Source organism: Lacinutrix algicola, assembly GCF_001418085.1.
GTDB lineage: Bacteria > Bacteroidota > Bacteroidia > Flavobacteriales > Flavobacteriaceae > Lacinutrix > Lacinutrix algicola.
On record NZ_LIQH01000031.1, the window covers coordinates 1 to 93506 of the forward strand.

Annotated in this window: 74 protein-coding genes and 2 tRNA genes; 34 read left to right on the top strand and 42 right to left on the bottom strand. The window is 31.5% G+C overall.

Going from position 1 to position 93506, the window contains the following annotated elements; genetic code table 11:
* Positions 1-690 (top strand): T9SS type B sorting domain-containing protein (locus ASC41_RS06200; protein WP_152971427.1); only part of this gene is annotated, 690 nt, incomplete at its 5' end.
* 396 nt (positions 691-1086) lie between these two features.
* Here the strand turns inward: ASC41_RS06200 and ASC41_RS06205 are convergent.
* Together ASC41_RS06205 and ASC41_RS06210 are read right to left on the bottom strand one after the other, a co-directional pair.
* Entirely contained in the window at positions 1087-2025 is a 939-nt protein-coding gene (locus tag ASC41_RS06205; protein ID WP_055435771.1) for a calcium/sodium antiporter, read from the bottom strand.
* Positions 2026-2048: 23 nt separating this feature from the next.
* Positions 2049-4034 (bottom strand): endonuclease, encoded by a 1986-nt coding sequence (locus tag ASC41_RS06210; RefSeq protein WP_055435772.1) that lies wholly within the window; start codon positions 4032-4034, stop codon positions 2049-2051.
* Positions 4035-4590: 556 nt separating this feature from the next.
* On the opposite strand from ASC41_RS06210, the gene ASC41_RS06215 reads away from it, so the two are divergent.
* The 8 genes from ASC41_RS06215 to ASC41_RS06245 all read left to right on the top strand — a co-directional run bounded on the left by ASC41_RS06215 (position 4591) and on the right by ASC41_RS06245 (position 9196).
* The gene (locus ASC41_RS06215; protein WP_055435773.1) at positions 4591-4740 is read left to right on the top strand and encodes a hypothetical protein; all 150 of its coding nucleotides are present in this window, start codon (positions 4591-4593) and stop codon (positions 4738-4740) included.
* A 96-nt stretch (positions 4741-4836) separates the two neighbouring features.
* A tRNA-Arg gene (locus ASC41_RS06220) sits at positions 4837-4910 on the top strand.
* Between the two features lie 231 nt (positions 4911-5141).
* On the top strand, positions 5142-6398 hold the full coding sequence (locus ASC41_RS06225; protein WP_055435774.1) for a site-specific integrase: 1257 nt from the start codon (positions 5142-5144) through the stop codon (positions 6396-6398).
* A gap of 98 nt (positions 6399-6496) precedes the next feature.
* Positions 6497-7351 (top strand): RteC domain-containing protein, encoded by an 855-nt coding sequence (locus ASC41_RS06230; RefSeq protein WP_055435838.1) that lies wholly within the window; start codon positions 6497-6499, stop codon positions 7349-7351.
* An 11-nt stretch (positions 7352-7362) separates the two neighbouring features.
* Complete coding sequence (locus ASC41_RS17240; protein WP_262494957.1) at positions 7363-7491, top strand: hypothetical protein; 129 nt, start codon at positions 7363-7365, stop codon at positions 7489-7491.
* A gap of 45 nt (positions 7492-7536) precedes the next feature.
* A complete protein-coding gene (locus tag ASC41_RS06235; protein ID WP_055435775.1) occupies positions 7537-7809 on the top strand; it encodes a helix-turn-helix domain-containing protein in 273 nt (90 codons plus the stop codon).
* A gap of 290 nt (positions 7810-8099) precedes the next feature.
* Entirely contained in the window at positions 8100-8474 is a 375-nt protein-coding gene (locus ASC41_RS17115) for a hypothetical protein (protein WP_241489636.1), read from the top strand.
* A gap of 38 nt (positions 8475-8512) precedes the next feature.
* Positions 8513-9196, top strand: a complete 684-nt coding sequence (locus ASC41_RS06245) for a P-loop NTPase family protein (protein WP_055435777.1) — start codon at positions 8513-8515, stop codon at positions 9194-9196.
* Positions 9197-9449: 253 nt separating this feature from the next.
* Here the strand turns inward: ASC41_RS06245 and ASC41_RS06250 are convergent, their stop codons facing one another.
* A complete protein-coding gene (locus ASC41_RS06250) occupies positions 9450-9776 on the bottom strand; it encodes a low molecular weight phosphatase family protein (RefSeq protein WP_055435778.1) in 327 nt (108 codons plus the stop codon).
* 109 nt (positions 9777-9885) lie between these two features.
* On the opposite strand from ASC41_RS06250, the gene ASC41_RS06255 reads away from it, so the two are divergent.
* The 9 genes from ASC41_RS06255 (at position 9886) to ASC41_RS06295 (ending at position 41052) form a co-directional block, all read left to right on the top strand.
* Entirely contained in the window at positions 9886-13200 is a 3315-nt protein-coding gene (locus ASC41_RS06255) for an AAA domain-containing protein (RefSeq protein ID WP_055435779.1), read from the top strand.
* The gene (locus ASC41_RS06260; protein ID WP_055435780.1) at positions 13200-14024 is read left to right on the top strand and encodes a hypothetical protein; all 825 of its coding nucleotides are present in this window, start codon (positions 13200-13202) and stop codon (positions 14022-14024) included. The genes ASC41_RS06255 and ASC41_RS06260 overlap by 1 nt, the downstream gene beginning before the upstream one ends.
* A 173-nt stretch (positions 14025-14197) precedes the next feature.
* Positions 14198-17047 carry a helicase-related protein gene (locus tag ASC41_RS06265; protein WP_055435781.1) on the top strand — a complete coding sequence of 950 codons (2850 nt, stop codon included), beginning with the start codon at positions 14198-14200 and terminating at the stop codon, positions 17045-17047.
* 2 nt (positions 17048-17049) lie between these two features.
* Complete coding sequence (locus tag ASC41_RS06270) at positions 17050-21879, top strand: Eco57I restriction-modification methylase domain-containing protein (RefSeq protein WP_055435782.1); 4830 nt, start codon at positions 17050-17052, stop codon at positions 21877-21879.
* Between the two features lie 2 nt (positions 21880-21881).
* The gene (locus ASC41_RS06275; protein WP_055435783.1) at positions 21882-22244 is read left to right on the top strand and encodes a hypothetical protein; all 363 of its coding nucleotides are present in this window, start codon (positions 21882-21884) and stop codon (positions 22242-22244) included.
* 284 nt (positions 22245-22528) lie between these two features.
* Positions 22529-27016 (top strand): sacsin N-terminal ATP-binding-like domain-containing protein, encoded by a 4488-nt coding sequence (locus ASC41_RS06280; protein ID WP_055435784.1) that lies wholly within the window; start codon positions 22529-22531, stop codon positions 27014-27016.
* Between the two features lie 12 nt (positions 27017-27028).
* Positions 27029-33013 carry a DEAD/DEAH box helicase gene (locus ASC41_RS06285; RefSeq protein ID WP_055435785.1) on the top strand — a complete coding sequence of 1995 codons (5985 nt, stop codon included), beginning with the start codon at positions 27029-27031 and terminating at the stop codon, positions 33011-33013.
* Between the two features lie 22 nt (positions 33014-33035).
* Positions 33036-37169, top strand: coding sequence for a DEAD/DEAH box helicase (locus ASC41_RS06290; protein ID WP_055435786.1), 4134 nt, complete (start codon positions 33036-33038; stop codon positions 37167-37169).
* The gene (locus ASC41_RS06295; protein WP_055435787.1) at positions 37162-41052 is read left to right on the top strand and encodes a UvrD-helicase domain-containing protein; all 3891 of its coding nucleotides are present in this window, start codon (positions 37162-37164) and stop codon (positions 41050-41052) included. The genes ASC41_RS06290 and ASC41_RS06295 overlap by 8 nt, the downstream gene beginning before the upstream one ends.
* A gap of 868 nt (positions 41053-41920) precedes the next feature.
* Here the strand turns inward: ASC41_RS06295 and ASC41_RS06300 are convergent.
* The 4 genes from ASC41_RS06300 to ASC41_RS06320 form a co-directional block, all read right to left on the bottom strand.
* Positions 41921-42247, bottom strand: a complete 327-nt coding sequence (locus ASC41_RS06300; RefSeq protein ID WP_055435788.1) for a YegP family protein — start codon at positions 42245-42247, stop codon at positions 41921-41923.
* A 508-nt stretch (positions 42248-42755) separates the two neighbouring features.
* Positions 42756-43013 (bottom strand): hypothetical protein, encoded by a 258-nt coding sequence (locus tag ASC41_RS06310; RefSeq protein ID WP_055435790.1) that lies wholly within the window; start codon positions 43011-43013, stop codon positions 42756-42758.
* Between the two features lie 4 nt (positions 43014-43017).
* Positions 43018-43413: a DUF5675 family protein gene (locus ASC41_RS06315; protein WP_055435791.1), complete on the bottom strand. Its 396-nt coding sequence runs from the start codon at positions 43411-43413 to the stop codon at positions 43018-43020.
* Positions 43414-44169, bottom strand: a complete 756-nt coding sequence (locus ASC41_RS06320; protein ID WP_055435792.1) for a hypothetical protein — start codon at positions 44167-44169, stop codon at positions 43414-43416. It abuts the gene before it with no gap.
* A gap of 158 nt (positions 44170-44327) precedes the next feature.
* On the opposite strand from ASC41_RS06320, the gene ASC41_RS06325 reads away from it, so the two are divergent.
* A complete protein-coding gene (locus tag ASC41_RS06325; protein WP_055435793.1) occupies positions 44328-44531 on the top strand; it encodes a hypothetical protein in 204 nt (67 codons plus the stop codon).
* Positions 44532-44871: 340 nt separating this feature from the next.
* Here ASC41_RS06325 and ASC41_RS06330 read toward each other — a convergent pair whose 3' ends face one another.
* The 4 genes from ASC41_RS06330 to ASC41_RS06345 all read right to left on the bottom strand — a co-directional run bounded on the left by ASC41_RS06330 (position 44872) and on the right by ASC41_RS06345 (position 50861).
* Positions 44872-45060, bottom strand: a complete 189-nt coding sequence (locus tag ASC41_RS06330; protein ID WP_055435794.1) for a YgaP family membrane protein — start codon at positions 45058-45060, stop codon at positions 44872-44874.
* Between the two features lie 104 nt (positions 45061-45164).
* The gene (locus tag ASC41_RS06335) at positions 45165-48359 is read right to left on the bottom strand and encodes an efflux RND transporter permease subunit (protein WP_055435795.1); all 3195 of its coding nucleotides are present in this window, start codon (positions 48357-48359) and stop codon (positions 45165-45167) included.
* A 109-nt stretch (positions 48360-48468) separates the two neighbouring features.
* Positions 48469-49545 carry an efflux RND transporter periplasmic adaptor subunit gene (locus ASC41_RS06340; RefSeq protein WP_055435796.1) on the bottom strand — a complete coding sequence of 359 codons (1077 nt, stop codon included), beginning with the start codon at positions 49543-49545 and terminating at the stop codon, positions 48469-48471.
* Positions 49546-49553: 8 nt separating this feature from the next.
* Positions 49554-50861 (bottom strand): TolC family protein, encoded by a 1308-nt coding sequence (locus ASC41_RS06345; RefSeq protein WP_055435797.1) that lies wholly within the window; start codon positions 50859-50861, stop codon positions 49554-49556.
* A 277-nt stretch (positions 50862-51138) separates the two neighbouring features.
* On the opposite strand from ASC41_RS06345, the gene ASC41_RS06350 reads away from it, so the two are divergent.
* The gene (locus tag ASC41_RS06350; RefSeq protein WP_055435798.1) at positions 51139-52137 is read left to right on the top strand and encodes a metal-dependent hydrolase; all 999 of its coding nucleotides are present in this window, start codon (positions 51139-51141) and stop codon (positions 52135-52137) included.
* 80 nt (positions 52138-52217) lie between these two features.
* On the opposite strand, the gene ASC41_RS16975 is transcribed toward ASC41_RS06350, so the two are convergent.
* The 14 genes from ASC41_RS16975 to ASC41_RS06415 form a co-directional block, all read right to left on the bottom strand.
* Positions 52218-52355 (bottom strand): hypothetical protein, encoded by a 138-nt coding sequence (locus ASC41_RS16975; RefSeq protein WP_162851987.1) that lies wholly within the window; start codon positions 52353-52355, stop codon positions 52218-52220.
* Between the two features lie 26 nt (positions 52356-52381).
* Positions 52382-53839, bottom strand: coding sequence for an NAD(P)/FAD-dependent oxidoreductase (locus tag ASC41_RS06355; RefSeq protein ID WP_055435799.1), 1458 nt, complete (start codon positions 53837-53839; stop codon positions 52382-52384).
* A 153-nt stretch (positions 53840-53992) separates the two neighbouring features.
* On the bottom strand, positions 53993-55114 hold the full coding sequence (locus tag ASC41_RS06360) for an ABC transporter permease (protein ID WP_055435800.1): 1122 nt from the start codon (positions 55112-55114) through the stop codon (positions 53993-53995).
* Positions 55114-56220 carry an ABC transporter permease gene (locus ASC41_RS06365; RefSeq protein WP_055435801.1) on the bottom strand — a complete coding sequence of 369 codons (1107 nt, stop codon included), beginning with the start codon at positions 56218-56220 and terminating at the stop codon, positions 55114-55116. The genes ASC41_RS06360 and ASC41_RS06365 overlap by 1 nt, the downstream gene beginning before the upstream one ends.
* Entirely contained in the window at positions 56217-56945 is a 729-nt protein-coding gene (locus ASC41_RS06370; RefSeq protein WP_055435802.1) for an ABC transporter ATP-binding protein, read from the bottom strand. The genes ASC41_RS06365 and ASC41_RS06370 overlap by 4 nt, the downstream gene beginning before the upstream one ends.
* Positions 56946-56979: 34 nt before the next feature.
* Positions 56980-57882, bottom strand: a complete 903-nt coding sequence (locus tag ASC41_RS06375) for an ABC transporter ATP-binding protein (RefSeq protein ID WP_055435803.1) — start codon at positions 57880-57882, stop codon at positions 56980-56982.
* A complete protein-coding gene (locus ASC41_RS06380) occupies positions 57879-58775 on the bottom strand; it encodes an HlyD family secretion protein (RefSeq protein ID WP_055435839.1) in 897 nt (298 codons plus the stop codon). The genes ASC41_RS06375 and ASC41_RS06380 overlap by 4 nt, the downstream gene beginning before the upstream one ends.
* 10 nt (positions 58776-58785) lie before the next feature.
* A complete protein-coding gene (locus ASC41_RS06385; protein ID WP_055435804.1) occupies positions 58786-60036 on the bottom strand; it encodes a TolC family protein in 1251 nt (416 codons plus the stop codon).
* 1 nt (position 60037) lies between these two features.
* Complete coding sequence (locus ASC41_RS06390) at positions 60038-60652, bottom strand: TetR/AcrR family transcriptional regulator (protein WP_055435805.1); 615 nt, start codon at positions 60650-60652, stop codon at positions 60038-60040.
* 91 nt (positions 60653-60743) lie between these two features.
* Positions 60744-61040 (bottom strand): hypothetical protein, encoded by a 297-nt coding sequence (locus tag ASC41_RS06395; protein WP_055435806.1) that lies wholly within the window; start codon positions 61038-61040, stop codon positions 60744-60746.
* Positions 61041-61055: 15 nt separating this feature from the next.
* Positions 61056-62129, bottom strand: coding sequence for a cytochrome d ubiquinol oxidase subunit II (gene cydB / locus ASC41_RS06400; protein ID WP_055435807.1), 1074 nt, complete (start codon positions 62127-62129; stop codon positions 61056-61058).
* 2 nt (positions 62130-62131) lie between these two features.
* On the bottom strand, positions 62132-63463 hold the full coding sequence (locus tag ASC41_RS06405; protein WP_055435808.1) for a cytochrome ubiquinol oxidase subunit I: 1332 nt from the start codon (positions 63461-63463) through the stop codon (positions 62132-62134).
* Positions 63464-63576: 113 nt separating this feature from the next.
* Positions 63577-64923, bottom strand: coding sequence for an MBL fold metallo-hydrolase (locus ASC41_RS06410; RefSeq protein WP_055435809.1), 1347 nt, complete (start codon positions 64921-64923; stop codon positions 63577-63579).
* Between the two features lie 70 nt (positions 64924-64993).
* Positions 64994-65716: a peroxiredoxin gene (locus tag ASC41_RS06415; RefSeq protein ID WP_055435810.1), complete on the bottom strand. Its 723-nt coding sequence runs from the start codon at positions 65714-65716 to the stop codon at positions 64994-64996.
* Between the two features lie 193 nt (positions 65717-65909).
* Here ASC41_RS06415 and ASC41_RS06420 point away from each other — a divergent pair, with 193 nt between their 5' ends.
* The 3 genes from ASC41_RS06420 (at position 65910) to ASC41_RS06430 (ending at position 69062) form a co-directional block, all read left to right on the top strand.
* Entirely contained in the window at positions 65910-66281 is a 372-nt protein-coding gene (locus ASC41_RS06420; protein WP_152971428.1) for a hypothetical protein, read from the top strand.
* Between the two features lie 65 nt (positions 66282-66346).
* Complete coding sequence (locus ASC41_RS06425; RefSeq protein ID WP_055435812.1) at positions 66347-68443, top strand: TonB-dependent receptor domain-containing protein; 2097 nt, start codon at positions 66347-66349, stop codon at positions 68441-68443.
* A gap of 55 nt (positions 68444-68498) precedes the next feature.
* Entirely contained in the window at positions 68499-69062 is a 564-nt protein-coding gene (locus ASC41_RS06430) for a fused DSP-PTPase phosphatase/NAD kinase-like protein (protein ID WP_055435813.1), read from the top strand.
* A gap of 234 nt (positions 69063-69296) precedes the next feature.
* On the opposite strand, the gene ASC41_RS06435 is transcribed toward ASC41_RS06430, so the two are convergent.
* Genes ASC41_RS06435 through ASC41_RS06445 form a run of 3 tightly spaced genes read right to left on the bottom strand, consistent with a single transcriptional unit; the run spans position 69297 to position 70980 of the window.
* The gene (locus tag ASC41_RS06435; RefSeq protein WP_055435814.1) at positions 69297-70286 is read right to left on the bottom strand and encodes a c-type heme family protein; all 990 of its coding nucleotides are present in this window, start codon (positions 70284-70286) and stop codon (positions 69297-69299) included.
* A gap of 6 nt (positions 70287-70292) precedes the next feature.
* The gene (locus tag ASC41_RS06440) at positions 70293-70562 is read right to left on the bottom strand and encodes a heavy-metal-associated domain-containing protein (protein ID WP_055435815.1); all 270 of its coding nucleotides are present in this window, start codon (positions 70560-70562) and stop codon (positions 70293-70295) included.
* Between the two features lie 58 nt (positions 70563-70620).
* Entirely contained in the window at positions 70621-70980 is a 360-nt protein-coding gene (locus ASC41_RS06445; protein ID WP_083477155.1) for a rhodanese-like domain-containing protein, read from the bottom strand.
* A 398-nt stretch (positions 70981-71378) separates the two neighbouring features.
* Here ASC41_RS06445 and ASC41_RS16910 point away from each other — a divergent pair, with 398 nt between their 5' ends.
* The 3 genes from ASC41_RS16910 to pncA all read left to right on the top strand — a co-directional run bounded on the left by ASC41_RS16910 (position 71379) and on the right by pncA (position 73724).
* A complete protein-coding gene (locus tag ASC41_RS16910; RefSeq protein WP_160318795.1) occupies positions 71379-71516 on the top strand; it encodes a hypothetical protein in 138 nt (45 codons plus the stop codon).
* Positions 71517-71661: 145 nt separating this feature from the next.
* Positions 71662-73059, top strand: coding sequence for a nicotinate phosphoribosyltransferase (locus tag ASC41_RS06450; protein ID WP_055435816.1), 1398 nt, complete (start codon positions 71662-71664; stop codon positions 73057-73059).
* A 59-nt stretch (positions 73060-73118) separates the two neighbouring features.
* Complete coding sequence (gene pncA / locus ASC41_RS06455; protein WP_055435817.1) at positions 73119-73724, top strand: bifunctional nicotinamidase/pyrazinamidase; 606 nt, start codon at positions 73119-73121, stop codon at positions 73722-73724.
* A gap of 92 nt (positions 73725-73816) precedes the next feature.
* Here pncA and trxA read toward each other — a convergent pair whose 3' ends face one another.
* From trxA to ASC41_RS06490, 7 genes are all read right to left on the bottom strand, one after another.
* Positions 73817-74113, bottom strand: a complete 297-nt coding sequence (gene trxA / locus ASC41_RS06460; protein ID WP_055435818.1) for a thioredoxin — start codon at positions 74111-74113, stop codon at positions 73817-73819.
* A 136-nt stretch (positions 74114-74249) separates the two neighbouring features.
* Entirely contained in the window at positions 74250-74525 is a 276-nt protein-coding gene (locus ASC41_RS06465) for an ATP-dependent Clp protease adaptor ClpS (protein WP_055435819.1), read from the bottom strand.
* 23 nt (positions 74526-74548) lie between these two features.
* A complete protein-coding gene (prmA, locus tag ASC41_RS06470; protein WP_055435820.1) occupies positions 74549-75385 on the bottom strand; it encodes a 50S ribosomal protein L11 methyltransferase in 837 nt (278 codons plus the stop codon).
* A 130-nt stretch (positions 75386-75515) separates the two neighbouring features.
* Positions 75516-76265 (bottom strand): triose-phosphate isomerase, encoded by a 750-nt coding sequence (gene tpiA, locus ASC41_RS06475; protein ID WP_055435841.1) that lies wholly within the window; start codon positions 76263-76265, stop codon positions 75516-75518.
* 14 nt (positions 76266-76279) lie between these two features.
* Complete coding sequence (locus ASC41_RS06480) at positions 76280-77356, bottom strand: ABC transporter permease (protein ID WP_055435821.1); 1077 nt, start codon at positions 77354-77356, stop codon at positions 76280-76282.
* 1 nt (position 77357) lies between these two features.
* Positions 77358-78665, bottom strand: a complete 1308-nt coding sequence (locus ASC41_RS06485) for a BT_3928 family protein (RefSeq protein WP_055435822.1) — start codon at positions 78663-78665, stop codon at positions 77358-77360.
* Positions 78666-78750: 85 nt separating this feature from the next.
* A complete protein-coding gene (locus tag ASC41_RS06490; RefSeq protein WP_055435823.1) occupies positions 78751-79290 on the bottom strand; it encodes a DUF1599 domain-containing protein in 540 nt (179 codons plus the stop codon).
* Positions 79291-79404: 114 nt separating this feature from the next.
* Here ASC41_RS06490 and folP point away from each other — a divergent pair, with 114 nt between their 5' ends.
* The 4 genes from folP to ASC41_RS06510 all read left to right on the top strand — a co-directional run bounded on the left by folP (position 79405) and on the right by ASC41_RS06510 (position 82528).
* Complete coding sequence (gene folP / locus ASC41_RS06495; protein ID WP_055435824.1) at positions 79405-80226, top strand: dihydropteroate synthase; 822 nt, start codon at positions 79405-79407, stop codon at positions 80224-80226.
* A complete protein-coding gene (locus ASC41_RS06500) occupies positions 80227-80853 on the top strand; it encodes a hypothetical protein (RefSeq protein WP_055435825.1) in 627 nt (208 codons plus the stop codon).
* Positions 80854-80933: 80 nt separating this feature from the next.
* A complete protein-coding gene (locus ASC41_RS06505) occupies positions 80934-81725 on the top strand; it encodes a diadenylate cyclase (RefSeq protein ID WP_055435826.1) in 792 nt (263 codons plus the stop codon).
* A gap of 29 nt (positions 81726-81754) precedes the next feature.
* A complete protein-coding gene (locus ASC41_RS06510; protein WP_055435827.1) occupies positions 81755-82528 on the top strand; it encodes a DUF3667 domain-containing protein in 774 nt (257 codons plus the stop codon).
* A 3-nt stretch (positions 82529-82531) separates the two neighbouring features.
* Here ASC41_RS06510 and ASC41_RS06515 read toward each other — a convergent pair whose 3' ends face one another.
* Positions 82532-84298, bottom strand: coding sequence for an ABC transporter ATP-binding protein (locus ASC41_RS06515; protein WP_055435828.1), 1767 nt, complete (start codon positions 84296-84298; stop codon positions 82532-82534).
* The gene (truA, locus tag ASC41_RS06520) at positions 84291-85043 is read right to left on the bottom strand and encodes a tRNA pseudouridine(38-40) synthase TruA (RefSeq protein ID WP_055435829.1); all 753 of its coding nucleotides are present in this window, start codon (positions 85041-85043) and stop codon (positions 84291-84293) included. The genes ASC41_RS06515 and truA overlap by 8 nt, the downstream gene beginning before the upstream one ends.
* Positions 85044-85183: 140 nt before the next feature.
* On the opposite strand from truA, the gene ASC41_RS06525 reads away from it, so the two are divergent.
* Complete coding sequence (locus tag ASC41_RS06525; RefSeq protein WP_055435830.1) at positions 85184-85681, top strand: metallophosphoesterase family protein; 498 nt, start codon at positions 85184-85186, stop codon at positions 85679-85681.
* 62 nt (positions 85682-85743) lie between these two features.
* Here the strand turns inward: ASC41_RS06525 and ASC41_RS06530 are convergent, their stop codons facing one another.
* Positions 85744-86154, bottom strand: a complete 411-nt coding sequence (locus ASC41_RS06530) for a DUF4293 domain-containing protein (RefSeq protein ID WP_055435831.1) — start codon at positions 86152-86154, stop codon at positions 85744-85746.
* 203 nt (positions 86155-86357) lie between these two features.
* On the opposite strand from ASC41_RS06530, the gene rho reads away from it, so the two are divergent.
* Positions 86358-88070 carry a transcription termination factor Rho gene (gene rho, locus ASC41_RS06535; protein WP_055435832.1) on the top strand — a complete coding sequence of 571 codons (1713 nt, stop codon included), beginning with the start codon at positions 86358-86360 and terminating at the stop codon, positions 88068-88070.
* Positions 88071-88275: 205 nt separating this feature from the next.
* Here rho and ASC41_RS06540 read toward each other — a convergent pair whose 3' ends face one another.
* The 4 genes from ASC41_RS06540 to proS form a co-directional block, all read right to left on the bottom strand.
* Positions 88276-88650, bottom strand: a complete 375-nt coding sequence (locus ASC41_RS06540; RefSeq protein WP_055435833.1) for a hypothetical protein — start codon at positions 88648-88650, stop codon at positions 88276-88278.
* A 175-nt stretch (positions 88651-88825) separates the two neighbouring features.
* Positions 88826-89077: a 30S ribosomal protein S20 gene (gene rpsT, locus ASC41_RS06545; protein WP_055435834.1), complete on the bottom strand. Its 252-nt coding sequence runs from the start codon at positions 89075-89077 to the stop codon at positions 88826-88828.
* 29 nt (positions 89078-89106) lie between these two features.
* A tRNA-Glu gene (locus ASC41_RS06550) sits at positions 89107-89178 on the bottom strand.
* 192 nt (positions 89179-89370) lie between these two features.
* Positions 89371-90849, bottom strand: a complete 1479-nt coding sequence (proS, locus tag ASC41_RS06555; RefSeq protein ID WP_055435835.1) for a proline--tRNA ligase — start codon at positions 90847-90849, stop codon at positions 89371-89373.
* 100 nt (positions 90850-90949) lie between these two features.
* Here proS and ASC41_RS06560 point away from each other — a divergent pair, with 100 nt between their 5' ends.
* Both ASC41_RS06560 and ASC41_RS06565 read left to right on the top strand, forming a co-directional pair.
* Complete coding sequence (locus tag ASC41_RS06560; protein WP_055435836.1) at positions 90950-91903, top strand: hypothetical protein; 954 nt, start codon at positions 90950-90952, stop codon at positions 91901-91903.
* 32 nt (positions 91904-91935) lie between these two features.
* Positions 91936-93453, top strand: a complete 1518-nt coding sequence (locus tag ASC41_RS06565) for an OmpP1/FadL family transporter (RefSeq protein ID WP_055435837.1) — start codon at positions 91936-91938, stop codon at positions 93451-93453.
* Positions 93454-93506 lie beyond the last annotated feature (53 nt).

Below are 93506 nucleotides of genomic sequence, written 5' to 3' on the forward strand. Positions count from 1 at the left end.
GCATTATATACTTTTGAATGGAACTTAAACGGAACCGTTTTACCAGGAGAAACAGCAGAGTTTATAGAGCCAGCTGAAGGTGGTACTTATGGCGTTGTAGCAACAGATATTGGAACAGGATGCTCAAGTATTGAAGTGAATACTTTAGTAACAGTTAGCGAGCCACCAGTAGTAACATCGGAAATAACAACATTAGCTTTTGCCGATCAGCATGATGTAGTAATCACTGCCACAGGAACAACAGCTACTTCAATAGCAGTATACGAGTTTAGTATTGATGGCGGAAGCTGGGAACTAGGAACGTTAAATGCAGCAGGAGAGTATACATATACTTTTACAAATATTGAAGCAGGAGAACATATTGTAACGGTAAGAGATACGGTAGGTTGTGGAGAAACAACACATCCAGTAATGATTATGGACTACCCATTATACTTTACACCAAATGGAGATGGTTACCACGACACATGGAATGTTTACAATATTGGAACACAGCCAGACGCAGTAATTTACATCTTCGATCGTTACGGTAAACTGTTAAAACAATTAAGTCCAACAGGAGCTGGATGGGATGGTACTTACAACGGTAACCCAATGCCAACAAGTGACTATTGGTTTACTTTAGAATACAGAGAGCCAAGTACGGACGAAAAGAAATCGATACGTAAGCACTTTACTCTGAAAAGATAAAAAGAATACTAGTTATTAAATAGAAAAAGCCTGAACGAAAGTTCAGGCTTTTTTTTATTTAGAATATAAGAGGAGACTTAATTACTAAAAGTTAGGGGATGTAATAGAATAGCACCTATTAAAATTAATAGGTGCTATTCTATTTAGAAATAGGTGACTGATTAAGTTGTTCAGTTTGTATAAGATATTGGAGTAGGAGTATGCTATTTGAGTAAGCATGCGTTAAGGATAGAAACGGCATCCTTTTTTATTATAAGCACGGAATAAGAAAATAAAGAGTGTTCTATTTTATAAATGAATGCTAATAAAGTGGTATGTATAAAAAAGATATAGTGTAGAGCCTGACCAAGACAATGCTTTTTTTAAGCATGTCTTGGTAACGCCATTATAATAAGATTATTTAAAAGAAAAATATAAGAATAAGCAATAACCTAAAACAAGTAGTAAGCCTTTGTATCTGCTTATTTGCATGAATTTAGGTATTAGTATTAATACAATAAGAATAGCAGAGAACCCAATCATCCAGAAGATGTCGTTGTCTAATATTTTTGCATCTGTTATTGGGATGTCTTTAATTATAGAGGTTAGGCCTAGTACCGAACCAATATTAAAGATATTTGACCCAATTAAGTTTCCTAATGATAATGCTTTTTCTTGTTTTGCCGCTGCAATTATTGATGCTGCTAGTTCTGGTACACTTGTTCCAATAGCAATTACGGTTACAGCAATAACAGCATCGCTAACTCCAAGTGATGTTGCTAAGCTTTTTGCTCCATCGACTAACCATACAGATCCAAAATAGAGAGCTGTTGCTCCAATAAGTAGCCAAATTAGAATTTTATAGTTAGATACTGTTGCAAGTACATCGCTAACATCTTCGGATTCTGCATCGGATTTAGAGTTTCTTATTAAGACAACTATAAATACTACTAAGCAGATAAACAGTATAATTCCTTCTATACGTGTTAACATACTATCATTTGCTAGAAAGTAATAAAGAAGAAATGAAAAGAATAGCATTACAGGCCAATTAAGCTTATAAAAAGATTTATCTACAGCTATTGGTCCTAATAGTGCGGTGATACCTAAAACGAGTCCTATATTAGCAATATTTGAGCCTACGACGTTGTTAATTGCAATTGCAGGTGCATTATTTAATGCAGCTTGTAAACTCACTAATAATTCTGGTGCTGAAGTTGCAAAAGAGACAACCGTCATACCAATAACCATTTTTGAAATATTTAGTTTAAAAGATAAAGCGATTGATGCTTTTACTAAAAAATCTCCTCCTACTACTAAAAGTATAAGTCCTAATATAACCCAAAGTATACTCATGAAATATTTTTTTTGTGAAGTTACTATTTAACTATAAACTTTTTTGTTTCTGTTCTGTCTTGAGAAGTAATTTTTGCAAAATAGACTCCACTTGACAATTCTAAATTAAAAGGAGTATTATTTTTAAGTGTTTTAGAATCTAATTTTCTACCTTCTGAAGAATAAATTACAACTTTATACTCGTTGTTTTTTCCTGAAATAAAGAGTTGATTATTTACTGGATTTGGATATAGTTTTATAGTTTCGATTTCAAAATCTGTAACGCTTAAACTGTTAGTCCACGTATCTCCAACGTTATCTCCCCAAATGTATTCTACTAGATCTGGTTGGTCTATAAAAGGATTTCTGTTTATTTGCCATTGGTAAACAACGTTGTTTCTGTTCATTTCAAAATCATCTGGAGGATCGTTTCTGTGCCAGTCTAATAAAGTTGCTAGATCTCCCATTTGTCCTGTAGTAGTTGGGAATCCGTTTTCAATGCTTAAACCATTGTATCTTATTTGCATGTACAAAACACTTCTTGCTACATCTCCTTTAAAACTTCCTGCTGTTCCTGTTGGGCCATTGTATTCTCCGTAATGCTTATTGTTTCTTGAGCTATTTTCAGGTCCGTCTGCAGCTCTTAATGCATGAGCATCACTGTTACCATGTCTTAATGAGTCGGCTTTTGTTGTCCAGAAAATATCTTTTCCATCTCTTTCATCATCTAAATCAATACTATTGTATCCAGCTAAAGATCTTGGGAATGTGTGTTCTCTGTTCCAGGTTCCTATATTATTAGAGGTTGTTTGATAGTCTAATTTAGCACGACCTTCCTCTGTATATACTAACCAAACTTGATTGCTATTTGCTGGATTTTGGTCTGCTTCTTGTAAAATATCGATGATATCTGAATAGGTTTGTGCTCTAACAATTGTTGGATCTGCAATAATATCTTGTAAGGCCTGCTCTAGTGCTGCTCCAGATAAATTGTTTATACTATCGTAATAATCTGCAGGTTGAGTTCCTGTTACTATTCCAAAAGTGGGTGATAGTGGTGTGCCAAATGGTGCTACAACAAAATCGTTATCTATTACTCTGCGTTCTAAATTATTATTTAGCGGTAAATAACTAGTAGGTAAAGCAGATAATACTAATTTAAAGATTTCGTCGCCTTCATCGCTAGTATCATCAATAATGGTAATAGATGTTGTTACTGTATTTTGTCCTGTAGGAATTGTAACTTGAGTACTACCTGTAAAATCTGAAGTGTCAAATCCTCCATTATTTAATGAGAAATCTAAAACTAAATCTGAATCTACATTTTGTTCTGTTGTAAAAGTAATATCAAATGAATCTCCTTCATTAAAATGAACATCGTTAACAGTAGTTAAAACGCCATTTAAAACAATTCCTGAGCCATCATTTAATGCTCTTGGTGTTGGAGTTGTAGATGTATAGGTTATGCTATTGGCATTGCCAAGACCATCATCAAAGCGTTGAATTGAGTTCGAGTTATTACCTGACCCTTCATTATATTGTGTAGTTAAACCTAATAAAGCCATTAAGCCAGTATCGTCTGAATCACTAGTGTCATATGCTAGAGCATCAACTAAGTTTGTTTGTGTAGCTAAAGTTCCTTCAGGAAAATCTGTATAGTCACCTAAATATAAAGCAACTGCATCTGCTCCGTTTTGAATAGAATTAGGAGATATTATTAACTGTGGAAAAGGTGTTAGGTTGTTGCTACCTATTAATAATAGGCCATTAATATCTGTAGTATATCCGTCTAAATCTAATGTTAAATAACTAGAGTCATTACCTGAATTTGAACCATTAAAAAAGACTAATACGTAACCATCTAAATTAAAATTTGGAGTTTCAGTTTTCAATTCTACAAACTCATGGTTGTCAATGTTGTTTCCATCAAAAGTTGTATCACAATCTAATTCGTTTATTACAACTGTCTGCGAAAAACATACTGAAATAAATAAAAAAGAGACTAAAACTAATGTTGATTTAATTTTCATACTATTATTTTTTTTTGCAAATATACGACTATAAGCTAATCAAAATTTGATAGTATAATTAATGATTAAGAATAAATAATAACGGAAACGTACTTTTTAATCATTTTTTTAATGAAAAGCCTCTTGCTTTTCTTCTTTTGCATAAAAAAGGCTCTACAGTTGTTTTAAATTGAAATGTTAATTGGGTTTTTGTGTTTTAAATTGAAGTTTGTGTTAAGGGAATATGTTTTAAAATGAAATGTTTTTAATCTGTTTAGTTATACAAGTAACGCGAATAGCATTAATTTAGATAGTATTGTTTGGTAGATAGTATTGAAAAAATATATATTCAACAAACAATCATGAAAATGACTGTTTTTATTAACCCTTAAACCAAACTATTATGCTAACACTTGCTGAAATTATTATTGATATTATATTATCAATATTCCTGTAACCATAAAATGTAAAACTTAGTCTAGAATAAGTTTTACTATTTTACAAAGTATTTGGCAGGCATTAATTAATAGTATAATTTTGAGGTCTCATAATAATAGTAGATTATTTTTATTGTATAATGAAGAAACAAGTATTTAAAATACTAGCCAAAATTAATAAGGCTATTTTACCAAGTTATACCAAAAAGAGATTAGATTTATCTAAAGCCACTAAACTGCAGATGGCTATTTTTGGTTGGAAACTATACATCACTAAAAATGCATTATGATAACTGGTTTGAGTGATTTTTTAAAATAAAATTATAATTTTCTCTTTTTCCTTTGTCTGTTCTATAAAAAGACATATATTTGCACCCACAAAAAAAGGCCTCGTGGCGCAACTGAATAGCGCACTTGATTACGGCTCAAGAGGTTACTGGTTTGAATCCAGTCGAGGTCACTAAAAAGAATATAAATTCTTACTAAAACCACTCAATCACTATGATTTGAGTGGTTTTCTGGTTTTTAAGCAATCATTTAATTTGATACTATTTCAACTTAAATGTCTGCTAATAGGTTAACACCTGTTCAAAGTGTCTGCTAAGCAGACACTTTGAAAAAGTAGTTTTGAAAAGAGTACAGTTGATTTGACTTTCGTTCTAACGATGTTTAATATCTAAAGACGACAACTATGCGCACAAAACACACGTTTTCAACATTCTTCTGGTTACAAACCACAAGAGCAATTAACAATGAAGCACTACTCTACATTAGAATTACTGTAGATGGAAAAAGAGTAAACCTTAGTTTAAAAAAGCGAGTTCCGGTTTCTTTATGGGATGCTAAAAAGAAAAAAGCCAAAGGAGGTTCTGCACAATCAAAACAAATTAATCTTTATATTGAGGAAGTTAGCACAAAACTCTTCCAAATCTATCAAGACTTAAAATTTAAAGAAGAGCTTATTACTGCTAAACTGATTAAGTCTCTTTATACTGGAGATAATCAAGAAAGCAAATCCTTAAAAAACATTTTTAGTTACCACAGTCAGAAGATTGCAAATACACTGGCATCTGGCTCCATAAGAAACTTTGGCATTACAGAAAATTATGTATTTAAGTTCCTGGAGAAGAAAAAAAGCACCACAGACATTTACCTCAATCAACTCAATTTTGAATTCCTAAGTCATTTCGAATTATTCCTTTGTGATATATGGCCAGTAGGCCATCCCAAAGCACTAAGTAATAATACTAGAATGAAACACATACAACGCTTACGAAAAGTCGTAACACTAGCCTATCACTTAGAATGGATTGACCGTGATCCTTTTGTAAGATGGAAAATGACTTACGACAAAACAAACAGAGAATTTCTTTCTGAAATCGAATTAAAAAATCTTGAAGACAAGGTTTTTATTTCAAAACGTTTAGATCGCGTGCGCGACCTATTTGTTTTTAGTTGTTATACAGGTATCAGTTATGTTGACATTATGAATCTTAAGCCTAATAATTTAGTAATTAGTATTGATGGAGGTAATTGGATAATGACTAAAAGACAAAAAACAGACACGATAGTTAAGGTTCCATTATTAGGGCAAGCATTAGATATTGTAAATAAATACAAAGACCATCCAAGTACTGCTATAAATGGTTCTTTATTACCCGTATTGACAAACGAAAAATTAAACGTATTCTTAAAAGAAGTCGCCAACTTCGTTGGCATCCAGAAAAACTTAACTTTTCATATGGCCCGTCATACGTTTGCCACGACTATTACTTTATCAAATGGAGTGCCAATTGAAACGGTTTCCAAACTGTTAGGTCATACTAAAATTTCAACTACACAGATATATGCCAGAGTGTTAGAGAGTAAAATAAGCACAGATATGAATGCGCTAAAAGACGTTTTACTAAACAAGGACAGAAAATTGAAAAACATAAAAACCTCATAAACAGATAGTTATTGGTTTTTCGATATTAATTCACTCATTTGTGTTTTGAAATAAAAAAGGTGTTGTATAGTTTGATGGGTAAATTCAAAAACCAACCTATGCAGCACATTGGCCAAATCATTCAGAAGTATAAAAAGCAAGTAGAACAAATTGAGCAGTCTAATCTAAGAAATCTAACCGTTTTAAATGACGGTCTAAATCTTTCGATTGACACATTAAATCAGTTGAGAAAAGAACTTAGAGCCAAGGAGCGCTTTATCAAACAAGGAGACGAAATTCATTTCTTCAAGACGGATAAACCTTTTATTAATGGTCGAATAAAATTCTTTTCAAAAGTGAGGCGATTTATTTTTGAAAAACCAAATGCTAGTATCGTGAAGCAAATTGATTACGCCATTGGTATGATAGATAAACTTGAGAAGCATAAAATGCGGAATTTAGAATTCTTTCAATACGCAAGACATTGCAATACTTCTTTAGATCATATTTATTTTGTTCGCGGAAACGATAAACTAGACTTTCCTGTAGACACTTCTCATTATTTTACAGATCCTGAGTTTTCAACCAGTCACGATAATCTAGCAGCTCAAGTAATTAGTTATGATTTATTATCCAATTATTACCAGCTCGAGCTTAAATCGCTGAGAAAGCAAAATGAAAATATAATTGTCGAAGAAATAAGTCCGGCAATTCTCAACGGACTATCCTGGACCGCTTCAAAAACAGATTTAGTAGAATTAATTTACGCATTACATAGTTCTGGAGCCATAAGAAATGGTCAAGCAGAAATCAGTAAAATGGCTGAAGTTTGCGCTACGTTGTTTAATATCAAACTCAACAATTTCTATAAAACCTATGCCGAAATCAAGAATCGAGAAAAGGACACCACAAAATTTTTAGACCAATTAAAAATGAGTCTTGAAAAACGAATAGACCTTGATAATGCTAAATAAATGCAATAACTATGAGCATAAAACAACAGCCTTTAAATGTTAAAATACTTCGGTACTACCCAACACATACCGAAGAAAACCATATAATTAGTATCAGCTTTGTAGAACGAAAGTCAAATCATATTAATAGCTACCATTAATAACGAAAGTTTGATTTGGTAGCTTTAACTAAAACACATTCTACAATGGCAACAGAAATTATTACTACAGATGATCTTTACGAATTCAAAGTGCAATTATTCGGAGAACTAAAAAAACTACTTACTGAAAACCCAAAAGCAACACCAAAGAAATATCTTAAATCTGCAGAGGTTATGGAAATGCTTCAAGTGAGTCCTGGAACATTACAAAATTTAAGAATTAATGGTACACTTCCCTACACAAAAATTGGAGGCATCATACTCTACGAGTATGAAGAAATATTAAAAGTACTCAAAGATAATCGTGTGGCTTCATAAGACATGTTTTGGCAGAAGTTAATTACATCAAGCACCTCAACGCAGTATTTAGTCTGTTCTCAAAAGACGGTAGACTCAATCCAACACATATTAGTTTATACCTCGCATTTTTTCAGGTATGGAATTATAATCGTTTTAGGAATAGTTTTCACGTTAACCGTGACGATATAATGAAGTTGTCTAAAATAGGTTCTAAGTCTACATACCATAGATGTACCAAAGAATTACATAATTATAAATACCTCATTTATGAACCATCACACAACCCATTCAAAGGATCAATTATTAAGATGCTCAAATTCGAGACAACCTCTGGACAAGCTCTGGACTTAGGTGTCCCAAATCAAGGACAAGCACTGGTACCTTCTAATAAACATATACAAACAATAGAAAACAGTTATAAACTACCTCAGCCTAAAAATGAAAATGAAGTTTTAGATTTTTTTAAAAAAGAAAAATGGCCAGAAATAGAAGCTCAAAAATTCTATAATCATTATTGCGCTATAGGTTGGAAAATTGGTGGAAAGATTAAAATTGAAAATTGGCAAGCTTCCGCCAAAAATTGGATCCTCAAATGTGAAGAATTAAAAACAGAAAAGGAAGTGTCCCAAAATCATGACAACCTACATACAGTAAGAAATAAAAATTATAACCAACCACTTTAGTTCTCGCGAAGGCGGGAATCTCATAAATGCATTCCAAGATGATAAAAACAACTAGCACATACAATCCTAAGCAACCACACATTCTTATTGAAGGCGCTACTCAATTCGAATTAGGCACTTTTGATGGTAAATCCATTGCTTATGATTTCCCTAAAATATTGAGGTATCTAGATGCAAAAGGGAAAATACTTTTCGGTAAGAATTTTAAAATCTACGAAGAGGATCACCAGTTATTACTTAAACTAGCAAGTTATTTTATCCAAGACCACGAATACTGCAAGAAACTAGATATCGACACGAGTAAGGGTATTTTATTATCTGGTCCTGTGGGCTGCGGAAAAACAACTTTAATGAGATTATTACCTTATTTAGTCCCACATAAGAAATCGTACAACTTTATACCGTGCCGGAATATCGTTTTTGGATTCAATGGTGTAGGGTTTAAATTAATTGAAGATTATAGCGATAACAAAGCATACTGCTTTGACGATTTAGGTGTAGAGCATATAGGCAGGCATTATGGAAAGGACTGTAACGTAATGGGAGAAATACTAATATCAAGATATGAGGTGTTTAAGCAAAAAGACATCTTAACTCATATTACCACTAATCTCAATGCAGAAGAACTTCAAGAAAAATATGGAGAGCGTATAAGGTCACGGATGCGTGCAATGTTCAATTTAATAAGTTTTCCATCAAATAGCTATGATAAACGCAGTTGAATATTCAATAAAGCTACTTTGAAAAATAAAAATGTACGAGCAGATGTTAAGCTTGATCAGTTTTTCTGCAAATTGTAAAAACAAACGCAGTTGAAGATTTATTCTAACAGTTTAAATAATAGAAATGGTGAGAAAATAATTTACGTGTGGCAAAAGAATAATGTTCATTTTTCTCTACTGTTCAGTGACACTGAACACCACTATTTATTGAACACAGAACCATTATGTATTCAAATCATAACCAATATTAATTCTAAAAAACAACCTTCTCCTCAAGTAGCGTAATCAATTCACCATCATAGTATTTATAAATATCAGGGATATCCAATACTATAATATTTGAGTAATACCTAGAGCCTGTATGCTTCTGTATTTGTTCAAGATGTCTTTTTTCCATGACATAAACTACGGCAGCCCATTCTAATAAATCTTCAGTTAGTTCAGTGGTTCCTTCTTTTCTACAAATTTTAATATTAGTACCAGCACTCAAAAATTCGTGTGCATTATATTTTGAAGCAAAATAATCTTCAGCAGTCTTTGACCGCTGCTTATTGGCTGAACATATAAAAAGGACTTTCATATACTAACTTATTTAAGATTTTTTTTAAAGTAAATCAAATTGTAGGAAATTTAAAAATAAGATTTTTAACTTTAACAGATTATATCAATTTAAATACATTTATAGAATATTGAATACAATTGGCGAATTCCTAATCATACAAAATCTAAAACATTTTAATAATGAAATCAATCTTTGGCTGGCAGAAAGTAGTGACGGTTCAAGCTTTGAAATACTAACAATAAAAAGTGAAACACACAAAAAGCAGCAAGTAGAAAGGATTTTAAAAAATGAAATACAATTCCTTTCTAAAAAAGATATTCCTGGTATTCAAAAAATAGTTCAAGTAGACTTCGATGAGACTCAAGATCATCATTTTGTAGTGTATGAAGGTGGCTCTAATTTTGAATACTCAGATGAATTAAGTATAGAGAATCTAATTCAAGTATTAAAAGGACTTGATCATTTAAAAAAAGGCAATCGATTTGGTTATTATATAGCTCCAGATGCACTATCACATAATTTGGATGAAGCAAGACTGCGCTTTGTCGGGCTGTATGATGTTTTTAAATTGTATAATCTACTTGATAATCAATATCTGGCACCTGAAGTAATAGATGGGAATAAGCCTAACTTTCAATCAGACATATATTCAATCTTCAATCTTTTTAAGTCAATTGTTGAAGACTGTAATAATGAAACTATAGAATCTATTTTCACCAAAGCGCTATCTAAGCAAAGAATAGAAAGGTATAGAAATTACGGAGAAGTGATTCTTTTATTAGAGCAAACTCTAAAACCGATTAGAAACAATACTGCTATCAAAATAATTGTAAAAGATGAGTATAGGGAATCTTTTAAACCAGTTTTGGAAGAAATGAATAGAAGTTGTTTTCTTAAGTTAAATGAACAGCTAACTAAAGAAAAACGACAAATCACAGGCCAGTTTGCGACCGGAAATTATGGTGGTCGATTTTTCGTTAATGGTGAAGGATACATTTTTGTTTTGGCAAATAAAATCAGTACACCTCATCACACGATCTCAGAAAATGGTTTTTTAAGTCCTTACGGCTTTAGTTTTGAGCCCTTACAATACATGAATTGCTTTGATTTTTTCAAAATTAATTGGCAAGAAACAAATCAATTAGCAAGACTCAATAAAGCAAAATCTAGTAATCTTAAGAAATGGCAAACACTTCCAAAAATGGAACGTGAATTTATAGAAGAAAAAGCCTTTAAAGCAAAATACACGAAATGTAATGTTAGCAAAACTAATAACACAAATCTGGTATTCACTCTAACAAAAGGGTTTAAAAACTGGGAACAAATTAAAGTGCTTAAGCGTAACGAAGTCAAACTTATTATCGACGATAATGAAATAGGAAAAATTCATGATTACAATCAAGGTACCGATACACTTATTATTAAAGATGCGTACCTAACAATCGAAGAAATTCCAAAGACAGGTGAACTCATAGAAGATGTCAAGATAGAAACCAGTCAGTATAAAAAACAAGTAGAAGCTTGCGAGAAATTCGTGAATAGGGATGTTGTAAATCCTGACCTATGCACCATTTTGGCTACGCCAGAAAATGTTCCAGAATTCAACCACATACCTTTAGAATATCAAGATTTTGAGAACGAAGTGTTTAATCCGTATTTAAAAACAGATGACACACAAAGAGAAGCTGTTCTAGAAGCATTACATCGCAAACCTATTTACCTTATCCAAGGACCTCCAGGCACTGGAAAAACAACAGTAATTGTAGAGCTGATACAACAAATAATTAAAAGAAACTCCAATGCAAAAATTTTAGTAACCTCACAATCTAATCTTGCTGTAGATAATGTTTTAGAACGTCTTTTACCTACTGATATTCTTTTTATGAGACTAGCAGCTAGTGAAGACCGTATTTCTGAAAGTATTAAAGAGCATTCATTTTATACAAAACTGAGCAATTGGGTTACTAACACTCAAAAGCTAAGCGAGCAGTATCTCGATTCTCAAATAACGACTTCTAAAGTGGACAAGGCACTTTTAAAGTTTTATAAGTCGTACTTAAATGTAAAAGCAGACAAAAAGAGAGATTTTAACGACTTTCAAAACCTATTAAAAATTCAAAATCGCTATGTTAAAGGCTTTTTTGAAAACGCCAAAAACTTTAAGGAGGTTGACAAAATATTTGATGCACAAATACAGACCAAAACTTCGAAGCTTCAATCGATAAAACAAGAGTGGTTTGCTTTTCTAAATAATGCACAAACACCTGCAGATAAAAACAAGAAGCAATCCATGATAAATAACGGATCTGAGGAAATCGATTTACAAACGGCACTACTTAAATCTACAAATGTTATTGGTGCTACTTGCATACATATTGCTAGTGGTCAATACAATGATATCGATTTTAATTTCGATTATGTAATAATGGACGAAAGCAGCAAAGCAACTCCTGCAGAAAATCTTGTGCCTATTAATATGGGACAGAATATAGTATTAATTGGTGACCATAAACAATTGCCTCCTGTCATTACAAGAGAAAATGCCGTAAAGAAAAAAATTAAAATTGAGCTGGAAGACGATGGTTTAGACATGGAAAAAGAATATGGTGAAAGCTTGTTCGAAAAACTAATTTTAGAATTTGAACAAAACCCTAATCTTCAAAACAATATAAAAATGTTAGACATACAATACCGTATGCCTAGACAATTAGGAAACCTCATCTCTAAAAATTTCTATAAAGAGAAACTTAAAAATCCTGATATCACTATTCTACCTGACTATGATCAAGACAAAAATCACGGCTTAAAACTAAGTAAACCGAATACTAAATTTATAGATGTGGTTACTAAAAAGGAAATTGAAGCGCCTACTTCTGTGATAATGATAAGTACATCTAACGCAGAAAGCCCTTATGATAATGATAATAAGTTTAAACGCTCAAATAACTGCAATAAAGACGCTATCAAACAAATCTTAGCAGAAATCAACAAACAATATCCTAATAATATAAATGAGGAAGAACCTAAAACAATTGGTGTTATTGCAGGTTATAGAGGTCAAGTAGAACTACTAGAAAAAAGTATAGATGTTAAGAAATATAAAAACTTCAATACTATTAATCCTAATGGAAGAAAAGAATCATTAATAGATATAAATACAGTCGATAAGTTCCAAGGAGCAGAAAGAGATATTATAATATACGACATTGTTAAAAGTAGTAAAGGAAAATCTAACATTGGGTTTTTAGACGATTATCGTAGAATAAACGTCGCATTCTCTCGTGCTAAAAAGTTACTCATTATTGTAGGAGACAGCGAATATATTTTAAAGAGAGCAACACTAAACCCTAAAAGTAAGTTCGAAGAATTTAAACTAAAAACGATCGTTGCAGACTTGCAACAGCAAGGTGTAATTGTTAACCAATTAAAAGAGCTTTTATAATGAGTAAGACAGTTGAGTTCAATCCAAAATACAAAAACATATTCAATCAGTTTAAAGACAATCATATTGAATATGAATTAACTAATATTTTTGAAATACTACTCCCTTTCTGGGAATGTACTAAAAACATCGTAGCAGAAACCGAAACAGATATTGATCGTTTTAGTCAAATCATACTGCAAACCATAGATGCTAATATAACCTCACATAAAGAAATATGTGCTTTTCTAGGTATTAAAGAAGAATCCTTTGTAACGGTGCAATTTCATTTTCTAATTAAAAATGAAATGATAGTCGAAAGTATTATAGATAATGAAACACACTATAAAATAACTTACGACGGTAAAGCATTTCTGCAAAAAAAGAAAAAACTAAAATCTTTAGAAACCATACCATTCCGGTTCAAGTATAACGATATGTTACAATCTTTTTTCAATCCAGATATAGCAATCGATCAAGAAAGAGATAAGAAAAAAAACTTAAAAAAAGCAACAGAATACAAATTACTAGAAACACGTCGTCTTGATTATAAAATTATAGAGATAAAACACAACAACAAACCTTATAAAATCAATACTTTAGAATTAGCGACTTTCTTTAATCAGCAGTATCCTAACCTATCTTTTTTCGACGAAGAAACAAATAAAATAGAAGCACACAGACGTTCTATCTCATTTCTGGCAATAGAATATACAGATGTTATGGGTGTAAAACGCTATGATATTAGAAGACATAAAAAAACTGTACACAAATTTGATAAAAATGATTTGGAAGAAAACTTGTCTAAATATGTAACAGGTTATTTTGCTAAGTTTCCTTTATAATTAGGAAATAGTATAGCATAAATAGTAAATCACATATTTACTTTTTATGCTACTTTTTTTTTATATCTTTAAATCTCCCTAATTACAATTGAAATGGCTCATAAAGAACCAAATTTAATTGTAATATTTTTTTTAACAAAAGCACTAGTTTTAATAAAAGATATTAATCGTTAATGAATGTAAAATCCATAGCTGTAGGTCAACGAATCACAACAAGAGGAGAAGATTTTTTAATAACAAACATAATAAATAACTCTGATGGCAGCCAGTTACTAGATGTTGAAGGAATAAGTGAACTCGTTAAAGGAATGCGTTTCGCTTTTGATACCAAAATCGATAGTGAAATAAAAGCAGTAGATCCTAACGACACTAAATTTATTGCGGATACAGAAAGCGGTTACAGAAAATCCAAATTATATATTGAAACACATATCAGGAATTCCACAATTTATTCTGATAAAATAACCATTGCAACAAAAGCAGCATTTAATGTTGCAGAATATCAATTAACACCAACATTAACAGCTTTACAATTACCAAGACCTCGTTTATTAATTGCTGATGGAGTAGGTTTAGGAAAAACAATTGAAGTCGGAATTTTCATCACAGAAATGATGAAAAGAGGCAAAGGTAAACGAATCATGGTGTTGGCTTTAAAGTCTATTTTAGGGCAATTTCAACAAGAACTATGGAACCGTTTTGCTATTCCACTGGTTAGATTAGATAGTGAAGGAATTGCTAAAATTAAAACGCAACTTCCTGCAAACAAAAATCCATTTGATTATTACGACAAAACAATAGTTTCGATAGATACTCTAAAGAACAATGCTAAATTCAGGCATTATATAGAAAAATCACAATGGGATATCATCGTTATTGATGAATGCCATACTGTAGCTAATAGTCAGAGTCAGCGAGGTGATTTAGCACAATTTTTAGCAAAACAATGTGAGTCTTTAATTCTAACATCTGCAACACCTCATAATGGTAAAAAAGAAAGTTTTGCTAATCTAATTAACATGATTGAACCGACTGCCATTCCTAAAAGTGGTAATTATACTAATGAAGATGTAAAACCGTATTACGTAAGGCGTTTTAAAAATGACATAAAAGAAGATACGGTTAGAGCAAACTTTCAAGATCGTGAAATCATTCGATTAGAAACAGATTTATCTTCAGAAGAATTGGCTTTTTTAAGATATCAGCAAAATTTAAAAATACAAGGATTAGGAGCCTTAAGAAGAGGGAAGTCAAAAGATGACTTATTATTTTCTATAATGATATTTAAATCTTTCATGTCTTCTCCTTTTGCAGCTTTAACGTCTATAAATAATAGAATTAATAAAGTAGAGGAGTTAGGTCTTAAATCAAAAAAATTCGAAGATAGCCTTGAAGTTTTAGAAGAATTAAAAACCTATTTAGAAGATATTCTTAAAGCTAAAGAAGATAGTAAATATAAAAAGTTCAAAAAAACCTTATTAGATTTAGGTTGGTCTGGTAAAAAGAAAGACGACCGATACGTGGTTTTTGCAGAACGAATTGCAACACTAGATTATTTAAAAGAAAATTTAATCAGAGATTTTGGACTAAAAGATGAGGCAATTCAATCGTTTAGTGGTTCAGATACAGATGTTGAGCAACAGCACATTATAGAAAACTTTGGTAAAGAAGATAGTACTGTTCGTATTTTGTTATGTTCAGATGCTGGTTCACAAGGTGTGAATTTACATTACTACTGTAATAGAATGTTTAATTACGACATTCCTTGGTCATTGATTACGTTAGAACAACGAAACGGACGTATAGATCGTTATGGTCAGAAAAAAACACCTTTCATCTATTACTTAGTTGGTAAAACGGAAGATGAAGCCATCAGAACAGATTTACACATCATAAATAATCTAACCAAAAAAGAAGAAGAAAAACACAAAACTTTGGGTGACATTGGTTCTATTATGCAATTGTACAATGCTAAAGAAGAAGAATCTAAAGTAATCAAGGCAATTGAAGATCAAAATAAAGACTTCCTAGAAGAATTAGAAAATTTCGATTATGGCGCTGCTTTTATAAGTGAGGACGACACTACCAATGCTACAATAACTGACAATCCTTACGAAAAACAGTTAACTATATTTAATAGCGATTTCACGTATTACAAAGCACTTTTCAATCAGTTAAATGGTGATGGCTTAATGAACGCTAAAGACTTTTCTTTTTACGAGGAAGATGAATTTTTAGAATTGAACAATACAAAAGAACTCGATAAAATTTTATACGATTTACCTTCAGAATCCAAACCAAAAGTAAACGAGTTTTTTAAGCTTACCACTAATAAAGATTTAGTTCAGCAATCCATTGAAAATGCTCGTAAGAAAACAGACGAATGGGCAGAGTTTCAGATCTTGTTTGATTTGCATCCAGCCATTAAATATTTCATGACCAAGTTAGAAGCTAGTGTTCCAAAAAATGAAGCATTAGCAGCTAAATTAAGTACAAAATTACCTGAAAATAGTGCTTGGTATATTCTACAAGGTCAAGTATCTAATAATTTGGGGCAGCCTGTTATTTCAGACTTTTTTGTGGTAGGTGTTTCAGAAGCTAAAGTAACAAAATGTATTCCCATACTAGAGTTTTTAGAAGCCTATAAGCTACAAGAAGAATTATTTAATGAGCACATAACGAAAGAAGAGTTAAATGCCTTACATGATAGTTTACCTGTTGCAATAGAATTTGCACAACAGAAACACATGAAAAGTTTACAAGGGAAACTCTCTTCTAGCATGTTTGAAGAAATGGTAAAGCATGAAGAAAAGATAATGAAATGGCAAGCAGCTTCTTTAGAACAATTGGAAGTTAAATTTGAAAACACAGCCGACACAAATTTCATGAAGAATAAAAAGGAAAAAGAATTAGTTGAAATAAATTCAATTACATCAAACTCAAGTCAATATTTAAATAATGTAATGAGATTGGCAGACCAGGAAGCATATATTAAAGTAATGGCAGTATTTTTTAACGCATAGGCATGATTAAATTTATAGACAACATAGGCGATTTTTTTGCTACCAATTATTTCGATGAAGATTTCGTTAAAAAAGTGCATGCCAAATCTGGTTATAGTGCGGAAGATCAAAAAGAGCTTCAAAAAAGAATCAGTCCTTTAAAAGATAAATATTTTAAGTACAAGCAATCTATTATAGAAGGTCGTTTACGTACCAAAGATAAAATATACGAAACGCATCAATTTCACACAAAGTTGTTAAATGCTTTAGGTTTTGATGGAAATCATCATGAATATAACGAGCCGTTTCATTTTAGTGAAACAGAAGTATTACCTGTACGTCATAAACTCTATCGTGGAGATAAATTGCACATGATGGTGATGGAAATGCAGACTTTAATTAAAGATGGGGAAGATGAGCCTGGTGGTTTATTTGATCAGCGTTATAATATAGAGGATGAAGAGATTACAACTAAAGAGCAAAAATACCACAGATCATCATGGAGTAGAATCTTCAAGGTAAAAGAAGAATTTAAGATTTCACCAGTTATTATCAACAAAGCCATTTCGCAACTATGTTTGTTAGATCAAAAAGAGCGTCCACAGTATATTTTATTATTAGCAGGAAATGTGGTCTTTTTAATAGATGTAGAAAAATGGTTTAGAGGTTCGTATCTATATTTCGATTTAGAAGAGTTCTTTTCTGAAGCTACAATAACACGTTCCTACTATTCACTATTCTATTTATTATTATCTAAAGAGATGTTGTCTCCAGATAGTGATATGGTGTTAATGGACCAGTTAGAAGAAGACAGCCATAAAAGCGCTTATGAAGTTACCAAAGATTTAAAAGAAGGTATTATTCACGCAGTAGAAGCATTGGCTAACGAAGCTATTTATTATAGGAAGAAAGTGCTTTCGGAAGAGTTTGATGAAACCGATGATGATTTTGAAGCCCAAGTTAAAGACGATTGTTTGAGTATTGTGTATCGATTGTTATTTGTGTTTTATGCAGAATCTAGAGCAGATTTAGACATTCTTCCAATTTCCGATAGTGTATATCAAAAAGGATATTCGTTAGAAATGTTGCGAGATCTAGAACAAGCACAATTAATTACAGACCATAGTTTAAATGGCTATTTCTTTCACGAATCTTTACATCAATTATTTCAATTGATGAGTGCTGGATATCGTGAAAACGAAAACGGAAGCAACAAAAGTTTTAGAATCCGCCATATCGATTCGCCTTTGTTTGATGATGAAAAACTTAACCAATTAAAAGGCGTTAAGTTTAGAAACTATGTTTGGCAAGATGTAATTTGTCAATTATCGCTTTCGCGAAAGCAAAAAGGAAAAGCAAGAGGTCGTATATCTTATGCCAATTTGGGTATTAACCAATTGGGATCTGTTTATGAAAGTTTACTGGCCTTTAGAGGTTTTTATGCCGAACAAGATTATATAGAAGTCCATCCAAAAAACAAACCGAAAGAAGATACCTTATTAGTGCCACGTAAACGACGTAACGATTTTGATGATGCTGAGGTTTTAAAAGAAAAGGACAATAAAGAAGTCATTATACCAAAAGGACAATTTGTATACCGTTTAAGTGGTAGAGACCGTCAAAAATCGGCATCGTATTATACTCCAGAAGTATTAACGCAATGTACCGTAAAATATACGCTAAAATCTATTTTAGAAAAAGTAGAAAGTGGAGAAATGAAAGCACTAGAGTTGTTAGAACTCAAATTGCTAGAACCTGCAATGGGTGCAGCAGCGTTTCATAACGAGCTCATTAACCAATTGGCAGAGGCCTATTTAAGCCACCGCCAAAAAGAACTCAAGCAAAAAATATCTCCAGAAAAATTTAGAGAAGAATTACAAAAAGTAAAAGCCTACATCGCTACCAATAACACCTATGGAGTCGATTTAAATCCAACAGCTATTGAGTTGGGTAAACTCTCATTATGGCTAAACGTGATCCATAAAGATATGGAAACACCGTTTTTTGGCTACCGTTTAGGGGTTGGTAATGCAGTAGTTGGTGCTTGGTTAAAAGTTTATAAAAAGAAATCTATTATTGTAGAATTCCCAAAAACAGGAACCACAGCACAACGTAATAAACCTATTAAAAAAGAATGGTGGGACAAAGCACCAAAACACCTGCATTTTAAACCTAATGATGCTTTACAACGTAAGGACGATGAAATCTATCATTTCTTACTGCCAGATAAAAACATGGTACCTTCTGCTGGTATAAAATTATTGAAAAATGAGTTTGATACCGAAGCAACACATATAAGAAATTGGAAAAGCGATTTTTGTGCACCTATAAATGGCGATGAGTATAACCGTTTACAAAAACTCTCTAAAGCCATAGACTTATTATTAGAAGAACACTATAAGTTTCAAGCAAGTATAAATGCGCAAACAAAAATGAAAGGAGGCTTTTTTGGTGCTTATGAAGATGAAGAACAAGGCCAATTTGGTTTACGTAGCTACGACGAAAAAGAACAATTAGCAGCACAACGTAACAATACAAACGCACCATATTACAAACTAAAATTAATAATGGACTATTGGTGTGCCTTATGGTTTTGGGACATGCGTGATGCTGCAGAACTACCAACACGCCAACAATGGTATGATGACATAGAAAAAATAATAAACATAGATTTAAGTTTATTAGAAGAAGCTGAGGTAGAGATTGAAGAAGAACTCGCACCAAAGCAAACATTAAAACAAGCAAGTTTGTTTGAAGAACCTGCAAACCAATACACTCTAAAAAGTTACCGTAAAGATAAAACAGCAACCCTGAAAAAATTAGGAGAAGCTTTACAAAGTAACCCAGACTCCTTATTTAAAAACGAGCGTAGTAAAATTGTAAACCAAATAGCTGATGAATACAAGTTTTTTCATAATCAATTAGAGTTTATAGAAGTGTTTAAAGAGCGTGGAGGTTTTGATGTGATAGCAGGGAATCCTCCTTGGTTAAAAATAGCATTTGATGAAAAGGGGTTAATGAGTGAGGTTTATCCTGAAATAGAGATAAGAAAAATTTCAGCATCAAAATCAAAAGAGATTCAGATCCAGTTTTTACTTTTGCAGAGACAAAAAGAAGCATTTACTGAAGAACAAATTTTAATAGAGTCGTCTACGACTTTTATGAATAGTTCTCAGAATTACCCGAAATTATTGGGACAACAAACTAATTTATATAAATGTGTCTTAGAAAACAGTTTTTCATTACTTTCGGAATTAGGAAAACTAGGAATATTGCACCCAGAAAGTGTTTACGATGATAGTAAAGGTCAGAGTTTAAGAGAAGAGATTTATAGTCGATTAAATTACCACTTTCAATTCCAAAATCAATATATGTTATTTTCTGGTGTTGGACATAGATTTAAGTTTAGCATAAATATTTATGGAAGAAATAAACCAAATCCTGAATTTTACAGTATCAATAATCTCTTTCATCCAAGAACAATAGATGGAAGTTTTATTCACAATGGCATAGGTGTTTGTGGAGGTATTAAGGTTAAAAACTCTGAGGGTAAATTTGTGTGGAATGATACTCCCCATTTAAATAGAATATTAAAATATTCTAATGATGAACTTCTTGTTCTTTCAGAAGTATTTGAGAGTAACAAAAACTTTCAATCAACAAAGTTAACTTCTATACATAGTCGAGAGCTTTTAAGTGTTATCAAAAAATTTAATAATGTACCAACAGTAATTGGGGATTATGCAGTTGAGATTTCTACAGGGTTAGATGAGAACCAGTCTCAGCAAAAAAATATATTGCAACGAGAAACCAGATTCCCTAATCTTTCAGAACATGAGCTTGTCTACAGTGGGCCAATATTTTTTACAGGAAATCCAATATATAAAACACCTAGGGAGGTCTGTAAAGAAAAATCCAATTACGATGTAGTTGATTTAACTTTAATTAACGCCGAATATTTACCAAGAACTAATTATATACCGAGTGTCAATTTTATTAAATATTATAATTCAGAAGGAAGAATTGAATGGTTAGATTCGTATAAAGTTTTAACAAGTGGAAGAATAAATCAAATGGGAGAAAGAACTTTGCAATCTGCAATATCTATGCCTCATACTACTCACATTGATTCTATTACTTCCTTTAATTTTGAAACTGAAGAATTAAACCTTCTTTTATCAGGTGTGTTTTCATCATTACCATATGATTTTTTTATTAAAACGACTGGAAACCCAAGAATTCACAAGGCTACAGCAGTTACTTTTCCATTTGAGATCCCATATGAATTCAAAGAGCAATTGCTCCTTAGGACACTACTACTAAATGTCGTAAATACATATTATTCAAATCTTTGGGAAAGTAACTGGAATAGTAGCTTTAAACTAATTGAATGGAGTGTAAACGATGTTCGCTTAAAACCATTTGGTTCTTTAACTCAAAAATGGATGTGGGATATACCTTTTCGGAATCTCTTCGAGCGCAGACAAGCCTTGGTTGAAATTGACGTTATTACGTCTATGGCTTTAAATTTAACTCTAGAAGAGTTAATATTTATGTACAATGTACAGTTCCCAGTATTACAACAAAACGAAGACGATACTTGGTATGATACTACTGGTAATATTGTGTTTACCTGCTCTAAAGGTTTAACAGGCGTTGGTGTAGATAGACCTGTTTGGAATACTATTAAAGACCTAAAAGCAGGAGATTCCTACGAGCATACCATAGAAAAAAGTGAGTTATACAAAGGTAAAGTAATTACTTACCACGCACCTTTTGATAAATGTGATCGTGTAGAAGATTATAAAGTGGCTTGGGCGTATTTTGAGGAGGTATTTAATAAAAAACAATAGAGATGGAAGATAAAATATTTGAGGTTACATACGATGCAGAGTATCAAAAAGCAGAACACTTAAAAAACTTGGTAAAGTTGTTTTCTGAGTTTGAAACTCAATTTCGCTATACAAATAAGATAAAAGTTTCAATAAGAGAGTCAATTGTTTCTAACCCTAATTCCATTCCGGAAGATAGTGTGGAAATACTTGAAGAAGGATTAGAAATACGATGTGTTTTTCATGGTATTATAAATCGAGACGAAAAATTCCAACTTAGTGAACCACCAAACCTTTATCCACATATAAAAAGAAAGTTAGAAAAACTTTTAGAAGAAGATTTAGAAAAGTTTCAGGCTTTAAATAACAATGAAGAGGAAGAATAACTAAAAGGATTATTCATTATAAGATTATACTATTAAAAAGTAATGATAACAGCTGAAAACATTAAAACATAGCAGCATTGGATAATAATTTTGCTTATTTAAAAGATAAAGGATTTTTATAGAGTTGGTACTAAAGGAGGTAATTGGGTAATACATTTTATAATACCTAGAGTGGGTGAATTAAATGTTACTAAAGTTAATGTTTTAAGTGCTTATAGATATAATAAGTGGGTAAATAAGGTGGGTGAATAATAAACTATCATTTTTAAGACAAAAAGTAATTAATGGAGATCTTCGTAAAAAAACAAATAGAGAAAAAAATAGGCTACTTAAAAGACTTCGATTATTTGCTAAAAGAATATAACGAAGAAAACGAAATCACTAAAGGTTATAATGGTCGCCAAATTTTAGAGTTGCTTCAAAATTGTGATGACGAAGGCAGTACAGAAGTTTTAATTAAATTAGATAAAGAAACAAATACCATAACAGTTAGTAATAACGGTACTCCATTTTCAGAAAAAGGCTATAAATCGTTGTTTATGCCTTTTAGGTCTTCTAAAATTTCAAAAAAAGATTTCATAGGTAATAAAGGATTGGGTTTTCGCTCTATTATTAATTGGAGCACTCAAATAGAGATTCAAAGTAATAACTTATCATTAATTTATAATCAAGAAAGCAGAAAAGATTTTTTCTATACACACTTTAATGAGGATAAGCGTAATGCTATATTAAGAGAAGAAGGTTTAATTGAAACTGCTATTCCAGTTCCTTTTTTAGGCATCCCTAAAGTAGAATCTATAGAAACCGGCAACTATGTAACGAGTATTGTTATTACCTATTTGCCATCATTTTTAAATAGCATTATAAAGCAAGTAAAAAGCATTACTCCAGAAACCTTATTTTTCTTAAAAAGTTTACAGCTCATTAATTTTGAAGGATTTGATGAGTGTGTAAAGTCCATAGAAACCCATAAAGAGCCTATTAATAGCAATAGTGATGATTTTGCACCTACAGAGAAAATAACCTACAATGGAAACACTTGGCACATTTTTAAAGAAGAAGAGTCTCTAGGCGAAGTCTTGAAAAGTGATAAGATAGAAGAAGAATTCTATCAAATTAAAATAGCTATAGAAGAAAACATGGCTAAACCAACAGGTAAATTATATTCCTTTTTTCCAACTAATATCTATCTAGGGCAACCTTATATTTTACATGCTACGTTTGATTTAGATTCCACTAGAAACCAACTCGTGCAATCTGATAAAAACAGAATTATCCTTAAAAAAACAGTACAGTTTACTATTAAAGTAGCTAAATATTTCACCCAAGAAAAGGTAAGTTATAAGCCTTTACAAATCTTGCATCATAGTTACAAAGCAGATACTTTAAATAATTTGGGCTATTACAATTTAATAGACGCAGCTTTTAAAAAAGAGGAAATTTTCCCTTGTGTAAATAACACCTATAGTAAGCTAAACCAAGTGGTGTATTATGGAGATAGTTTTGCTAAGATGTTGCAAAAAATAAAAGCTACAGAAATTTTAGGGTTTCACTTACAACCTACAGAAAACATTAATCTTACTAGTTATTCATTTTTTGCTGAAATCTATAGCAGTTTTGAAAATATCAAAGATGTAGTAACGGTACTTAATAACATAACAGCTTTACCATTAACTATAGAACAACGCGCTTTATTTGTTCATGAAATCGTAAAGAAGAGTTTTGAACTTAAAAAAAACCATAAAAACAAATTAAATCTGTTAATCGATAGGGAAGAAAACCCAATTTTGGGAGATGAATATGTCTACACACCAGAAACTAAAGATAGTACACTTAAAACACCAGGCTTTACCAAAATAAAGTTTATAAACCGTAAATTATATTTTAGTTTAAGTGAGTTACTTGGTTATAATACTGAAAGAGATAAAAACAGAGGTCGTTTTGTAACCGATAAATTACAAGGTTTATGCAACATTCATAGTTTTGAACCAGCTACACTTGCAAGAAAAATTATTAGTGAAACCAAAATTGAAATAAAGAAACCTGATGTAAACAAAGTTGAAGTAATTCAGGAAATGAATAGCTGCTTATTTCACAACTTTGAGTTTATTAACCAAGAAGCGATAAAAACACCATTACCTATTGATATACCAACCATAGCTTTAAATGGTGACGTTGTGGTAAGTTCAAATACCATACTTTCCAGCACCTATCCAAATGGGCATGCAAACCAAATAATATTTGAGGGCATCTATACAGAGAAAGACTATATAGCAAATACAAAAGAGTTAGGGATTAATTTAGATTCTATTGACGAACTATACAAGGTTCAAGACTATCTTTTATGGCTAAAAGTAAATGAACATGCTAAATATGAATACAAAGAATTTAATAATTACGGCGCAGATAATTATTTTAGATCCATTCATAAAGATTCATATACGCGTTATACTCTAAATATTATAAACATTGAAGGCTTCAATGATATCTTAAATAATATCTCATTAGAAAATTTTATTCTTTGGATATATTTTGACAGCAAATTAAAAGGTCAGCTATATAACGATTCTAATAAAGATAAAGTCGAATATTTATACAGAACTAAATATTTCTACAGAGAAAAAACGTCTTTTATTAAATATTTAATAGGAAAACATTATAAAATTAAGTTCAGTAATTTATTAATTGATGAAAAATATAATTGGGTTAATGATTTTGAAATTAATTATAGGCATCCGCTTTTTTCAGAAAACAATCTATCAAAAAGTGTTATTCAAGAAATTTTAGTAGCATTAGGTGCTAAAGATAATTTTAATGATTTACCAATAGTAAAAGTAGCAGACATTATAAATAAACTAGGTGTAAAATATCCTGATGGCTCAAAATCTGTAACTTTTTACAAAAAAGCATTAAGTCATTACAAAGAAAATAAAACAATCATACATTCGCCAGTGCAATTATTTGCAGATGATGGAGAAAAATTAAATAGCTACAATCAAGAACAAGTATATTTTAGCGAAAAAATTAAACTACCCAAAAAACTAAAAAAAGACTTTCCTATTTTTAATTTTCCAGCACGTTCTGGAGGCGTTGAGGCTATAAAGTTTTTTGGTATCAACGACTTAAACGACATAAAAATTGAATTAGAGTCTTATCAAATTTTAGAAAAGCTTACAAGTCAGTTTAATGAGCATCTCACAAAATTAAAACCATACATCCTTGCACAAAGAATCCATGATTACGATGATTTAAAATCGCAACAAATACAAGCATCTATTTGTAATAAGATTAAATTGGTCTTATGTCCAAAATTGGATTATAAGGTGAATGAAAAAGAGTATCAAACATCCACTTACGAGTATATTCATGTTGAGGAACACACCTATTACATGAAGGTAAACTCATTTGATGAATTAAACAACCTAATAAATAATTCTGATTTTACAGATAACATAGCTGAAATTCTAGCTTTATCATTTGATGTTAAAAGTGACAAGACTGAATTTAGAAATATTATTAGAAGTAATATAGAAGTTGTTAAGAGTGATATTATTAGAGATTTTAGTGAAGACACTTTAAAAGAGGCCAATGAATTATTAGGATTAGCAGATTATAAACAAGCTTTTTGGAAAGCAATATTTACATTAAAAACTATTGAGTATGACGAAGGACTGGACGATATAGCCTTAAATGTATTAGTATTAGAAAAATTAAAAGTTAGCTTTGATGTAGCTAAATTAGATTATGAAGATATATCGGGTACTAATCAAATTAAAAAATTAAAAAATCTATTTAATGAATTAAGCATTAATCTAAAGGATTTTTCTAATACATATCCATATAAAACATCATACCAAAGACACCACTTTAAGTCTGTTAGAGATGTGATTTTAAGCAATAAATCAAGGGTTAAATCTGCAATTTGGAATAAATTAAATACATCTAGTTTAGAGGATAAGAAAAGTTTTTTAACGAAAATAAACCAACTTGAAGAGTACGAATATTTTACGAAAGAAATATCAGAAGAAAATAAACATGAATTTAAAATTGATGTAAATGACATTTTTAATAATTACATTAAAAGTATATATGGAGATTTAAAACTCGAAGACACAATAGACTTTTATGAGATGTTAGTATCAAATAGGTTAAGTTTTACTGATTCAGAATTGGAATTAATAAATCAAGATATTGAGTTGAAAAGTGTATTACATTTTAAAAATGTATTAGTTGATTTAAAATCTATTCTAGAATTACAATTAAAGGCTATTGAAAATAATGAAACGAATAATAACGACCACAAAAATCAATTGCCAACAAATGAGTTAGAAGTCGTTTCGAGTGAAAAATTAAAACTAAAGACCAATCAGTTCAAAAGAGCAGGAAATAGAAAACCATTTTTACCTGGAAAGGAAAATAAAGGAAAATTAAAACAAATTGGTAATGCATCTGAAGATTGTGTAATGAAGTATTTAAAAGATAATAACTATTCTAACATCTATAAAGTTTCAGATGATAATGAAGGGCTTCACTATGATATTAGGTTTACCGATGAAAAAGGAAATATTAAATTTATAGAAGTGAAAACATTTAATACAGGAATGTTTTACTTATCCAAAGATGAATTCAACTTTGGTAAAGAAAATCAAGGAGATTATGAAATTTGGTTAGTTAAAAATGGAAAAACCATAATTCCCATTAAAGACTTTTATACGAATACTAAATACCAGCCCATTGCCAACGAATACATTGTCTATTTAGATATAGAATAATAAAAAAAGAATATGCTACCATTACAACAAGCTTACGAAGTAAAGCAATCGATTATTGAATATCTAAAAGCAACGTTTAGCTTTAAGGAAAAAGTGGTGTCTGAAGCTTTCTATAAGTTTATAGAACATCCAAGCGAAGGAATATTTAAAGGACCTTATGTCTCGCTTAAATTGCCATTTGTAACCTACACAGATGATGAAGAGCTACCTCTTGAAATTAAACCAAATTTTCCGCCTTATAAACATCAGTTTGAAGCTTTTAAACGTTTACATACCAACGAGGATCATAAACCAGAACCTACCTTATTAACCACAGGTACAGGTTCCGGTAAAACAGAATCTTTTTTGTATCCTATTTTAGATTATTGCTATAAACATAGAAAAGAAAGTGGTATAAAAGTTATTATTTTATATCCAATGAATGCCTTAGCTACCGACCAGGCAAAACGTTTAGCAGAAGCCATTTTTAATGATGATAAGCTAAAAGGAAAACTTACAGCTGGTTTATTTATTGGCGAAGGAAAAAATAAAAATAAGTTTCCAACAACCATGGGAAAAAACCATGTGATTGAAAATAGAGATCATATTATTAGTAATCCTCCAGACATTCTGTTAACCAACTTCAAAATGTTAGATTATGGTTTAATGCGCCATAACTACAATAAACTGTGGTCTCATAATTTTGAAAATCCAGAGTTACTAAGGTTTTTAGTATTGGATGAATTGCACACCTATGATGGGGCTCAAGGAACGGATGTTGCTAATTTAATTCGTAGATTAAAATTAAAGTTAGCCATTCCTAAAAATTATTTATGTCCTGTTGGGACATCAGCAACCATCGGAAAGGGAGAAGATTCAGTAAAATTATTGACTCAATATGCTTCGGATGTTTTTGGAGAAACTTTTCCTCCTGAATCTGTAATTATTGAACACCGTTTATCTTCTGAAGAATTCTATACCATTCCTGATGATAAACTAGATGCCTTTTTACCAAGGTTAGTAGGTCTACAACAAAGTAGATTAAAATTAGACGAAGAGTATCATAATTATATCGATCGTCAAAAAAAATTATGGCAAATCCCAGAAACAATTTCTGCATTCAAATTAGCTGTTGAACTAAAGAAATTGAAGATAGTGAAAGACATCAGTTCGCTTTGTAGTGAAGGAATCGTTTCTATAAATCAGTTAATTGATAGACTAAATAAAATAAATGCTAATTTCAATGCTATCATTGAGTATGATGATGAGTATGGCCATTATCCAAAAGAAGAGGTCATCACCTCTATTTTAGCATTAATAGCCGAAGCAAAAGCAGATGAAAAAGAACGTTTTCCATTTTTATTCCTTCAAATTCAAATATGGATTCGAGAATTAAGTGGTGTATTAAGAGTTTTTTCAGAACAACCAAAATTTACTTGGCGTGATAAAATTGGAGGTAGAAATGAATCCGTTGCTTTACCTCCTTATTTTTGTAGAGAATGTGGAGCAAGTGGTTGGTTAGCTAATAAGCAAGATAACAGAAACCAATTTGAGATTGACCCATTAGAAGTATACACACAATATTTTGATAATCATAAAAACATCTATTTTGTAAATTATAATACACCAGCACATTATAAAATTGAAGAATATGAACCTACTGCTGCTATTACACCATATGTGCAAGAGGTGGATTTAAAGTTTCATGATACACCTTCAGAGAGAAGAATTAATTTATTAGCTTATAGAAAAGTTAGAGAAAATAAAGGCTTACATACGTGTCCAGAATGTAATGCAAATAATGATATGAGTATTATTGGTACGCGTATAGCGACTTTAAACTCAATTACTACCAGCCAAATATTAGCATCTAATTTAGATGAACGTGGTGAGAAATATAGAAAAGTATTGGCCTTTACTAATGGTGTTCAAGATGCTGCACATCAAGCTGGATTTATAGAGTCTAGAAATTATAGATTTACGTTTAGAGCTTCCTTGCAAAAAGTGATTAATACTATTAATCAACCAATAGATTTAATTACACTAAAAGATAAATTTATTGCGTATTGGAAAACACATGCAGATCCAACAGAAAAAAAACATTTAGAAGCATATTTCTATAGATTTTTCCCATCAGATAGAACAGGAGAAGCAAGAGTGGAAGATTTTAGAAATCTATCGACCAACTCGTTTTCTAAAACATTTGAAAAAGAGTTCGATACACGCGTGTTTTGGGAAATAATTTCAGAGTTTGGTTATAATGCAGGTATTGGTAGAACATTAGAAAAAACGAGTTCGTCAGCTACTAGTTTTAATCAAGAAAAATTTGAGCTTGTATTTTCGAAAATACAATCATGGTTAAATGATAATATGCTAGAGCGTATTGAGCAAGATGATTTTTTGAAATTCATAAATGGTTGTTTGCATCGCATGCGAATTAGAGGTGCTGTAAATCACGATTATTTGGTGAAATTTAGAACAAAGGATCTTAAAATATGGGATTTAAATTGGATGCGTGATGGAAGGCATTATTTAAGTAGACGCTATCATCCTAGAACACGTATTCCAAAATTGGTGGTTAATTACCCAGATAATAGAGGTGTTATTGATAGTACACACGCGAAAACGACAAATTGGTTCCATGCTTATTTTAAAAAATCATTTCAATTTGTACCAGATAATACAGCTGTAATTAATGAGTTTTATCAAAAGTTATTTGAGTATTTATCGGAAGTAGAAATCCTAAATAGTGAAACAGCAAAAGATGGAGAAAATTTTGCTATTGATCCCAAAGAAATTATCATAAGCAACAAGGTAGCTAGCTTTAGCTGTAGTGAGTGCACATCTACATTAAATGTAACGACAGCAGATAGTTTAATGGAGGGAACAGCATGTATAAATTATAGATGTTCTGGAAAGTACGTGAAATCAAATAACAATACTTTTAATTATTATAACCTTATATACAATAGAGAGCATTCTCCAAGAATATATGCATCAGAGCACACTGGTGTTCTAGATAGAAAAGTTAGGGAGCAAACAGAATATGACTTTAAAGAAAGACCAAAATACAATTCATTAAATACATTAGTAGCGACTTCAACTTTAGAAATGGGTATAGATGTTGGTTCGTTAAATGCAGCAATCAACACAAGTATTCCTCCTTTACCATCTAATTTTCTGCAAAGAATAGGACGTGCAGGACGTTCTTCAGGAACAGCATTAATTACAAATTTTGCTCAAAATAAAGCACATGATTTGTATTACTATGAAGAGCCTAACGAAATGATGGAGGGTGATATTAATACACCAGGTTGTTTCTTAAATGCTAAAGATATTCTATTTAGACATTTTACAGCGTATTGTTTTGATAGTTGGACGAAGGAGGATCCAGAAAGACATCAAATACCAGGTTTAATAAGTAAATTAGGTCTACTTGAAGCTAATAAATTAAGCAGTAATGGGTTCTTTATAAATCAATTATTAGGCTTTGTTTTAGACAATCAGAAACAATTAATAGATGCTTTTAAAGGTACTTACGAAGGACAAATTGATATGGCCATCATTGATGATATCAAAATAGCACTTCAGCAAGGTGTATTTCAGAATAAATTGGTTAGAGTTTTTGAAGATCTAAAAAAAGAAATCTTTTTTATCATTCAAAAAGTGTCAGATATTGATAATTATATAAAAGAAAAAGAATTAGGAGAAAATGATGAAGAGCATAAAGAACTAACAAGAGAAAAAAGAGCGCTTTGGCAATTAAAGAAATCTATTGAAAAAAGACAGGTTATTGAGCATCTTACCAATGTGGGTGTTTTACCTAATTATGCTTTTCCAGAAACAGGTGTAACATTAAACGCACACGTATATGGCTTTAAACCTGAAGGAGCTGAACAAGAACCTGAAAATAAATCATTTGAAATAGTGCGCTCTTCTGCTTCCGCTCTTAAAGAATTTGCGCCAGATAATTATTTTTATAGTCAAGGTAACAGATTAGAAATTTCAGGTTTGAACACCTACGATTGGAGTGGTGAAAAATCTAGTTTAGTTACAATGAGATTTTGTTCTAATTGCGATCATATTGAAGATGCTTTAAAAGCCGAAAAAGGAATGTGCCCAAAGTGTGGTCATGAATCTTGGAATTCAGCATCTAACACACATAAATTTGCAAGATTACAGACTGTAAAATCTGTAAATTCCAGAAATAAAGCAACATTAAACGATTCTAAAGACGAGAGAGAACAGCAACATTATACAGTATCTACACACTTTAAGTTTAATCCTAAAACCATAGAAGGAACTTGGGGTATGATTAAAATTCCATTTGGTATTGAATATGTAAAAGAAGTGGAATTAACAAAAGTGAATTTAGGTTCTGGCACTTTAAATGCTAGTCATATAACTATTAATCAGAATGAAAATGTTGCTCGTCATGGATTTGTAACATGCAAGCACTGTGGGAAATCAACATCAAAACCTAATTTGGTTTTAAATAGTAATGGAGATAAAAAGTTTCATTATGGGTTTTGTAAACATAGAGAAGAAGATTACAATAATATTACTAATGATATTTTTGAAGAGGTATTTTTATATAGAAGTATTAAAACAGAGGCGATAAAGATATTATTACCTGTACAGGAGTTTTTAAATGAGGCAACACAGCAAATGTTTAAAGCTGGTTTGCAATTAGGATTAAAGAAATATTATAAAGGGAATCCAGATCATGTAGCATTCGATTTTTATTCGGAATATAATGAAGCAAACCAAAGATTTGATAGGTATCTAATAGCCTACGATACAATTCCTGGAGGTACAGGCTATTTACAGAAATTATTTGACCCAAAAGAGTTTACAGATTTATTAAAAGAAGCGTACAAAGCTATTAAGGACTGTTCTTGTAAAACAAAAGGTAAAGATGGCTGCTATAGATGTATACTAACCTATTCTAATCAATATATAAGAGAAGATTTAAGCAGAGAAAGAGCTGAAATTATTTTTAAAAGTATTGTAGAGCAATCTAAAGATTGGGAACCTATAAATCAAGGAATATCATCACTTACCAAAACAGGAATGATTGAGGAAAGCGAATTAGAAGAAAAATTCAGTTATGCTTTAGAAAAATATACCAAAAAAAACACAGATAAAAATATTGTTTTCACAAAGGTTAAAGAAAATGGTATTCAAACGTATCGTTTAAAATTGCCCATTGAAGGAGGTTTTGTTACTTACGCTATCAGGGGACAAATAAATTTGGGCGAAAAAGATGGCGTTTCAGTAAGCACTAGAACAGATTTTCTGATAAAGTGCATTGAGCTTGAAAAGGATGGTCAAGTAATTACAGATATTGATGATTTATTAGCTTTTAAAGAAGTAGCTATTTATTTAGATGGATATACATATCATGCTTCAGATAAGCACATGCGTTTTTATGAAGATATAGTAATTAGAAATGCCATTTCAGAAACACCTAATATAGTTCCGTGGTCTTTAAGTTGGTCTGATGTTATTTTATTTGAAAGTGAAGATGATAATTCGAGAAGTGATAATTTATATTCTGATGAGTTAAGGTTTAGGAAAGCAATTCTTGGGTTAAACGGTTTTCCAATGTCTCAAAAACTAAATAAAGGTTTAATAAAGTCAAAAAACTCCATAGAACGTCTATTATGGTTTTTAGGAAATAGTAGTAGCATAAATATAAATTCTGAAATAGGATATCTATTTGCGACGCATCAAGATGAATTCATTAAATATAATTTTGATGAGGAATCTGTTTTGAAACTTTTAGATGTTAGCACGCTGCTTCAAGAATATGAATCAGTCAATCCTGGTCCTAATGTATACATGAAATCGGATATAACGGAAGCTAATGAACTATTTAAATCTAGAGTATTCGTTCGTTTTAAGGATTTTGATGTAAAGTCAAATCTTGTTGCTTCTGAATTAAAAGAAATAGATAAAGTGATTTGGGAACAGTTTTTAAGATTGTATTCAATAATGGGATTATTGAAAGAATAAGCAAAATATAAACTATAATTACATGAGCTTACCCAAATTTTACAAACATTATAAAATAGCACCAAATCAGCTTAAAAAAATTCTAAAAGAGCATGATATTGAGGCGGATATTAGGTTTGTAAAATCGATTCCAAATGATTGGATTAATATAGTAAGCAAAGTTACTGGCATAGAAGACTATAAGTCTAAAAAAAATAGTGTAATTGTTAAAACACCCAAAGAAGATTTAGAATTAAAATTAGATACTTTTAAGCAGCTTGAAATAATTAAGCCCAATAATAAAGACGCTAATGACCATAAGTTAGCTTATGTAAAATATGTAGCTCCCGACGAATCTCATGCTTACCTTAAAGTTATTGATGATTTAGAGAATATTAGTGAGAATACGCTTAGAGAAAATTCTGAAAACGATTATAAAATTCATGAAGACTGCAATACTTTAGAAAATGGACAATTAGTTATAGTTTCCATTAAAGGTGAAAAATGTAAAATAAGTAACAATTATTTCTCTGGCTCAATAATTACAACACCTATAAAAAGATTTACAGATTGGGTTAATTTTAACCAACCTTTACATATTCAGAGAAATGTCCAATTCTTAAGTCGCTTTAATAATTTTGACCTTGTAGCGCTTAAATTATCTATCTACAGAAAAACCATAAAATGCATTCAAGCACCCATAGATCCAGATAATAATCAGATTATTTTTATTCTAAAAAGTGAATTTATAAAAGCTCTAAATAAAACAGAATTAACAACCGAAGAGTTAGCTGTAATTCACACATACAAAGTCAATAGTAATGACTATGAGCAACTATTAGATCTTCAATTTCAAAAAGATGTTACTAGTGATTTTTATTACGCAAACGAAACAAATTTTTTAACGTTTATTAATAAATGGCGTGTACTTAACCTAGAGTACTTAGTTTTAAGTAGCGTCAAACATACAGAGCACATTCACATGTATTTGGAGTTGTGGTTTGACCAAAAAATAAATAATAATTTTTGGGAAAATCATCTTATTGATGCGCTTATTAATTTAGAATTAAAAGCATATGAAAATTCAGAAAAATTTCAATTATCCTTTTATGATAAGCTATTAGAGACACATGTCGAAGAAATCTCTTTAGCTATGGACTCCTACTTTCAAAATGAATTGGTTACAGATTCTATAAAAGTTTTTAATATTTTAGAACAACTTGTTGAGGTTTCAAATTGTATAAATAAGGATAGTTACATAATCCAACTAAAAAATAGTTTAGCTCCTGAGTTGGCTTTTGAATTTTGGCTTCAAGATGACCAAGCACAATTCCCTAAAGAAATTGCAATCAATAATTTTGAAAGTCTAGATATTAAAACTCAAGAAAGAGCAATCAATTTAATTAGTGATAACGAATTAAAACTTCTAATTACTCAAATTAAAGAAATTAATAAAAGGGAACACAGAGCACGTATAAACCGTATCCTAAAACAACAAATCCCATTAATCTTCAATCCTTTAAGTTTCGATATAGAGTCTGATACAGAAAGCATATTTGAAATAGCTTGGAATGAAGGTGATGAATGGAAGTTTTATAAAGATCATAATTCCATTCCTGATGGTATAAATATTTTTAAAAATAAAATTTCGAAAAACGAAAATTTAATTATTGGGCACAACATTATAAGTTTTGATTTACCAATTTTAAAAAATCATAATATAGAAGTAAATACGAATAGCATTTGGGATACCATTCAAATAGAATCCTTATTAAGTCCCGAGTTTAATAACTATGCGTTAGCAACATCCCACACTGCTAAAATGGATGCGCAATTAACCTTAAATTTGTTTTTGAATCAAATACTTAGAATCATTAAAACTCCAAAGGAAGATTTAATTTATCTATTTGAATATTTGCCAAAAGATCTTACTAATAAAATAGAGAAGTATAAAGCGCTAAGCCCAATAAAACTTCTAGACTTAACTAGTCTGAAAAAGGAAGCTGAATCTTTCTTTAGACCGCAAGCTAAACAACATCCAATTTTAAAAAAATTAAAAGAGACATTAAATACATCTCAGAAAGTAAAAACACTAATTATAGGGGATGAAGGCCTGCGTTTAGAACTTAGTAAAGCACTAAATATACAATTCTTAAGTGAATCGGAAACCGAATATCAATATGAGGTTATTGATGAAGATAAACTAGAGAATATTAGACTTAATAGTTGGCTTAAAAATGTGATTAAAAGTTACTTATATTATGCTAAAAAAAACAACCTTAATCCTGTTTTTGGAAACTTAGCTCCTTACGTACAAAATAAAATTACTACAGAAATAAATGACATTTCAGTTATTCTTAAAAGTGAGAACAATAAGATATTTGAAAATTATAAAGTATTGTTTATTTCAATCATGGATTTACTAAATCGTTTCGAAGATTTAAATAAAAATAAAGAAATACAAATAATAGTACTGCAACCTGATTTTCTTGCAACTTCAAAAAAAATAAAATTAAAAGAACTCGATTTACAAGAGCTTACAATAGCATCTAATAATATAAACCATTTATGGATGAAATTCTCAGGTGGTCAAAGTTATGTGCAACTCTCTAAGCAGGAGTGCATCACACTAAATATTGATTGTCCTCCACTTCTAACTAATTTTTGGATTGAAAAATATAAATATGCAAAATATAGTGTGTGGGGTAATTACAACTGGGAAGAACTAATTAATAAAATGTCTCCTAATAAGGTAATTAACATCTATTTAGATGAAGAATCTAAAGATCATACTTATTTTACTAAAATAAATGCGGCAGCCTCTTATTCAAATGATGCACTTAGATTTAATCCAGAATCTATCTATAGATCACGTTATTGGGTATATCAAAAAGAACTCATTAATCAAATTTCATCAAATAAGATACCTTCTATTTTATTAGTTGAAAGGCAAGATGAAATTGAAGTACTAGAAAACTATTTTAAGAAACTAGGATTCTTCGTTCCAGACAATAGAGTTGGTATAGCAAGGAGACTAGAGTTTATTCATAATAATAGAACTCAAAATAAAATTATTATTGAACATGTTTCAAACTTAAATAAAATATTAATTAATAATTATTTAGGAGCTTTAAATATCATTATGGATAGTTTTAATCTTGCTGGCAACTATTATATAGCTCAAGAAACATCCTATTTTAAAAATTTAGCGCAGACACAACAAAATCAACCAAACACAGATAACAAGGATGTAATATTAGAAAATGAAGATTTTAATACTCCTAAAAAACCTTTACTAAAAGATACTTTCTTTTTATTAAAATTACTCAAGCCTCAGATTTCAAATTATAGAAACATAATTAACAACTATAATTCAGAACATAAATTTTGGCTTTTAGATTCTAGAATTGCAGATTTCCCTAACTTAGGGAGATTATGGAATATTAAAAGCAGGTCATTAAACGTTTGGCATAGCAAAGAAGCTTATGAGGTAGATTTAAAATTAGCAGACTTATGTATACCAGGGGTTAGACCTTTAGATGATTTACCTTTTTCTATTGAAGAAATAAAAACTATTTTAAGTAATGTCTTTTTAAATGGAGGAAAATGGTATGATTATCAAGAACCATATCTTGATTTAATCATTCCTGGTAAAACAGATGTGTTAGTAACACTTCCTACAGGAGGAGGTAAATCGTTATTATTTCAAGCACCTGCATTATTTAAAAGTTCGTTTACAAATAGGCTAAGCATCGTCGTAACGCCACTTAAAGCATTAATGGAAGATCAAGTAGATAAACTATGGCAAAATGGGTTTTATGGTAGTGTTGAATATCTAAACTCGGATCGTAGTACAGATACCCAAATAATATATAGAGCGATGGCTGGAGGTGAAATAGCACTCTTGTTTGTAACACCAGAACGGTTTAGAAGTCGATCATTTTTAAATGCATTAGAAGTAAGAATGCAATCAGATGGTGGATTGGAATATGTCATTTTCGATGAGGCGCATTGTGTATCGCAATGGGGACATGAATTTAGACCAGATTATTTTAATTGTGCTAAAGTAGTTCAAAGAATGAAAATTACCTCGGAACAAGACATTCCTTTATTATTGTTTTCAGCAACGGTTTCAGAAAAAATTTACCAAGATTTTAATCAAATATTCAATGATTAAACGACTAGATAAAAATAACGTTTACAATCCCATAAGAGAGCACATAAAAATGAGCTTCAATGTTGTGGGTGATAAATCAGAAATGACTTTATCGGTAGCCTCAGATCTTAAACTTAATAATTTCGATCCAAAAAAGAGTAGAGTACTAATTTTTGTACAAACTAGAAAAGGAACCGAAGAAGCAGTAGAGGAATTAAAGAAAGAGCTAAAAAAAAACACAGCAGACTATGCTAATAAAGTAGATTTTTATCATGCAGGCCTAGATGGCCAAGATAGAGCAGAAAAATATGAAGACTACAAAAACGGTAAAATAGTAATACTAATAGCAACAAAGGCTTTTGGTATGGGGATGGATATTAAAAATATTCATTTTATATATCATTTAGGGCCTTCATCTACCTTTGAAGATTTTTTACAAGAAGTAGGTCGTGCAGGTCGAGACCCAAATATGCTAAAAGAAGCTGGTTACTCTGAGGAAAATCCTTTACGTACAAGATGTTTACTTACGCATAGAGATTTTCAAGACTTAAAAGATAGAAATCACCGCAATAGAATAGCTTGGGAGGAAATTGAGAATATTAGAAAGACAATATTAAGTTATGTATCAAAATTTCGACCGTTAGCTCCGGATACAGAAAACCCATTTCCACTACCTCTTGATTTACTCGAACAATTCCCGGAATTTGAAGAAGTTTTTAATAAAGATACATATTTTAGAGTTATTCTTTATTGGTTAGAAAAATTAGGTAGATTTAAATTAGGGGTTTACACACCTACACATTTACCTATCACAATTCATGAAAATCAAGAAGATTTTAAATCGATTACTAGTAATGAAGACAGAAAACAACTAAAAAAAATCCATGCTGCTTTATTAGAGTATCAAGAAAAGGGTGATAATAGTTGTAAAACTGTAATGGTAAGTATGAACTTTCTGAAACAAGCTTTAGAAGAAAAAAGCAATCAAAAAGTATACAAAACACTCTTTAAAGCGCAAAAGGCGAAACTATTAACCATTGAAAGAGAAATAAAACTAACACCTACAAAATTAAGAACTGCTCAATTGGAGGTATGGGATGATAAAAATTCAATTCCTACAATTGAAGCTTTATTTGATTTATCGATAAAATTAATGCAACTTTCTAAACATGGCGATCAAACTCAGTTTTTGGGAAATCGGGTTGATGTTTTGATCAATGATATAATTCAGGATAACTTTTCAATTGATAATATATTTTGGTCAGAAATTAAACAATCAAATAATAACAAGATAGAAATCCCAAAAGTAGAAATCAATAAAGCCTTAATTGCAGATTTTAAAAATACAAGAGCTAAATTTTCTTTTAAAACCATCAATTTTTTATCAAAAACGCAACATAAATCTATCATAGAAATAGACAAACATGATAATAAAGCAAAGACAATTCAACTTATTTATAACGGTTATACAACTTCTGTAGAATGGGAAAATGATTTAAGACAATTCAAAACAGAATTAATTAAACTTATTAAATACGTTTCTATTCAATATTTTAAAAACAATACCGAGGTTTTTAATATCGTAGATTTAATGATACATCTTGGTGTAGAAGAAAAAGGTGCAGATTATTTTCAAAAACTAATCTTTATTTCAAAAGGGCTTGGTTTCCTAAAAGGTGGTGGTGATTTAGTGCCTATGGGTATTGAACTTTTTATTCATGATCTAAAAGAAATTGATACTTCTGATTCTAATTCTAAAGACGCAAATATTCGTAAAGAATTTGAAGAAACGATCAAGATGAAGGAGCTTAGATTATTGGCTTTAGAATGCTTGTCAGGCAGGTCTGAATCAGATTTTGATAACTTTATTAAAGGGTATTTTAAATGTGCTAATCAAAGTGATTTAATTAAACTCCTGGAAGAATATTTTGGAAATAATCACTCAAAACTTAGAGCTTTCAGAGAAGAAGCACTTAAAGCAGAAAAAGAAAAATTAAATCCAGATCAAGAAAAAGTATATAAAGCTGCTTTAAATAGAAATCTTCAAGTAATTGCTGGTCCAGGTAGTGGTAAAACGCATACGTTAACACTAAGAATTGCAAGACTAATTCAAGAAGAAGGAATTAATCCAGAAAACATTTTAGTACTAGCTTATAACCGTGCTGTAGTTATCGAATTAAAAGAAAGATTAAGTTCCTTATTCCGTGACTTAGGGTATTACAAGCTAACCAAAAGACTTGAGGTACATACTTTTCATAGCTATGCTAAAAAATGCCTTAGAATTGATGGTGATAGTTTTAGCGAGTGGATTCCTTTATTTATTAAAGCTTTAGAGAATAGAGATCCATTGGTAAGAGAAAGAATGGGAACTATTCGTTATATTTTTGTGGATGAATTTCAGGATATAACTTCCGAAAGATTAAAACTTTTAAAGCTTATTTCAGAACCATCAAATGCAAAATCATGTGTTATCGGTGATCCAAATCAAAGTATTTATGGTTATGACAGATTAAGTACTGGTGACACTATGGATTCTAAACCACTTTACAATGAGTTTAAAGAACTGTATAAACCACGTGAATTACATTTAACAATTAATTACCGTTCATTTCCTAATATTTTAGAACAAGCAGAAAAATTATTGAATCTTAATGCATCTAAATTCGAAATGCCAAAATTAGTTGCGTTTAATATACCAAATTCAAATCTTAAGTATTGCAACTTTTATAATACAACACAAGAACAAATAAATTGGACCGACAAATTAGTTAATTTGTTAGATTATAAAGACAATTTGAATGACTACTACAAACAAATTGCAGTCATGTTCCGTTCTAATGACGAAGTATTTAAAGCTTTCAATCAAATTAAACAACTGAACTTAACCAATGTAAGGATACGTATACAAGGTGCTAAAGGAGCATTAAATAAAACTCGTGAATTTCATTATTTCTTAAATGTGTTAAAAGAAAAGAATTCAGTTGTGCTACAAACCAATTATATAGAAACTCTCAAGCTTTTAAAAAATAAAAAGCAAAAAGAACATGCAAATTGGGATAGTTACTTAATGAATGTTTTTTTATGTTTAGTGATGGAATTTGATAGAGACAGGGAAGAAGATGCTACTTATGAGGATCTAGCTCAGTTTATATTAGAAGTAGGTTCAAAAGATGATGGGCAATTTGGTAAAATTTACGAAAACCACATTGAACAAATTATTGGGAAACAGCAATCTCAAGAGATTGTACTCACAACAATGCATAAAGTAAAAGGCCTTGAGTTCGACGCAGTTTTAATACCTCCTTCTGTTGCTAAACTAGCAATAAACGCTGGCGATAAAACAATGGAATTTATCGAAGAAGAACGCCGCTTGTATTATGTTGCTTATACAAGAGCTAAAAAAAGGTTGTTAGTAATAAAGCATCATCGAGAAATAGCTTTAGATAAAGGAGAAGCTTATCAATATAATGAAGTTAGTATAAGAAATTCTTATGGTATTATGCTGAAGGAAGGAATAGATAAATTCACAATGTACTGGAGTGCAGGAAATTTTGGCAGTAATTCATTTAACACCATAAAAAACGCTATAAATATTGGTGATCCAATTGTTTTAAGAGATGAACAACGTGGGGATTATGTTTTTTGGTATGCTTATATAAATAACCAAAAAGTAGCGCAATTATCCAGAGGTTTAGTTCAGCAAATCAATCAATATAATTCGCTATCTGGATTTGTTGTTTCTGCTATTTATGTGCACACTTATGAAGAGACCGTTCGCTCCGATGAAAACCGTTTATTGGATGATCCTAATGCGCAACAGTATGCTACTAATTGGACAGATTCATCAAAAGAAAGAGGATTTATTTACTTAATTGATTTCTCAGGCTATGGTAATATTAATTAAGTATTATATAAATATCAATTATAATCTAATTTAAAATTCATGGATAAGCATTTTAGATATTAATGATGACTTAACCTATTTTAAATATTATTAACAATACCTACTTACCATACAAGTTTGTTAATTTTTTAATTCCACACTTCCAGCACATGCTCATTCCTTCATTTCGCGAAAAGCTTCATTCTCTCAATCGCAAAAGCTTCCAGTTCCGCGCAATACTAGTGATGTCCATTTCGCACCTACCTATCGGATAGACGCTTCATTCCCAAAACCAGTATTTTTAGCCAACGCGCAATTCATCTTTTAATTCATCTGCAGTAATAATTTCAACATTCAGGAAGGCAGGTAATAAGGTGTTCGTCAGTCGTTCCATTTAGTTACATAGTACATAATCACAAATACTTCCTACGGTCGCATTGGTGCTTACCATAAATAATACTACTGCGGCGCCACGTCCTCGCAGTATTATTTATTTGCTCTATTGCACACATTACTCTATTCCTCACCCATAGCTACTCTTGTACCTTAAAATCCTAATAGGTTTTGCGCAATGCGCAAGTTTTAAGAATTAAGGCACAACCGCTATTTAATGTTTCGCGAGCCTGCGTGTCGCTGCGGTCTTACGGCTGTCACATTTTTTGAATCCATTCTATCAGTATTTTGGAATAATATAAAAATTGATATAATCTAATAACCTTTATGCTACACTTAAATTAAATCAAAAAACTGCGCCAGCCTAGTGTTTGCAACATAGTCGTGCGTGCCTTCCGTGCCTACAGGCATTCACTCACAACAACCTTGCTAATCTCGCAGGCGGCTCGCGCCTTTTGGATTACCTGCTTAAGAAACAAACATACTTTAATTAAAGTTAAACGTCCTCAATGGATGCTTTAGGAGCGTTAGTTTTAACGGAATTAATCCCATTTTCCATTCCTGACGAGCCTTCATACATTTCACTGGTTCCAATAATTTGACCGTTGGATGCTTTTAAATTAAAATAATGCTTCCCGTTGCTTGATTTTCTTCTGTCAAACTTACTATCATCTTGCGAGTTAGTCTTAACGGATTCAATACCATTCATACAGCCAGATTTAGCCGTATACCCTTCACTTGCTAGTATTTTTTGACCATTACTTGCCTTCAAACGAAATCTATATTCCCTCTTGGAATCTTGATACACTTCAAATTTTTCCATAATATTTGTTGTTATTTATACCTAAATATAATAAAAAAAGAATACAAATATAGTTGGTTCCCATCGGCCACCACTAAAATGCTATAAAGCTCAAGCCAAAGGTTTTGAAAAAAATAATCCGCCGAAAAAAGCGGATCATTTTTTTTAAACCTAATACTAGGCGCATTATTTTGTCCAAAAAGCTTGACAGCATTGCCACACCACCAGTGAGATCGTTATCTTTTTTTGTTTTTCGTTAAAAATAATAAGAAGGGGTTCTGTGTTGTATAAGAATGATCTTATTAACAAAAAAAAGAGCCTCTACTGAAGCCCTTACTTTATTCCTTTTTCTTTCTCTGCAGAAGGAATTGATGTATTCGTTTAACCAGTAATGAAACTAAATAACTCACTACAGCACCGAAAGCAGCCATTAAAGCAGTTTTGATAAGATCTTCGGATGTGATTTGAAACCACACGGATGAAACCGTGCCACCAAGAATTGAAAAGCGAATATGTACCACATTTTGTGTCATTCCGTACTTGATGCGGAATCGCTTCCTTCAATTTTTGGAAGGTCTGTGTCCTCATCGATCGTCACTGCTTGACTAACTGCTGTAACAACTGTACCTGCGACGGTCATATAAGTAGCAACAGTGACTAGTAAAACTGGCAAAGTAATAGGTGCTGCTACAATGGCGCCACCAGCGGTCGCTAATGCGATACCGATATTACGCAAAGTTCTGAAGAACTTAGGCGTTGGTTTTTTATAACGTTCTACAATATTCATAGTTTTAAGATTTAATAGTTAATAATACGTTTTCATTTCTGTCAAAGGCCTGATAGCATAGTGATACCAATTTTTGAAGTAAGGGTTTTGACTGTGTTCCTTTTCCAATACCTGTTAACTGCGTAACTGGAGCTATACAGCCACGAAGCTCACGCTTCGCATCGTTTGCTGGATGAAGTAGTATAAGACTACGACCGTTCACATCTACGATGTGTAAATGATGACCGAATTTTGTCGAATACCGCGCTTTCAGCACGTAGTCGCCTTCAGGAATACAGGACACATGTATTTGGTTATTTAACCAAGGCAGTTCAATAGCAAAGCCTAAAAATTGACCATTATAGAAGAGGGCACTATTCGTGCCCGCTTCAAAATAGGTCCTATGTAATAACACATGCATTTAGACAGTATCTACTTTTGCTACAGAAAGTGCATTAAATGCACCGTTTTTTAACGGATACATTTGCCCATTCACCGCTTGGTAAAACTCAATACCCACAACTTGAATCACAGGAAGTACAGAGGCAGCAGTCAAAGTCACAGCAAGGTTAATAGCAGCAGTATTTGCACTATCATATGGAAGAATAGCAGTTTCTGCACTTTCAAAAACAGAAGCTTCATTTACAAAGTCAAGTTCTGCTGCACCCATGACTAATTTGTAATGTGTTGTGCCTCCTGGTGCAGCAATTCGCACCGTTGGTGCAAATGCAACTACATCTACATCGACGTCACCAGTGGCACGATCATATGTTGTCACATATGGCGTGAAAAGTGTAGCTCCTAATTTTCCATTCGCATTAAATTCAAAGCCTAACAAAGTGTTCATATCACCATCTTCGATGGTTCTAAGTCCACGTTCGTTAACGCCATCAGTTTTAGTGACGGCAACTAAGCTTTTTGTCAAACGACTAACTACGCGTTTATCTTTTGCATTCTGCAAAAGCACTCGAATCGCATTTCTAATGACTTTGCCACCTTTTCCAGCACGTCCAAATTCAGAACCATTTTCACGAGTTCTCTGGAATGCGGGATCATTTGCTATACGATTTTTATCGACACCACCTTTTGAACGCGCAAGGTGTCCGTCTGCGCTTTTGTAGAAGGAAATATCTCCGATAGTTCCTTTCAATTTGATAATACCTGTTTGTCTAGCCATAATGCTTTAAGATTTTGATTATGAAGCAAAAGACCGTAGATTTATAAAAGAAATCAAAAACACATAACCATCCATTCCGATTGATTCGTTTTATGCCATATCAATACATATAGACGATTCCTAGTTGAGGTATGGACCAAGTATAGATAAAGTATAAAATGAGAATAGTAAGAGCTTGCATATATCCAAAAGACATCCAACGCATCACCGGAAGAAGTGAGCGTTACGGACGCAAGCTTTTAAATGACATTAAAGCCCACTTTGGTAAGAAGTCCTATCAATTTATCACTGCAGAAGAATTCGCAGAATACAGTGGTATTAAAGAAGAAATAGTAAATCAATATCTAGAGACTATTTATTAACTATACCCTTACAGGTGTAATTTAATCAAAACACAATGATATCATACCCTAACGGGTATAATATGGCGTAGCACTTCATAGTATTTGATATGATTTATATAGGTTTGAATCCTTATTTTTCTTAAATTGCCATAGGTTTTGAAAGTCAATTAAAACCAAACTCGTTCATTTAAAACTACTACAAATCGGTTACCATTTATCGTTTGAATGGTTGAATCATAACAATATCAATAGGTTGAAGATTGGGTTTGAATCCAGTCGAGGTCACGAAAAAAAGTCTACACAGAAATGTGTAGACTTTTTTATTTTACTTCAATAAGTATTTAGGTATTATAAGAGTCTATAGCTTTTTCACTCCTAGTTTAACCAATATAGTTTCCAACAGGCACCATTTTGTAAATGCAGACTGTATTAAATTTACACCTATAAATACCGTAAACCACATCCATTTTGGACTAACATAAACAGAAAGCACCACGCTTAGCAATACCATTACACCAACAATTACTCTAAAATATGTATTTAACATTTTTATTCTTTTTTTTAATTTATATAAATTCTAAAACAGCAGCCTGTTTCTATTTTACTAATAACTTAAATTGTACGTCATTCTGAACTCATTTAAGGATCCCATTATTTATAATTCTTCTTCTCTATCATATAATAAACAAGTGGCACAACCAGTAAGGTTAATACGGTAGACACAATAGTTCCTCCCATTAACGAAATAGCTAACCCTTGAAAAATAGGATCAAATAAAATTACAAATGCTCCAATAACAACTGTTCCTGCTGTTAATAAAATTGGAGTTGTACGTACTGCTCCCGCTTCAATACACGCTTGTTTTAGTGGTACACCTTCTGTAGTTCTTATATTAATAAAATCGATAAGTAATACCGAGTTCCTAACCATAATTCCGGCTAAAGCAATCATACCAATAAAAGAAGTCGCTGTAAAAAAGGCGCCCATTATCCAGTGTCCTAAAATAATTCCAATTAACGATAATGGTATCGCAACCATCATTACAATTGGTGCCTTAAAATTTTGAAACCAACCAACAATTAAGATATATATTAAGATGATGGCTCCTAAAAAAGCAATCCCTAAATCTCTAAATACCTCTAATGTGATTTGCCATTCGCCATCCCATTTTACAGTATAATTATCTTCAAAATCTGGCTGACCTAAATACATTTCGTTTAATTCGTAGCCTTTTGGTAACGGAACCTCTTTTAACTTTTCTTCCATTCCAAGAATAGCATACGCTGGACTTTCTAAATCTCCAGCCATATCTGCCATAACATAAACCACACGTTTTTGGTTTTTACGATGTATACTTTTTGCTGATATAGTTTCGGTAATCGTTACTAAATCTGCAATAGGCACCATATTACCTTGTTTCGATTTTACCTTTAATTGTGAAATATCCGTAATTGTAGATTTCTCTTTTTCATCTAAAGCTAATACCAAACCAACTTGAGTCACCGCATCTTCGTCATACAAACTTGTGATGGATCTATTAGACAATGCCATATTCATGGTGTACGCTATTTGCTGTGGAGCAACACCATACAACATGGCTTTTTCCTTATTTATATCAAATTGATACTCCGTTTGATCTGCTTCAACCATCCAATCAATATCTACAACATCAGCTGTATTTTTTAAGATATTTTGAACGCCATTAGCGATTTTAATTTGTTCGTTATAATCAGGTCCGTATACTTCTGCAACAATGGTAGACATTACTGGAGGTCCTGGTGGCACTTCTACCAATTTAATATTGGCGTTATATTTTGCAGCAATTTTCTGAATATCTGGACGCATTAATTTTGCTATACCATGACTTTGAATATCACGTTCGTCTTTATCAATTAAATTTACTTGGATGTCAGCCATATTAGATCCACCACGTAAATCGTAATGACGTACCAAACCGTTAAACGTAATTGGCGCAGATGTACCAACGTAATTTTGATAATTAACCACTTCTGGTCGTGTTGATAAGTATTGTGACACTTCTTGTGTTACAACGCCTGTACGTTCCAATGTTGTGCCTTCGGGCATATCAATAACCACTTGAAATTCGTTCTTGTTATCAAAAGGTAACATTTTTACTGCCACAGATTTGGTAAAAAACAACACCATTGTAGCCATTAATACCATAAAAGTCAAACCTAAAAACAACCAACGTTTTCCTTTACTTTCTAATAAAGGACGTTCAAACTTGTTGTATACCTTGTAAATAAGCGTGTCTTCAACAGCTTTTTCAGGTGTCTCTTCTGCACCTTTTTTATCTTTTTCTCTTAAGAAAATATAACCCAAATAAGGTGTAATCGTTAAGGCTACAAATAAAGATAATATCATGGCAATAGATGCTCCAATTGGCATTGGTGCCATATATGGGCCCATTAACCCAGAGACAAACGCCATGGGTAAAACAGACGCGATAACCGTAAATGTTGCTAAAATGGTTGGATTACCAACTTCATTAATCGCATACAAAGCAGCCTCTTTAAAAGGTAAGCGCTTCATCTTAAAATGCCTGTGCATATTCTCTGCAATAATAATGGAGTCATCCACCACAATTCCTGTTACAAAAACTAAAGCGAAAAGTGTAATTCGGTTTAGTGTGTAATCCATCATATAATAACTCAATAAGGTCAAAGCAAACGTAATTGGCACTGATAAAAACACGACCAATCCACCACGCCATCCCATTGCTAACATCACTACAAGTGTTACTGCAAATATAGATCCAATAAGGTGCCACAGTAATTCTGATACTTTATGCGACGCTGTTTCACCGTAATTTCTAGTAACCTCAACATGTACATCATCTGGAATTAATGTGCTACGTAAATGATCGACTTTATCAATAATCACCTCAGAAATTTTCATCGCATCTGCTCCTTTGCGTTTAGCAACCGAAATTGTTACTGCAGGATATTCCGACTTATAATCCGCCGATTTTACACTTCCTTTTCCGTAACCTAAACTCACATAATTTTGTGGTATTTCTGGTCCATCAATAATTGTAGCGACTTGTTTTAAATAAATCGGCTGATTTTGTTGCACACCAACCACCAAATTTTCAATATCTGTAACCGAAGCTAAGAATGCACCTGTATTTACTAAAAATTCAGTATCATTTTTATCAAAACTTCCAGCACTTAATTGGCTGTTATTTGCTTTAATCATTTCCGAAACTGACAAGAAATCCAATCCGCTTGCAGCCAATTTATCTTTATCTAAAACCACACGTAATTGACGGTCACGACCTCCAATTTTATGCGTAATCGCAACGTCGTTTATCTTCTTAATTTCGGCTTCCAATTCTTGAGCCATTTGGTTTAACTGGTAATCGTCATAATTTTCACTCCACAACGTTAAACCCAACATTGGCACATCGTCAATCGCACGTGTTTTTACCAACGGAAACGTAACACCTGCAGGCATTTGATCCATGTGCTTATTAATTTCGTTGTATAATTTCACGAAAGAACGCTCAATATCCTCGCCAACATAAAACTGTACGATAACCATTCCTTGCTCTTTCATGGACGTAGAATACACATATTCTACACCTTTAATATTCGAAATTAATTGCTCTAAAGGCTTAATTACACGCGATTCCACTTCCGTAGGACTTGCTCCAGGATAACCCACAAAAATGTCTGCCATAGGCACATCAATTTGCGGCTCTTCTTCACGCGGAATTAAAAATGAACTGTACACACCAATCACCATAAATACAATCATTAAAAGCACTGTAAGCTTAGACTGCATAAAGACTTTGGCAATTTTACCTGCGATTCCTTCTTTCATTTTATTTTATATTTTGGGCGTTTTAACAGGCTATCCTTTACAATCTTTTTTTGCCATATATGGCAGCAAAAAAAGGATTTTCACTTCTATCCTTAACGCAACTTATTAGTTATTGAATTATAATTTTTGCTCCATTAAACAGTTTGCCTTCAGCTGAAACAATGTATGCTTCGTCTGCATTTAAACCAGATAAAACTTCAACTTGATTTCCAAAAGTTCTACCTAAACGCAACCAACGTAATAATGCTGTATTACTTTGACTTACTGTATATACTCCAGATAATTGTCCGTTTGTTACAATGGCATTAGTTGGTATTAAAACCATAGATGACGTTGCTTTTCTTTCTACAGGAAATTGAACTGTTGTAAACATGCCTGATAAAATATTAGCATCTGTTTTATCTAAATCTATTTTTACTAAATATTGTCCACCAGTATTTTTAGCAGAAGTGCTCACTTCTTTTACTTTTCCTTTTAAGGTTTTATTAATGGATTTAACTAATACATCAACAGTAGATCCTTTTTTTATAGCAGAAATTTCAGTTTCAGGAACCATTGCCATCACTTCAAAATCCCCAGGTGTTTCAATACTTATTAATGGTACACCAGGATTAGCCATATTACCAGCTTCAACATTTTTACTAGTTACTGTTCCACTAAAAGGTGCAGTAATATTACTGTAAGCAAACTGTGCGTTAATTTCATTTTTCATTTGATTAGCTGCTTCAACTCTAGCTTTTGCCATTTCAAAATTTGCAGTCATATCATCCATTTCTTTTTGAGATGCACTATTGTCTGCAAATAAGTTTTTAAAACGATTATAATCTTTTTGAGCATTGTTATAAGCAACTGTTGCTTCTGTTATTCCAGCATTAACCTGAGCTCTTTTAGCTTGTAAATCACTATTATTAATAGAGATTAATAATTGGCCTTTACGCACTTTATCTCCAACATTTACATGTACTTTATTAACGTAACCCATCATTCTAGTACTTAAATCTGCACTATTTGTGGCTTGTATTTTTCCGCTTACAGATAAAAAAGGACTGTTACCATTTGCTACTACTTGACTAGTTTTTACACTAATTGCTGGCGAATTATCTACAACTGGTTTTTTGTCTTCGCTACCACAACTCGCTACTAATAGCGTTACAAAGAGTGTTAGTATTGTATATATGTTTTTCATCTTAATAATTATTCTTTAGTTAAAAATTGTAAATATGCTTGTGTGTAATTGTATTCGAAAATAGTTTGGTAATATTCCAATTGCTTTTTTGCATATTGCGTTTCTGCAATTAATAAATCAGACGTTTTTTCTAAACCTTCTTTAAATCTATTGGTTCTAATTCTTAAAGATTCTTCAGATTGTTGTAATGCTAGAGTTGTTAATTTTAACTTATTATCAGCATCTAAAAAGGCACGTTTTGCTTTGTTTAATTCTAAATTACTTTGCGAAACATATTGTTTGTATTCTAGCTTTGATTTTTCAAATTCGGCCTTACTCTTTTGTGCTTTTCCAAAACGTTTAGAGCCTTGAAATAAATCCCAACTTAACTGCGCTCCAAATAAGTATCCATTGGCATCACCTTGAAAAATTTGATCATCATACAACTCGTAACTTCCAAACGCATTTAAACGAGGTAAAAAAGCCATTTTATCTGCTTTATTCATCGCTTCATAAGCGTTTGATGCTAATTGCATGGCTTTAATGTCAGAACGATTTTCTGAAATCTTTTTATCTTCTATAGTAAAAGTTGCAATGGTTAATTCATCCGTTGGAGTGTAAACAACATAGTTGTCATCATTCATTAAAAAAGATAAATAATTAGAAGCATTTTGTACATTACTTTTTGCTGTTTGCAATTGATTTTGAACTTCAGTTACTCGTACTTCAACATTCAATACATCTGCACGTTGCAAATAGCCTTGTTTAAAACTGTTGTCTGCTAATTTTTTGTTAGCATTTGCAGCTTCCAACGCTTTTTCTAAAACATTAACCGCTTTATAGGCTAACTGTAATTGCATGTAAGCTTTATCTACTTCAAACACTAAGTAATCTTGTGTGCGCTTTGTATTTAAAGACATAGCTTCCATTTTAGATTTGGCAGCTTTACGTTGATAAATACCATCTAAATTAAATAATGGTTGCTGAATTTCAAATTTTGTAGCATAGTTTTCAATCTGAGAAGGATTGTTTAATAAAGATGGATTAAAATCGTTTTGCGTTAAAATTTCCTGATTTAATTTAGAGCCAAAAGCCATTAATGGATTTGTGGTTGCTATTGCAGTATGACTTGCTGTAATGTTAGGTAAAAACACAGCATTTGTTTGTCTGTAATCTGCTTTTGCAACATTAAAATCTTGTTCAGAAATTTTAATGCTTGTGTTGTTCTCAGATACTTTTAACAAAACATCAGGTTTTGAAATAGGTACGACTTCTTGTGCTTTAACAGAGAGACTGAAAACAAAAAGTAATACTGGTATATAAATATATTTTTTCATTAATTATTAATTTACAGGACAAAAGTAGTTCAAGAATTTACTTTAGTAAGTAACATAGGTTACTTAGGAAAAGCAATATGAATTAAGACATTATTTATAGCTCTAAATTTAGAATAAACATAATGTATATATACTGATAAATATCATACAGAATATTGATTATTAAGTTATTGAGGTGTAAATCGGTAATAAGTGCTTTTTTTAAGGAAGCAAAAAGTTACTATAAAAACAAAGTGTCGTTATAAATATATTGGTATAGCGTACTTTTGCATATTATATGGATTCATTAACACAAATAGTATTAGGAGCAGCTGTTGGAGAAGTTGTTTTAGGTAAAAAAGTCGGAAATAAAGCGATGCTTTATGGAGCTATTGCTGGAACTATTCCAGATTTAGATGTGTTTGCGTCTTACTTTACAGATACTGTTTCTGCACTTGCTATACATCGTGGCTTTACACATTCTATTGTGTTTTCTGTACTATTTGCTCCCATTTTTGGATGGATTGTATCGCGTTATGAGAGGTATAAAAACTTTAAAAGTTGGTCTTGGTTATTCTTTTGGTCGTTTGTGACACATCCTATTTTAGATGCACATACAACTTGGGGAACGCAATTGTTTTGGCCTTTTGATTTACGATTAGCTTTTAAAAACATATTTGTAATTGATCCATTATACACTGTCCCTTTTTTGGTGTTTTTAATTTTAGCTATGCGACAAAAACGCACTACTGTAAAACGACGTTTTTATAATAAAATGGGATTAATAATTAGCACCTCTTATTTGGTATTAACCTTAGTTTTAAAATGGATTACCTATGCTCAATTTGAATCTGCTTTATCAACACAAAAGATAACGTATTTAGATATTGATACTAGACCTTCTCCTTTAAATACAATACTTTGGAGTGCAAACGTGCAAACAGAAGATGCTTATTTACTTGGAAATTATTCTTTTTTTGATAGCCAACCAATCACTTTTGAAAGCTATCCAAAAAACCATAAATTATTAGGAAATCTTATTGAAGACGAAAGTGTAAAACACATGATTACTATTACTGAAGGTTGGTATACAATAAATAAAAAGGATGATACGCTTTATTTTAATGATTTACGATTTGGTCTTTTAAGTTTAACACCAAAATCTGAAAATTTTGTTTTTAAATATAGATTAGATGTTACTGCTTCTGGTAAAGTTATATTTACTGAAGTGCCTAAAGATAGTCGTGATGGTAAAAATCTATTAAATGAATTGTGGCAACGAGTAAAAGGTAATTAATAAATTTCATTCAAAATAAAAAGACATTTATAATTGTTTACAAATGCCTTTTTATTAACCAACCAAAACTGACAACCATATCAGTTTACTTTTCTAGTGCCTCCATGTCCTCCAGCTACAACAACCATTATTTTTATGCTTAAATAAATGAATTTGAAAAACTGAATGATAGGATTCATCATTTTAAATCTTTGATATTTTGATATTCTCTGTGTCATTATATATTATTTTAAGTACTTAATTTCTACTCAGGAATCAACCACCAAAAAGGTCGCATTTTTGCTTTATAGATAAAGGCATAATGCAATGCTAATTTTAACCAATGACCGGCTAAACCTATTTGTCCGAAGGTTTTTCCTAATTGTCGCCCTTGAGTTTTTGGATATTTCTCATAATCTGGAACAATTGGATACGTTGTAATGCTTACTCCGCTTCCAGATAGCATCCCGTAACCAGCAGAAGCAATACATGCTGCTCCCATATTTCCCATAGAGCCTTTATGATTTAAAGATTCTTTTCCACTTTTTATAGAATCTATAATATTATCAGCAACCAATTTTGCGGTAATACCTGATGGCATTCCTGTACGCGGTGGCGCTGGAGCAATTACCGTCCCGTTTTTACTCGTTCTTGGCTTAGAAATGGCATGTGGTGGTGCAAAGGCTATTCCTGGAGCAAAAATATTTTTATAACTCGGATTTTGATACGTTTCTGGCCAATCTTTTACGGACCATTGTTCATATGGTTTTGGAGTGTAATCGGCATCTACAATCATAAAACCTTTGAAGAGCTTTTCTGTGATATCGTTTTCATTTTTATCATAGGCTTTAAAACCATGACCAGAAAATGAAGGAATTAACATTGCAAAATCATAAGTTTCTACTTTATATTCGCCTTCTAAATTTTCGTAATGAGCTATACCGTCTTCAATTTTGTTTACGCCAGCTCCAAGGATCCATTTGATGTCTCTGTCTTCAAAAACCATTTCGACCATTTCATGAGATTTCATGGTCATACTACCATAACTTAATAACATACCATCCATCCCAAAATCTCCTAGTTGGTATTCGTTAGAAATCCAAGTGACTTCTGCCATATCACGCACGTTATGCTTGCGTAATTCTTGCTCAACATTTAAAATATATTCAAAAGCAGCACCTTGACAAGTCGATTTTGCATGACCTGTACCGATTAGAATTTTAGCTTTTTTACCCGCTTTCATTTCTTGGATTAATGCCTTCAAACCTACCCATGCATGATCTGCATGAGAGAATGTACACACTGAATACGCTTTGTTTTTACCTGGCAATAAACCCTCTGTAGCTTCAAAGTTTAATTTTGGACCTGTAGCATTAATTAAATAATCGTAGGTTATCTTTTCTTGCGTTCCTTTATTATCTCCGTGAACATATTCTGATAAAACATAAGGTTTTTCTTCTGTTTTATCTCCTTCAGGGAAAAAAGAAATCGCTTTGGCCTGTTTATATCCAATACCTTTCTTTTTATACAAAGGTGCTAATGGAAAGTAAATTTTTTCTGATTTCATTTTACCAATTCCAACCCAAATATTTGAAGGGACCCATTGGTAATTACTGTTAGGAGATACTACAATTACTTCATGATTTTTTGGCAGTTTTCTACGTAAATGAGTTGCTGCAACATGACCAGAAATACCTGCTCCTAAAATGACAATTTTAGACATTTTATATGGTTTTAGAATGTGAGTTTAGTTTAAAATTAAAGCTATGAAGTAGAATCTATCAGTTTGAATATCTGACAAATAGAACACCTTAATAATAGTACAAAGATTGAGTAATTATAGGTACTACACAGTAACTTTTGTTACACAAGTCTCTTAATTTGTCTTCTTATAACTCCAAACTGCTAAAGCATTCATTACAAAAGCATAAATCGCTGTTTTTAATAACTGAGGAAGAATATCTTTAAAACCAGAACCTTTAAGCATAACCATGCGCATCACCTCTACAAAATATCGTATTGGATTAAATTCGGTAAGGGTTTGCGCCCATTTTGGCATACTCTCTATTGGTGTGAATAAGCCACTCATTAAAATAAAAATAACTGTAAAAAACCACGCAATAAACATCGCTTGTTGCTGTGTATCCGTAAAATTGGAAATAAATAAACCGATTCCTAAAATGACTAAAATATAAATAGAGGTATATAAGTAGAGTAGTGGTAAACTACCAATCATCGGAATATTGAAAATGACTTTAGCTAAAATTAACCCGACCGTTAATAATCCCATGCCTATCACCCAAAACGGAAAAAGCTTCCCAATAATAAATTGGCTTTTTTTAATTGGGGTCACATTAATTTGTTCTAGCGTACCAATTTCTTTTTCGCGGACAATATTCATTCCCGAAAGGAAGAGCGTAATCATGGTTACTAGTAAAACTAGAATACCGGGAACCATAAAGGTTTTGTAATTTAAGGTCTTATTATACCAAAATAATGGAATAGTCTCTATAGCTATTGGTTGTATTTGTTTATCTGAAACTTGTAATAAATCTACTTTTATACTCTGATTAAAGCGTTGTACAATTTGTGTGACATACACCTTTTCTACACCTGCTGCTGCGCCATCAATAGCATTTATAGTTACGCCTAAGCTATTCTGTTTTTCTTTTTGTAAATCACGTTCAAAATAGTTTGGGATTTCTAAAAGCACATCTACTTCCCCTTTTAACATCGCAGCACTTGCTAATGCTTCCGAAGGAAAATCTGTTAACACATTAAAGTAAGTGGATGCATTAAATTTTTCAATTAAAGCTCTAGATGTTGCTGTGTGGTCGCTATCAATATAACCGAATTTGATGTTTTTGACTTCAAAAGTAGCTGCATTAGATAAGATAACAAGTTGAAATATGGGCAAGACAAAAATGATAGGAAGCATACCTTTATTTCTAAAGATTTGCTTAAACTCCTTTTGTATGATGTATAGGATTGTTTTCATTATTCCAATCTAATTTTATATTTCTTCACACTTAATCCTATATAAAAAATAGTCATCCCTATTAAAATCAAGGTTTCTTTCCATAAATATTGTAATCCTACTCCTTTTAGCATAATGCCTTTTATGATGATAATAAACCACTTTGCAGGAATGATATTACTAATAATTTGCAATGGTAAAGGCATGCTTGAAATCGGAAAAATGAAGCCTGACAATAAAATTACTGGAAGCATAAGACCCATTAAAGAAATCATCATTGCTGTTTGTTGTGTAGCAGAAATTGTTGATATTAATATACCTAAAGCTAATGCTGTAATTATAAATAAAACGCTTTCAAATCCTAGTAAAATTAAACTTCCTTGAACTGGCATTTTAAAGATAAAAATACTTAGTAAAACAATAACTGTAGCATTTATAATGGATAGAAAAATATAAGGAAATACTTTGCCAACAATAACCTGAATTGGTTTTATTGGTGACACCAAAAGGATTTCCATAGTCCCTAATTCTTTTTCTCTAGTAATAGAAATCGAGGTCATCATAGCTGAAACTAACATTAAAATAATAGTCATTACACCGGGAACAAACATGTACACACTTTTTAATTCTGGGTTGTAAACCATTCTGGTTTGTGGTACAATTTGATAGGTGATGGCGATGTCTTTATTTAGTTCTTTTTGATATTGTTGAAGAATAGCGTTGACATAGTTACTTACTGTATTTGCAGTATTAGGATCTGTAGCATCTGTAATAATCTGGATAGTTGCTTTGTGATCTTTAATTAAATTTTTGCTAAATCCTTTTTCGAAATTTAAAACCGCTTTTACTTTTCCTTTTTTGAAAATAGTTTCAATATCTGATTCTTTATTAATAAATTGACTGATACTAAAGTATTTTGAAGCTGAAATTTTATTAATAATTTCTGTTGTTGTAGCACCTTTAGAATGGTCTAAAACTGCAATATCTACATTATTAATCTCATTAGTAATCGCAAAACCAAATAACATGATTTGTGCTATTGGCATTCCGAAGAGAATAAACAACGAACGTTTATCTCTAAAAATATGGTAGAATTCTTTTTTTATGAAGCCTATAAATCTTTTCATCCTCTAGCAAGTTTTAAAAACACATCGTTCATATTATCTACTTGAAATTGTGCTTTCAATTTTTTAGGTGTATCTAAAGCTTCAATTTTTCCGTTTACCATAATGGAAACTCTGTCGCAATACTCAGCTTCATCCATATAATGCGTAGTTACAAAAACGGTAGTACCTTGATGGGCTGCTTTGTAAATCATTTCCCAAAATTGTCGTCTAGTAATAGGATCTACTCCTCCTGTTGGCTCATCTAAAAACACAATTTTCGGATCATGAATTAAGGACACAGAAAAAGATAATTTTTGTTTCCAACCTAAAGGCAAAGCACCAACTAATTGATCTGATACGTCTTCCAATCCTAATTCTTCAAGCAAGATTGCTATTTTTTCTTTTATTCTTTTTCTGGATAGGCCATAAATTCCGCCAAAAAACGTGATGTTTTCTTTAACTGTTAAATCGTCATACAAAGCAAATTTCTGACTCATATAACCAATGCTTTTCTTGATGTTTTCGGCTTGTTTATAAACATCAAATCCTGCCACCTGAGCTTTACCTGCAGTTGGTTTAGAAATACCTATCAACATTTTCATCGCTGTAGTTTTTCCTGCTCCATTTGCTCCTAAAAACCCGAATATCTCACCTTTTTTAACATCAAAAGTAATAGCATCTACAGCTGCAAAATCTCCGTACATTTTGGTTAACCCTTCTACTTGTATGACTGTATTGTTGTCCATTCGTTTTTTTTTAAACCTGACAGGTTTTAGTAATTTATTTAGCTAATTCCATGAAGGTATCTTCAATAGTTGCCACTGTTTTTTCTATTTCCACATTAGAAAGATTATTAGATTCTAAAAACTGTATCAAATCTTTAGGATTAAAATCTGCTCTACGATCTGTATAATGCACAAACTCACCAAAAGGATAGACACTATGGTTATATTCGTAAGTCTTTAAACTCTTAATAAGTTGATACGTATTATCTGCTCTAACATTATAAATCTTTTTCGGATAGTGCTTAACAATGGCTTGAGGTGTATCAATCTGTAAAATTTTACCGTCTTGAATTAAAGCAATTCTGTCACATAAAGCGGCTTCATCCATATATGGTGTAGACACTAAAATGGTGATTCCTTTTTGTTGCAAACGTTTTAGCATGTCCCAAAATTCTTTTCTAGAAACTGGATCAACACCTGTTGTGGGCTCATCTAAAAACAACACTTTTGGTTTATGAATTAAAGCGCAACATAAAGCGAGTTTCTGCTTCATTCCTCCAGATAATTTTCCCGCACGACGGTCTTTAAAAGGTTCAATTTGAACATAAATTTCTTTTATTAGATCGTAATTTTCTTCAATGGTTGTTCCAAAAATAGTTGCGAAAAAATTTAAATTTTCTTCAACGGTTAAATCTTGATAGAGTGAAAATTTACCTGGCATATAACCCACATTATTCCGAATCTTTTTATAGTCTAAAACCACATCAAAATCAGCAACCGTTGCAGTACCTTCATTAGCAATTAACAGCGTGGTTAAAATTCTAAACAACGTTGTTTTACCTGCGCCATCAGGACCTATCAATCCAAAAAGCTCTCCTTCTTTTACATTAAAAGAAATATTCTCTAACGCTTTTACACTTTTGTAAGATTTTGATATGTTAGAAACAGTGATGCTCATTCTGCAGTATTTAACCATAGTTCTGCGGGCATTCCAATTTTTAGGCTGCCCTCATTTTTAACGTCTACTTTTAAAGCATAAACTAATGCCACACGTTCTTCTTTAGTTTGAATTATTTTTGGAGTAAATTCTGCTTCTGAAGCTATCCAACTAATCGTTCCTTTATACGCTTTCATAGCATCTGCGTTATCAATTTTAATAGTTACTTCTTGTCCTATTTTGATATTAGCTAATTGTGTTTCACTTATATAAACACGTAATTGCATGGTGCTTAAATCTGCGATTTTATACAACGGTTTTCCAAAAGCAGTAATTTCATTTGGCTCTGCGTATTTGGTTAAAACAGTTCCGTTTACAGGATTTGTGATTTTACTTTTCTGGATTTGGTCGTCAATTTGCTTTAACTGCACATCAATAGCTTTAAGCTCATTCACGACAGGTGCATTCTGTATTTCGACACTTCTAATTTGGCTTTTTATTACATCCATTTCGCCTAAAACATCATCCAATTGTTTTTGTGTTCCCGCATTGTCCTTTATAAGATTTTGAGCGCGTGTTTTATTTGTGTTTGCAGTTTTTAGTTTTGCATTTAATACATTAATTTGTGATAAAACACCTTTAGATTTTGAAGCAATGACAGCTTTAGAAATTATAAGCTGTTCTCGTTTTAATGCTAACGGAATAGTATCGATATAGCCAATAAATTGTTCTTTTTGAAGCACATCTCCTTCATCAAGATTAAACTGCATTAATTTTCCATTATTTTCTGCAGAAATTGTTATTTCTGTGGCTTCAAAATTTCCGTACCCATCTGCTTTTCCATTATCGTTTCCGCAAGAAAACAAAGTAAGTAGGATGATGCCTATTCCCAAAATATATGTGTGTGTGTTCATGTGCTTCGTATTATTGTCCTTTAATGACATTATAATTTGCTTTTGCTAGTTGTAACTGAATGTTATGCATTACCATGGTGTTTTCGTCTTCGTATAAATTAGTAAGCTCTGTAATGTATGCCGAAGAGGTTATTACACCATTTTTAAGTTGCGAGTCTGCCGATTTGAGCACGTCTTTTCTAAGGTTAATTATTTCTAAATCTGAAGTAATAAACGTTTCAATTTTATCGATTTCCTTTTGTTGTTGATTTAGCGCAATGTTAGTATTGAGTTTAAAAATTTCCGTTTCATTATCTATAAAATCTTTGTTGATAGCTAAAGATTGTCTTTGCTTTTTGTTAGCCTTCCAATCAAAAACAGTCCAATTCACTTTAACACCAACGGTATAAAATGTTTGAAACGAATTATCCAACATATTTAATCCTGGATTGCCATAACCACCTGTTGCAAAACCAAGTAATCTAGGTGCGTTTTGTTTAGATAATAGGGTTTCAGAATTTTCAATTTCTTCTTTTTTAAGTTGAAATAATTCTAATTCTGGTCGTGTTAGTTCTGTTTGTAACTGTGTGTCTAAACGTGGCTTTTGAAATGTTGTTGAAGCATTTAATGGCTGACTTATTAAACTTGATAATGTTTGAACAAGTGATGTTTTGTTACTTTCTAATGCGTTAAATTTTTGATTTATTTTTAATAATTCGGCTTGTAAAATTTTATCTGAACTTGGTAAAATAACACCATACTTTATTCCTGATTGTACTTCCTTAAGTTTAGCTTCTAATTGCGCTTGTTTCGCGTTTAATAATAACTGAGATTCTTGCGCTAATAAAACAGAAAAATAAAGTTGATTAATTTGCTGTTTTAGTTGATACAAACTGACTTCGACTTGCTTTTGTTTCGTTTTTAATTGAGCTGTTTTTAATTGTAAAGACGCATCTGTTGCACCTCCATTATAAATAAGTTGATTTACAGAAACGGTTGCGCGATATTGATCTTTGTTTAATGGTTCTATTCCTGACATTGCCAAAGGAAATTGAATAACATCAGATTGATAAGAGGCTTGCGCATCCAAACTTAACTGTGGCAATTTTGAAGTAGAAATAACGTCTAAATCCAATTTGTTTTGCTCATCCAAGAGTTTTACCTGTTTTGCTAACGGATAGTTTTTTGTCACTAAATCATAGCATTCTTCCAACGTAATACTTTGCTGTGCTTTACTTGTCAAGGACGTTAATAGAATTAAAATGAGTGTTATGTATTTCATTTTAGTTGTTCTTTATAGAATTAATAATAAAATCAGCAACTTCCGTTTTACGGGAATCCATTATTTTTTTATAGGCAATAGCATCCGTATTTGTAAAAGCCATTATTAAAGGTTTAGCTACAAAAGGAAAAATATTTAGAGCCATAATATTAATAAATAACTGCTCTGCTGTGATAGGTTTAATTAGTCCATTTTCAATTTCAATAGCGACTTGTTTTTTAAATTTTTCGATATTTGGAAACCCATTTGTATCTTTCATATTTAGAATAAACTCTGGATTTCTATTGAGTTCTTGAATGATGAAATTTGGCAAATAAGGATGTTTACTAATAAATGTGATGTAGTTTGAAGTGAAGTTTCTCACCTTTTCTTCAATAGAAGAATCATCATTTAAAATAGCATTTAATTGAGGAGCTAATAAGGAAAATGCATTCTTAAAAACCGCTTCAAATAACAACTGCTTGCTTCTATAATAATAATGAAGCATCGCTTTATTAATACCAGCTTTATCAGCAATTTCTTGCATGCGCGCACCGTCCATTCCTTTAGATTGGAATATACTTTTAGCAGCACTTAAAATCTGCTCTTCTGTATTTTTATCCTTTGCTTTTTTCATTATAACTACATGGTTTAACCAAGTGGTTAACAAATGTATAATGAATTGATATTAAATAAGATGACTTATGTCATGTAAGCTAAATAAATAACTACTTATTCAACTTTTTATATATCCCTTTAGCAATTACAAGTCCTAAAACACCCCCAAAAGCTGAAACCATACAATTAATAGAAAATAACATTATATTAATATCTTGGTTTTGCATTATTGACCATGGATCAAAACCTAATCTACCAAAAGACTTGATAAAAAAAATGCTTCCAAAAACACCAACTAACGTATTACCTATAAATCCAAAAGAATATTTTTTATTAAAATAACCAAATGTATTTGCAGCAATAATACCGATAAGAATACTAATTAATGAAATTAAAGTCCCTGTCATGATTATCAATTTTGACTAGTGTCCGTAATCCATTTTATCAACTTTACCTGCCATTAATCTTTTTTGAATTATGAAGTAAATTACAATAAGAATAAAACCAATAATTGCCCAATTTACAGCCACAGACAAACCATAATTTTCTGCTGCGGTATTGTAAATAGTTAAATCCTGATGAGTCGTATTAATAGAAGGTAATATAACTGGAAATAAAGACGCTAAAGATGAAGTTATTCCTCCTAAGATCAATAAGGTAGAAAACATAAAACCGTGACTTTCTTTTTTTAGCTTTTTGATAAAAAATAAGCCAATTAATCCAGTAAGATAAATAATAGGAAATACTATTAAATATGGTCTATCCATAAAGTTATCTAACGACTTTGGATTAACCACCTGCCATACAACTAATGAAAATGCTGTTAATATTGCTAGTGCGATATTCAACTTAAAAATAACACCTTTAAGTTTAGTATTAATTGACGAATTGGTTTTTAAAATTACCCAATTAGCACCATGAATAGCCAAGGTTACCACAGAAATTAATCCTATAATAATTGTAAACCAATCTATAATACCTGGCGTATCACTTAACGGACTAAAACTACTGTCCCATAAGGGTAAGAAAAAATAGTGTCCTTCGTAAGCTGAAACTCCATTTTCTACACCTCCTAAATTAACGCCTCTAACAATATTACCTAATGCAATACCAAAAAATAAGGCTAATAGTAAACTAGAAACACCAAATGACGTGTCCCAAATATCTTTCCACATTTGAAATTTAAATTGCCCTCTAAACTCTAAACCAATTGCTCTAAAAATAATTAGCCACAATACGATTATTAAAGGCAAATAAAAGCCACTAAAAACAGAGGCGTAAAATGTTGGAAATGCCATAAAAAGCATACCACCTGCAGCAACTAACCAAACCTCGTTAGAGTCCCAAAATAATCCTGCCGATTTTGCGATAACTTCTTTATCTTCTTCTTTTTTAGCAAAGAATAAATGAATGATTCCTGTACCAAAGTCGTAACCATCTAAAACAAAAAATACTGCTAAAACAATAGCGATTGCTATATACCAAAATACTTCCATAATTAATGTGTTTGAGGTTTTGGACCTTGATTAATAGTTTTACCAACTAAGACTAGAAATAACAAGCCTAAAAGCATATATAAAGCGACAAAACCAAGTAATGTAAATAATGTGTTTCCTGAAGATACTGTTGGCGAAATACCATCGCTAGTTTTTAATAAACCATATACTAAATATGGTTGACGTCCTAACTCTGCAGTATACCAACCAGTAAGGTTTGCGATATAAGGAAATGGTACCAAAAACATAATAGTCCATAATAACGGTTTTAATGTGTATAACTTTTTTCGCCATAAAAAGAAAAGCGCCAATGCCATAACACCAATAAAAATAGTACCTAAACCAACCATTATATGGTAAGAATAGTAAAGTGCAGGGATATTACTTGGTAATTCTTCTTCTTTAAATTGATCCATTCCTGGGATTTGTTTATCCCAATCTTGATGCGTTAAAAAACTCAATACGTTTGGAACTGCTATTTTATTATCTAGCTTTTTTTCTACCATATTAGGTTGTCCAACTAAAACAATTTCGGCTCCAGCCTCTTCTGTTTCAAAAATCCCTTCCATAGCTGCAAATGCTGCTGGTTGATATTCTGCAACATTTTTAGCATTCCAATCTCCCGTAGGAAAAGCAACCAATACACTAGATATTAATCCAAAAATAACACCTGTTTTTAAGAATAGTTTCCCGTATTCCACTTGTTTATTTCTTAGTACAAAAAAGGCTCCAATACTAGCCACAACAAAAGAAGACGTCACTACAGAAGCTATTTGATTATGCAAAAAGGCTGGTAATAACCAAGGATTAGTAAATAACGCTGAAAAGTTTTCTAAAACAAATTTACCGTTTTCTAAAACCTCAAAACCTACTGGATGCTGCATCCAAGCATTAGTTGCTAGAATAAACCAACCACTTGCCCAAGAGCCTAAAAAGACTAGAAAACCTGTTAAAAAGTGTAGTTTTTGTCCCATTAATTTTTCACCAAAAATAAAGAGCGCTAAAAAAGAGGATTCTAAAAAGAATGAGAACATCCCTTCCATTGCCAACGTCTGACCAATAATACCACCTGTAAGTTCTGAAAACTTAGCCCAATTGGTACCAAATTGAAACTCCATTGGAATCCCAGTAACCACTCCCATGGTAAAATTAATAGCAAAAATTTTCATTAAAAATTTTGCTGCATTATTATACTTTTCAATATTATTTCTTAAATATTTCCATTTAAAAAAGACGATCAATAATGATAATCCCATGGTTAATTGCGGAAATATATAATGAAATGTGATAGTAAATGCAAACTGCAATCTATCGTAAAAGAGCATCTCTTCCATAGCCTAGTGTTTAGATTGTAAAAATACGACACAACGCTTAAACGCTGTGTAACTTTTATTACAAAAAAGCCTCGAAAATGAGGCTTTTTAAAATTAATATGTGTTATTTATTTTTAAACTGTAAATGTTTTAACAGCATCGCTAAGATCATATACGGGAACTGTTTTAATTATATTAGAAATAATACTACTTCCTGCTGCACTTCTGTAACCTCCTGCGCAATGCACCACAATAGGTTTATCCGTAGGAATTTGACTTTTAGAGGCTCTTAATTGATTTAAAGGAATTGAAATCGCAGTTTCAAAAATCTTGCCTTCTGCTACCTCGCTTGCATTACGGATATCAATAATAGTATATTGATTTGGATGTTTTTTAAAGTCTTCAATATCTAGTACTTTAAATGTTTCAAAGGTATTAGCACCTAGCGTTATAATCGATTTGATTTGCTTTTCATAACCTATTTTAGCAATACGACTAAGGATTGTTTTTCTATCCTCAATTGAGTTAATTACTAAATGAAACGCTTCATTAGGAGCAACGATAGAACCTAACCATGTTTCTACTTTATCATCTTCCGTTTCTGCAATAATATTAATACTTCCTTTTAGGTGATTGTTTTTAAATTGTGATGCGCTTCTTACATCAATAATCAGACTATCATCGTTAATGAAATTGGTTATCCCAAATGAAAAAGGTATGCCACAAAATGTAGATTCAAAATTATCTGCACCTGTTTTGTTTATATCAACATTAAATCCAAAATAAGCAGGAATAAAAGGCTGATCCTTTAAAATATGATTCACAAATTGATCTTCAGTTAAATCTTTAAATGCCCAATTTTCAGTACGTTCTCTTCCTAAAGTGCTTGATGCATCTGTACTCATGTTTTTACCGCATAACGATCCTGCACCATGCGCTGGATAAACAATTGTTGCGTCTGGTAAATGATTAAATTTATGATGTATAGTGTGATACATGCTTTTAGCTAACGCCTCTCTGTTAGCTTTCATATTACCCGCTTTTTCGCGCAAATCAGGTCTTCCAACATCACCAATAAATAAGGTGTCTCCAGAAAACATCGCATAATTATTATCTGCATCATTAGCAATAATTGTAATACTATCTGGCGAATGACCTGGCGAGTTAATAGCCGAGAAAGTAACTGCTCCTAAATTAAGAGTATCTCCATCATCAAATGCTTGATGCGGATAATTAGCGCCAACTAATTTACTTATATAAATTTTTGCACCAGTTTCCTTATGTATTTGCAAATGACTACTCACAAAATCGGCATGTGGATGCGTTTCAAAAATCGCTAATATCTTTGCGTTGTGCTTTTCTGCTAATTTGTAATATGGTTTTGGATCTCTAGAGGGATCCACAATAGCCATTTTATTATTACTAATTATAGCGTAAGAATAATGCGCTAATGGCTTATCTTCAAATTGTATAATATTCATAATTTTTTTATTTAGAAATTAAAATACAAAAAAGAGCCTTAATAAGAGGCTCTTTTTATAGATAATTAGCTTACTTTTTTAAGATTGAATCTAATACTAAATCCTTATCTAGTTTTTTAGTACAGAAAAACCAATCCTTACAATCTAAATCCTCAGTAGAGGTCATACGCTCTTCTGCAACACCACAAGATCCAGCTGGAGATACAATTACATCGTCACCAGGATTCCAATCTGCGGGAGTAGCTACATTAAATTTGTCTGATGTTTGCATTGCAATTAAGGCTCTGTATAACTCATCAAAATTACGTCCTAAACTTAATGGATAGTAAATAATAGCTCTAACCGTTTCGTTTGGATCTACAAAAAAGACAGCTCTAACCGCTTGCGTTTTGCTTTCACCTGGTTGAATCATTCCGTATTTTTTGGCCACATTCATTGAGATGTCTTCGATTAAAGGAAATTTAACTTCAATGTTTTTCATTCCGTTAAATTCAATTTTATCTTTAATCGTTCTTAACCAAGCAATGTGACTGTATAAGCCATCAATTGACAAACCAATAAGACTACAATTTGCTTTTTCAAATTTTTCTTCTAAATGTGCAAATGTCATAAACTCAGACGTACAAACAGGCGTGAAATCTGCTGGATGACTAAATAATATAGACCATTTACCTTTATAATCTGAAGGATAATTAATATCTCCTTGTGTTGTTACTGCTGTAAACTCTGGTGCTTTATCACCAATTCTTGGCATAGCAAATGTTTCTTGTGGTGTTGTTTCTAATGTGTTCATAATATATAGAGTTTAAAATTATTTATAGTGTAAAATTACTTTACAATGCTATCGCTATGTGTAACATTTGTCACTTAAACAATACCTAAAGCTTATACTAAAATAAGATTTAGCTATAAACGTAAAATCTACAGTAATGTAACAATTGTCACCTTTTATAATACCTTATTATTTTATTTTTACACTAATGAAAATGAGTACGTATATATTCGCTTTAAGTGTAACTATTCTTATACTATTTAATAGTACAAGAGTATCCTTAACTTATGCCTATTATAAACTAGATCCGGTAGGTTTTATTGAGGCTTTATGTGTTAATAAAGATAAACCTGAGTTACAATGTAATGGTAAATGCCATTTAAATAAGGTTTTAAAATCACACGATAAAGATCAAGATATACCAGAAAATGTAGTTGATTTTAAAGAGCTACTTTTATATACTATAACTTTAGAAAAGATAGTTTTTAAACAAATAAATGATCTAAAAAAACAAAACACTTCGATTTACAAAAATCTATATAGTTATAACAGTATTAACGATTGTTTCCATCCTCCACAGGTATAATTTAACTTTTAGTATTGGTAGTTAATCTACCCCAAACATTTAAGTTAAATATAATATTACAAAATATGAAAACATTAAATAGTGTGCTTTTATGCATACTTGTTTCAGCTATGTCTTTTGGTCAAAATAAAACTAAAAAAGACACTACAAATCAAAAAATAAATAAATTAGACGAAGTTATTGTTACAGGAAAATTAAACCGAGATCCTGTATTAACAGTTGTTGCCAATAATTATGACAAAGCTATTGTGCAACCCAAAAATGTTGCTGATTTATTTAACAATATCAATGGGTTTTCGGTAATTAAAAGAGGTAATTATGCTATAGATCCTTCATTTAGAGCTTCACAATATGAGCAGTTAAACATTCAATACGATGGCGGAACCAAAGCAATGCATGCATGTCCAAATAGAATGGATCCAATAACGACACATATTATTCCTGAAGAAATCGCCAAAATTGAAATCATAAAAGGACCATATACCGTACGGTACGGTGCTACTTTTGTAGGAATTATTAATCTAGTGACTCAAAAACCAGATTATGAAGATTATGGTTTACACGGAAAAGCATCTGGTGGGTACGAAAGTAACGGAAACGCTTTAGTAAATTTAGCGCAATTACAATACATACAAGAAAAATATGATATTGTAACTAATGCTGGTTACAGAGATTTTGGAAATTATGAAGACGGTAATGGAACAGAAATTCCCTCGTCCTTTAGAAGTACCGATTACGGAATAAAATTAGGGTATAATATCAATGAAGACCAGCGTATACAAGCCCATTGGAGGCAGTCTTTTGGTCGCGATGTGTTACACGCTGCGTTACCAATGGATACCGAATTTGATAATAGCAGTATTTTGTCTTTAGATTATAAACTAGATAATATAGGCGTTATAGCTAAGTCCTTAACCGCTAAAGTATACTACAGTTATGTGGATCACTTAATGACCAATAACAATAGACCGTCCTTTATGATGATGGAAGCGTCATCTGCTGTAAACGCTACGACTACGGGTGGTAAATTAGAATTAAACTGGAAACCACTTGAAAAATTAAATGTATTTACTGGACTAGATGCTATGCATATTGCTAGGGATGGTGGCAGAACTAGAATTATTAAAATTATGAATGGGAATATGTTGGCTACCCCAATAACGTTTAACGATAAGGTATGGCAAGATTCGTACATTACAGATTTGGGTGTTTTTACAGAAGCCAAATACTCTATAAATCCCAAAATAGTTGTAACAGCAGGCGTGCGTTTTGACAATGTCACCTCAGATATTCAAGATCCAGAAACAGATTTTGAAGCTTTATATGATTTAAAAAAACGTACTGAACATAATATAAGCGGAACTTTATCTATTAAAAAGAAAGTAACAAACAACTTTACTTTAGAGGCTGCATATGGTCGTGGTGTGCGATCTGCCAATATGATAGAGCGTTTTATTAACCATTTTACAGTTGGACAAGACTCTTATGAATATGTAGGAAATCCTAATTTGAAAGCAGAAGTAAACAATCAATTTGAAATTGGATTTAAAGGTAAGCATCCCTTAAAAAATGGTTTTAATAGTTTTAAATACGAAACCTCTTTTTATTATTCCTTTTTTGAAAACTATATTGTTGGTGTTATAGATCCAACATTAACAAGAAAATTTAATCCAACTTCAGACCCAACCAATGTAAAAGTCTTTCAAAATATAGACGACGCTTATAAAACTGGTTTTGAAGCTATGGCTGAAATCGATTTTTTAGATGATTATTACTTTAAAACTGAATTTGCTTATGTCTATGCTAAAAACAAAGATTTAGCAGAGTCATTACCTTTAACACCTCCATTTAATACCCGTTTGGTTTTAGGTTTTAAGAAAGACAAATTCTGGGGAAATGCACAATATAACATCGTATCCAAACAAGAGAATATTTCTAGAAGTTTTGGAGAAACCGAAACTGCAGGATACCAGACTTTAGATATTAGATTTGGTATAAAACCCATTACATCCATAACGCTTGGTGTTGCTGTAATTAATACTTTTGATGAAGCCTATAACAACCATTTAAATTTTTCGTTTACTAATCAGGAAGATTTTGGAAGAACACCAATAACAGAGCCTGGACGTAACTTTTCTGCATTTTTACAGTATGTTTTTTAATAATAAAAAAAAAGGTATTGTTTTTGATTCGTTACTAACTAATAAATAAAAAAGAATGAATAAATTAATAATTGTATTTACACTTTTTGTGACTTTTGGTTATTCACAAAATGTAAAAGACATACCAAAACAAGATGATAATATTGAAATTGCGTCTAAAAATTTCAACAATTTATATCGTATTAACGATTCTATTTATCGCTCGGAACAACCAAGTAAAAAAGGTTTTATAGAATTAGATACTTCTGGAATAAAAACTATTGTTAATTTACGAAGATTACGAAATGATATAAAAAAAGCTAAAGGCACTAATTTGCAATTAGAACATATCCCATTAGCTACAAAGCTAATTACAGAACAGGATATTTTTGAAGTTATTCAACTTATTGACAATGCTGAAAAGCCACTTTTAATTCATTGCTGGCATGGCTCTGACCGAACTGGCGTAATGGTTGCTGCCTACAGAATAGTTATAGAAAACTGGAGTAAAGAAAAAGCAATTAAAGAATTTAGAAATAAAAAATTTGGTTATCATGAAAACAAGTATCCAAATCTGCTTTATTTACTAGAACATTTAAATGTTGAAAACATAAGAAAGCAGCTAAAAAAAACTAATTAAAACTTACCGAACTAAAACTAAAAAGGCTCGATATTAAAATTATCGAGCCTTTTTAGTTTAATTAATATCTGGTATAAGAAAATATTGTTTAATCTCTCATTTACCTAAGTTGACTTTTATTTGTTTTAAAATGTGATTCATTATTTTACATGGACCACACTGTTAAAAAAAAACGACTAATATAGGTGAGTCTTGATTTATTATTTTTTAAAATTCGCTCATATTTGAATTGATTTATTTATCAAAAGTAATACTCCAAATACCTCTAACCTCGTTAATATCATAACCTATTGCTTTGTCTTTTGGATATAAATTAGTTAGCTTTTTTAATGTAGGTTTTTGTATGTTTTGATTAGGTTTTCCGTGACACTGTAGGCACATTGTATTTGTTACAATTGGATAATATACGTGTACTTTATTGTCTAATTCATTTACAATTGGCTTTGGTTCTTTGTTGTTTTTAATATCGTTTTTAAAAGAATTAATGTACGTTAATTCTTTGTTGTTTGCTAAATTATTTTGGTTTCTAGGTTTGTCTGAAACACGTTTTATTGTTGCATTATGGACTATAGACATACTATCTGTTAATGGATATGCTTTTTCATTACAAAATGTTAAAGCCTCTATAGTCCCTTTTTGTTGAATTGTTCCCATTAGGTTTTTTCCCAAAACAGCTTTAGTTGTCAATGCGTATTTTAAACCACGTTCTTCATAAGGTAAAATATCAAAGTCAACTTTAGCTTGCTGTTTTTGTATACTTTGTCTTTGCTTTTTGCCGTTACGCTTCCCTTTTTTTTCATTAAAATGGTCATCAAACCATTCTGGTTGTTCAATATCAAAGTTATACATGTAGTCTGTAATTTCCTTAATAGTTTCCTCTGAAAATGCAAGCTTTGGCATCACGCCAAAACGTTTTACTGCTCCAAACATTTTTGCGTTTTCTTCACTTGGGTTTTTAATCCAATCTTGTATAGATTTTGTAAATTCTTCTTTTGTTGTATTATTATCTATATAATGTTTTTTTATAACGACCATTGGAGGTCCAATTCTGTCATCGTGACTTGCAGATGGATTATGGCATGTGTAACAATTGGTTTCCATTAGTTTTTTGCCCGGATGATTGTTAATTTCCGTTTGTTTTTCTAAAGCAGTATATTCTTTTTTTGGATTGTTACAACCGAAAATTAAGACTAAAAATAATACTAGTACAACAAAATGTTTCATAATAATTTATTTTGAAAGTTTTCCTGTTGCACAACTCATTAAAGATTTTGCTTTAGATACTATAGTGTTTTCATCTTCTATTGAAGGATATCCTAAAGTTTTAAGTTTGTTTTCTACAGCAAAAGGGTCTGTTTTATTTAAATAATTAAAAGACACTTTGTTTTTATCTACGTCAATATTTATATCTGAAATATTTTCAATTTCTGAAAGTTTTGTAGTAATTGTATTTGCGCACCCACCACATTTTAAGTTTTGTACTATTATTGAAGTTTTCATGTTTTGTTTTTTATTATTGTGTAAAACGAATTTTACTTATCATTGTTTTTTATATCTACTATTTATAGTTTGAAATACCACCTTTTAAATCGTAAATTTCAGTAAAACCCATTGCGACTAATTTATGTGAAGCTTTTCTGCTTCTGCTTCCGCTTCTGCAATAGATATAAACGGCTTTATCTTTCTTTAGTTTATTAAATTCTTCATTAAAATTTTTAGAATAAAAATCTATATTTTTCGCTCCGTTAATATTACTCGATTTATATTCTTTTGGTGTTCTAACATCTATAAGTTGAACTTTTTTGTTTTCTATTTGTGTTTTAAAGTCTTCAGAAGAAAGAACCACAATAACAGTGTTTAAAGCTAGATTCGAACTTAATAACGTTGTAAATAACGCTATAGTTAATATGTATTTCATTGTTAATTTATTTTTAATAAAGTTAAAGAACATAAAGCTTGCTTTTGGTAACCTTTGTTACACAAAAAAGCGCGTTTTATAATAATGCAAAATGCATTTTTTGCTAACTAAATTATTTTAAAGCTGTCGGACAAACATAATCTGTTCTTGAAACGGAGGTTTTTTTTAATAGCTACATTAAACACAATACTTTGGAGTGCTAACGTGCAAAAAGAAGATGCTTTTTTACTTCGGAATTACTCCTTTTATAATTTACAGCCAATTACTTTTAAAGTGATCCTAAAAAACATAACTTATTAGGTAGTTTAGTTGATGATGAAAGTGTAATAAGTATAATTGCTATTGTTGAAGGTTGGTAGACAATAAATAAAAAGAATAATATATTTTATTTTAATAATTTGCGATTCGGACTATTAGATTTAAAACAAAAATCAGATAGTTTTGTTTTTGAATACAGACTAGATGTGGATGCTTCTGGTAAAGTTATATTCACTGAAGAACCTAAAAACAATAGTGATAGTAAAAAACGACTATAATAATTATGGAAACGCTTAAAAGGAAATTAAACTCATTATAAAAGCACTATTTAATTTCAACTAGGTTAATTATTATATTCTTTAGAATTTGAAGCAAGAAGTCTTTCATATTTTGAATATCTTAGTAAACTAAACATATAAATTTATGGATATTACTGCTGCATATACAGATCTATACCAAATAACAATGGCGCAAGTCTATTTTGTTACTAAGCCAAATGGTAAAGCTGTATTCGACTACTATTACCGTCGTAATCCTTTTAATAATGGGTATTCTATATTTGCAGGATTAGAAGATGTTTTAGATATATTGGAGTCGCTTAAATTCTCAGATTCCGACATTTCTTATTTAAAAGAAAAAGGATTTGAAAATGAATTTTTAGAGTATTTAAAAAATTTTAGCTTTAAAGGCAATATCCGTTCTAGTAAAGAAGGTGATATTGTTTTTCCTAATCGTCCTATTTTACAAGTAGAAGCCAATATTATTGAAGCACAAATTATAGAAACTCTTTTGCTTAATATTCTTAATTTTCAAACCTTAATAGCAACTAAAGCTAGTAGAATACGATACAGTGCTAAAGATGCTATTTTATTGGATATGGGATTACGTCGTGCGCATGCTACAGGAGGTTATTATGCATCCAGAGCAGCTGCTATTGGTGGTTTTGATAGTACTAGTAATGTGAAAGCTGCAGAGGATTATAATATTCCATCTACAGGTACAATGGCACATTCATTTATCCAGAGTTATGATAATGAGTTGGATGCTTTTCGTGATTTTGCACAAGTACGACCAAAAAACTGTGTGCTTTTAATAGATACTTATAATACTCTAAAATTGGGCCTTCCAAATGCGATTGTTGTTGCAAAGGAAATGGAAGAGAGAGGAGAGCAATTATTCGGAATTAGATTGGATAGTGGTGATTTAGCATATTTATCTAAAAAAGCGAGAGCCATTTTAGATGCGGCTGATTTGGGTTATGTAAAAATTGTAGTGTCTAATCAGTTAGACGAATTTGTTATTAAAAGTTTAAAAGAGCAACATGCACCTATTGATGTTTTTGGGGTTGGAACTAATCTTGTTACAGGAAGACCAGATGCTGCGTTAGATGGTGTCTATAAATTATCTGAATACAATGGTGACCCAAGAATTAAACTCTCAGAAAACATTATAAAAGTATCGCTACCTTATAAAAAGCAAGTGTTTAGAATGATTGATGCCGATGGGTTATTTTATGGTGCAGATGCTGTTACTATCTATTCTGAAGGCGAAATAAACCAAATGGAACATCCTTTTGATGTTACTAAGCAAATAGATGTTAGTGAGCTTAAAAAAGAACCTTTATTAGAGTTAGTGATGGAGGATGGTAAACGTGTGGTTTCACCCAGAACTGTTACCGAAATTTCTAAATATTCGCAGTCTCGCTTAGCACAACTTCCTGATGAATATAAACGTTTTCAAAATCCGCATACTTATAAAATTGGATTAAGTAGTCAGCTTAAAAAAGAACGAAATAATCTAATTAACAAACATAAAAGTTAAGCTTATTGTGTTAATTGTGAGATAAATATTACTCATTTACATTAAAAAACAATATAAATATGAAAACGCTTTTAGTTATTGATGTACAAAACGATTTTATGCCTGGAGGCTCTCTAGCAGTGCCTAACGGTGATGAAATTATACCTGTAATAAATAGAGTGCAAGATAGGTTTGATTTGATTGTAGCCACACAAGATTGGCATCCTAAAACGCATTCTAGCTTTGCTGTAAACCATGATAACAAATCTGATTTTGATAACATAGAGTGGCAAGGAAAAACACAAACTTTATGGCCAAAGCATTGTGTGGAAGGAAGTAAAGGAGCCGAACTACACTTCGAATTAGACACTACGAAATACGAGGCTATTTTTAGAAAAGGTACAGATGTAAATATTGATAGTTATAGTGCGTTTTATGATAATAACCATTTAAAAGCGACTGGTTTAACAGGTTATTTAAAAGAAAAAGAGGTGTCAAAACTTTATTTTTGTGGTCTTGCTTCTGATATTTGTGTTTACTTTTCTGTACGCGATGCCATAAAAGAAGGTTTTGAATGCTATTTTATTGAGGATGCTGCTAAACCTTTAGATATAGATGCCTTTGAAGTTATCAAGACAGAGATGATTAATATGGGTGTGCAAATTATAACTTCAGAATTGGTATAGTTTTAATAAAGAGCAAGATAATAGAGGAGAGGTTAGGATATAAAAAAAGCGCATATATGCGCTTTTTTATTTATTTTCTTCTGTTAGTTTTATTAATATGTTGCTGTAATGATATTAATTAAATCATTTTTTTGAAATACTCCAGATTGTCTCCACACTTGTTTCCCTTTTTTAAATAACAATAGTGTTGGTACTCCTCTTACTTGGTATTTTGAGGCTAATTCTTGATTTTTATCGACATCAATTTTTATAATAGAAACACGTTCTTTTAAATTGTCTTTAACGTCTTTTAAAATTGGACTCATAGTTTTGCAAGGTCCACACCATTCTGCATAAAAGTCTACTAATACTGGTATGTCTTGATTTATTATTTCTGAAAATTTACTCATTTTTATTGTTTTTTTATCAAAAAGGGAATCTAAAAATTCTAATCTTATTAGTTTGTAGTTTTATTTTTAGGATAGAATGTTACAGTGTTTTTTAGAAACGTTTTTGAGTTTTTTTTAGCAAAATTTAAAGCTGAGATTATATAATCTCAGCATCAATTCCTGCTTCTAAAATGCTAGAACAGATAGGTTTTAAATCTTTTAAATCTCCTGTTTTAACTGTGCATTGTCCTTTATAATGTACTAAAATTGTACATTGTTCTGCTTGTTCTGGAGTATGTTTACAAGCTTTTATAAGTGTGTCTATAACATGATCGAAAGTGTTATAGTCGTCGTTATAAACAACAATTTCGTTGTTTGGTTTTTCTAACGTTTCAACATCATGTTGTTCTTGTGTTTTTTCTTTGATGCTCATTTACAGTGTTTTAAACAAAAATATTAATTTTCGAAGTGTAATGCAACCCAATCATTACGTTTTAACTTATTTTTTAACTTTAAGCCACTTGCGTTACATTCTTTTTCAATAGTTGGAATATCTGCTTCATAGAAACCGCTTAAAAATAAAGAGCCATTTTCGTTTAGACACTTTGCATAAGTATTAATATCGTTTAAAAGGATATTACGGTTTATGTTTGCAATTATAGTGTCGTACTTTTTATTTACTAATAAACTAGCATCTCCTTCGTAAACAGTAATGTTTTTAGCATTATTACGTTCTGCATTTTCTATACTATTTAAGTAGCACCAATTATCTATGTCTATAGCATCTATTGGGTTTGCACCTTTCATTTCTGCTAAGATTGCTAAAACGGCTGTGCCACATCCCATATCTAAAACAGATTTTCCTTGAAAATCGTTTGCCATTATGTGCTGTATCATCATGTGTGTTGTTTCATGATGTCCTGTACCAAAACTCATTTTTGGTTCTATAATAATATCGTATTGCGTGTCTGGTTTTTCGTGGAATGGTGCACGAACAGAGCAAAGGTTATCTACTATAATTGGATTAAAGTTTTTCTCCCATTCACTGTTCCAGTTTACTTGTTCTATTTCATCGAAAGTGTAAGAGATTTCGAATTCGTCGCTTGTTAAAACATAAATATCTTGTAAAATGTCTTCTCTCCATTCTTCTTTTTGAATGTATGCTGTAACACCTGTTTCAGTTTCTACAAAGCTTTCGAATCCGGCATAACCAAGTTCTGCGATTAGAATTTCGGTTGCTGGCTGTAATGGTTTTACTGTAAAATAATAACCTATATATATTGTATTTGACATTTAATAGTCTTTGTTTCTGGCAGGTAATCCTGCGTTAGCGGTTGTAATGGCATCCTTTTTTTGCTGCCATATATGGCAAAAAAAGATATAATGGAAAACGCGACCCTTGTGGTAACGCCCAAATTATTAATTAAAATGCGTTTATTATAGCATAAAAATCTTCGGCTTTTAAGGCTGCTCCTCCAATAAGTCCTCCGTCTACGTCTGGCTTACTAAAGATCTCTTTTGCGTTTGCAGGTTTTACACTACCACCATAAAGAATGGTCATGTCTTGAGATACTTGCTCGCCATATTTGCTGTTTAATGTTTCTCTAATAAACTTGTGCATATCTTGTGCTTGCTCAGGACTTGCTGTTTCGCCAGTTCCAATTGCCCAAACGGGTTCGTAGGCTAAAACGATGTTTTTAAATACTGAAGCTTCTAAATGAAATAATGCATTTTTAATTTGATCTCCTACTATTTTTTCTTCGTTACCTGCTTTTCTATCGGCTAATTCTTCACCAAAACAAAAGATTACTCTCATGTCGTTTTTTAAGGCAGCGTCTACTTTTTTAGCAAGTAGTTCGTCTGTTTCGTTAAAATAAGCACGACGTTCGCTATGTCCTAAAATTACAGTTTTTACACCAACACTTTTTAGCATTGTAGCACTAATTTCTCCTGTATAAGCACCATTGTCTGCAAAATGCATGTTTTGTGCTACAACTTCTATGTTCGAGTTTTTTGTAGAGTTGAAGGCTTGAAAAAGATTTACAGATGTTGGTGCAATCATTACTTCGGCATTAGACGTTTGCTCTTGTTTTAAAAGCTCTGTAATTAATACTTCGGTTTGCGATAAATCGTTATTCATTTTCCAGTTTCCGGCTACTATATTTTTTCTCATAATAAATGTTGTTTTTATTCTAGTTTTACTTTTGGATCTAACCAAGCGTAGATAATATCTACAAAAATATTAATAATTATAAAGAGTAGGGCTATAATTAACACAGAACCCATAATTACAGGCAAATCTAATGTGTTTAATGCGTTTACTATTTCTTTACCAAGTCCGTTCCATCCAAAAATATATTCTACAAAAACAGCTCCTGCAAGCATAGAGGCAAACCATCCAGATATAGCAGTTACTACAGGATTTAGTGCGTTTTTAATGGCGTGTTTTTTTATAATTTGAAATTCGCTCAACCCTTTTGCTCGTGCTGTACGGATGTAATCTTGGTTAAAGACTTCTAATAATGAATTTCGCATTAATTGAATAACTACTGCTAATGGGCGAATACCTAAAACTAAAGCGGGTAGAATTAAATTTTTAAGTTTAATGTTTACTTTTTCGCCAAAGTCGTCGAGTTCGAACAAACTACCTGTCATTTCTAAGTTGGTGTATTTATGAAGTACAAAACCAAAAAACCAAGCGAATAGAATAGCACTAAAAAATGAAGGAATACTCATGCCAATAGTGCTAAGTATTTGTATTGCTTTGTCTAAAAAAGTGTCTTTTTTTAATGCTGAAATGATACCTAAACTTATACCTAAAAGTAAAGCAATGCCTATGGCTGAAATAGCTAAAACGAAAGTATTGGGTAATGTTTCGGCTAAAACGGTACTTACTTTTTTACCTTGTTTTGTAAAGGATTCTCTTAAATACGGAAACTTTAAAACGGTTGTTGTGTTACCGACAGTAAAGAGTTTTGCTTCCGAATATTTTTGAGGTCTTAAAAAGGTGTAATCGTCTTCGGTATTAGAGTGAAACGAGATGGGAGAGAGGTCGTTTAAATAATATAGATATTGTGTGCCTACAGATTTATCGAAACCATATTTTTTTTTAACGATGGCTAATTGCTCGCTGTCTTCGTTTTGTCCCAGCATCATTTTTGCTGGGTCTCCAGGTAAAATATTGAATAAAAAGAATATAACAGTGACTACTCCAAATAAGGTGAGTAGTGCATAGAAAGTTTTATTTATGAGGTAGCTTATCAGATTATTCTTCTTTTAATGTTATTTTTATTAATTCGGTATAGTTACTTGAAGTCATTGAATTAAGTATTTTTAATTCTGAACCTTCTTTTATAACATTCATACTTTCAATTGTCTCAGGATCTAGCGCTTCAACTTCAGCTTTAGTTACTTCTTCTTCATTAACAAAGTAAGCCATATTTATTATAATAACTGGCTCAGGCTTACGCTCAACTTTAGGTAAGTCTATTTCCTCGGCATCGTTAAAATGCTCTTTTTGCATTACTGTTCCTTTCTCTAATTTTAAAATTCCAGGATTAGAACGTACTACAGTTTTTAATGCTTTTTCATCACATAAGTAAAAATCGAAATCGAAACCGTATTTTTCTTTTGCATACTGTTTGTCTTCATCTCCCGAAGATGATAAACCAATTACCGTGTAACCGTTTTCAATAGCTTTATCGGTAACTTTTTTAATGTTTTTTAAGCCTTGCTCGTTGGCCTTTTCAAGATTGTAAGCGACTACCATAATAAGGTGGTCTTCGGCTAAAAATTTAGTAGTAAAATCTTCATCTTCAGTTTCTATAGAAAAATCTTTAACAGGAGGATCGTAAGCTTCTACCAAAACTTTAGTTTCAACGCCTACGTATTCTCCATCTACTGTTGGGTAGCTACCATCGGTAATATATTCTAGGTTTTCTCCACCAACATTAAAGGTCCAAGTATATTCTTGTACAGCTTTTTGAGCATCATCTGGTACAACGATACCTTCGGCAATATTTTTGCCAACAGCATAGGCTCTAAAATCCCAAGTTGGTAAATGCATTAATACGTGATAACCAAACCATAAACTACCAATAAAACCTAATAGTGCTAAAATAGTTGTTGGAAATTTACCAAATAGTGGTTTTATATATTTTATTCCAGCAACTAAAACAAGTATAAGAATAAGTAGAATTAAATCTTTAGTAAAACTTTCCCATGGTTTTAAAGGAAGGAAATCGCCAAAGCAACCGCAATCTTTTACAACTTCGAAATAAGCCGCGTAGAAGGTTAGAAATGTAAAGAAAACAATCATTGCTAAAAGCATGTAAACCGTAAATTTACGTTTGTAACCTATTAAAAGGAAAACACCTAAAACAACTTCCAATACTACTACAAATACCGAAATACCTAGAGCGTAAGGATCTAAAGACGGCAGGTTTAATACCTCTGTACTAAAATATTCTTGTAGTTTGTATGAGAAACCTAACGGGTCGTTAAGTTTTATTAATCCTGAAAAGATGAATAATCCTCCAACTAATAGTCTGCAAATGTGTACTAAGTATTTCATAATTTTCTGTCATTCCAGTAAAAGCAGGAATCTATTTTAATTATTATAGTTTATAAGTGGATTCCTGGCTACACAGGAATGACAATTATTTTTCGTTTAAATGTATCATCGCAAAAATGGCATAATTTATCATGTCTTGATAATTAGCGTCTATACCTTCGCTTACAATTGTTTTACCAGCATTGTCTTCAATTTGTTTAACACGTAATAATTTTTGTAAAATTAAATCGGTTAAAGAACTCACGCGCATATCTCGCCAAGCTTCACCATAATCGTGGTTTTTGTCTAGCATTAATTGTTTTGTGATGGCTACTTTTTCATCGTATAAAACGGTAGCGTCTTCTGTAGATAAATCTGGTTGCTCTACAACACCTTTTTCAAGTTGAATAAGTGCCATTAAAGAGTAATTTATAATTCCTATAAATTCACTTTGTTCGCCTTCGTCAACTTTTCTTACATCGTTTTGTTGCAAGCTCCTAATACGTTGTGCTTTTATAAAAATCTGATCTGTAAGCGATGGTAATCTTAAAATTCGCCATGCGCTTCCGTAGTCGCTCATTTTATTAATAAACAGACTGCGACATGTTTCTATTACACTATCGTATTGTTTTGAAGTATCTTGCATATTTTATAAACTCTAGTTGAATTTTCCGTAAATTTCGCATAAAATTGTCTAAAAGTCAAGGTTTCACATCTATAGTTTTTAAATGTGATGCAAACAACAAATATAAAGGTATCAATGACCATTAATTGCAGAGGAAAACTTATCGATTTATCTACACCAAAAGTAATGGGTATTCTTAATGTTACTCCCGATTCTTTTTATGATGGTGGCATGTATAAAGAGGAATCAAATATTATTAATCAAGTACAGAAAATGCTTGACGATGGTGCTACTTTTATAGATATTGGTGCTTATAGTTCTAAACCAAATGCAAATGAAGTTTCTCAAGATGAAGAGCTCCAACGCATACTTCCAATTATAGAATTATTGATTAAACAATTTCCGGAAATTATTATTTCTGTAGATACGTTTCGTGCTGAAGTTGCTAAACAGTGTATTGGAAAAGGAGCTGCTTTGGTAAACGATATTTCGGCAGGACATTTAGATGAAAGAATGTTGGAAACGGTTGCTAATTTAAATGTGCCATATATTATGATGCATATGCGAGGCAACCCAAAAACTATGCAGCAACAAACCAATTACGATAATATTTTAAAAGATATTATTTTATATTTTTCTGAAAGAATAACTACTGCCAGAGCTATAGGAATTAAAGATATTATTATAGATCCAGGTTTCGGATTTGCTAAAACATTAGAGCAGAATTTCGAATTATTAAACGTTCTTGAAGGCTTTAAAATAATAAATTTGCCTCTTTTGGCTGGTATTTCTAGAAAATCTATGATTTATAAAACATTAGAAACTTCTGCAACCGAAGCTCTAAATGGAACAACAGCGTTAAATATGGTTGCCTTGCAAAAAGGAACTGCTATTTTAAGAGTTCACGATGTTAAAGAAGCAGTAGAATGTGTCACACTTTTTAATCAACTTAAATAAATGAAAAAATTATTAATTGCTTTTTGCTTATTAGCCTTATGCGCTTGTGGAAAAGAGAAATCGGTTCTACTTCCAGAAATTGAAAATGCTAAGATTACAGAAATCACAGATGTGTCTCCAGCTTATATTTTTTACGATGAAACCAAACCAGATAGTTTAGAATTAAATAAAGGTAATTTAATAATCTCGACGAATTGGTTAGTAAATGTAGATAGGCGTTTAACTTTAAAACAGGTTATGCCTTCCATTATTAAGCTACAAGAGAAAAAACGAAACTCTAGTCATAAAAATGAAAGTGCTCGTAATTATTATACTTGTAACGATACAAGTATTAAAAATTTAGGGTTTCTTGATTTTACAGATGTGGTTTATCTTTTAGATGGAAAATATAGAGAAAAAGAGATTGAAAATAATTGTAATTTTACTGTAGAGGATTTAAATAATATTATAGTTAATATTGATCTAGGGACTGATAATTTACAGCATAAATTTAAAATTGAAGACCTTGAATCTATTCTTAAAAAAACTTTTTTGAAGGAGTTGAAAATAAAACGATTAGTTTATCTTTTAATGAAGCGTTATCTTTTCAGGATTACATCACTTTTAAATTTAAATTATCTCAGTTAAATTTAAGGAATACAAAAAATAACAATGAAGAATATATTTTTAATTAATATATTCAATCATTCTAAAATCAATATTTACCATTGGAAATTTTCGACACCATACTAAACTTCGGTATAATAGACTATATAGATGTTTTCTTAGTAGCCTTGCTTTTATATTACATTTACAGATTAGTTAGAGGTACAGTTGCTATTAATATTTTTCTTGGTATTGTGTTTATTTACTTCATCTATTTAATTGTAGAAGCGCTTAAAATGGTGTTGCTAACAAAAATTCTAGGCGGTTTTATTAGTGTTGGTTTTATAGCTTTAATTGTAGTGTTTCAACAAGAAGTTAGAAAGTTTTTATTAATGATTGGGTCTACAAACTTCGCCTCTAAACGTGGCTTTTTAAAACATATTAAGTTTTTAAAAATGGAAGGTGTTGCTACAGGATCTACAGATATAGAAGTTATTATTGCAGCTTGTAATAAAATGTCGACGTCTAAAACAGGAGCACTAATAGTTTTAGAGCGCGAAAATAATCTCGATTTTTTAGTAACTACAGGAGACGAGATGAATATTAAAGTTACGCAGCCAATTATAGAGAGTATTTTCTTTAAAAATAGTCCGCTTCATGATGGAGCAATAATTATAGAAAACAATATTGTAAAAGCGACACGTGTAATTTTACCTGTTAATAACGAGAAAACCATTCCGCAACGTTTTGGATTAAGACATAGAGCAGCAGTTGGTATCACAGAGCGTACAGATGCTATTGCAATAACGGTTAGTGAAGAAACCGGACAGATTTCTTGTTTTAGAAATGGAACATTTGTTGAATTTAAAGATTCTACTGAGCTAATAAAAATTATAAAAGAGGACTTAATTTAAATATGGTTTGTAAAAATTGTAAACGATTATTGCCACAACAAATTAACTTTTGTAATGGTTGTGGAGCAAAAGTGATTAAAAATAGATTAACAATGCGTAACCTGTTTGAGGATTTTGCATACCGTTACTTAAATTACGATAATCAATTTTTAAGAACTTTCCTTAATTTATTTACAAAACCAGAAAAAGTAATTGGCAGCTATATTAATGGAACGCGTAAAAAATACGTTAATGTTATTAGCTATTTTACAATTGCATTAACCATATTTGGATTACAACTTTTTATTATGAATCTCTTTTTTAAGGATGCTTTAGATATGTCTTCTTTTAATAAGCAGATGTCTTTAAATATGAAAGATCCTGAGGATTTTGTTAAAACACAAGCAGAGATTCAATCAGTAATAAGTAATTATCAGAGTTTAATTTATGTAATAACAACTCCAATTACAGCTTTTATAACATGGCTAGTTTTCTACATAACAAATAAAAGAACATATAATTATACAGAGCATATTGTTGTTAACTTATATTATTCGGCTCAGGTAATAATTATAACAGCTTTATCCACATTATTACTTATGGTTTGTGGGCTTAATTTTTTTACTATCAGCTTTATTTTTTCGTTTCTTTCTTTTGTTTATTTAGGTTATATTTTTAAAAGAATGTATGGTTTAACACTAGGAGATACTATAGTAAAAACACTTCTGTTTATAGTGCTATATGGGCTAATGGCGATAACTCTTGTAATTATAGGAGTCGTTTTTGCATTAGTTTTAACAAAAGGTTTCGGAATTAAGTTTTAATAACTAAGCCACATCAGCCTTCAAAAACTGAACCTCATACAAGTTTCTATAATAACCATCTTTAACTTTAAGTAACTCTTCGTGAGTACCTTGTTCTACAATTTCTCCAGCATCCATTACTATAATCTTATCGGCTTTCTGTATTGTTGCTAATCTGTGAGCAATTACAATAGAAGTTCTGCCTTTGGTAATTTTATCTGTAGCATTTTGTATTAATTGCTCAGAATACGAATCTACCGAGGAGGTTGCTTCATCTAAAATTAGAATACTTGGATTGGTAACATAAGCTCTCAAAAAAGAAATTAATTGTCTTTGCCCAGAACTTAACATTGCACCACGTTCTTTTACATTATAATTGTAACCATTTGGTAAGCTAGAAATAAAATCGTGTATACCAATATCTTTAGCAGCTTGTATTACTTGTGCTTCAGTAATATCTGGATGATTTAAAGATATGTTAGACATAATAGTATCTGCAAACAAAAACACATCTTGTAATACTACAGCAATTTGGCTTCTTAACGAAGCTAAAGTTACTGTTTTAATATCTATATTATCTACTAAAATTTCACCACTATTAATTTCGTAAAACCTGTTCAATAAGTTTATTATTGTAGATTTCCCTGCTCCAGTTGAACCTACAATAGCAACAGTTTCTCCTGCTTTTACATTTAGAGAAATACCTTTTAATACTTCTTCATTTTCAACATAGCTAAAATGAACATCTTTAAAATTAATAGCACCTTTAAAGTTTGAGGCTTCTATAGTTCCAGTATCATCAATTTGCGATGTAGTATCAATAATTTTAAATACACGCTTAGCAGCTACCATTCCCATTTGCAGTGTGTTAAACTTGTCGGCAATTTGTCTTAATGGTCTAAACAGTTGAGGAATCATCATAATAAACATAAACAACTCACCAGAAGTTGCTGTACTACTAACAACAACCATTAAACCTCCAAAATAAACTATCAGTCCCGAAGTAATACCCGAAAGAAAATCGGCAATTGGAAAGAAAATTGAGTTATACCATATCGTCTTTAACCATCCTTTTTTATGGCGCTCATTAATAGCTTTAAAGTTTTTATTTTCGGTTTCTTCTCTGGTAAATAATTGTAAAATTTTCATTCCTGTAACACGTTCTTGCACAAACGAATTAAGGTTAGAAACTTCTGTTCTTACCTCTTCAAATGCTTTTTTCATATAACGCTGAAAAATCTTTGTAGCATACAAGACAATAGGCATGGTCACAAATACAATTAAGCTAAGCTTAAAATTGGTGTACATCATGAAAACAGAAATAACAAGCATAACCATTAAATCACGCATAATCATAAATAAACCTTGTCCAAAAATATCAGCAATACGCTCCATGTCTGTAACAGCACGCGTTATTAACATTCCAACCGAAGAATTATCATAATACTTCATCTTGAATTTTAGCATGTGATTAAACAGTAAAACTCTAACATCTTGCACTATATTCTGCCCAAGCCAAGCGGCATAAAACTGAAAGAAAAACTGAAAAACGGTTTGGATAAGAAGTAACGAAATCATTAAAATAATATAAAACAAGAAACCTTCTTCTTGCATTGTTTTTATATGATCGTCTATTACTATCTGTAATAATTTAGGAGTAGCAATACTTAAACCTGCTATAATTAAAACAGATAAAAGTACACCGTAAAAAATAGTTTTGTACGGTTTTGTGTATTCAAACAAGCGTTTGAATAATGTAATGTCGAATATGTTTTCTTTTTTATTACTCAATGTCTAATTTAATTGTTTGTGGGTATTCAACTTCAGTTAAATATAAAGCGTGACCAGGGACAGAAAATCCTGCTTGGCTACGGTTTTTAGATTTAATAATGGTGTGAAGCGATTCTACTTCAACCTTACCAATACCAATATTAATAAGCGTTCCTACAATCGCTCGAACCATGTTTCTTAAAAAGCGATCAGCTTTAATTGTAAAATGAAGTTCGTTGTCTATAACCTGCCACTCAGCCTTCATTATATTACAATTATACGTTTTTACATCTGTATTACTTTTAGAAAAACATTGAAAATCTTCATAGTCCAATAGTATTCTGGTGGCTGTTTTTAATTTTTCAATATCTAATTTCGGTTTTAATAAAAAAGCCTGTTCTGTATTAAACGGACTTTTTTCTAAAGCAATTCTATATAAATATTGCCTGCTAATGGCATGAAATCTAGCATGCGCATCTGCTTTTACTTTAAAAATATTTTTAATAGCAATATCTACAGGTAAAAAAGAATTTAGTTTGTAAATAGTTTGAGGTATATCGAAGTTTACCTCAGTATTAAAATGTGCAAACAATTGTTTTGCATGAACTCCAGCATCTGTTCTACCAGCTCCCATTGTAGAAATAGGTTCTCTTAATAAAGTCGAAAGCCCTTTTTCTAAAACTTCTTGTACAGAAATAGCATTAGGCTGTATTTGCCATCCATGATATGCTTTTCCGTTATATGAGAGTTCTATAAAATATCGCAAAGAAACTTGTATTTTTGTTTTCTAAAGAAACAAAGATAATTGTTTTTGTTCCTAAAGAAATGCTAAATAATAATAAAAGCGAAACAATAAGATTAGCGCTTTCGCGGAAGTATTAATCACTAAAAAGAAGTTTATTATAAATGAAAAAAATCCTACTATTATCAGATACTCATAGTCATATTGATAACGATATATTAAAATACGTTAAACAAGCAGACGAGGTATGGCATGCAGGAGATATTGGGGATTTAAAAGTAACTGACGAAATTGCTAAACTAAAACCATTAAGAGGAGTTTATGGAAATATAGATGGTGATAAAGTACGTTTAGAATTCCCAGAAAATAATCGTTTTATGTGTGAAGATGTAGATGTTTGGATAACGCATATTGGTGGTTACCCAAATAAGTATAATGTAAGAGTAAGAGAGGAGATCTATAAAAATCCGCCACGTATTTTTATTTGTGGGCATTCGCATATTCTAAAAGTAATGCCAGATAAAAAACTGAATTTAATACATATGAATCCTGGTGCAGTAGGAATTCATGGTTTTCATAATGTAAGAACCATGCTTCGTTTTACTATCGATGGATCAAAAATTGAGAATTTGGAGGTAATAGAGTTTCCTAAAAAGTATTAAGCATAAAAAAGCCCAAGATCTTCACCTTGGGCTCACGCACTAATACTACTAAGATGTTAGGTTTATCGTAACCTATCTACAGATTTTACAAGATCTTCATCCTTTTTAATCGCTTTATTAGCTAAAACTAATAATACGATAGACAGAATTGGAAGAAAGATCCCAATACCTTTCTCAGAAACCAAAGCTTCTCCAGATACATTTAGAGATTGATATACAAAAAATCCTAGTAAAATAACGTTCAATATGATGTTAAGTCGTCCCAATACAAATTGCAACTTCCTATTTTTAAACATAAATATAGATAACAAAGATAGAGCTGCAGAACCTAAAAAGAGTCCGAAATACAAAAGCTCATCCATTGCAAAGATTTTTACATCTTCGTTAGTTATCCATAAATGAAATACAAAAATCAGTCCAGCCGAAATTCCAGCAGTAAGCAGTAAGTAGACAGATTGAATACGTTGTATCATTTATTTTAGTTGAATAATTTCAGCTTCAAAAATATAACTTCTTTTGGTAATTTTAACTAAAAATTTAAAATAAAGTTGTATAATTGCATGAGCGAGTTGCAATAGTCACATTAGCAATACGTTAATTCTTCAGAATCACAATATAATTTTCTCCGGAAATTTTCAACAACATATTTTTCTAAAAATATTCAATTAAACAATTCATGTTTGAAATCTCACAATTAAAAGAAATGAAGCTTCCTGAGTTACAGGACATGGCTAAAAAGCTAAGTATCCCTAAGTTTCGTTCATTAAAAAAATTAGACTTAGTTTATCAAATTTTAGATAAACAAGCAGCCAACCCTAAAGCTGTAGAAGTTGTAAAAGCAGATGTTCCTGCTCCAGCAGTAGAAGAGAAACCTAAAAGAGAACGTGTAAAACGTCCAGCTGCAAATAAGCCAAAACCTAGGCCTAAAACACAGCAAAAACCTCAATCTAAAGTAGAGGTAAAAGAGCAGCCAAAAGTAGTACAAGAAACTACTTTAGCTTCAAAAGAAGAGGCAAGTAAGGATGTAAAAGATATTAAAAATGTAAAAGAACAAGCTCCGGTAAAGGCGCAACAGCCAAAACCACAGCATAAGAAGCCTGTTCATAATCATCAAAATAAGAAAGACGATAAAAAGGATAACAATCCAAACCGTCAAAATAATCAGAACAAGAATCAAAATAAAAACCAGAATAACCAACGTAATCAAGGTAAAAACGGAAATACGCACGGAAGCAGTGAGACTCGTAACCGTTACCGCGAGCCAGATTTCGAATTTGATGCAATTATTGAAAGCGAAGGTGTGCTAGATGTAATGCAAGATGGTTATGGTTTTTTACGATCTTCAGATTATAATTACTTATCATCTCCAGATGATATTTATGTATCGCAATCTCAAATTCGTTTATTCGGATTAAAAGTAGGAGATACAGTATTAGGAAATGTAAGACCTCCAAAAGAAGGCGAAAAATATTTCCCACTTATTAAAGTAAATAAAATTAACGGTCAAAGTCCAGATGTGGTTAGAGACCGTGTGTCTTTCGAGCATTTAACGCCATTATTTCCACAAGAGAAATTTAATATTGCTGGTAAACAAGCTACAATTTCTACTCGTATTATGGATTTGTTTGCTCCTATAGGAAAAGGACAGCGTGGTATGATTGTTTCTCAACCAAAAACAGGAAAAACAATGTTACTTAAGGATGTTGCAAATGCAATTGCAGCTAACCATCCTGAAGTATATCAAATGATTTTACTTATTGATGAGCGTCCAGAAGAAGTAACAGACATGCAACGTAATGTTCGTGGAGAAGTTATTGCTTCTACTTTTGATAAAGAAGCTCATGAACATGTGAAAATAGCTAATATAGTATTAGAAAAAGCAAAACGTTTAGTAGAATGTGGACACGATGTAGTAATATTATTAGATTCTATTACGCGTTTAGCTAGAGCTTACAATTCTGTACAGCCTGCATCTGGGAAAATACTTTCTGGTGGTGTAGATGCAAATGCATTACACAAACCAAAACGTTTCTTTGGTGCTGCTCGTAACATCGAAAATGGAGGTTCGCTTACCATTATTGCAACAGCTTTAACAGAAACAGGTTCTAAAATGGACGAAGTAATTTTCGAAGAATTTAAAGGAACAGGTAACATGGAGCTTCAGTTAGATCGTAAGATTTCTAATCGTAGAATATTCCCAGCTATCGATTTAACTTCGTCAAGCACACGTCGTGATGATATCTTATTAGATAAGGTTACAATCCAAAGAATGTGGGTTATGCGTAAATACCTTGCTGATATGAATCCTGTAGAAGCTATGGAGTTTATTAACGAACGTTTTAAACAAACAAGAAATAACGAAGAGTTTTTAATTTCAATGAACGGTTAGGTTTATCCTGATTTAGTTTTAAGAACTAATTACAAATAAAAAAAGCTGATATTAGATTTACTAAGGGCTTTTTTTGTTTTATAAAAAGAAATTTATATTAAGGCTAAAAAAAACAAGCATAAACTAAATAAAAAGTCAATGCTTGTTTTCTAATTTAGTTTTTTATAAAAAAAAACTAATCGAAATTTTATAACTGTAATTACTATTAAGCTAATAATAACTCTTTATATTCTTTTAAGTCAGAGATATTATCTTTGTTATTAAGGTTTCTAGTAAGCGCTATTAAATATTTAAGGCTTTCTACAGGAGATACGTCTGATACATCTTTGTCTTCTTCAGTAAGCTCTTCTTCGTCTTCTTCTAAAGGCTCGTCTTGAGGAATAGGTAGAAGAAATGCCTCATGCTCTTCAATGTGCTCACAGGCAAGTCTAAGTACTTTTACCACTAAAGGAACTTCCTCTTCTATAGCATAAACTCGTAATGCTTTTATATCATCAATTAGTGTATCTGTATTGATTCCAGATTTATCAAGATTATTAAGAATTTTATCAATTACTTTAATTGCGTTTGTGTTTTCCAAAAGAGTAAGATTTATGTGAATGGTTGATTTTTGATAATTGCAAATTTATACTTTTAGAAATTAAATCATAGACCTTATTTCGAGTAAATTTACATACTCACTAAAAGAATTTTTATAAAACAAAAAAGCCTATCGAAATTTCGATAGGCTTTTGTTTCTTGTAGAATTAATTTGACTATATCGTCGCAACGAATTTAGTTAAACCAGATTTTAAGTTAGCAGCTTTGTTAAAATGAATAACATTTTTCTTAGCTAATTTATCTAACATAGAGTGTACTGATGGTAATAATGCTTCAGCTTCCTTTTTGTCAGTTAACTCACGTAATTTTTTTATAGCATTACGAGTAGTTTTGTGCTGGTACTTATTTCTTAAGCGTTTAGTTTCGTTACTTCTAATTCTTTTTAACGCTGACTTATGATTTGCCATTTGTTTATTTTTTCTTTATTAAAAAATTGTAGCCCGTAGGGGAGTCGAACCCCTCTTACATGGATGAAAACCATGCGTCCTAGCCGATAGACGAACGGGCCATTTATTTTTGAGTTTGCAAATATAAAACCTTTTTGTGTTATTGCAAAACTTTTTTGCAATAATTTTAAAATATTTTTTGTTGCTGCTAAACTTTTCAAATAACTTACACAACGTTTCCATTGCGGGTGCAAAAATACAACTATTTTCTACTTGTGCAAGACCAAACTAATTTTTTTTTCAAAAAAAATTAATTAATACGCTTTTGCGAACAATACTCTACGTTTTGAAGGCTTCCCAGAATAGACGCAAATACCATTTTCTATCTTTCCTTCTAATGGAAGGCATCTAATGGTTGCTTTTGTAATTTCTTTAATCTTGTCTTCTGTTTCAGTTGTACCATCCCAATGGGCAGATATAAATCCTCCTTTTTCTTCTAAAACAGTTTTGAATTCCTCAAAATCTTCAACTTCTGTTGTATGAGTGTTTCTATGGTTTAAAGCTTTGTTGAATAGGGAATCTTGAATTTCGCTCATTAAGCCTTCAATTTTCTCTATTAGAGAATCTAAAGGAACAGTTTCTTTAGTTAATGTATCTCTACGTGCTAATTCTACTGTGCCGTTTTCTAGATCTCTAGATCCAATAGCGATACGAAGAGGCACACCTTGTAGTTCGTGTTGTGCAAATTTTGCACCTGGACGATAGGTTGTTCTATTATCGTATTTAACTGTAATGTGTTTCGATCTTAAATCTTTTATTATTCCGTTTACAACGGTTGTAATTTCTTCTAGTTGTTCATCTGTTTTATGAATTGGAACTATTACTACTTGATTTGGTGCTAAGTTTGGAGGTAGTACAAGACCTTTGTCGTCACTATGTGTCATTATTAAAGCGCCCATTAATCTAGTTGAAACTCCCCAAGAGGTAGCCCATACATAATCTTGTTTCCCTTCTTTGTTAGTGTACTTAACGTCGAAAGCTTTTGCGAAATTTTGACCTAAAAAGTGAGATGTTCCTGCTTGTAGTGCTTTTCCATCTTGCATTAATGCTTCGATACAATATGTGTCATCTGCTCCAGCAAAACGTTCGCTTTCTGTTTTTAAACCTTGAACAACTGGTATCGCCATAAAATTCTCTACAAATGTGGCGTATACATTGTTCATTGTTTCGGCTTCTGTAATAGCTTCAGCTTTTGTTTCATGAGCAGTGTGTCCTTCCTGCCAAAGAAACTCTGCGGTTCTTAGAAATAAACGAGTACGCATTTCCCAACGAACAACATTGGCCCATTGGTTTATTAGTAATGGTAAATCTCTGTAAGATTGAATCCATCCTTTAAATGTGCTCCAGATAATAGCTTCACTTGTAGGTCTAACAACAAGTTCTTCTTCTAGTTTAGCTTCTGGGTCTACTCGAAGTTTACCTGGATTATCAGGGTCGTTTTGTAATCTATAATGAGTTACAACTGCACATTCTTTAGCGAAGCCTTCAGCATTTTTTTCTTCAGCTTCAAACAAGCTTTTAGGGACGAAAAGTGGAAAATAAGCATTTTGATGTCCTGTTTCTTTGAACATTCTGTCTAATTCTGCTTGCATTTTCTCCCATATAGCATAGCCGTATGGTTTTATTACCATACAACCTCTAACTGCCGAGTTTTCAGCTAGATCAGCCTTTACGACTAGTTCGTTATACCATTTTGAATAGTCTTCTGCTCTCGTTGTGAGTTTTTTGCTCATATATATTATTTTGGCACAAATATTGTGATTATGTTAAAAAAAGAAATAGTTTGACAAAACTAACTATTTTTGTTATGTTCAACAATAAAAACAAACAGTTATGCAATTAAAAAAATACTTATTAAATAAATTACCAGCATATGCTGTCGTTTTATTTGCTCTAGGACTTACATCTTGTGGATCTTATCAATATGTTGGGCAAGATAGCGATGGTATTTATAGTGAAGATGAACTGGTAGAGGATGTTGTGCAGGCAGATACAGAAGCTAATAGTACTTATTATAAAAATTACTTCAAAGAAAAGTCTTTAGAAATGGATTCTAATGGAAATGAAAATGATGAAGTTTTTGTAGATATAGATTCTTATGAAGGATCTTATTCTGAAGATTATGTAGACACGGCTAATGTTGATACTGGTTATGGAGCTTGGGGAGAAAATAGTAGTGAAGTGTCTGTAAATATTTATAACGTTGGTTTTAATAATTATTGGAATAGACCATATTACGGTTGGAATAATTTTGGTTGGAATAGGTCTTATTCTGGTTGGAACTTAGGTTATGGTTATGGGAATTTTGGGTATGGAGGTTTTTACAGTCCGTTTTGGTATTCTCCTTATGGTTATAATTATGGTTATGGAGGTAATCCTTATTATACTGGATACTATGGCAGAAATGGTTATGGCCGAAATGGTGTCGCGTATAGCTCTAGAAGAAGAGGGAGTGTTTATGGTAGAAACTCTGCTTTAGGTAGACGTGTTGAGTCTTCAAGAAGAAGTAATACTACATCTACTCGCACAAGAACATCTTCAACTCCTAGAGTGAGAACTTCTACTCCAAGAACAAGAACGTCTACTCCTCGAGTAAGAACTAGAACATCTACTCCTAGAGTGAGAACTACTACTCCAAGAACTAGAACATCTACTCCGAGAACAACTACTCCGCGAGTAAGGACTACTACGCCAAGAACTAAAAGTTCTTCTCCAAGTCGATCTTCTACTAGGAGTTCTTCTGGTTCATCATCAAGATCATCTTCAGGTAGTAGTAGAAGAGGATAGAATCTAGATTTTAAAAAAAAAGAAAAAAACATATGAAAAAAGGAATATTTTTATTGATAGGTGTTCTGTCTATGTTCACAATTAGTGCTCAGAATATAAATGATGCTTTACGTTATAGTAATGGTGAGGTTGTTGGTTCTGCTAGATATAGGGCTCTTAGTGGTGCATTTGGTGCGCTTGGAGGAGATTTAAGTGCTGTAAGTGTTAATCCTGCAGGTTCGGCTATTTATACAAATAGTTTCGCTTCGGTATCTTTAAGTGTAAGTGATGTTGATAATGAAACAGTTTATTTTGGAAGAAAAAGTGCTTCATCAGATTCGGATATTTCTTTAAATCAAGGAGGAGGTGTTTTTGTTTTTAAGAATAGAGGTGATGATTCACCTTGGAGAAAGTTTGCTTTAAGTGTTGCTTTTGATAATACTAAAAATTATGACGATAGTTGGAAGTCTAGAGGAATGGGTGATGTATCTATAGGTCAATATTTTTTAAATAATGCACAAGGTCTTCGTTTAGATGAGATTTCTGCGTTAAGTGGAGAGTCTTCGGCAGATGCCTATGCAGGAATAGGAAGTGCTTACGGTTATGCAAATCAGCAAGCTTATTTGGGTTACGATTCTTATATATTAGAGCCGGATAATGATGCAGATGATAATACAATTTATAGTTCAAACATCGCAGCGGGTAATTTTGACCAAGAATATGCTTATGCTGCAACAGGGTATAATGGTAAGTTGGCTTTTAACATAGGAGCTCAGTATGGTGATGATTTGTATTTAGGGTTAAATTTGAACTCTCACTTTTTAAATTATGAGCGTTCTACTTTTTTATATGAACAAAATAACAATACCGGTTCTGTTGTAAATCAAGTAGGTTTCGAGAATAATATTATAACAAATGGTTCTGGTTTTTCATTTCAATTAGGAACAATTTATAAGTTGTCTAATGAATTTAGAATTGGATTTACGTATGATTCACCTATGTGGATGACAATTACGGAGGAAACAACTCAGTACATTGAAACTGTTAGAGTGGATGGAGGTGAAAATGTTTTGCAAATAGTAGATCCACGAGTAGTTAATTTATTTCCAGATTATAGTATACAGTCTCCGTCTAAAGTAACAGGTAGTTTAGCTTATGTTTTTGGTAAACAAGGGTTGATTAGTTTCGATTATTCTAGAAAAGATTATGGAAATACAAAGTTTAAGCCTAAGTCAGATGCTTATTTTAGTGCTCAGAATGATATTATTGCTAATAATTTAACAGCAGCTTCAACATATAAATTAGGTGGAGAATATAAGGTTAATCAATTTAGTTTTAGAGGAGGTTATCGTTTTGAGGAGAGTCCATATAAAAATGGAGAAACTGTTGGTGATCTAAATGGTTATTCTTTTGGTTTAGGGTATAATTTTGGAAATACAAAGTTAGATTTAACTTACGATGCATATAATCAATCAAGAGAATATCAATTATATAGTACAGGATTAACAAGTGTTGCATCAATAGATTCTAATAATTCTAATGTTATATTAACTTTAGGATTCCAGTTGTAGATGATTTAATATTCGTTATTTAAACGGTGAAACAATTCATAAAAAAAAACTCC

What these genes read in the sequence shown, in the direction of transcription:
- ASC41_RS06345 (WP_055435797.1), bottom strand. Translation starts at nt 50,861, where the DNA reads ATGAAAAAATATATTTATATACCAGTATTACTTTTTGTTTTCAGTCTC.
- ASC41_RS06465 (WP_055435819.1), bottom strand. Translation starts at nt 74,525, where the DNA reads ATGAGCATCAAAGAAAAAACACAAGAACAACATGATGTTGAAACGTTA.
- ASC41_RS06565 (WP_055435837.1), top strand. Translation starts at nt 91,936, where the DNA reads ATGAAAAAAGGAATATTTTTATTGATAGGTGTTCTGTCTATGTTCACA.
- ASC41_RS06390 (WP_055435805.1), bottom strand. Translation starts at nt 60,652, where the DNA reads ATGAAAAAAGCAAAGGATAAAAATACAGAAGAGCAGATTTTAAGTGCT.
- tpiA (WP_055435841.1), bottom strand. Translation starts at nt 76,265, where the DNA reads ATGAGAAAAAATATAGTAGCCGGAAACTGGAAAATGAATAACGATTTA.
- ASC41_RS06285 (WP_055435785.1), top strand. Translation starts at nt 27,029, where the DNA reads ATGCTACCATTACAACAAGCTTACGAAGTAAAGCAATCGATTATTGAA.
- ASC41_RS06485 (WP_055435822.1), bottom strand. Translation starts at nt 78,665, where the DNA reads ATGAAATACTTAGTACACATTTGCAGACTATTAGTTGGAGGATTATTC.
- ASC41_RS06430 (WP_055435813.1), top strand. Translation starts at nt 68,499, where the DNA reads ATGAATAAATTAATAATTGTATTTACACTTTTTGTGACTTTTGGTTAT.
- ASC41_RS06530 (WP_055435831.1), bottom strand. Translation starts at nt 86,154, where the DNA reads ATGATACAACGTATTCAATCTGTCTACTTACTGCTTACTGCTGGAATT.
- ASC41_RS06235 (WP_055435775.1), top strand. Translation starts at nt 7,537, where the DNA reads ATGGCAACAGAAATTATTACTACAGATGATCTTTACGAATTCAAAGTG.
- ASC41_RS06330 (WP_055435794.1), bottom strand. Translation starts at nt 45,060, where the DNA reads ATGTTAAATACATATTTTAGAGTAATTGTTGGTGTAATGGTATTGCTA.
- proS (WP_055435835.1), bottom strand. Translation starts at nt 90,849, where the DNA reads ATGAGCAAAAAACTCACAACGAGAGCAGAAGACTATTCAAAATGGTAT.
- ASC41_RS06410 (WP_055435809.1), bottom strand. Translation starts at nt 64,923, where the DNA reads ATGAATATTATACAATTTGAAGATAAGCCATTAGCGCATTATTCTTAC.
- ASC41_RS06355 (WP_055435799.1), bottom strand. Translation starts at nt 53,839, where the DNA reads ATGTCTAAAATTGTCATTTTAGGAGCAGGTATTTCTGGTCATGTTGCA.
- ASC41_RS06315 (WP_055435791.1), bottom strand. Translation starts at nt 43,413, where the DNA reads ATGCATGTGTTATTACATAGGACCTATTTTGAAGCGGGCACGAATAGT.
- ASC41_RS06295 (WP_055435787.1), top strand. Translation starts at nt 37,162, where the DNA reads ATGATTAAACGACTAGATAAAAATAACGTTTACAATCCCATAAGAGAG.
- ASC41_RS06270 (WP_055435782.1), top strand. Translation starts at nt 17,050, where the DNA reads ATGATTAAATTTATAGACAACATAGGCGATTTTTTTGCTACCAATTAT.
- ASC41_RS06320 (WP_055435792.1), bottom strand. Translation starts at nt 44,169, where the DNA reads ATGGCTAGACAAACAGGTATTATCAAATTGAAAGGAACTATCGGAGAT.
- ASC41_RS06325 (WP_055435793.1), top strand. Translation starts at nt 44,328, where the DNA reads ATGAGAATAGTAAGAGCTTGCATATATCCAAAAGACATCCAACGCATC.
- ASC41_RS06335 (WP_055435795.1), bottom strand. Translation starts at nt 48,359, where the DNA reads ATGAAAGAAGGAATCGCAGGTAAAATTGCCAAAGTCTTTATGCAGTCT.
- ASC41_RS06210 (WP_055435772.1), bottom strand. Translation starts at nt 4,034, where the DNA reads ATGAAAATTAAATCAACATTAGTTTTAGTCTCTTTTTTATTTATTTCA.
- folP (WP_055435824.1), top strand. Translation starts at nt 79,405, where the DNA reads ATGACCATTAATTGCAGAGGAAAACTTATCGATTTATCTACACCAAAA.
- trxA (WP_055435818.1), bottom strand. Translation starts at nt 74,113, where the DNA reads ATGAGTAAATTTTCAGAAATAATAAATCAAGACATACCAGTATTAGTA.
- ASC41_RS06375 (WP_055435803.1), bottom strand. Translation starts at nt 57,882, where the DNA reads ATGAGCATCACTGTTTCTAACATATCAAAATCTTACAAAAGTGTAAAA.
- ASC41_RS06310 (WP_055435790.1), bottom strand. Translation starts at nt 43,013, where the DNA reads ATGAATATTGTAGAACGTTATAAAAAACCAACGCCTAAGTTCTTCAGA.
- rpsT (WP_055435834.1), bottom strand. Translation starts at nt 89,077, where the DNA reads ATGGCAAATCATAAGTCAGCGTTAAAAAGAATTAGAAGTAACGAAACT.
- ASC41_RS06280 (WP_055435784.1), top strand. Translation starts at nt 22,529, where the DNA reads ATGGAGATCTTCGTAAAAAAACAAATAGAGAAAAAAATAGGCTACTTA.
- ASC41_RS06560 (WP_055435836.1), top strand. Translation starts at nt 90,950, where the DNA reads ATGCAATTAAAAAAATACTTATTAAATAAATTACCAGCATATGCTGTC.
- ASC41_RS06350 (WP_055435798.1), top strand. Translation starts at nt 51,139, where the DNA reads ATGGATTCATTAACACAAATAGTATTAGGAGCAGCTGTTGGAGAAGTT.
- ASC41_RS06385 (WP_055435804.1), bottom strand. Translation starts at nt 60,036, where the DNA reads ATGAAATACATAACACTCATTTTAATTCTATTAACGTCCTTGACAAGT.
- ASC41_RS17115 (WP_241489636.1), top strand. Translation starts at nt 8,100, where the DNA reads ATGCTCAAATTCGAGACAACCTCTGGACAAGCTCTGGACTTAGGTGTC.
- ASC41_RS06290 (WP_055435786.1), top strand. Translation starts at nt 33,036, where the DNA reads ATGAGCTTACCCAAATTTTACAAACATTATAAAATAGCACCAAATCAG.
- ASC41_RS06405 (WP_055435808.1), bottom strand. Translation starts at nt 63,463, where the DNA reads ATGGAAGAGATGCTCTTTTACGATAGATTGCAGTTTGCATTTACTATC.
- ASC41_RS06225 (WP_055435774.1), top strand. Translation starts at nt 5,142, where the DNA reads ATGCGCACAAAACACACGTTTTCAACATTCTTCTGGTTACAAACCACA.
- ASC41_RS06450 (WP_055435816.1), top strand. Translation starts at nt 71,662, where the DNA reads ATGGATATTACTGCTGCATATACAGATCTATACCAAATAACAATGGCG.
- ASC41_RS17240 (WP_262494957.1), top strand. Translation starts at nt 7,363, where the DNA reads ATGAGCATAAAACAACAGCCTTTAAATGTTAAAATACTTCGGTACTAC.
- rho (WP_055435832.1), top strand. Translation starts at nt 86,358, where the DNA reads ATGTTTGAAATCTCACAATTAAAAGAAATGAAGCTTCCTGAGTTACAG.
- ASC41_RS06340 (WP_055435796.1), bottom strand. Translation starts at nt 49,545, where the DNA reads ATGAAAAACATATATACAATACTAACACTCTTTGTAACGCTATTAGTA.
- ASC41_RS06360 (WP_055435800.1), bottom strand. Translation starts at nt 55,114, where the DNA reads ATGAAAACAATCCTATACATCATACAAAAGGAGTTTAAGCAAATCTTT.
- ASC41_RS06425 (WP_055435812.1), top strand. Translation starts at nt 66,347, where the DNA reads ATGAAAACATTAAATAGTGTGCTTTTATGCATACTTGTTTCAGCTATG.
- ASC41_RS06230 (WP_055435838.1), top strand. Translation starts at nt 6,497, where the DNA reads ATGCAGCACATTGGCCAAATCATTCAGAAGTATAAAAAGCAAGTAGAA.
- ASC41_RS06415 (WP_055435810.1), bottom strand. Translation starts at nt 65,716, where the DNA reads ATGAACACATTAGAAACAACACCACAAGAAACATTTGCTATGCCAAGA.
- ASC41_RS06365 (WP_055435801.1), bottom strand. Translation starts at nt 56,220, where the DNA reads ATGAAAAGATTTATAGGCTTCATAAAAAAAGAATTCTACCATATTTTT.
- ASC41_RS06420 (WP_152971428.1), top strand. Translation starts at nt 65,910, where the DNA reads ATGAGTACGTATATATTCGCTTTAAGTGTAACTATTCTTATACTATTT.
- ASC41_RS06260 (WP_055435780.1), top strand. Translation starts at nt 13,200, where the DNA reads ATGAGTAAGACAGTTGAGTTCAATCCAAAATACAAAAACATATTCAAT.
- pncA (WP_055435817.1), top strand. Translation starts at nt 73,119, where the DNA reads ATGAAAACGCTTTTAGTTATTGATGTACAAAACGATTTTATGCCTGGA.
- ASC41_RS06500 (WP_055435825.1), top strand. Translation starts at nt 80,227, where the DNA reads ATGAAAAAATTATTAATTGCTTTTTGCTTATTAGCCTTATGCGCTTGT.
- ASC41_RS06250 (WP_055435778.1), bottom strand. Translation starts at nt 9,776, where the DNA reads ATGAAAGTCCTTTTTATATGTTCAGCCAATAAGCAGCGGTCAAAGACT.
- ASC41_RS06300 (WP_055435788.1), bottom strand. Translation starts at nt 42,247, where the DNA reads ATGGAAAAATTTGAAGTGTATCAAGATTCCAAGAGGGAATATAGATTT.
- ASC41_RS16975 (WP_162851987.1), bottom strand. Translation starts at nt 52,355, where the DNA reads ATGACACAGAGAATATCAAAATATCAAAGATTTAAAATGATGAATCCT.
- prmA (WP_055435820.1), bottom strand. Translation starts at nt 75,385, where the DNA reads ATGTCAAATACAATATATATAGGTTATTATTTTACAGTAAAACCATTA.
- ASC41_RS06435 (WP_055435814.1), bottom strand. Translation starts at nt 70,286, where the DNA reads ATGAAACATTTTGTTGTACTAGTATTATTTTTAGTCTTAATTTTCGGT.
- ASC41_RS06265 (WP_055435781.1), top strand. Translation starts at nt 14,198, where the DNA reads ATGAATGTAAAATCCATAGCTGTAGGTCAACGAATCACAACAAGAGGA.
- ASC41_RS06440 (WP_055435815.1), bottom strand. Translation starts at nt 70,562, where the DNA reads ATGAAAACTTCAATAATAGTACAAAACTTAAAATGTGGTGGGTGCGCA.
- ASC41_RS06275 (WP_055435783.1), top strand. Translation starts at nt 21,882, where the DNA reads ATGGAAGATAAAATATTTGAGGTTACATACGATGCAGAGTATCAAAAA.
- ASC41_RS06525 (WP_055435830.1), top strand. Translation starts at nt 85,184, where the DNA reads ATGAAAAAAATCCTACTATTATCAGATACTCATAGTCATATTGATAAC.
- cydB (WP_055435807.1), bottom strand. Translation starts at nt 62,129, where the DNA reads ATGGAAGTATTTTGGTATATAGCAATCGCTATTGTTTTAGCAGTATTT.
- ASC41_RS06490 (WP_055435823.1), bottom strand. Translation starts at nt 79,290, where the DNA reads ATGCAAGATACTTCAAAACAATACGATAGTGTAATAGAAACATGTCGC.
- ASC41_RS06380 (WP_055435839.1), bottom strand. Translation starts at nt 58,775, where the DNA reads ATGAACACACACACATATATTTTGGGAATAGGCATCATCCTACTTACT.
- ASC41_RS06215 (WP_055435773.1), top strand. Translation starts at nt 4,591, where the DNA reads ATGAAGAAACAAGTATTTAAAATACTAGCCAAAATTAATAAGGCTATT.
- ASC41_RS06445 (WP_083477155.1), bottom strand. Translation starts at nt 70,980, where the DNA reads ATGAAATACATATTAACTATAGCGTTATTTACAACGTTATTAAGTTCG.
- ASC41_RS06370 (WP_055435802.1), bottom strand. Translation starts at nt 56,945, where the DNA reads ATGGACAACAATACAGTCATACAAGTAGAAGGGTTAACCAAAATGTAC.
- ASC41_RS06205 (WP_055435771.1), bottom strand. Translation starts at nt 2,025, where the DNA reads ATGAGTATACTTTGGGTTATATTAGGACTTATACTTTTAGTAGTAGGA.
- ASC41_RS06395 (WP_055435806.1), bottom strand. Translation starts at nt 61,040, where the DNA reads ATGACAGGGACTTTAATTTCATTAATTAGTATTCTTATCGGTATTATT.
- ASC41_RS06245 (WP_055435777.1), top strand. Translation starts at nt 8,513, where the DNA reads ATGATAAAAACAACTAGCACATACAATCCTAAGCAACCACACATTCTT.